A 112,249-nucleotide genomic window follows, 5' to 3' on the forward strand; every position below is an offset into this window, starting at 1 on the left:
ATGTGTTCGGCCGCGCCAGCTTCGCGTTTGGTGAAGGTGGCGAGATCTACACCGAGATCGGCTACTCGAAGAAGGAAACCACCTTCAGCAACACGCCGTCCGCCGCGTCCGGCGGCTGGGGTTATCCCGGCGGCCCGGTCAACGGCAACAGCGGTCCGGGCGCCGTGGTGCTTGGCCCCAATCATCCTGACCGGCCTGCCGGCCTCGGTACCGGCCCGTTGCGCCTGCGCTACAGCGCTTGGGACGTCGGCCCCCGCGTGACCGACAACACCAACGAGTTCAATCGTTTCCTGGTCGGCGTCAAGGGCAACTGGGGTGACTGGAGCTACGACACCGCCTACCTGCACTCGGGCACCGACCTGGTCAACGAGCGCACCGGCTTCCTGCGCTACAGCGCCGTGAAGTGTGCACTGGGTGACGCGAACTGTGCCGGTGGCGTATGGCGCATCGGCGACAACGCCAACCTGAACTCCCAGGCGCTGTACGACTACATCTCGCCGAAGATCAGCGCACGTGCCAAGTCCAGCCTGGACATGTTCGACTTCACCGTGTCGCGCAGCCTGATGGACCTGAAGGGTGGCCCGCTGGGCCTGGCGATCGGTACCGAGTGGCGCAAGACCAGCAACAGCCTGACCCCGCAGACCTACACCGACACGGGTGACATCATCGGCCTGGGCTACTCGGCCTATGACGGCACGCAGAACGTGTACGCCGGTTACGTCGAACTGTCGGCACCGGTGCTGGAGCAGTTGGAACTGTCCGCTGCACTGCGCTACGACAAGTATGAGAGCGGTGAAGGCAAGGCCACGCCGAAGCTGGGTGTGAAGTGGACGCCGGCCGACTGGATCGCCCTGCGCGCCAGCTACGCCGAAGGCTTCCGTGCGCCGAACCCGGCCGAGAACGGCGATGGTGGCCTGGCCGCCTTCTCCACTGCCTCGGATCCGATCCGTTGCCCGGACGGTGAAAACCCGGCCCCGGGTGCTTCGCCGGACGACTGCGGCTCGCAGTCGGTTGCGATCATCACCCGCCCGAACAAGGACCTGAAGCCGGAAGAGTCGAAGAGCTACTCGGTGGGTATCGTGCTGCAGCCCACCCGCTCCACCTCGTTGACCGTCGATGCCTGGGAAATCAAGCGCACCAACGAGATCGCCCAGGGCGATACCGATGATGCGATCCGGGCTGGCAATGTCCTGCGCGACAACAACCTGCTCAACGGCGTCGCCGGTACCGGCAGCATCCTGGCCGTCAACACCGCCTACATCAACGCCAGTTCCTCGCGCGTTCGCGGTATCGACACCGACATCCGCCAGACCTTCGACATCGGCCCGGGCCAGCTGGAGATGGATCTGCAGTGGAGCCACCTGCTGAAGTTCGAGCGCACCAGCGGTACCAGCACCGATGACTTCCTGGGCACGCACGGCAACTGCGACGTGACCAACTGCATCGGCACGCCGAAGGACCGCATCAACTTCGGTACCACCTGGAAGCAGGGCCCGTGGAGTGTCAGCGGCGTGGCCAACTACATCTCCAGCATGGAAAACACTGACAAGCGCGGCGGCAAGTACCAGTTCTTCTATGCCGATGGATCGCCGGTGAAGAAGATCTCTTCGTTCACCACCTTCGACCTTTCCGGCCGTTGGGCAATCACCGAAGCGTTCGAGCTGAATGCTTCGGTCGAGAACGTCTTCGACCGAATTGCTCCGCTGGATCCGCTGACCTATGGCGGCGTGAACTACAACCCGATGCACTTCAGTGGTGCCATCGGCCGCTACTTCACCGTCGGTGCCAAGTACACCTTCAAGTAATACAGGCAACACGCTTCAACGCAGCAACTTCGAAGGCCCGGGCAACTGCCCGGGCCTTCGTCGTTCTGCCCCTTGCAGGCATGTTCACGGGCACAGGGCTACCGTGTGCACGCGGCATCACCGCCGCAGGGGATCTCCATGGCCGCGACATCGCAGCGCTTGGGCCTGCCCGCGTTGACTGCACTGGTGGTCGGCTCGATGGTCGGCGCCGGTATCTTTTCATTACCACAGAACGTAGCGCGCAGCGCCGGTCCGGCCGCCGCGCTGATCGGCTGGGCGGTGAGCGGCGCGGGCATGCTGATGCTGGCGTTCGTGTTCCAGGCGCTGGCCAACCGTCGACCGGATCTCGATACCGGCATCTACGCATACGCGCGCGAGGGCTTCGGCAATTACATCGGCTTCTCCGCTGCGTGGGGTTACTGGGTTGCCTCGGTGCTCGGCAACGCCAGCTTCTTCGTGCTGATCTTCAGCGGCCTTGGCCACTTCATGCCCGTGTTCGGCGAAGGCAATACCCCGGCCGCCGTGGCCGCATCGTCATTGCTGTTGTGGACGGTGCATGTGTTGGTGCTGCGCGGCCTGCGTACTGCAGCCATCGTCAACGGCCTGGTGACCGTGGCCAAGCTGCTGCCGATCGCGCTGTTCCTGATCCTGGCCACCGGCGCGTTCCGCATGGACGTGTTCCGCGCCGATTTCCTCGGCACGCCTGCACTCGGCGACCTTGGCCAGCAGCTGCGCGGCATGATGCTGGTGACCGTGTGGGTGTTCATCGGCATCGAAGGCGCCAGCATCTATTCGCGGCGCGCGGCACGCCGCGCCGACGTGGGTCGCGCCACGGTGATCGGCTTCCTTGGCGTGTGGCTGCTGCTGGTGCTGGTCAGCCTGTTGTCGATGGGCGTGCTGTCGCAGGCGGAACTGGCCGGACTGCCCAATCCGTCGATGGCCTATGTGCTGCGCGCCATTGTCGGCGAATGGGGCGCGACGGTGATCATCATCGGCTCGATCATCTCCGTTCTCGGTGCATTGTTGGCCTGGGTGCTGCTGTGCGCCGAAGTGCTCTATGCCGCCGCAGGTGACGGCACCATGCCCGCCTTCCTGGGCCGTGAGAACGCGCGCGGCGTGCCGGCCAATGCACTGTGGTTGAGCAACGGCCTGATCCAGTTGTTCCTGCTGCTGGTGCTGGTCAGTTCCGGCAGCTACACCGGGCTGGTGCTGCTGGCCGCGTCGATGAGCCTGGTGCCCTACTTCCTGTCCACGGCATTCGGCGTGCAGCTGGCTTGGCGCGGGCAGGCCTATGCCGGTGAGCCGGGTGTGCGCTGGCGTGATTTCGGAGTAGCACTGCTGGCCAGTGCGTATGCGCTGTGGCTGGTGTATGCCGGTGGCCTGGACAACCTGCTGCTGTCGGTATTGCTGTACGTGCCCGGTGTGGTGTTGTTCGCACTGACCCGGCGCCAACGCGGCGAACAGGTATTCACGCGATGGGAATGGGTGCTGTTCGGTGCGATCCTGATCGTGGCGATCGCCACGATGGTGGCGTTCTGGCGAGGAGCGCTGGCGCTGTAGAGCCGAGCCCACGCTCGGCTTCGCACAGGCAGCCGAGCACGGCTCGGCTCCACAACAGCAGTCGAGCAAGCTCGACTCCACAAAGACGCAAAAAAAAACCTGCATCTCGCGATGCAGGTTTCTCAAGGTGGCGCCCGAAGTTGGACTCGAACCAACGACCCCCTGATTAACAGTCAAGTGCTCTAACCGGCTGAGCTATTCGGGCAGACGACTAGTATAACCACTCTTCACGCGCGATGGTAGGGGTGATTGGCAATCATTGCGGCAGCTCGATACAGCTGCTCGGCCACCACCAGGCGTACCAGCATGTGCGGCAGCGTCAGCGGTCCGATCGACCACTTCTCGTCGGCCAGCGCGGATACTTCCGGCGAATGCCCTTCCGGACCACCGATCAGGAACGCCAGGTCCCTGCCCTGCCCGCGCCAGTGTTCCAGGCGCTGTGCCAGCTGTTCGGAACTGAGCTGGCGACCCGGCACATCCAGCGCCACCACATAGGCATTCTTCGGCAGCGCAGCGATCACCCGCTTGCCTTCATCTTCAGTGGCGCGGCGCGGATCACGGCCTTTGCCGCGCAGGCCGGGCTCGATTTCCACCAGCTCGAACGGCAGCCAATGCGACAACCGCTTCTGGTATTCGGCGAAGCCCTGCGCCACCCAGCTGGGCGCGCGTTCACCGGTGGCGATCAGACGGGCTTTCATCAACGGTCCTCCAAAACGTCGACGGCGCCATCGGCGCCGTCGAGGGGATGCGTCAACGTGCGGCTCAGGCCACTTCGTCGTCGCTGGACGGCGGCTGGTCGCCGACGGTCCACAGGCGCTCGAGAGCGTAGAACTCACGCACGCGCGGCAGCATCACGTGGACGATCACGTCGCCCAGATCGACCAGCACCCACTCGGCTTCGCGCTCGCCTTCCACGCCCAGCGGCATCACGTCGATGTTCTTGGCGAAGCGCACCACTTCATCGGCAATCGACTTGACGTGGCGGGTCGAGGTGCCCGAAACGACAATCATGTAGTCGGCAACGCTGGACCGGCCGCGCACGTCGATCTCGACCAGGTCCTTGGCCTTCAGGTCTTCGGTGGCTTGACGGACGCTGGCCAGCAGTTCCGGCACGGACGGCGGCGGGCTGGGCAGATCGACCTTGATGGTCTGGGGCTGGGTCTGGTTGCTCAAAGTGGATCGACTCGATAAACGTGGGGGCGATTATACGGGGATGGCGCCGCTACGCCATTCACGCTGTGGCCGGGCGGTACAGCCCGTGTGCAGCCACATAGTCCGCCACGCCGGGTGGCAGCAGGGCGCGCCAGGGGCCGCCGCCGGCGATCTGCGAACGCACGGCGCTGGCCGACTCCTCGCGCAGCGGGTGGTGCAGGCGCAGGATGCGCCCGGCCGGGCTGGCGAACAGGGCCTGCTCGGTGTCGGCCCAGCGCCCTTCCAGCGCCCGGCCCAGCTCTCCATCCACCGCAGCCTGCAACGGGCTGCCCGGGCGCTCCGCCACCACGAAATGAGCCAGCCCGAACAGCGCCTCCCACTCGTGCCAGCGGGACAGGCCAAGCAGGCTGTCGGCGCCGACCAGCCAGGCCAGCGGCCGGCTCGGACCCAGCTCGCCACGCAGCTCGCGCAGGGTGTCCACGGTGTAGGACGGCCGACCGGGGAAACGCGCTGCACGGTCCAGCTCGCGACGGTCCAGCAGCAGACCCGGTTCGTCGCCGATGGCCAGAGACAGCATGCTGCAGCGCTGTTCGGCAGTGGCACCGGGCACCGCTCGGTGCGGCGGGTCGGCCGCCGGCAGCATGCGCACGGCAACCTGCAGTTCGTCGCGGGCAGCCCGCGCGATCGCCAGGTGCCCGAGGTGCACCGGATCAAAGGTGCCCCCGTAATAGATCCGCAGGCTCATTGCTCAGGCCCGCGCCAGCAGGCGCACGGCACGCGGTTCGGCCACGGCCACCAGCAGGCGCTCCAGCGCCAGCCAGGCATCACCGTCGGCGCGCCCCTTGGCGATGCGGTCGACCAGCCCGGCTTCGGCCACGAAGCGCTCCCAGCGCTTGCTTTCCGGATGCCGCTGCAGCGCGCGCTTGTACGGCGCCTGCCGCGACTCCCAGATGCCGCGCGATTTCATTTCGGCGGCCAGGTTGCCGCCACGGGCCTGCACCCGGGCCAGGCCTGCACCCGCCAGCAGTTCGCGGATCACCATCGGCATCAGTGCAGCCACCGCCTCACCCTCGCCGCGCAGGCCGGCCAGCATGCGCAGCACCGCCGGCGGTTGCCCGGAGAACGTCGCCTCCACCAGCCGGAACACGTCATAGCGCGCGGCGTCGGCCACCAGCGATTCCATCCGTTCCACGTCCAGCGGCTGGCCGTCGGCCAACAGCGCCAGCTTGTCGATTTCCTGGGCGGCAGCCAGCAGATTGCCTTCCACCCGCTCGGCCAGGCGCTGCACGGCGGCCGGGTCCGCGCGCAGGCCCTTGCCACGCAGGCGGCGCTCGATCCAGTCCGGCAATTCGTGCGGCTTGATCGCCCAGGCCACCGACAGCACGCCGATGCGGTTGACCGCCTCGGCCCACTTGCCCTGGTGGGCCTTGCTCCATTCGTTGGCGGTAATCATCAGCACCACGTCCGGCGCCGGATTGGCGCAGAACTGGCTGATCACCTCGGCCCCGTCCTTGCCCGGCTTGCCGCTGGGCAGGCGCACCTCGACCAGGCGGCGGGCGCTGAACAGGCTGGGCGCGTTGAAGCTGGCGTCGAGCTGGTTCCAGTCGAAATCACGGCCATCGGCATCGAACACTTCCCGCTCGCCGATGCCGGCGGCGCGCGCGCGCGCGCGGATGGCGTCGGCCGCCTCAAGCACGCGCAGGGTTTCCGGGCCGGCAATCAGGTAGACCGGCGCCAGCGCGGTATCAGCGCCCTGGCTGGCCAGCTGCTCCGGACGCAGTTCCATCGTCGCGACTCAGCGCTTGGCTGCGGGAACCGGCCCGGCCGGCTCCACGCCTTCAACCGGCTTGTCCTTCGGCGCCGACAGGCTGCCGCCCTTCTCGATCTCGGCACGCACCACGCTGTCGATGCGGCGGATGATCGAGGCGGACATTTCCCGGCGCAGTTCATTGGCCAGGATTTCACGTTCGGTGGTGGTACCGGTGGCGTCGGTCGGCGGTGACACGTAGTCGCGCGACAGCTCGATCACCTGCTGTGGCACCAGCTCGCTGCCGTCTTCGCGACGGAAGATGAAGATCACCGCGTAGCGCAGGCTGTATTCCTGCGCACGGCCCTGCGAGTCGATGGCGATCGGCAGGTCGCCCCAGCGTTCGGACAGCACCTGCAGCTGGGTACTGGGTTCCTTGCTGTCCTCATCGGCCAGCCTTGCGCCGGACGCCAGCAGGCTGCGGTTGAGCAGCTTGACCAGTTCGCTGTACGGCGCAGTGGAAACCACCTTCACCGGTGCCGTGTCGGTCGGCAGCATCAGCTTGTTGCGCAGATGGAAACCGCAGCCGGCAAGGCCGAGGACAAGAACGAGGGCAAGCAGGATTCGGGTCATGGAGACAGTCTGGCGGAGCCGGGCGATCACGGCAACACACAGCGTGCCCGAAGCCGCGTGAATGCAGGGCCATCAAACGCTTGGCCCTGCACCGGAATGGCACCGGCCACCATACGGGTGGCCGGTGCGGGGTACATCAGGCGGCGACGATGTTCACGATTTTGCCGGGCACGATGATGATCTTGCGCACCGTCAGGCCTTCCATGAACTTGGCCGCGTTGGGCTCGGCCAGGGCCAGTGCCTCGACCTGCTCGCGCGCGGCGTCGGCCGCCACGTCGATGGTGCCCCGCAGCTTGCCGTTGACCTGCACGGCCAGGGTCAGCGCGTCGCGCACCAGCGCACCGGCATCGGCCTGCGGGAACGGCTGGTCTTCCAGCAGGGTCTCGCCGTGGCCCAGCACCTGCCACAGGGCATGGCTGGCATGCGGGGTAATCGGGTTGAGCAGCAGCACGACGGCCTGCAGCGCTTCCTGGCGCACCGCACGCCCCTGCGCACTGCCGTCCTCGAACTTGGCCAGCGCGTTCATCAGTTCCATCACCGCGGCAATGGCGGTGTTGAAGCTGTGGCGGCGGCCATAGTCGTCACCGACCTTGCCGATGGTCTCGTGGGTCTTGCGGCGCAGTGCCTTCTGGTTGGCATCCAGTGCTGCAACATCCAGTGCCGGAGCGGCACCGTCGGCAGCATGCTTCTGCACCTGGGCCCACAGGCGGCGCAGGAAGCGGGCCATGCCATCCACGCCGGCTTCGTTCCACTCCAGCGACTGTTCCGGCGGCGCGGCGAACATCGAGAACAGGCGCACGGTGTCGGCGCCGTACTTGTCGACCATCGCCTGCGGGTCCACGCCGTTGTTCTTCGACTTGGACATCTTCTCGGTGCCACCGACCACCACCGGCTGGCCGTCGGCGATCAGGGTGGCGCCGGTGATGCGGCCGCGCTCGTCACGCTGCACGTCCACATCGGCCGGGTTGATCCAGTCCTTCGAGCCGTCCGGGTTCGGGCGGTAGTAGGTCTCGGCAATCACCATGCCCTGGCACAGCAGGTTGCGCGCGGGCTCGTTGCTGTCCACCATCCGCGCGTCGCGCAGCAGCTTGTGGTAGAAGCGGAAATACATCAGGTGCAGGATCGCGTGCTCGATGCCACCGATGTACTGGTCGACCGGCAGCCAGTAGTTGCCGCGCTTGTCGACCGCGTCACGGGCACCCGGCGAGGTGTAGCGGGCGTAGTACCAGCTCGACTCCATGAAGGTGTCGAAGGTATCGGTCTCGCGCTCGGCCGCACCGCCGCAGTCCGGGCAGGTGGTCTTGCGCCATTCCGGATCGGTCTTGATCGGCGAACCGGTACCCGAGAACGCCACGTCCTCCGGCAGCACCACCGGCAGCTGTTCTTCCGGCACCGGCACCGCACCGCACTTGGCGCAGTAGATCACCGGAATCGGGCAGCCCCAGTAGCGCTGGCGGCTCACGCCCCAGTCGCGCAGGCGGTAGTTGACGCGGCGCTGGCCCTGGGCCTTGCGCTCGAATCGTTCGGCCAGGGCTTCGAAGGCGCCCTGGAAATCCAGGCCATCGAACTCGGCCGAGTTGACCAGCTCGAAGGCACGGCTCTTGTCGCTGTACCAGTCCTGCCAGCGGCTGCCATCCCAGGTGCGCTCTTCTTCGGTGCGCGCATCCTTCAGCGCGATCACCTGCTTGATCGGCAGGCCATACTTGTTGGCCACTTCGTTGTCGCGCTGGTCATGCCCCGGCACGGCCATCACCGCACCGGTGCCGTAGCCCATCAGCACGAAGTTGGCGACCCACACCGGTACCGGCTCGCCGGTGACCGGATGCAGCGCACGCAGGCCGGTGTCCATGCCGCGCTTTTCCTGGGTTTCCAGCTCGGCCTCGGACACACCGCCCTGCTTCAGGTCGGCCAGCATCGTGGCCAGTTCCGGGTTGTTCTTCGCCGCATGCAGCGCCAGCGGATGTTCGGCGGCGATCGACACGAAGGTCACGCCCATCACCGTGTCCGGGCGGGTGGTGAACACGCGCAGCGGATCCAGCATGCCGCCGTCTACATCACGCACGTCGAACTGGATTTCCAGGCCCTCGGAGCGGCCGATCCAGTTGCGCTGCATGGTCTTGACCGATTCCGGCCAGCCGTCCAGCTCGTCCAGGCCGTCCAGCAGTTCCTGGGCGTAATCGGTGATGCGCAGGAACCACTGCGGGATCTCGCGCTTCTCGACCAGGGCGCCGGAGCGCCAGCCGCGGCCATCGATGACCTGCTCGTTGGCCAGCACGGTCTGGTCGACCGGATCCCAGTTCACCACCGCGTTGCGGCGGTAGGCCAGGCCCTTGCGCATCAGGCGGGTGAACATGCGCTGCTCGTGGACGTAATAGTCCGGGCGGCAGGTGGCGAACTCGCGCGACCAGTCGATGGCATAGCCCAGCGACTTCAGCTGGCTGCGCATGTGGTCGATGTTCTTGTAGGTCCACGCCGCCGGCGCGGTCTTGTTCTTGATCGCGGCGTTTTCCGCCGGCAGGCCGAACGCGTCCCAGCCCATCGGCTGCAGCACGTTATGACCCGTCATGCGCTTGTAGCGGCTGATCACGTCGCCAATCGTGTAATTGCGCACGTGGCCCATGTGCAGCGCACCGGACGGGTACGGAAGCATCGACAGGCAGTAGTACTTCGGCTTGTCCGAAGTCTCGTCGACCTCGAAGGCACGGGTGGCGTCCCAGTACTGCTGGGCGTCGGATTCAACCTGCTGCGGGTCGTAGGCGTTGGTTTCAGCGCTGGTCATGGAACACGCGGTTGCGGCGGCAAAGCGGTACAGCGTACCGCAGTGCGGCAAACGTCTCCAATCCTGCCTGCCGGATGCCGGCGCCGCGGGCGTCCGGCGCCGGTCTCAGCGCGGTCGCGACAGTGGCAGCGCCAAGGCCAGCCAGACCGCCCAGCAGGCGAACGCAAGCCGTTGTGCCAGCGGCGCCGGCAGCACGCCCTGCAGGGCAAACGCCGCCAGCGCGGCCAGCACACCACAGGCGAGCGCCACGGCGCCCAGCGCGCGCCCATGCGCCTGGCGCACCTGCGACGTGCCCAGCAACAAGGTCCCGGCGACAAAACCCAGCACCCAGATCATCCAGGCGCTGGCATGCAGCTGGCTGGCCGGCCCGTGCAGGTCGTCCACATCCAGCGGCAGCAACCCCATCGCGGCGAACGCCAACCCGGCCAGCAGCAGCATCTGGCTGCCCACCCGCGGCGCCCAGCCGGCGGTTGCCGGCAGCCTGCGGCGCAGGCACTCGGCCACAACCACCGCAAGCAGCCCCGGCAGCACGAAGCCCAGCAGATTGAAGGCCAGCGCATGCGGCACCCCCTGTGCCCCCAGCAGCGCTACCGGGTGGCGGGCCTGCGCGTAGCCGTCCAGGCCGGCACCGAAACCGAGCACCGCCAGCACGAACAGCAGCGCGGCGACCAGGCCGGACAGGCCGGACAGGCGCAGCAACGGGGACAGGGACGACATGCAGGCTCCGGAAAGAACGGCGACAGGAAGCCTGCATTGTCAGGCATTTACTACAACCCGGGTTGAGACCGGCATCGATCGTCACCATAGAATCGGTCTCCAGACGCCAAACGATGCTTCCCCCCATGACCGAGACGACCTACGTATTCGACGCCACCACTGCGACCTTCGAGGCCGAAGTCCTGCAGAAGTCGCTGCAGACGCCGGTGCTGGTCGACTTCTGGGCCACCTGGTGCGGGCCGTGCAAGACTCTGGGGCCGATGCTGGAAAAGCTGGCTGCCGAGTACAACGGCGCCTTCGAACTGGCCAAGGTCGACGTCGACAAGGAACAGCAGATCGCCGCCGCCTTCCAGATCCGCTCGGTGCCGACCGTGTTCCTGGTCAAGGGCGGCCAGCTGGTGGACGGCTTCCCAGGGGCCATCCCGGAAGGCCAACTGCGTGAGTTCCTGGCCCAGCACGGCATCGTGCCGGCCGACATCGGCGACGCCGTCGCCGAAGATGAAGCCCCGCTGGACCCGCAGGCGCAGGTAGACGTACTGCGCGCGCAGATCGCCGCCGAGCCGGACAAGGACGAGCTGAAACTCGACCTGGCGCTGGCCCTGCTGCAGATCGGTGGCGTCGATGAAGCCAGCCTGCTGATTGACGGCCTGCCCGCCAACCTGTCCACCGACGACCGGGCTGTGCGTGCACGCGCCCGGCTGGCCTTCGCCTCGGCCCTGAAGGACGCCCCGGCCGCTGAAGTGCTGGACGCCCGCATCGCCACCGATGGCAAGGACCTCAAGGCACGCCACCTGCGCGGCGTACAGCTGCTGCTCGGTGGCCACGACGAAGCCGCGCTGGCCCAGTTCCTGGAAATGCTGCGGATCGACCGCACGTTCGAGGACGGACTGCCGCGCAAGGCCCTGATCGACGCCTTCAATGTGATCTCCGACGAGGACCTGGTCGGCCAGTACCGCCGCCGGATGGCCTCCCTGCTGTTCTGAACGGAAACCCACTTCGTTCAGAATCCCTGCACTGAACGCGGGCAATAATGCGCGGGATGGCGGCCGTACGGCCGCCACGATCCGTTCGGGGGGATGAGGTCGGGGCCATGGGGTCTTGCAGCTGCGCCCCCGCATTGCCGGGATTGCAAACTGTGACCTTCGTCCGCTCGCTGTCGTTCGCCATGCGCTTCCAGGGCGCGCTGCTCTGCGCTCTTCTCTTCCTGCCGGCCATCGCCGCCGCCCAGGACTGGAACTACCGGGTCCGTCCCGGCGATACCCTGTGGGATCTGGGAGGCCTGTACCTCAAGCCCTCGGTGCGCTGGCAGCAGCTGCAACAGCACAACCGCATCGACAACCCCTACCAGCTGCCGCCGGGCCAGCTGCTGCGCTTCCCGATCAGCTGGCTGCGCATCGAACCGGCACCTGCCCGGGTGCTGTCGGTGCGCGGCAAGGTGGAATTGTCCGGCGCCGATGGCAGCGCCACGCGCGCGATACTCGCCGGGGAACAACTTCGCATTGGTGACACCGTGCAGACCGAAGGCGACTCCAGCGTCACGCTTGAATTCGCCGACGCCTCGCGCCTGCAGCTGCGCGAGTATTCCCGGCTGCGCCTGGACCAGCTCAGCCGCTACGGCCACACCGGCATGGTCGATACCCGCCTGCGCCTGCAGCAGGGCCGCGCGAGCAACCGGGTGACACCTGCCCGTGGCCCGGCCTCGCGCTACATCATCGATGCACCTACGGCGACCAGCAGCGTGCGCGGTACCGTATTCCGGGTCAGCGCCGGTGACACCGGCCACGTCGCTGCCACCGAGGTACTGCAGGGCAAGGTGCAGGTCGGCAACACCCACGGCAAACGCCTGGTCCTGCCTGGACAGGCCAGCCGCAGCATCAGCGCCGATGCCGCACCGGACGCTGTCTCCGCCCTTCTTCCCGCGCCGCAGCTGCGCAGCGACGATGTGCGCCTGGCGCCCCTGCCGACCCTGCTCGCCTGGGACCCCGTCGACGGCGCCGCGCGCTACCGTGTGGAAGTGGTGCAGGCAGCGACGCCGGAAATCCTGCTGTTTGCCGCCACCACTGCCGACACCCGGCTGGCGATCGGTGACCTGCCCCCCGGCCAGTTGCGCATCCTGTTGCGCGCCGTGGATGCGCAGGGCGTGGAAGGCCTCGACGCCAGCGCCGATTTCGAACTCAGCGACCAGCCCCCGCCGCCGCTCACCGTGACCCCCCTGCATGGGCAGACCGTCAACAGCGACCGCCCGCGCTTCCGTTGGAGCCAGGCGCCGGGCGCGCGCAGCAGCGTGCTGCAGATCGCCGCCGAGCCGAGCTTCGTGCAGCCGCTGCAGGAACAGAGCACCCAAGGCACCGACCTGCGCCTGGCGCAGCCGCTGCCGCCCGGCGAGTACTTCTGGCGGGTGGCGTCGCGCGATGGCAACGGCCACCAGGGCCGTTACGGCCAGGCCCTGCCCCTGCAACTGAGCAATGAACCGGTCGACCCTGCCCTGCAGCCGCCTGAAGCCGCGCATGGCGAGCTGACCCTGCGCTGGCAGGCCGGCAGCGAAGGCCAGCAGTACCGGGTGCAGGTGGACCGTCGTGGCGACTTCAGGACGCCCCTGGTCGACCAGACCGTGAGTGAGCCGCAGGTCAGCTTCAAGCGGCCGTGGAGCGGCACCCTGCATGTGCGTGTGCAGTACATCGACGACGACGGTCATGCGGGCGAGTACTCACCGGCCCAGCAGATCAAGCTGCCCTGCCGCCTGTGCTACGGCGCCGGTGGTGGCGCCCTGCTGCTGTTGCTGTTGTTATGAGGCGCTCGCCGCTGCCGTGGTCGAAGCGGATCCTGCTGGCACTGCTGGCCGGCGTACTGACGGTGATCGCCAGCCAGGGCCAGTGGCTGTGGCGGCAGGACGAAGCCGCCTATGACGCCATGGTCGGCAACTGGGACTACCGCCCCGACCCCAGCGTGCTGATCGTGGCCATCGACGAGGGCAGCCTGCAGCGCATCGGCCAATGGCCCTGGCCCCGCTCGATCCATGCCCGCCTGCTGGACCGGCTGACCGACGCCGGTGCCGAGCGCGTCGCACTGGACCTGATGCTGTCCGAACCTGATCGACGCGACAGCCGCCAGGACGATGAACTGGCCGCAGCGATCCGCCGCAATGGCCGGGTGGTGCTGCCGGTACTCGCGGCGCCGGCCGCCGGCGACCGCATGGCCGAGGAAATGCTGCCGATTCCGCAGATCGCGGCCAGTGCCGCGGCGATCGGCCATACCGACGTGGAAGTGGATGGCGATGGCGTCGCGCGCGGTGTGTATCTGCATGCGGGCATCGGCCAGGCTCACTGGCCGGCACTGGGCCTGGCGCTGGCCGCCCTGCCGCCGGGCGCGGTGCACGGCCTGCCCGACCCTGATCCGCAGATCGGTTCGCCCTACCAATGGCGGCGCAACGACTACGTGCGCGTGCGCTATGCCGGGCCGCCCGAGCGCCTGCCACAGGTGTCCTATGCCGACGTGCTGGATGGTCACGTGGACATGGCGATGCTGCATGGTCGCCGCATCGTGGTAGGCATGACCGCCAGCGGCATCGCACCGCGGCTGCTGACCCCGACCACCCGCGAGTTCTGGATGAGCGGCAGTGAGTACCAGGCCAACATCGCGTCGATGCTGCTGCAGCACAAGCAGATCGATCTGCTGCCCCGCCTCTGGCAGCACGCCATCAGCGGCGTGCTGGTGGCGCTGTGCGTGATCCTGCTCGGCCTGCGCCTGCCATGGCTTGCTGCGCTGTGCTCGCTGCCGCTTCCACCGCTGCTGAGCTGGTTGCTGTTGCGCGCCGGTGACCTGTGGTGGGCACCGGCCAGCGCAATGCTGGGCATCCTGCTGGTGCTGCTGGCCTGGGCGATCTGGCGAGTCTCGGCCTGGCACCGCCTGGCCAATCGCGATGCGCTGACCGGTCTCGGCAATCGCCTGCGTTTCGAGCAGTCGCTGCAACAGGAATGCGATGCCGCGCGACGCAGTGGCAAATCCCTGAGCCTCGCGCTGATCGACGTTGACCATTTCAAGCGCCACAACGACCGCCACGGGCATCAGGTCGGTGACCGCGTGCTGCGCGATGTCGCGCGCCTGATCGGTGCACATGCGCGACGTCCACGCGACATGGCCGCGCGCTACGGTGGCGATGAGTTCGCACTGGTGCTGCCGGATACCCCGGCCGAAGGCGCACGCCAGGTCATCGAGGACCTGATCGCCTGCGTGCGTGCACTGCCGGCGCCCGGTGACGGCGGCGAAGCAGGCGTCACCCTCACCATCGGCGTGTTCACCCGCGTACCCGACGGCACGCTGCAACCGCACCATTTCGTCGAAGGCGCCGACACCGCGTTGTACCAGGCCAAGGCCAACGGCCGCGACGGGTATGTGATCGACGGCGAGGCATGACCCTCGCCGCCCTGGGTGCAACATACGCATGCGAATGGTTAGACTGGGCGCCTCGCCCTGCGCTCCCGGATCCGCATGAACGCCCGCCTGTTCCGCTTTGGCATCAATCTCTGGCCGCCGTTCCTGTTCACCGGCATCCACGTCACCCGCATCACGCCGGACTACCGGCAGATCGATGTCGAACTGCGCCTGCGACCATGGAACCGCAACTACGTCGGTACCCACTTCGGTGGCAGCCTGTTCGCGATGACCGATCCGTTCTGGATGCTCGGCCTGCTGCACATCCTCGGCCGCGACTACTACGTGTGGGACCGCGCCGGCGCCATCGACTTCCTCAAGCCGGGCCGTGGCATCGTGCGGACGTCGTTCCGCATCGACGACGCGCTGCTGGACGAACTGCGCGCCGAAGCGGCCAGTGGCGAGAAGGTGCTGCGCTGGTTCAGCAACGACGTGATCGATGAGAGTGGCGAGGTGGTCGCCCAGGTGCGCAAGCAGGTCTACCTGCGGTTGAAGCCACACGCACGCTGATCATCGCTTGGGCGCTATCCTCTGGCCTCTGCCATGGAGGCCCCGATGCGCCCGTACACCCTTGCTGCACTGCTGAGCACCCTGCCGTGCGCGGCCCATGCGCTGGACCTGCCGCCGGTGCAGTACCCGACGCTGCCGGCACAGGCTGCCACTGCCGCCGGCTTCGTGCCCAACGGCTGGACGCTTGAATCCAGCATCGAAGGCGATCTCGACCAGGATGGCCGCGCTGATCTGGTCCTGGTACTGCGCCAGCAGGACCCGCGCAACGTCATCGAACACGACGGCTTCGGCCCGTCCCCGCATGACAGCAACCCGCGCATTCTCGCCGTGGCGTGGTCACGGCCAACCGGCTATGTGCTGGCGGTGCAGGACCATCAGCTGATTCCGCGCCCGGAGAACCCGGTGATGAGCGATCCGCTTGAAGAAGGGGGTGTCAGCATCCAGCGTGGCACGTTGAAGGTCGCGCTGTTTTCATTCGCCAGCGCCGGAAGCTGGTCGATGGGTACCACCGCCTTCACTTTCCGCTGGCAGGACGGCGCGTTCGCGCTGATCGGCTACGACCAGGATTCGGTGATGCGCAATTCCGGAAAGACCGAATCGCTGAGCGTGAACTTCTCCACGCGCAAGGTAAGGCGCGTCGAAGGCAGCATCGACAACGACAAGGACAGCGTGCGCTGGCAGCCACTGCGCGGCACCCGTCGCTGGACGCTGCAGACGGTCGGCGATGGCTGGGCATTCGATCCGCAGGCCGGCACCGACTGAGCCACGGCTCAGTCGCGGGCAGCGGCGGTTGCGCCGGCGCCGGCCACCAACGGTACGGACAACCACGGGCTCTCAGCGTTGCCACGCGGCGGCGAACGACGCGGCACCTGCAGATGGTGGCCATCGGCGGACAGCTGCGGCGACCGCACCGGCGAGCGGAACTGCGCCGGCAGCCGCTGCAGGGCGTGCACCGGATCATCCGTCTGCTGCCGCAGCCAACGCTGCGCCCCCAGCAGCCGCACCATCGCCGCAGCATCCTGTGGCCGTGACGAATAGGCAGGATAGATCGGCGCGGCGATATCGGTCAGCACGCAGCCCATGACGTTCGACAGGCAACCGAAGTCATGCTGCGGTGGCGCCGGCACTGGCAACGGGCGATCCACTTCCAGTGCCGCTGTGGCTGCCGCGCCACAGGCCCAGCCGAGATTGCCGGCCGCGCGGGCCCGGGTGCTGCTGCGATCCAGCACCAGCACGCCGCCGAACTCCCGCGCCGATGTCTCGATCGCCGCCCGGCTCATCGCGTACTCGCCCTGCATTGCCCGGCACAGGCTTTGCTCTTCGGCCCGCAGCGGCTGCAGCGCCTGTTCGCATTCCCTTGGCAACGGATGGTCGGCAGGCAGTTCAACCAGCATGTCGGCCAGCAGCTGGGCATTGGCCTGCACCAGGCTGGCACCGATGATGCTCTCGACCAGATAACTGCTGCCGGGCACCAGCCGCCGGCCCAGCTGCAGGCCACGGCAAGCACCTCGCAGAGCACCGTCGATATCGCCCTGCACGTACGCCAGCGCGCGTGCGCTGGTGGCGTCCATCACCACGCCATAGGCCGGCAACGGGACCAGAATGCCCTCGCCCTTCGGCGGGAACGGCGACACGAAGTAGTCCGCTTCGGCCAGCTGATCCAGCCGCGCATGCAACTGCTGGTGGCCGGCGTGGGCCTCCACGAAGCGTTGCGGGTCCGCGCGGACCTGGACGAGACAGCCGCTGGCGGCCGGCCCGCAACTGGCACCGGGCCGCGAGTGCAGCTCGGCATGGTTGGCCACCAGGTGTGTCCGGCCGCCGCCTCCACCGTGTGGGTCGGCCTCCCAGCGCCGTACATCCTCGGCCAGCGCCTGCTCGCGCTGCTGGGCATCCAGGTCGTCGAATGGCAGCGTCCACAACAAGGCATAACCGTTGTGCCCGGTCGCCGGCAGGCGTGCTTCCAGTCGTTGCTGCGCCTGCAGCCGCGATTCGGGTACCGGCCACATGCGCGAGGCGCACCACACCACGATGGCCAGCACCAGCAGGCCTGCCAGGGTCCAGCCCAGTCCGCGCAGAATCTTCAACACAGCTTCCCTTCCATGTGCCGTTGCCGCAGTCGATTTCCCAGCGTAATCGACCTGCAGTGACCGCTACAATGCGCGCATGTCGCTCGAAGCCCCCGCCCTGGTCCCCCGCCCCTCCCTGCAGCGCCTGTTCCTGACCGGCCTGCTCACCCTGCTGCCGATCTGGCTGACCTGGGTCGTGGTCAAGTTCGTGTTCGTGCTGCTGTCGGGTATTTCCAGCCCGCTGGTGGTGCCGCTGTCCGAACAGATCGCAACCAGCTTCCCGCACTATCTGGGCTGGGTCCGCGCCGAGTGGATCCAGGACACCATCGCCCTGCTGGCCACCCTGCTGGTGATCCTGGCGGTGGGCGTGGCCAGTCGCCGCGTGCTTGGCCAGCGCCTGCTGCGCTGGGTCGGCGCGGTCATCAAGCGCATCCCCCTGGCCAGCATCATCTACGACAGTGCCAAGAAGCTGCTGGACATGCTGCAGACCGAGCCGGGCAGCACCCAGCGCGTGGTGCTGATCGACTTCCCGCACCGCGACATGAAATCGGTCGGCCTGGTCACCCGCGTGATCAAGGAACACGGCACCGACCGTGAGCTGGCCGCGGTGTACGTGCCCACCACGCCGAACCCGACCTCGGGCTACCTGGAAATCGTGCCGGTGGAACTGCTGACCCCGACCGACTGGACCGTCGACCAGGCCATGAGCTTCATCATTTCCGGCGGAGCCGTGGCGCCGTCCAGCGTGCCGTTCACCCGCGCCGGCGAACGCACCGGCGAACGCACCGAATGACCCCGGCGCCGATCGAGCGCCCGCTGCAGGACCGCGCGGTCCTGCTGTTCATCGTGCTGGCCGCGTTCTTCTGCGGCAATGCGGTGCTGGCCGAGCTGATCGGGGTGAAGATCTTCGCGCTGGAAGACACCCTCGGCATCGCTCCACTGAACTGGAACCTGTTCGGCCAGACCGGCTCGCTCAGCTTCACCGCCGGCACCCTGCTGTGGCCGGTGGTGTTCATCATGACCGACACCATCAACGAGTTTTTCGGCAAGCGCGGCGTGCGCTTCATCTCGTGGCTGGCGGTGGTGCTGATCGGCTACGGCTTCCTGTTCGCCTTCGCCGCCATTTCACTGGCGCCGGCCAGCTGGTGGGTCACGTCGATGGATGGCCACGGCGTGCCCGATTACCAGGCCGCGTTCGCAGCCGTGTTCGGCCAGGGCATGTGGACCATCGCCGGTTCGCTGGTGGCCTTCCTGCTCGGCCAGCTGATCGACGTGGCAGTGTTCCACCGCATCCGCCAGGCCACCGGCGAGCGCCACGTGTGGCTGCGTGCGACCGGATCCACCGCGATCTCGCAGGTGGTGGACAGCTTCGTGGTGATCTGGATCGCCTTCGTGCTCGGCCCGCAGCACTGGCCGACCTCGCTGTTCCTGGCCGTCAGCAGCGTCAACTACATCTACAAGATGGGTTTTGCGATTGCCTTGATTCCGCTGCTGTACCTGATGCGGCGTGCGATCACCCGCTATCTGGGCGCAGACAGGGCGGCCGCGCTGCGGGCCGCCGCCGCGGCTGACTGAAGCCCCAGCGACGGCAAGCTGACTGCGCCTTCACGCTGGCCGTACGCGGCCGGATCGTGCAAGCTCCACGGTCTGTGTTCCACGGAAGCTTCTTGATGCCGTATTCCCCCCGCGTCCTGGCCGCTGCCATTGCCGCGTTGTTCCTGTTCAGTGCCGTGCCGCCGGCCGAAGCAGCGAAGAAGAAGGCCAGCCGCCCTGCCGCTGCGCAGACCCGCCAGGCCGCCAAGCCCAAGGCCAGGCCCGCCCGTGCCACCGCACCGGCCCGTGGCAGCTCGGCGCGCCGGGCCGCGCCGCGTCCGGTCGCACCAGCCCGCGCCGTGCCCAAGCAGGTACAGCTGGAGCGCCTGTACGACGAGTACTGGGATGCCTCGATGCGGTTGAATCCGCTGCAGGCAACCTTCCAGGGCGAGGCCCGCTACAACGACCAGCTGCCCAACATCCTGTCCGCCGCATGGCGCCAGCAATCGCACGACTTCACCACCGAGTGGCTGGGCAAGGTCGAGAAACTCGGCAGCGACGGCCTGCAGGGCCAGGACCTGCTCAGCTACGAGATCTTCGTGCGCGACGCGCGCGCCTCGCTGGCCGCCGAGCGCTATCCAAACTGGATGATGCCGATCAGCCAGTACTACAACATCGGCAGCATCATGGCGATCCTCGGTGCCGGCGCCGGCGCGCAGCCGTTCAACACCGTGCAGGACTACGACACCTGGTCGCGCCGCTCGCTGGGCATTCCCGAACTGTTCGACCAGGCCATCGACAACATGCGCCAGGGCATGAAGGCCGGCGTGGTGCAGCCGCGCGACCTGATGGAGAAGGTGCTGCCGCAGCTGGATGCGGTGATCAAGCCAACCGCTGAAGAGAGCATCTTCTGGTCGCCGATCCGCACCATGCCCAACACCATCGCGGCCGAGGACAAGGCGCGCATCAGCGCCGAATACAAGCGCATGATCGAGCTGCGCATCATGCCGGCCTACCGTGCTTTGCGCGGATTCATCGCCACCGAATACCTGCCGGCCACGCGCGCCAGCAGCGGCCTGGGCGCACTGCCCGATGGCCAGGCCTGGTACGCCAACCTGATCGTGCAGACCACTGCCAGCGACCAGACCGCGGCGCAGCTGCACGCACTGGGCGAACAGCGCGTGCAGGAGCTGCAGGCGCAGATCGCCACCGTGATGAAGGATGCCAAGCTGCGTGGCACGCCGTCCAAGCTGTTGCGCAGCATGCGCAACGATCGCCAGTTCCAGTACGGTGACGCCAACGCATTGATCAACCGCTACCGCCAGGTGCAGCAGCAGGTCAACGCACGCCTGCCGCAGGTGCTCGATACCCTGCCCAAGTCCACGCTGGACGTGCGCGCAGTGGAACCGGAGCGTGCGCTGACGGCTGCAGCAGCGGCCTACCAGCCGTCTGCGGCCGGGCAACCGGGCGTGCTGTACGTGAACACCCGCGACCTGCCCAGCCGCAAGCGCTGGAACGTGCCGGTGCAGTACCTGCATGAAGCAATCCCCGGCCACCATGTGCAGCTGGGACTGCAGCAGGAGCTGGCCAAGCTGCCGCGTTTCCGCCGCCTCGGTGGCGACCTCGCCTTCGTCGAAGGTTGGGGCCTGTATGCCGAAACGCTGGGTGAGAACCTCGGCATCTACACCGATCCCTACGACCGCATCGGCTACCTGTATTCGCGCCTGCTGCGTGCTGCCCGCGTGGTGGCCGACACCGGCGTGAACGCCCAGGGCTGGAGCAAGCAGCAGGCCGTGGCCTACCTGCAGAAGACCGTGGACATGAGCAGTGACGACGCCAACGCCGAAGTCGAGCGGATCATGGCCCAGCCCGGCCAGGCGCTGTCCAACGTGGCCGGCCTGACCACCATTGTCGCCCTGCGCGACAAGGCCAAGAGCCGTCTGGGCGCCGCCTTCGACCTGCGCCGCTTCCACGCCGAACTGCTGAAGGACGGATCGATGCCGCTGGACGTGCTGGACCGCAAGATGGAACGCTGGATGGCGCAGCCCGCCAGCGCCACACCTGCCCCTTCACCCTGACCCCTCCGGAGCCGCCATGCGCCCTGCCGTCGCCCTGTTCGCCGTCGTGCTGGGCCTGCTGCCAGTGGCGGGCGGCGCCGCACCGGTGCTGACTCCACCGGATGCGGGCATCGACGGCCTGATGGAGGCCTACGACGGTCAGGTACCCGGCGCTGCGGTACTGGTACTGCACGACGGGCAACCGGTGTTCCGCCGCGGCTACGGCCTGGCGGTAGTGGAAGACGGTACCGCGGTCACCGCGGCAAGCAACTTCCGGCTGGCCTCGGTCAGCAAGCAGTTCACCGCCGCGGCGGTGCTACTGCAGGTGGAAGACGGCCGGCTCGGGCTGGAGCAGACTGCCCGGCAGTGGCTGCCCGAGCTGCCGCCGGCAGCGGCGGCCATCACGATCCGCCAGCTGCTCTCGCATACCAGCGGCCTGATCGACTACGAAGACCTGATGGATCCGGCTGACCCTCGGCAGGTGCATGACGCCGACGTGCTGACCCTGCTGTCGCACGAGGACCGGCTGAATTTCGCACCCGGCACGCAGTACCGCTACAGCAACAGCGGCTACGCGCTGTTGGCACTGATCGTCGGCCGCGCGTCCGGGAAAGATTACGCGACCTTCCTGCAGGAGCGCATCTTCCGCCCGCTGGGCATGGCGCATACCGTGGCCCACCAGGACGGCGTGGACACGGTCGCCGCACGCGCCTATGGCTACAGCCGGATCGACGGCCGCTGGCAGCGCACCGACCAGAGCACCACCAGCGCCGTACTGGGAGACGGCGGGATCTATTCCTCGCTGGACGACCTCGCCCGCTGGGATGCGTCGCTGTACGACGACCGCCTGCTGTCGAAGGCCTCGCGCCGGGCGATGTTCAGCCCGGCCACATCGACGCCCGAAGCCGACGTGCCGCACTACGGCTTCGGTTGGCGCTTGAATGGCCCGGTGCAATGGCACAGCGGCGAGAGCATCGGCTTTCGCAACGTGATCGTGCGCCACCCGGAAAAGCACCTGACCGTGATCGTGTTGACCAACCGCAACGATCCCGAACCCTATCCGCTGGCGCAGAAGATCGCCCAGCGCTGGCTGGACATCCTGCAATGACCCCCGGTTCCGACGCCCTGCTGGGTTTCCACCACGCTGCGCTGATCTGCAGCGACTACGCACGCTCGAAGGACTTCTACGTGCGCATCCTCGGCCTGCGCGTGCTGGCCGAGAACCATCGCACCGCGCGCGACTCCTGGAAGCTGGACCTGGCCCTGCCCGACGGCGGCCAGCTGGAGCTGTTCTCCTTCCCCTCACCACCACCGCGCCCCAGCCGCCCCGAAGCCCAGGGCCTGCGCCACCTCGCGTTCCGGGTGGCTGCACTGGAACCCTTCATCCAGCGCCTGGCCGCGCATGGCGTCGCCTGCGAACCGATCCGCGTGGACGAATACACCTGCCGCCGCTTCACCTTCTTCGCCGATCCGGATGGCCTGCCGCTGGAGCTGTACGAAGTCGGTTGAGCGTTTTTCAATCGTGATTCATCCATGCACGGCATGGATCTACGTGTCGACCAAGATCGACACCCACCGAGAGCAGGCCGTGCCATTCCGGCAGATCGCAGGAATCTGTCAGAGGTGGGGCGGTGTGGATGGGCAGGACCGTTGGCGCCATGGATGGCGCCATCGAGCCCCCATGGATGGGTTTACGGCGTGTCCTGCCCACCCACACCGCCCCGCCATCCCACGGATAGCTCGCTGTTGCGGTTGCTTCGGCTGTTGCCGTTGCCTCTGCAGGTGCAGGGCGCAGCCCTGCAAGCCCCCCCCTTCCCCATACCCCGCCGAATGGGTATACAGTCGACCCGTACCGGCACCGTGCCGGAATGAACCCTGGGAGGGGACCATGCGCAAGACCTTCAAGACCCTGCTGCTGGCACTGCCGCTGTGCCTGGCCGCGCTCTCGGCGCAGGCCGCCGATGGCGCCGCCGGCCGCTGGAAGACCATCGACGACAAGACCGGCAAGGTGAAGTCGATCGTCGAGATCACCCAGGCCGCCAACGGCACGCTGACCGGCAAGGTGGTCGACATCCTGCACTCGGACAAGGGCCCGAACCCGGTCTGCGACGGCTGTGAAGGCGCCAACAAGAACAAGCCGGTGAAGGGCATGACCATCCTCTGGAACCTGAAGGCCGACGGCGCCAACAAGTGGTCCGGCGGCACCATCCTCGATCCGGCCAATGGCAAGACCTACAAGTCGAAGATGGAACTGCAGCCCGGCGGAACCAGGCTTGACGTATCCGGCTGCATCGCCTTCATCTGCCGCGCGCAGACCTGGCAGCGCGAATAAGCGCCCCCCCCCCCTGCTTCACCCCCGTGACCCGGCCCCGGCCGGGTCACCTCGTTGCGGGCATGCGATACTCTGCGGTTCCCCTCGGCTTCACCCCGCGACCATGACCCGTACCGCGCTCGTCACCACCGCCCTGCCCTACGCCAACGGCCCGCTGCACCTGGGCCACCTGGTCGGCTACATCCAGGCCGACATCTGGGTGCGTGCACGGCGAATGAGCGGCGGCAAGGCCTGGTTCGTCTGCGCCGACGACACCCACGGCACGCCGATCATGCTGGCCGCGGAGAAGGCCGGGGTCACCCCGGAAACCTTCATCGCCAATATCCAGGCCAGCCACGAACGTGACTTCGCCGCCTTCGGCGTGGCCTTCGACCACTACGACTCGACCAATTCGGCGGCCAACAAGGCGCTGACCGAGCAGTTCTACCTGAAGCTGGAAGCGGCCGGTCACATCAGCCGCCGTTCGGTGGCGCAGTTCTACGACCCGGCCAAGGGCATGTTCCTGCCCGACCGCTACGTCAAGGGCATCTGCCCGAACTGCGGCAGCCCCGACCAGTACGGCGACAACTGCGAAGTCTGTGGCGCGACCTATGCGCCGACCGACCTGAAGGAACCGCGTTCGGTGATCTCCGGTGCCACGCCGGAAATGCGCGATTCGGAGCACTTCTTCTTCGAGGTGGGCCACTTCGACGCGTTCCTGCGCGAATGGTTGGCCGGCGACGTCGCCCTGCCGGGCGTGAAGGCCAAGCTCGGTGAGTGGCTCAATGCCGAAGGTGGCCTGCGCGCGTGGGACATCTCGCGCGATGCACCGTACTTCGGTTTCCAGATTCCCGGCCAGCCGGGCAAGTACTTCTACGTCTGGCTGGACGCGCCGATCGGCTACCTGTCCAGCTTCCAGACTCTGTGCGGCAGGATCGGCGAGGACTTCGAAGCGCATCTGCGCGCCGGTACCGCCACCGAGCTGCACCACTTCATCGGCAAGGACATCGTCAACTTCCACGGCCTGTTCTGGCCGGCGGTGCTGCACGGTACCGGCCACCGCGCGCCGACCCGCCTGCACGTCAACGGCTACCTGACCGTGGACGGCGCCAAGATGAGCAAGTCGCGCGGCACCTTCGTGATGGCCCGCACCTTCCTCGACGCCGGCCTGGAACCGGAAGCGCTGCGCTACTACTACGCCGCCAAGTCCGGCGGAGGCGTCGACGATCTCGACCTGAACCTGGGTGACTTCATCGCCCGCGTCAACGCCGACCTGGTCGGCAAGTTCGTCAACCTGGCCAGCCGCTGCGCCGGCTTCATCAGCAAGCGCTTCGACGGCCAGCTGGCCGCGCAGCTGCCTGATGCCGCGCAGTACCAGCGCTTCGTCGACGGCCTGGCGCCGATCCGTGAAGCCTACGAGCGCAACGACCCGGCCGCAGCGATCCGCCTGACCATGACCCTGGCCGACGAAGCCAACCGCTACATCGACGATGTCAAGCCATGGGTCATCGCCAAGCAGGAAGGCGCCGACGCGCAGCTGCAGGCCGTGTGCAGCCAGGGCCTGAACCTGTTCCGCGTGCTGGTCACCGCATTGAAGCCGGTGCTGCCGGCCACCGCCGCGCAGGCCGAGGCCTTCCTGGCCGCGCCGGTCAACGACTGGACCGAACTGGCGCAGCCGCTGCTGGGCCACCGCATCACCGACTACACCCCGCTGTTCACCCGTATCGACCCGAAGAAGATTGACGCCATGATCGACGCCTCCAAGGACACCCTGCAGCCGGCCGCTGCCGCCGCCCCCGCCGCCAAGACCGAAGCGGTCAAGCCGGCCGCCTCGGCCCCGGCCAAGGACGACGCAAAGAGCGCCGACGCCCCGGCCTACATCGGCATCGACGATTTCGCCAAGCTCGACCTGCGCATCGGCAAGGTGCTGGTCTGCGAGTTCGTGGAAGGTTCGGACAAGCTGCTGCGCTTCGAACTGGACGCCGGCGAGCTGGGCAAGCGCCAGATCTTCTCCGGCATCCGCGGCAGCTACGGCGAGCCGGAAACGCTGGTTGGCCGCAGCGTGGTGTTCATCGCCAACCTGGCCCCGCGCAAGATGCGCTTCGGCCTGAGCGAAGGCATGATCCTGTCGGCCGGTTTCGACGGCGGCGCACTGGCGCTGCTGGACGCCGACAGCGGCGCACAGCCGGGCATGCCGGTCCGCTGATGCCTGCAGCGGGCGTGGTTGCGGCCACGCCCGCCGGCAGCACCGGCCACAGGGCAACGCGATGGGAGGCAACGGAATGGAACTGGCGCTGTTCGACTTCGACCACACCGTGACCACCTGCGATACCTACGGCCGTTTCCTGCGCCGCGTGGCCACCGCCGAACAGCTGGCACAGGCGTGGTGGAAGATTGGTCCATGGCTGGCCGCGTACAAGCTGAAACTGATCTCGGCCGAGCGCATCCGCGCGCGCGTCACCCGTTTGACCTTCAGCGACCGCCACAGCGATGACATCGCCACGCTGGCCGCCGGCTTCTCGCGTGAGTTCCTGCCCGACGTGGTGCGCCCGGAAATGCTGGAGCAGATCCGCTGGCACAAGGAACAGCAGCACACCGTGGTGATCGTGTCCGGCTCGCTGGACCTGTACCTGCGGCCATGGTGCGAACAGCTGGGCCTGCAGTTGATCTGCAACCGGCTGGAGAGCCAGGACGGCCGCCTCACAGGCCGTTATGCCGGTGGCGACTGTGGCCCGCGCAAGGTTGAGCACATCCGTCGCCAGTTCGACCTTTCGCGCTACGTGCGCATCCATGCCTACGGGGACAGTTCCGAAGACAAGCCGATGCTGGCCCTGGCCCACGAGCGCTGGTTCCGTGGCAAACCCCTGAAATGACCCCAACGCGCAGCCTTCGCCACGCATGAGCCTGATCCCGCCCCTGACCGAACGCCTCGACCGCCTGCTGCCGCAGACCCAATGCGGGCAATGCGGCTACGACGGTTGCCGCCCGTATGCGCAGGCGATGGCTCGCGGCGAGGCAGGCGTGGACCGCTGCCCGCCGGGCGGAGATACCGGCGCGCGCGCACTGGCGCAGGTACTCGGAGTACCTGCCATTCCCTTCGATCGATCGCGCGGCGAGCACAAGGCGCCGCAGGTGGCGCTGATCGTGGAAGCCGACTGCATCGGCTGCACCAAGTGCATCCAGGCCTGCCCGGTGGACGCCATCGTCGGCGGCGCCAAGTACATGCACACGGTAATCGCCGATCTGTGCACCGGCTGCGAGCTGTGCATCCCGCCATGCCCGGTGGACTGCATCGAGCTGGTGCCGCTGTAACGGGGTCAGATCCGCTTTCCTGAGCGAAAAGGATCTGACCCCATTCAATCGTTACGGTACTGCCGCCGTCACCACGATCTCGACCTTCCAGTCAGCGTGGGCCAGCTTGGCCTCGACCGTGGCACGTGCCGGGGTCGCGCCTTCAACCACCCACTCGTCCCACGCCTTGTTCATGCCGTCGAAGTCGGCCATGTCGGCCAGGAACACTTCGGCGCGCAGCACGTGCTGGCGGTCACTGGCGACCAGCGCCAGCAGCTTGTCGATCTCCGCCAGCACCTGCCGGGTCTGGCCGGTGATGTCCTGGCTGGTGTCTTCCGGAATCTGGCCGGAGAGGTAGGCGACCTTGTTGTATACGGTCATTTCGGACATGCGCGGTCCGACGTCGTAACGCTCCATCATGGGCGTGGCTCCTGCGGTTGATCAGGCCTGCATTGTCCTCCAAACCGGTCGACGGTGGGTGCACGGGTACCCTCCGCGACACGTCACTACCGGGCTCCGACGGTCCCACTGGTCAAATGACGATGACAGGCGCACGATGCGCCACGCCCGCGTTGACACCGCCCTCGCCCCTCCTGCCGCACCCTTGCGCCGATGACCGCCTCCGTCGATTCCACCACTGCCCCTTCCACGCCAACCTGGAAGCGGGTTGCCACCATCGTCATCCCGCTGCTGATCCTCGCCCTGGCCCTGCACGGCCTGGCCAATGAGTTCGACGAGCACGGCTATCGTGCGATCCGCCAGGCGTTCCGGCAGCTCAGCGGCACGCAGATCGCGCTCACCGTGATACTCGGCCTGGCCAGTTACGCCTGCCTGATCGGCTTCGATGCCATCGGCCTGCGTCGCAGCGGCATCCGCGTGCACCCCGCGCGCGTCGGCATCACCGCGTTCCTTGCGCACACGCTGGGCCAGACCGTGGGCTTTGCCGCGTTGACCGGTGGCGCGGTGCGCCTGCGCGGCTACCGCAGCGCCGGCCTGGACCTGGCGCAGATTGGCCAGGTGGTGCTGATGAGCACGCTCGGTTTCGTATTCGGTGCATGGCTGTTGATCAGCGTGGCCCTGTGCATGGAACCGGCGGCGGCAGCGTTGGCATTGCCCTTGAATCCCGATGCCGTGCGCATCGTCGGCATCGTTGCCCTGCTCGCCTATCTCGGCACCGTGCTGCTGGTCGGCCGCGATGGACGGCAGTTCAGTGTGCTCGGTCACGCCTTGTGGCTGCCCGATCGCCGCACCATGATCGGTGTCACCGTACTCAGCGTCATCGAGCTGGTGCTGGCCAGTGCCGCGTTCTACGTGCTGCTGCCGGACTCCACGCCGACCGGCCTGCCGGGCTTCGTCGGCCTCTACCTGGTGGCAGTGCTGGCCGGCCTGGTCTCCACCGTGCCCGCAGGCCTGGGTGTGTTCGAGTGGAGCCTGCTGAAGCTGTTGCCGCAGGTGGCACCGGCAGCGGTGCTGGCGGCAGCGCTGATCTACCGCGTCACCTACTACGTGCTGCCGCTGGTGCTGGCCACCCTGCTCGCCCTTGCGCCCGCCCTGCGTCAGCCGCTGCAGGCCAGCGCCGGGGCAACCCGTGCTGGCTGGAACGCGCTGCGCCCATGGCTGCCGCAGATCATCGCACTGGCGGTGTTCAGCATCGGCGCCGCGCTGGTCATCGACGGCACGCTGCCGACGCCACGCCGTCACCTGGTGAACGCCTCGCTGCCGATCCTGGAAACCTCGCACCTGATCGGCAGCCTCAGCGGCGTCGCCCTGCTGCTGATCGGCCAGGGCCTGGCCCGGCGCAGCCACGCCGCGTGGATGCTGGCAATGGCGGTGTGCGTGATCACCCCGTTGCCACTGTGGCTGCGGGGTGGCCAACTGTTGATCGCTGTCTCGGCGGTGCTGGTGGCGATGGCCTTGTGGGCTGCACGCCGCGAGTTCTACCGCCAAGGTGCGCTGCTGGACGAAGCCTGGTCGTGGCCGTGGCTGCGCAATCTCGGCCTGGTGCTGGTCGCGGTCACCTGGCTGCTGTTCTTCACCTACAGCCATGTCGAGTACCAGAACGAGCTGTGGTGGCAGTTCGCGGTGTCGGGCAACGCACCGCGCGCGCTGCGTGCATTGCTGGTGGTAGCCATCGCGCTGGTGATGTTCGGCCTGGCGCGGCTGCTGCACAGCACCCGCAGCCCGCTGCCGGCCGCCGACGAAGCCACGCTGCAATCACTGGCGCCGGTATTGGCCGGCGCCACCGATACCCAGGCCTGCCTGGTACTGACCGCCGACAAGGCGGTGCTGCGCGATGATGCGAAACAGGGCTTCGTGATGATGCAGCGCTACGGCGGTTCGCTGATCGCGATGGGCGACCCGGTCGGCCCGCCTGACGTGGCGCGCGCGCTGATCTGGCGCTTCCGCGAGGAGGCCGACCGGCTGGGCCTGCGCCCGGTGTTCTACCAGGTCGGCGAGACCTACTGGCAGACCTACCTCGACCTGGGCCTGGGCCTGGTCAAGCTGGGCGAGGAAGCGATGGTGCCGCTGCATGATTTCGGGCTGGAAGGTCGCGAACGCGCTGATCTGCGCCAGGCCTGGAACCGGGGCAGGCGCAGCGGCCTGTCCTTCCGCGTGGCACCGGTGGAGGAAATTCCCAGCCTGCTGCCGCGCCTGCACGCAATTTCCAATGCATGGCTGGAAGACAAGGCCGGCGATGAGAAGGGCTTCTCGCTGGGCAGCTACGACCCCGATTACCTGGTGCGCTTCCCGGTAGCGCTGGTCGAGGCCGAAGGCCAGATCGTGGCGTTCGCCAACCTGTGGCAGGCACCGGCCGGCGCCGAGCTGTCGGTCGACCTGATGCGCCACGTCAACGAAGCACCGAAGGGCACGATGGACTTCCTCTTCATCGAACTGTTCCTGTGGGGCCGCGCGCAGGGTTATGCGCGTTTCTCGCTGGGCATGGCGCCGTTGTCCGGTCTGGCCCAGCATCGGCTGGCCGGTCGCTGGAACCGCCTGGCCGGCCTGCTGGCGCGGCATGGCGAACGCTTCTATGGCTTCAGTGGCCTGCGCCGCTTCAAGTCGAAGTTCGATCCGCAGTGGCGGCCACGCTATCTCGCGGCGCCCGGCGGCATGCATCTGCCGGCCGCGCTGCTGGATGCCACGCGCCTGATCTCGCTGGATCCGCGGCGGAACTGAAGCCGCGATGCGTCGGGCATGGCTTGACGCTACGCCCCGCCCTTGAGGATCACTTCAGCCAAGCGATCGTAGTCACCCCCGAAATGGTGATCGCCCGGCAGCTTCACCTTCCTCACGCCGTCATTGGCCGGCAGGTCCGGGCACAGTGCGTCCTCATCCTTGTCGCCGTACACGCACAACGTTTTTTCCGCCGGCAGCCTGGCCACTTCCGGCGCGATCGGCAGGCCGTCGCCGCCACCGCCCAGCCAGTTGCTGACATGGAATTCGAAGTCGGCCTTCCTGCCCACCGACAGCAGCACGATGCGCTCCAGCGCCTCGCGGGTACCGGCGTCGAGCTGGTTGATCGTGGCCGGCAGCACGTCGGCGCCCTGCGAGAAACCGATCAGCATCACCTTGTCGCGGTGCCACTGCTGGCGGTAGTGGTCGATGATCTTCTGCAGGTCGCCCGCAAAGCCCTTCGGTGTGCGCTCGCTCCAGAAGTAACGCAGCGAATCGATGCCGACCACCGCCACGCCATGCTCGTTGAGTGACGACGCCACGTTCTTGTCCAGGCCAGCCCAGCCACCGTCGCCGGAGACGAACACCGCCAGCGTATCGCCGTTGCCGGTCGCCGGCATTTCCACCACCGGCAGGCCCTTCAGTGCAGCAGGCGGGGGGGCCAGGCTGACGCCGGCCTGCGCGCCGATCACCCGTGCCGCAGCCACCAGGCCCGGTGACGCATCACCGCGCGCAGTGCGCTTGAACTCGCGCGCCATGGCGACCTGCTGCACGAACTGGTTGGCCTGGCCCACCTTGCAGCCGTGATCACCTGCCGCGCTCAACCACGGAAAATTCAGTTCGGCAGGCTGCAGCCTGTTGTGCTTCACACCATCGCCGCAGACCATGCGCTGGTGGTTGTGGTCCGGGCAGAAGCCGGTGGTGAGTACACCGGCGAACACCTGGGTATCGGCCTGCGCCGCGAGCGAATAGGCCATCTCGGCACCTTCGCCATCACCGCCGACCAGCGGCAGGTGGTAGCCGGGCAGATGCAGCGAGGCCTGCAGCCAGCGTGAGAAATTCTCGACGTCACCGGAACCGAACGAACAGGTCGGGTCCCCCTCGCGCTTGAGCACACCGCGCAGGTGCGCAATGTCCACTGCCGCGACCAGCGCGCCATCGGCACGCAGGGCCTCGATCGGCAGGCGGCTGGTGTCACCGCCGGCCGTGGGTTCGTGGAACCAGATCACCACCCGTTGCGGCGTGCCGGCCGGCATGTGCACCGGAATCTGCTCGAACCGCCCATGGCTGAACTGCTGCGGGGTCACGGCCGCCGTCGCCGGCAGCGCGGCCAGCGCCAGTACCACACCCATTGCCCTGCCCAGCCCTGCACGCTTCATATCGCATCCCCGATGGAATGCGCACACGATACGCCGCCGCCGCGTGCACGGCACGTACCGGCGCAGGCCGTTGGGGATTCAGTGGGCCGCGGCCTGGCGGCTGCGACGGTACAGGGCCATCGCCAGATACAGCAGCCAGCCAACGATCACCGCGATCACCACTTTCTGTCCCAGCCCACGCGGTGGTCCACCACGCCACAGCACATGCAGCCACAGCAGCACGAAGGCCAGCCATGCCCAGCCCCAGAGCAGGCCCGCGGCGGACTGCCAACCCGGTTCGCGGCGCAGGTACCAGGCCTGCAGCAGCATGCCGACGCTGGCACACAGGAACGCCGTGTTGGCTGCCAGTCCATGGATGAACGGTGCCAGCAACGGCGTCGCTTCAGGCAGCCAGCTGTCGCCGATCGCCACCGTCGCCAGGCCCAGCGCGGAAACCGTGAACAGCAAGGGGGCGGCCGCACTGCGCCGCGGGCCGATGCTGCCGCGATACAGCGCAATGCCAAGTGCGGCAATGGCCAGCGCCAGCAGGCAGTAGGCAGCACGCAATGCAAGCCCCCACGGCCCGTGCAGGTACAGGCTCAAGGTCGCCCGCACCCAGTCCAGATCACTGCGCGCGACCTGGGTCCACAGCGCGGTGGCCACGAACAGCAGCAGCGCCACCAGTGCCAGCACCGCCGCCGGGCGCGCACGGCTCATGGTGCGGCCTCGGGATGTCGCGCCTTCCACTCGGCCAGTGCCTTGCGGTAGCGCTGCAGCTCATCGGAATACAGGTCCAGCACGCACAGCGGGCAGCCACTGCCGCAGCATTCGTTGGGACCGGGCTCTTCCGGTGGCAGCGGGCGGGGATCGGGATCAGGAACGGACACGGTCGGAAACAACAATCATTGGAAACAGGCCACCAGTGTAACGGGCCAGCTCAACCACCCAGTTGGCGACGCAGGTTGTCACGCGCGGCCGCGTCCAGGCGCTGATGGAAGAACTCACTGAGGAAAATCCGCGGTGCGCGCAGCAGGCCCTGCAGGAATCGGCGGCGGCCGGCACGGTACAGGAAGCCGGGCACCACGCCCTTGTATTCTTCGGCCACGCCACGGTCATAGGCGGCGAACACCGGCTCCGGTGCAGCCAGGATCGCCATGTCGCAGTCCAGGAACAGCGCCGCCTCGGCATCCACATCCTCCGGACCCAGCGCGCCATGGCGGGCGGTCAGCAGGATCAACTGCTCCACGCGAGCAGCGTCGACACCGGCAAGCGCCGGCGCCTGTGCGATCGCCTGCAGGGCCAGCTGCGCCGAACGCGCCTCGTTGTCCTTGCGCCCCGCCTGGTAGATCGCGTCGTGATAGAGCACGGCCAGATAGATCTCGGCCGGCTGCTTCCAGCCGGGGCCATCGGCCACCTCCTGGCAGTGCTGCAGCACCGCGCGCACATGGCCGAAGTGGTGGTAGGCGCGTGGCGGCGTGGCATAGCTGTCCTGCAGCGCCTGCCACTGCGCCGGGGCAAGCGTCAGCGGTGAGAAGTCCATGCCCGGATCATCCCGCCTGTGCCGGCGCCGGGCAAGCTGGCGGTTTTTTCACCACGCACTCACAACGCTTGCCAGGCGAGGCCCGGAGCCAGTTGTCCACAGCTTTGTCGCGCGCTGGTCCACATCGGTTGTGGATGAACGCGGCGCCGACCAACGGTCGCTGCAGCTGGACATCCATGGGAATACACTCGCCACAGGCGGGAGCGCCCGCCGCTGCCGGGAACCGTCATGTACCGTTCTGCCGCCCATTGCCTCACCCTTTCGCTGCTGGCCTTCTGTGCTCCTGCCTTCGGCGCAGGCCAGGCACCGCCCGCCGATGTGGTGACGACCCCGACCATCACCGTGTCGGCCGCACGCGTGCCGACCCCGGAAGAAGTGTTCGCCATTCCCGCGGACCTGCGTGCGATGCTCCAGAAGCAGGTGATCCAGCGCAGCTACTCCCGCGACCAGCGCCTGCAGGCGCTCGTGGAGATGATCTTCGACCAGCACGGGCTGGACCTGCAGTACGACGCCAATGCGACCTACACCGTCAGCGATATCTGGCAGCACCGCCGCGCCAACTGCCTGGCCTTCACCCTGCTGTTCGTAACGCTTGCGCGGGAGGCGGGCATCCAGGCCCGCGTGCAGGAAGTGGGGCAGGTGGTGTCCTGGTACCAGGACCAGGACGCGGGCGTGGTCTACAGCGTTGGTCACGTCAACGCCGGCGTCGATGTCGGCGGCCGCTTCGGTACCGTCGACCTGGATCGCAATGTGCTCTATGACCGCCGCGGGCCGGTTCCCGTCAGCCGTGCGCGGGCATTGGCGCATTTCTACAACAACCGGGGTGCGGAGCGCCTCGCCGACGGGGACTTCGGCGGCGCCCGTGCATTCTTCGACGCGTCCCTGGCTCAGGACAGCGGATTCGCTCCGGTGTGGAACAACCTCGGCGTGCTCGACCACCGCGAAGGCAACAACGAGGCGGCGCGGCAGGCGCTGGATCGATCGCTGCAGCTGGACGGCCGCCAGGATGCCGCACTGACCAATGCCTCCGCGCTGTTCCGCAGCCTGGGCTTGACCGCGCAGGCGCAGTCACTTGAGCGCCGGTTGAAGTCGGTGCAGCGCGAAGACCCGTTCGCGCAGTACATGTTAGGCGCCAAGGCCGAACGGGCCGGCCAGCTGGACCAGGCGATCCGCTATTACCGGCAGGCCGTGCGCCTGTATGACACCGCGCATCAGTTCCACTTCGGGCTGGCGCGGGTCTATTTCCTGGCTGGCCAGCTCAAGCGCGCCGATCGCGAACTGCTGCGTGCACAGGAACTGGGGGGCGCGCCGGAGCAGGCGCGCTACCAGGCCAAGCTGGACAGCCTGGCCCGCTGGCGCGCGCAGCAGCAGGCCAGGCGCTGAAGGCGGTCAGGCCTTCTTGAGGAAGCAGGTCTTCAGGACCAGGCCCTTGATCTTGTCCGAGTTGCCTTCGATGTGCTCGGCATCATCCTCGACCAGGCGGATGTTGCGGATCACGGTGCCCTGCTTGAGCGGGATCGAGGAGCCCTTGACCTTCAGGTCCTTGATCACAGTGACGGTGTCGCCGGCCTGCAGGGTATTGCCGTTGCTGTCACGCACGACCAGGGCGGACCCGGCGCTTTCCTCGGCGGTCCATTCGAAACCGCAGTCGGCGCAGATCCACAGCGCACCATCGGCGTAGGTGTTTTCCAGGGTGCACTGCGGGCAGGCGGGGGCAGAAGACATCAGCAAGTACCTCAAAGTGAATCAACAGCCGCCATTGTAACCGGCTGGCTTCCCCGGCCCTTTTCCGGGCAGGCTCCGGCTGCCCACTGGACCCGGACCAGAACAGCACGCCCGCTGGAACTTGCAGTCGGCGGCGAACTGCAGCAGAGTGCGCGGCCCCTGATCGCCCCCGGAACTCCCCATGCGCCTCGGCATCGACTTCGGTACCAGCAACTCCGCCGCCGCCATCGTGCATGAGGGAAAACTGCTGCCGATCCGCTTCGGCGATGCCGAGCAGTTCCGCACCAGCGTGTATTTCCCCGGCGTGGTGCCCGACCCGGACGACTTCCAGCTCGATGACGGCCAGGAACACCAGCTGCAGCAGATGATCGACAGCGCCGCGCGCGCAGCCCGTGCCGCCGGCCAGGAACGCACGCCACAGGCACTGCGCCGCGAAGCCCTGCGCGCACTGCGCCGGGAATGGATGGAGGCCCGCGCCGGCAAGGAACGCAGCGCCAGCGACCTGCTGCAGAACGCGGTCTACGGCGATGACGCGCTGGAAGCCTATTTCGAGGAACACGAAGGCAACCTGGTGCAGAGCCCGAAGTCGATGCTGGGCTACAACCTGCACCCGCGCGCGAAGCAGACCATCACCGGCATCGCCGCACACATCCTCGAGCACATCCGCCTGACCGCCAGCGCCCAGCTCGGCCAGCCGCTGCGTGCCGCCCTGCTCGGCCGCCCGGTGCAGTTCCGCAGCTCGATCGGTGCGGCCGGCAACGACCAGGCGCTGGACATCCTGCGCGAGGCCGCCACCCAGGCCGGCTTCGACCAGATCGATTTCCTCGAGGAACCGGCCGCGGCGGCCATGCATTACCACGCCGAAAGCCGCGAGCGGCACCAGGCGGTGATCGTCGACATCGGTGGCGGTACCACCGACATCGCGCATGCCGAAGTCGGCGGCGACGACGCCCCGCGCATCCACCGCGCCTGGGGTATCGCCCGCGGCGGTACCGACATCGACCTGGCGCTGAGCCTGTCCAGCTACATGCCGCTGTTCGGCCGCGGCATCACCCGCGTGCCCGCCCACCACTACGTGGAAGCGGCCACCGTGCAGGACATGACCCGCCAGCGCGAGTTCCGCCTGCACAAGTACGACCATGTGGACGCACCGTGGGGCGACCGCCTGCAGGCGCTGCAGGACACCGGCAACACCGCGCGGCTGTACCGCGATGTCGAGCGCGCCAAGATCGCCCTCAGCGCCGCCAGCGAGCACCGCAGCACGCTGGACTACATCGCCCGCGACCTGCATGCCGACAGCAGCGCCGATGGCCTGGCCGCCGCCGCCCATGGCTACCTGGAGCAGATCCGGGAACTGCTGGCCCAGGTCCGCAGCGACATCGGGGGCGACCCGGATGCGGTGTTCCTCACCGGCGGCATGTCCCGCGCCGGTTACCTGCGCCAGGCCGTGGCCGAGGCCTTTCCGGGCGCCCGCATGGTCCACGGCGAGCCCTCGCTGGGCGTGGTCCAGGGCCTGGCCTTGGCGGCAGCCAGCCAGGATTAACAAAACGTTACGCGGTCTAAGTTACTCTTGGTCGGCTAGAACTTCGCTGCACCTTCCACCGGCCACGCCGGTGTGTGTCCACGGTGCAGCCTGGCCCGCCCTGCGGGCCTAGCGGCCATGCCTTCCTGGCTCGTTCATGGTCCGCGCAGCACCTGAGCCGCCATCGAGACCCGCTTTGGGCACCCGCCAGGCCCCTGTGGCCTTACAACCTGACGCAGCACCTGCACCCATCGACTGCCGCCGTTGTGACGCGGTCTGTTGCCGGCTGCCCGTGCTGCTGCAGCCCGGCGACCACGTGCCTGGCCAGTTCCTGTCACGCGACACCCACGGCCGTGCCGTGATGGCGCGCAACGAGGAAGGCTGGTGCGCGGCGATCGATCCCTATCACCTGCGCTGCACGATCTATTCGCAGCGCCCGGCGATCTGCCGCCAGTTTTCGATGGGCGGCGATGACTGCCGCCGCGAGCGGCAGGACTACCTGCGCCAGGCCGATGCCTGGGCGCTTTCCTCCCCTTCCACCTGACAGGAGCAACCATGCCCCGCAAGGCAAAGACCCCCGCGAAGGCCAGCAACAGCATCCGCAGCGAACGCAAGGGCGCGGCCGCCAGCACCGTGGTCAGCAGCGATTCGATCGCTTCGGACCTGGCAGCGTTCCGCAAGGCCGGTGGCAAGATCGAAGTCCTCGGCACCACCTGGGCGCTGAAGAAAGCCAGCTGACCCAACACTGACCGCGGCGGCGCTGCCGCCGCGGCCTACCGGATCGCGCTCAGCGGTCAAGGCGTACCCGCACACTGCCCGAATGCGACTGGATGCGGATGTCACCGTCGCCGGCGCCCAGCCGCGTATCGAGGTGGCTGCCCGGCCCATAGCGCGGCCGCTCCACCTGCCCGGCATCGCTGTTGATCGACCCGCTGAAGCTGTTCACCGACAGCTGTGCCGACACCGTGCGCGGCAGGCTCAGCGTGACCGAGGCACTGACCGATTCGACATTGATGCGGCCACCGGGTGCCAATCCGGCTGCTGCCAGATCGATGCTGCCCGAGACGGTCTCCACCGCCAGCCGCTGCACGCGCCCGGCGTCCACCTCGACCCGGCCGGACACCGTCTGCGCACCGATATCACCGGATACCCCGCCGCCGGCCTCGATCCGGCCACTGACCGTGTTCACGTCCAGCTTCGGCGTCTGCAGGCGTGCACTGACGCTGCCACTGACCGTGTTGAGCTTGCTGTCGCCACTGCGGCCAGCTGCGCTCAGGCTGCCGCTGACCGTGTCGGCCTGCAGCCGTCGCACATCGATGCCACTGATGTCCTGGCTGGCGCTGACCGTGCTCAACAGCAGCTCCACCGAGCGCGGCACGTTCAGCACCAGCGTCGCGCCACCATTGTTGCTGCGGCGCGGATATTCGATCTCCCAGCGCACCCGGTTGGCGCTTTTCTCCTGGCGCAACTGCAGGCCGTCGCTGAGCGTGCCGGTGAGCTGCACGTCATTGCGGTCCCAGCCGCGCACGGTCACCTTGCCGGCCACGTTGCTCAGCTCGATGCGACCGCCCGCGGCCAGGGTGTGGCGCTCGTCGATGCGGGTGTCGGCCAGTGCTACGGCAGGGGCCAGCAGCAGCGCGACACAGCAGGAAATCAGGGTTCGGGTCATGGGGGTCTCCTCAGGTCGTCAAGCCGGACTCGGCGGCATAGGCCGCCTGCCGGGTCAGTTCCAGCCGCAGCGCATAGGTGCGCTTGAGCTGGCCAAGCAGGTGCGGCGCACGCGGGTCCTGCGCCAGGGCGGCACGGATCTGCGCCGCGCTTTCATCCAGTTCGTGCAGGGCCGGCTGCCATTCCGGCGCCCGTCCATCGGGCAGCGAAGCAACGGCCTGCTGGTACTGCTCGGTCATCGCCGCCGCCTGCAGCTGCAGTGCTGAAGGTACCGGCACCTCTGGCTGCGCATGGCGCCACAGCGCCACGGCGTAGACCGCCAGGCTGGCCGCCAACACCGCACCCACCGGCAACCACCAACGCCGACGCGAACGGTTCGGCAGGGCCACCACGTTGTCGCCCGGCGCAGGCGCCGCCTGCGGCTCACGCGGCGGCAGCTGGGCCGAAAGGCGTGTCCAGCCATCGGTGGGTACGTCGCGCTCGCTTGGCAGCGCGCGCAGCCGTGCCAGTAGATCGTGGTCGCAATCGTGGTCGTGTGTATTCATGTCATGTCTCCCAGCCGTGCGCGCAACAGGCCGCGCGCACGATGCAACTGTGCCTTGGAACTGCCGACGGCCATCTGCAGCTGTTCGGCGATTTCCTGGTGTTTCCAGCCTTCGATGTCGTGCAGTACCAGTACCGCACGTGCCCGTGGCGGCAGTGTCGACAGCGCCCGTTCGAGGTCGCGTTCGGTGCCGGCACAGCGGTCGTGTACCGCCAGTTCCTGCAACCCTCCGTCCACTTCGTCGAGGCTGTCATGGTCCTGCCCGGCAGCACGCCCGCGCAGTTCCATCAGCGCGGCGTTGACGCCCAGCCGGTGCAGCCAGGTCGACAGGCTGCTCTCGAAACGGAAGCCCGGCAGCGCCTTCCATGCCTGCAGGAACGCTTCCTGCAGCGCGTCCTCGGCGCGTGCCTGCTGGCCGCCACACAGCCGCCACAGCACAGCGAATACCCGGGGCGCGTGGCGCCGATACAGCAGTTCATAGGCCGCGGTGTCGCCGGCGGCGGCCGCCCGCACCAGGGCGGGTTCGTCGACGGCGTCGTTGGCGGCAGGCAGCGCGGGCATGGTGGTGTCGAGCATATCGCTTGGATGCGGCAACCCGGAAAAAGGTTTAGAGCTCATCCACGATCGATGCCATGCAACCTTTTTGATGGCTGCTGCATCCATGGAAGGTCCTTCGCAAAATTGCCGTCCAGGAGTCCTGCCATGTCCAGCCCATCCTGCGCCGCCCTGTTGGTGATCACCACCTGCGTCCTGCTGCAGGCGCTGGGCCTGTCACTGCAGCTGCGCCCCGACAACGGCCGCGCCTGCCTGCAGCAGCACCGCCAGGAGCTGGTGTGCCTGGCCTGGACCCCGGCGGTCGAATCCCCCGCACGCGCCGGGTAACATCGGGGGCCGTTTCCCCCTCCGTAGTCGCCCCATGATGTTGTCGCTGAAGGATCACCTGCCCGCCTGGACCCACCCGTGGCTGAACTACGCCGGCGTCGCCGTGCAGATCGTACTGGTGCTGCTGGTTGCGTGGCTCCTGCGCGTGCTCGCCCGTCGCCTGATCCGCCGCTTCGCCGAGCACTACACGCTGCCGCCCGAAATGGTGATGGGTGCACGCCGGATCACCAGTTTCGTGGTCTATTTCAGTGCCCTGCTTTACATCCTCAGCCTGCTCGGCGCGAAGCCGTCGGTGCTGTGGACCGCGTTTACCGGCTTCGCCGCCGTGGGCGCGGTGGCCTTCTTCGCGGCGTGGAGCGTGCTGTCCAACATCTTCTGCACGCTGTTGATCTTCACCACCCGCCCGTTCCGCCTGCACGACTACATCGAGGTGCTGGAGAACGGCGAGAAGCCGGGCCTGAAGGGCCGGGTGATCGACGTGAACCTGATCTACACCACGCTGCAGGAGACCGGCGACGGCCACGAAGGCACGGTGCTGCAGCTGCCGAACAACCTGTTCTTCCAGCGCACGGTCCGCCGCTGGCGCGACCCGGCACAGGCCCCCGGTGGCATCCAGGGCGACGGCTGAGGGTGGGGTTTTCGGCAGGGCTGCGCCCTGCACCTGCTCGGAGCAACGGCAACGGCAAAAGCATGCTATCCGTGGGATGGCGGGGTGGGTCCGGTTGAGGGGGACGCTGCAAGTACGTCCATGTAAGCTCGGTCGCCGCATCCATGCAGCTCACGCCCCCTCAACCGGACCCACCCCGCCTTCGACAGATTTCCGCGAGCTGTCGGAACGGCGTTCTGCTTTGGTGGGTGCCGACCGTTGGTCGGCACGAATGAATTCATTCGATATCTGACAGATGTGCCGACTAACGGTCGGCACCCGCCAACAGCGCACGGAATCTGTCAGAGGCGGGGCGGTGTGGGTGGGCAGGACCGTTGGCGCCATGGATGGCGCCATCGAGCCCCCATGGATGGGTTTACGGCGTGTCCTGACCACCCACACCGCCCCGCCATCCCACGGAATGCCCGCTTTTGACGTTGCTCTGGCTCTAGCTCTGGCTTCGGCAGGTGCAGGGCGCAGCCCTGCAATAAAAACCCCCTTTACCTCAGCTGGCTGTCCTTGCTGCCACGCCGGTTGTAGCCGGCATGCGCCTGTTCTTCGTCGTCATGCGCCTGCTGGCACGCCACGCACAGCCGGACACCGGGCACGGCCTGGCGCCGCGCCAACGGGATCGGCGCGTCGCATTCCTCACAGTGCTCCAGACCCGGGCCCTCGCGCAGCTGGCGCCGCGCGCGGGCGATCGCATCGTCGACGGTGGCGTCGATCTGGTCCTGGACCGCGCCGTCTCCCGCCCAACCGGTAGCCATGGCCATCCTCCGCAGGTGTGTCGCCTGATATGGAGACGATACACCCCGGCAAAAAGGCACGCCTTAATGTAGAGCCGAGCCACGCTCGGCTGCTCTTCAGGAAGACGAACAGAGCGCGGATGGGTTCGATCAAGCCGATTGCGACTTAATCCCCTCCGTCCCCTTCTTGTTTACCAGACCAGGTCGTCCGGCACCTGGAACTGCGCGTAGTAGGCGTCGTCCTCGGCGTTGCCGGTGGAGATCTCGGCGGTCGAGCCCGGCTGGCCATGGTCGACAATGATCGCCTCCGGGGCGCGCTCACGCACCTTCTCGGCAGCAGCACGTGGCAGCAGGGCGTAGCCCTCGCCATTGGCGACAATGACCAGCACGCCGACCGACAGCGCCTTGCGCAGCTTGGGGTCGATCAGCAGAGTGCGGATCGCCGCGCCATCGCTGAAGCGGTACTCGTCGTCGCCCTTGTGGGGCACGGCATGGGCCGTGATGATCTGTTTCGCCTGCGCCTTCTGTTCAGCCTGACGGGCCTGGGCATTGCGCTCGGCGGCCAGTGCGCGGTCGCGCTCGACCTTCTCGGCGCGGGCCCGTTCAGCCTCGCGCTGGACGTCGGCCGAGGTCGATTCGGCCTTGCCCTGCCGGGCCTTGGCCTGCGCGCTCGCGGCAGCGCTGGCCTGCGACTTCTTGGCCAGGCCGGCCTTGAGCAATTGTTCCTGCAGCGCGTTGGGCTTTGCCATGGTCGATGCGTACCGCGTGTAATCTTGGATGCTCCATTCTACCGACGCCCCGCCGCCCCTGCATGGCAGTCCTGAAGTACCTCAACGGCTATCCCGAACCCCTGGTCGCCCAGGTCAGCGACCTGCTGGCACAGGGCAGACTCGGCCCCTGGCTGCAGCAGCGCTACCCCGACCCGCACGAAGTGCGCAGCGACCGCCAGCTGTACGACTACACCCAGGACCTGAAGGACCGCTACCTGCGCAAGTCGGTGCCGCTCAACAAGGTCTGCTACGACAACACGCTGGAAGTGATCAAGCACGCGCTGGGCACCCATACCGCCATCTCCCGCGTGCATGGCGGCCGCCTCAAGGCCAGCCGTGAGATCCGCATCGCCACCGTGTTCCGCCAGGCACCGGCCGCGTTCCTGCGCATGATCGTGGTGCATGAGCTGGCCCACCTGAGGGAAGCCGACCACAACAAGGCCTTCTACCAGCTGTGCCAGCACATGGAGCCGGATTACCTGCAGCTGGAGTTCGATACCCGCCTGTACCTGACCGAGCTGGCCAACCGCGGCCAGCGCTGACCGGCCGCAGCAGCTACACTGCGCGCCCCCTGCCTGACCTTTCCGCCATGGAACCGATCCGTCTCGACAAACGCCTGTCCGCCCTGCTCGGCATCCCGCGCGGCGAAGCGCGACGCTACATCGAAGGCGGCTGGGTCACGGTCAACGGCGACGTGGTAGAACAGCCGCAGCGTCCGGTCGATGACAGCGCGGTGATCGTCGTGGCCGAGCAGGCCAGCGATGAAAAGGCCGAGCGGGTCAGCATGCTGCTGCACAAACCGGCTGGCGTTGCCGCCGAAACCCTGTGCGCGCTGGTCAGCAGTGACAGCCGCAGCGAACTCGACGCCAGCGACATCCGTCCGCTGCAGCGCCACTTCCACGGACTGCAGCTGGCCGCCTCGCTTCCGGCCAGCGACAGCGGCCTGGTGGTGGTCAGCCAGGATCCGGCCACGCTGGCCCATCTGCAGCGCAATCTGGGCCGCACCGAACAGGAATACCTGATTGAAGTGGCCGAAGGCGGGCCCGAGCGCGGCCCGTGGCTGATGGCGCGGCTGCAGCAGGAATCGGGCGGCGCCAAGGTCAGCTGGCAGAGCGAGCAGCGCCTGCGCTTCGCGGGCAAGGGCCTGACGGCCAAGGGCCTGCGCGTGGCGGTCACCGCTGCCGGCCTGCAGGTGACGGCCGTGCGCCGGCTGCGCATTGGCCGCGTGGCACTGGGACCGCTGCCCGCGCGGCAGTGGCGTTACCTGGGCAGCGACGAGCGGTTCTGACCGCGAAGTTCCAGTCATCCGCGCATGGCGTGACATTGCCTGAAGAAGGCATCCACGCATGGCGTGGATCTACTGCAATGAATCTGTTGGCTTTCATCCACGCATGGCGTGGCTCTACCATCGGGGCATGAGCCTGCCCAAGCCCCTGTGGCGACGCCTGCTGCGCGTCGCTGCAATCATCCTCGCCGCGCTGTTGCTGCTGGTCCTGTCCGGGCTGCTGCTGGCCGACCATCTCACGCCACGGGCGCAGGGCGCACCCTCGCATGTGCTGCCACTGCAGCCGGCGCAGACCCGCATCGACCAGGAAATCGTGCCGCTGCAGGACGCACACCCCGGACAGTCCGGCGTGGCGTTCCTCAGTGATGGCATGGATGCCTTCGCCGCACGCGCGATGATCACCACGCACGCGGGCCGCAGCCTGGACCTGCAGTACTACATCTGGCACGACGACCTGATCGGCCACCTGATGGCCAAGGCGCTGTACGACGCCGCCGAGCGCGGTGTGCGCGTGCGCATCCTGCTTGACGACATGAACGCCCAGGACAAGGACGCGCTGATGATGGCGCTGGACCGGCACCCGAACATTGAAATCCGCCTCTACAACCCGTTCCGAAACCGCAGCGGCATCGCGCGCACGCTGGAACTGGTGCAGCGCGCTTTCAGCGTGAACCACCGCATGCACAACAAGAGTTGGATTGCCGACGGCCGAGTCGCGATCGTCGGTGGCCGCAACATCGGCGAGGAGTACTTCAGCGCACGCACCGATGTGAATTTCCAGGACCTGGATCTGCTGGTTGCCGGCCCCGCCGTGGAGCAGGCCAACCGCATCTTCGACGACTACTGGAACAGTGAAGCGGCCATACCGGTATCGGCGCTTGCCTTCCATACCGATGCACAGCTACGCCTGCTGGTCCGCGAATCGGATCACGAAGCGCAGCGCGACGTGGCCCGGCCCTACCTTGCGCGCGTGGCCGAATCGCGCAAACGGCAGCGCCCAAGCCCTGGGCCGCTACATTGGAGCGGTGCAGTGCGCATCGTGTCGGACCCGCCGATGAAGCACCGCAAGGACGATCGCGCTGCCTGGCTGGTGTCGACCCTGATCAGTGAGCTGCAGGCCGCCCGGCACAAGGTCCTGTTGATCTCGCCCTACTTCGTACCCGGCAACGAAGGCCTGGATGGCTTTTCGGCCATGGCCGGGCGGGGCGTGCAGGTCGGCGTGGTCACCAACTCACTGGCCGCCAATGACGTTGCCGCCGTGCACGGTGGCTACATGGGCTACCGCGTGCCATTGCTCGAAGCTGGCGTCCACGTGTACGAACTGAAAGCGCAGGGGCAGTCCGCCGATGCCGGCGTGTTCGGCAGCAGCGGCGCGAGCCTGCATACCAAGGCGTTCCTGGTCGACGACCGCCGCGGTTTCGTCGGTTCGTTCAACCTCGACCCGCGCTCGGCCTATCTGAACACTGAAATGGGCGTGCTGTTCGACGATCCGGTACTGGGCGCACAGCTGCGGGACGAGTACCTGCGCCTGGCCGATCCCAGGCACAGCTGGTGGCTGGCGCTGGACGACCGTCACCGGTTGCGCTGGCTGGAGCGTGAACCACCACCACACTGGGTGGAGGCCGAGCCAGGGGCAACGGCGCGCAAGCGCTGGTTGTCGCGGGTGATCAGCTGGCTGCCGGTGGAATCGCAGCTGTAACGCTCAGGGCGCCGGACCCGCCTCTTCCTGTCCAGCGTCATCGCGTGTTTCCACGCTGCGCCCGTGCAGGCGCCGCCAGATCCAGCGCAGGGCATGCGGCGGCGCCGAAGGCAACTGTTCGAGCAGGGCCAGCATGCGGCTCTGGCTGGCATGTCCATGCCGGCACAGCAGGCTGGCCGCTGCGGCCGCACTGGCCAGGCGCAGGCTGTCAGCCAGCGGGCCATCCGCCTCGGGCGCCAGTGCCTGGTGCACCGGCTCGGGCAGCTCCCAGGCCGCAGCCACGCGTTGCGCCAACGGCAGCGACCACTGCTGGAGCAGCTGCAGCGCCAGCGCCGGCTCCACCGTCTCATCGCGTGCCTGCGCTTCCTGCAGCAGCTGGCGCATCACCAGTGCGGCCCCCAGCCCCTGTACCAGGCCCAGCCACTGGGCGGCGAAGGCATCGCCGAAGGTGACCGTGCGCGCGTGGTCAGCGGCTGCGCGCGAAGCCAGCAGCGCGTGCTCCCAGATGATCGTGCTGAACTGCGGAAACACCTCGCACTGCACCTGCATCACCGGCTGTACCAGCACCGCGCTGATGATCTGCCGCACGCCTTCGGTTCCGACCAGCGTCACCGCCCGCTGCAGGCTTTCCACTGGGCGCTCGTGCACCTTGTAGGCCGGGCTGTTGGCGATGCGCAGCAGGTTGCCGGTCAGCACCGGGTCCTGGCCGATGATCGCCGCCATCACCCGCGCCGATGCCGCATCGTCGTTGACCGTCTGGATCAGCTGCGGCAGCAGCTGCGGGCGGCGCGGCAACTGACGGGCCGCCCAGTCCCGGTCCTGCAGCGCGCGCGCCACCGCCTCGCCCAGTCCCGCGGCCTGCACCGGCGTGGATCCACCGGCCAGGCGCGGGTACAGGGCCAGCGCATGCAGGCCGCGCTGCAGATGTGCAGCGATCTCGGCCGAAGGCAGCGCCTCACCCTGCAGGCTGGCCGCAGCCGCCGCCACCGCCTGCCGCGACACCGCCGCCAACCGGGACGGCGCGGCCCCGGTCGAGCGCGCCAGCCAGCCGCGCAGCGATCGCCACCAGGCCGGCGTCATCGCCGCCCGCCCTGTCGTTGTGGTGCCCTTGCCGTCACTGACCGCCCTGCCTCTTCACGCGAATCCGGCCACCCGCCGTCGTCGCAGCATCGGCCGCACTTTCATCTTCTTTAACCGGAAGGTCGCCGATGTCGACGGCACCGGCCGGGGGAATGGACTAGAATGGCGCCGCGCGACCCGTCCCCCTGCACCGACGACGTCGCTTTTTTTGTTTTGGGACCCTACCGTTCACTGGCCGTTCGCTGCAGTTCGCCGCTGATCGCGCCATCGGAGACGCCATGCTATTCGAAACCCTCGCCACCACCGGCCACGAACAGGTGGTGTTCTGCCACAACCACGACGCCGGCCTGAAGGCGATCATCGCCATCCACAACACCACCCTCGGCCCGGCCTTGGGCGGCGTGCGCATGCGCCCCTACGCCAGCACCGACGAGGCGCTGGCCGATGCGCTACGGCTGAGCCGGACGATGACCTACAAGAATGCACTGGCCGGCCTCAACGTAGGTGGCGGCAAGGCGGTGATCATCGGCGACCCCAAAGTGGACAAGACCGAGGTGCTGTTCCGTGCCTTCGGCCGTTATGTCGATTCCCTGGGCGGGCGCTACATCACTGCCGAGGACGTCGGCACCGACGTCAACGACATGGAGAACATCTACCTGGAAAGCCAGTTCGTGACCGGCGTGCACCAGGTCCATGGTGGCTCCGGCGATCCCGCTCCGTTCACCGCCTACGGTGCGCTGCAGGCACTGATGGCGTCGATGCGCTTCAAGTTCGGCCATGAGGAAGTGGGCAAGACCAGCATCGCTGTGCAGGGCCTGGGCCACATCGGCATGGAACTGGTGAAGCTGCTGCGCGACCGCGGCGCCAAGCTCTACGTCACCGACCTGGACAGCGCGCTGGTTGATCGCGCGGTCAGCGATTTCGGTGCCGAAGCAGTCAAGCCGGATGAGATCCATGAAGTGAACGCCGACGTGTTCGCACCGTGCGCGCTGGAAGGCGCGATCAACGCCGACACCCTGCCGCGGATCAAGGCGAAGATCATCTGCGGCACCGCCAACAACCAACTGTCGAGCCTGGAGATCGGCGACGAGCTGCATGCGCGCGGCATCCTGTATGCACCGGACTATGCGGTCAATGCCGGCGGCGTGATGAACGTGTCGCTGGAGATCGACGGTTACAACCGCGAACGCGCGATGCGCCTGATCCGCAGCATCTACCACAACCTCACCCGCATCTTCGAACTGTCGCAGCGCGAGAACATCGCGCCGCAGCGTGCCGCCGACCGCATCGCCGAGAGCCGCATCCTGTCGATCGGCAAGCTAAAGATGCCGCTGGGCCGCAGCACCCCGCGCCTGGGCAACCTGCGCGGCGGCTGAGCCAGCCGACGTCGCGCCGGGCATGACCGGCGCGACCTGTCCTTCAGAAGCCGGTGCTGTAGCGCAAGGCTGCCTGCCGCGCACCTTCGCCACCGACGCGCTGGTCGAAGCCCAGGCTCAGGCGGCCAGTGCGGCCCCACCACGATTCCAGCGCCACGCCGATCAGCGCACTGCCGCGCGGCGCGTTCCAGCCCGCCAGCGGTGCCCAGGCATCCACGCCGACGAAACTGGCCTGCCAGTCCGCATCCGCACCATCAAGCCGTTGCTGCCATTCGGCATGCCCACGCAGCGTCCAACGCCCCCAGCCACGCTCGCCGCGGATACCGGCCAGCATCTGGCTGCGCTGCACGCGATTGGCATCACCCCGCAGGCCGAAACCGAAGCCGCCGAGCTCATTGAAGGCGTCGGTATCCACGCGCGTGGTGCTGGCGCCGACGTAGGGCGTCAATGATGCGCCTGCACGCCCCAGCCGGTACCCGCCCTCCACGCTGGCACTGCTGAAACGGCCGCCATACCGCGCAGAGACGCCATAGGCGCCCGCACCGAGCAGCAGCTGACGATCCAGTGCGCGGGTGAACTGGCCGCTGCCGACCTGGGCCAGCGCGTAGCCACGCCCCAGATTCCAGCCCGCGTACAGCTGCGCCTGCGCCTGGCGATCACGCCCACGATCGCCGCCGAAACTGCTTCCACCATTACTTCGGGTCTCGCCAAACGCCACGCCCATCAGGCCGTTGCTGCCCAGTGGCAGATCCTGGCCGGCCATCCAGCCCCGGCTGTCGGCGGCGTTGCCGGCGAAGCTGCCCTGCCCCGCCTCACCCAACGCGCTCTGCCAGCTACCGCGCAGGCGCGGTGCGGCCTGTACACGATCGAAGCGCTCGGCGATCGCACGCCGCGACATGTCGATGCTGTCGAAGGTCGCCGCTTCGGCACGGGCGTGCGCTTGACCGGACAGGCTCTGCAGGCTGGCGGCCAGGCCCTGCGGGCCACCGCCGGTCCACTGCAGGGCGCCGGCCGCTGCACCAAAGGCCGATCCCTGCAGCCCTGCGTTTTTGTCGAGTGCTGCGAATGCACCTTCCAGGCGCTGTGCTGCCGCCTGGGCGGACGCCCCCAGGCCGCCGGCCGCTGCGGTGACGCTGACCTGGGTCAGGTTCAACCAGGCGTTGTTGCTGTCGTAGCCGTAACTGCTCTGCAGCAACGTCAGCCCCTGCAGGCCACTGGAGGTAGCCGGCGTACTGAAGGTGCCACTGAGTCCGCCTGCCGCGTGGATCAGGTCCTGGCGGCTGCCGTTCTGCGGCACGTAGCCGGAAACGAAGCCATGCACGCGCACGCCACCGTCGATCGCGGCATTGCCGGTGACCTGCAGCGCATTGGCGCCCAGTGCGATCATCAGCTGTGCACCGGCCTGCTGGGTGTAGTTGCCCTCGATCGTGCCGGTGGTGTTGCCGGTGGTGAGGAACACGCTGCTGCCGTTGACCACATTGCCGATCACGCGGGGCGTGCCGCCATTGAACTGCAGGCCGGTCGAATCCGGATCGGACTGGCCGAGAATGGTCACATTGGAACGGACCACACCACCGTTCTGCAGCGACAGGATGCCGCGTTCGATGCGGGTGGCGCCGGTGTAACTGTTGTTGCCGGCCAGCACCAGGGTGCCCCCGCCCTGCTTGACCAGGCCGCCGCTGCCGACGATATCGTTGCGCCACGCCGAGCCGGTCGAAGCAAGATCCACGTTGGCGACCACATCCCCCCAGTCGAAACGGCCCGGACCGTTGATCGCACGGCCGATGTCGAGCAGGCCGTAGCCGAACACCGGATCCACGCCCGGCACGCCGATGTCCTTGGCGGTGCCCAGCAGGGTCTGCCGCACCAGATCGTTGCTGAAGTACGGGAAGCGCTCCCAGACCAGCGCCGCCGCGCCGGAAATCAAGGGCGCCGCAAATGACGTGCCGTAGTTCCAGTAGTAGCTGCCACCATTGGCATCGGGATAGACCGCGCTGCCTGGCGCCGCAAGGCAGTACCGGGCTGCCTGGCCGCAGGCGTTGGCATAGCTGGCCAGCGTACCGGGCGCATACGGATCCACGGCGGTGGCCACCAGCCAGCCGCGCTCCAGATCGGCGGCCGGCAGCGTGCCGGCCACGCCCTGCTGGCTGGGCAGCGCGGCCAGGCTGCTCGGTTCGCTGCGGCCATCATTGCCCGCGGCAAACACCACCAGCCCGCCGTGGTTGATCACGAAGGGACGATATTCGGCGGCCACCTGCGCGGTGGTCGGCAGGTCGGTCCAGTACAGGCCGCCCCACGAGTTGTTCATCACCTTCACGTTGTAGCTGATCAGGTCCTGGTGGACCTGGGCCACACCCAGCGGTCCGCTGAATGCATTGCCGCGTCCGCTGCCGTCGTCAGTCGGCGGTTTGTCGGCAATGATCCGTGCCGACACGATCTGCGCCTTTGGCGCGATGCCGCCCGGCCAGGAGCCCGTTGCCGCGCCGGCGGCGAGGCTGGCCACGGCGGTGCCGTGGCCGACCACATCATCGACACCCAGATTGTTTCTGGCCGGATCGATGTAGTTGAGGTTGGCCAGCACCCGGCCATTCAATGCCACCGCATTGCGCTGCACGCCGGAGTCGACGATGCCGATGCGCACGTTCTGACCGGTCAGGCCGGCAGCCTGTGCGGCGCGCGCATTGGTGACTGACAGATGCGCGTCGAAAGCCGGCTCCTGTGGTTTGACCGGGGGCGGCGGCGTCGGTGGCGGGGTAGTCGGTGGCGGCGGTGGTGGCGGTGTATCGATGCGCACGTTGCCGCCCCCGCCACCTCCACCACAGGCCGTCAGCGCCAGTGCCAGCGCGGTTGCCAGGGCAGATCTCACCGTCGTCGTGCGTTTCATCGATTCCTTCCCATGAACGTTGGCCCGCCCTTGTGCCGGCAGGCATGCGGCGCCGTCCAACGGCGGCCCTCCCCGACCCTCTATACTTGGGCCGACCCCCACGCAGTCTGCCGGGAAACCGGGGCGCTTCCAACGGCCCACGGTCTCCTTTCCGAACATTGCTTACGCATCAACGAGATTGCCATGTCCAACATCGTCATCGCCGCCGCCAAGCGCACCGCCATCGGCTCCTTCCTCGGCCAGTTCAACGGCGTGCCGACCCCGACCCTTGGCGCGGCCGCCATCGCCGCCGCCCTGGAACAGTCGGGCATCCCGGCCAGCGACGTTTCCGAAGTCCTCATGGGCTGCGTGCTGCCGGCCAATCTGGGCCAGGCGCCGGCCCGCCAGGCGGCGATCGCTGCCGGCATCCCGCTGTCAACCGGTGCCACCACGCTGAACAAGGTGTGCGGCTCGGGCATGAAGACCATCATGCTCGGCCATGACCTGATCAAGGCCGGTTCGGCCAGCATCGTGGTCGCCGGCGGCATGGAATCGATGTCCAACGCGCCGCACATGCTGCCCAACTCGCGCACCGGCAACCGCTTCGGCAACTTCCAGGCGGTCGATCACATGGCCCACGATGGCCTGGTCAACGCATACGACGGCAAGGCGATGGGTGAATTCGCCGAATGCGCCGTGGACAAGTACCAGTTCAGCCGCGAAGAGCAGGACGCCTACGCCATCGAATCGGTCAAGCGCGCGCAGGCGGCCCAGGCCAACGGTGCGTTCGCCGATGAAATCGTCGCGGTGAAGGTCGCCACCCGCAAGGGCGAGGTCGAGGTCACCACCGACGAGCAGCCCGGCCGCTCGGACATCGCCAAGATCCCGACCCTGCGTCCGGCCTTCAAGAAGGACGGCAGCGTCACCGCCGCCAGTTCCTCCAGCATCTCCGACGGCGCCGCCGCCGTGGTCCTGCTGACCGAGGAAGACGCAGCTGCACGTGGCATCACCCCGCTGGCCCGCATCGTCGGCCACGCCACCCACTCGCAGGAACCGGAGTGGTTCACCACCGCCCCGATCGGCGCGCTGCACAAGCTGCTGGACAAGACCGGCTGGTCGCTGGACCAGGTCGATCTGTTTGAAATCAACGAAGCCTTTGCCGTGGTGGCGATGGCGCCGATGCGCGAACTGGGCATCCCGCATGACAAGCTCAACGTGAATGGCGGTGCCTGCGCACTGGGCCATCCGATCGGCGCCTCCGGTGCACGCCTGGTGGTGACCTTGGTCAACGCCCTGCGCACGCACGGTGGCAAGCGCGGCATTGCCACCCTGTGCATCGGCGGTGGCGAAGCAACGGCTATCGCCATCGAATTGATTTAAATGGATTTAACGATGATTTCGCAAAAATGAATGCGGGATCGCTTGACACCCAATCTTGGCTTGTCATCATGTTGTCGGCGCGCAGCATGCGCGTTGCCTAATTCTAACGACGAGGATTCACACAATGAGCATCAACAAGCTGCTGGTCGCGATGTCCCTGGCTCTGGCCCTGGCCGCCTGCTCGAAGCAGGAAGCTGCCCAGGACGCCGCTGCTTCGGCCAACGAAGCCGCCACCGAAGCCCAGGCTGCTGCCGACCAGGCCGCCGCTGCTGGCGCCCAGACCGCCGACGCTGCCCAGCAGGCCGCTGACACCGCCGCCACCGCTGCTGACGCTTCGGTTGACGCTGCTGCCCAGGCTGGCGCTGCTGCCACCGACGCCGCTGCCGGCGCCGCTGCTGACGCTGCCAAGGCTGCTGAAGGCACCGCTGAGAAGGCCAAGGACGCTGCTGAAGAAGCCAAGAAGTAATAACTTCTTTCTTCACGCTGTTCTGGAAAAGCCGCTGGTTCGCCAGCGGCTTTTTCTTTTGTCGAAATGCGCGCGACTGAGCCGCTGCATCGCGACCCCGTCTTCACAACGGCATGAATAGGCTGGCGTCCCCATCCATTGCAGTACCGGAGACCGCCATGAAGATTCGTCCGATCACTACCACCCTGCTGGCCGCCTCCCTGCTGCTGGCCCTGGCCGCCTGCAAGGGCCCGGAAGCCGAACAGGCCAAGCAGGACGCACAGCAGGCGGCCGACAGCGCAGGCGCTGCCGCCCGCGACGCCGTCGACAAGGCTGCTGCCGCCACCCGCGAAGCCGCCGACAAGACCGCTGCCGCTTCCGAGCAGGCCGCCGCCGATACCCAGCAGGCGCTGGACAAGGCTGCAGACGCCACCGCGAACGCTGCCGACAAGGCCAAGGACGCCGCAACCGACGCCGCCGCACACGCCAGCGACGCGACCGCCAACGCCGCGCAGAAGGTTGCCGACAAGGCACGTGATGTCGCCAATGACGCCAAGGCCAACGCCGCCAAGGAAGAAGCCAAGCACTGAGGTGTATCGGCAGCCGAGCATCGGCTCGGCGCTACTGGAAAAGCCGCGGCACTGCCGCGGCTTTTCTGCTTTTCGCTCTCCGCTCTTTCTGTTGATTCCGTGGTGGACCGCACGGAAACCGTCCAAGGCCGCGCGGGTAGGTTGCGCAGGGGCGTAAGCGCCATGGATGGCGCGCCCGGGCCTACAAGGACGTATTCACGGCGCCCCCTGCGCGACCTACCCGCGCGGCCCATCCATCAGTATCAGCGCCCACCACGAGGGGCACCGCCGTTGGCCATTCCCTACGGCAGCGCGCGCGCCAGCATCGCCGTCAGCTCCAGCCCCGCCGGCAGCGTCCCAAACGCCAGCCCATGCTCCCCTTCCAGCCGGCTGCGCACGAACGCCTCCGCCATCGGGCTACGCGCACGCAGCAGCAGCGCCGCCTGCAGCAGCAGCGCGGTACGCTCGCAGAACAGCCGCGCCTGCGCTTCCTCCGGTGGCGGCGCCGCTGCCCAACGCTGCAATGACGCTGCATAGCGCGCATCACGATCAGCCACCGACGCCAGCTCACCGCGCAACGCCGCCATCGCCTCCGGCTCACGCGCCAGCGCGCGCAGCACATCCAGGCACTGGATGTTGCCGCTGCCCTCCCAGATCGAATTCAACGGTGCCTGCCGGTACAGGCGCGGCAGCATCGACTCCTCTACGTAGCCTGCACCGCCCAGGCATTCCTGCGCTTCATTGACGAAAGCCGGTGCGCGCTTGCACAGCCAGTACTTGCCCAGTGCCGTCCCCAACCGCGCCATCGCCGCTTCATTGGCATCCACACCGGCACGATCCACCGCGCGTGCGATGCGCATCGCCAACACCGTGGCCGCTTCCGACTCCAGCGCCAGATCAGCCAGCACGTTGGTCATCAACGGGTGCTCGACCAGCAGCTTGCCGAAGGTGCGTCGATGGCGTGCGTGGTGCAGCGCCTGCGCCAGCGCCATGCGCATCTCTGCCGCCGCACCCAGCATGCAGTCCAGGCGGGTCATCATCACCATGCCGATGATGGTGGCCACGCCGCGCCCCTCTTCGCCCACGCGCCATGCCTGTGCGCCGCAGAACTCGACCTCGCTGGAGGCGTTGGCCCAGTCGCCAAGCTTGTCCTTCAGCCGCATCAACCGGAACGCATTGCGGTCACCATCGGCCAGCCGGCGCGGCATCAGCAGGCAGGTCAGTCCTCCCGGCGCCTGCGCCAGCACCAGGAAGCCATCGCACATCGGCGCGGAAAAGAACCACTTGTGGCCGACCAGGCGATAACGCTCGCCATCGATCGGTTCGGCGCGCGTGCTGTTGGCACGGACATCCGAGCCGCCCTGCTTCTCGGTCATGCCCATGCCCAGGGTGATGCCGGCCTTGTCCGCCACCGGCACGTCGCGCGGGTCATAGACCGGTGCAGCGGCCTTGCGCGACCACTCGGCCAGATGCGGCTGCGAATGCAGCACCGCCACCGCCGCATGGGTCATGGTCAACGGGCAGCTGGTGCCCGCCTCGGCCTGGTGATGCAGGTAGCTCAACACCGCACGTGCCACGTGTGCGCCAGGCTGCGGCTCATGCCAGGACAATCCTGCGACGCCGTGCGATTTGGCCGCGTCCATCAACCGGTGATAGGCCGGATGGAACTCCACCGTGTCGATGCGATGGCCCTGTGCATCATGCGTGCGTAGCCGCGGACGATCACGGTTGGCATCGAAGCCGAGCCGGTACAGTTCATCACCGGCGAGTGCACCATAGACACCCAGCCGCGGCGCGAAGCTGGCGGCGCCTTCGCGCTGCACGGCTTCCATCAGCGCCACGTCGTCGGTCCACAACTGTCGCCCTGCGAACGGCGGCGGCTGGTTCAGCACCACATGGGTTTCATACGGCGCGTTGCTGCTGAAGCTGGGTCCACTCATCCGGTCCATCCTGGCGGCAAGAGGTCTGCGGCCCGATTGTGCCGCATCGCCTGCCAAGCCCGTGTTCAGGCCGGTTCTCACCCTCTGCACGAGACGCAGGCCACAGTGACCGCATGGCAGGCAACGACGATCTGGTGGTGCTGCGCCCGGAGGGGCTGTACTGCGCCGCCGGCGATTTTCATATCGACCCGTGGCGACCGGTAGCGCGCGCGGTCATCACCCATGGCCACGGCGACCATGCCCGTCCGGGCATGGGCGAGTACCACTGCAGCGAAGGCAGCCTGCCGATCCTGCGCTGGCGCCTGGGTGACGTGCCGGTGCAGGCGCACGTCGAGGGCGTGCCGTTCCGCCTGGGGAAGGTGCAGGTATCGCTGCACCCTGCCGGCCATGTCCTCGGCTCTTCGCAGGTACGCATCGACGACGGCCGGCAGGTCTGGGTGGCCTCGGGCGACTACAAGCGCCAGCCCGACCCGACCTGCGCGCCGTTCGAAGTGGTGCCCTGCGATACCTTCATCACCGAAGCCACGTTCGCCCTGCCCATCTACCGCTGGCCGGACACGCCGGCGGTGGCGGCGGAAATCGTGGCGTGGCGCCGCGAATGCGAACAACGTGGCGAAGCGGCGATCCTGCTGTGCTATGCCTTGGGCAAGGCGCAACGGGTGCTGGCCGAACTGCGGCCACTGGACGATCGCCCGGCCTGGCTGCATGGCGCCATCGCCAATGGTGTGGCGGTCTACCGGCAGGCCGGCGTACCGATGCTGGAGACGCTCACCATGGCCGAACAGGGCCGTCAGCCGGATGCCGCCGGCCAGCTGATCCTCGCGCCGCCGTCAGCTGCGGGCACGCCCTGGATGCGTCGCTTCGGCCGCCACCAGCTGGGCTTCGCATCCGGCTGGATGCAGCTGCGCGGCAATCGGCGGCGTCGCAATGTCGATCGCGGTTTTGTCATTTCCGATCACGCCGACTGGCCAGCACTGCTGCAGACCATCGAACAGACGGGCGCCCAGCGGGTGATCGCCACCCATGGCAATACCGATGCGTTGATTCCGTTCCTGCGCGAGCGCGGCGTGGCTGCCGAAGCCTTCCGTACCGATTTCGGGAGCGAAGAATGAAGGCATTCGCTGCGCTCTACCAGCGCCTGGATCGCAGCACCGCCACGCTGGACAAGCGTGCGGCGCTGGTCGACTACTTCCGCCAGGCGCGTGCGCATGACGCGGCATGGGCGCTGTACCTGCTCAGCGGCGGCAAGGTGGGCGGCGCACGCCGGAAGATCGCCGCCAGCAGCGAACTGCGCGCGTGGGTGAGCGAGGAATCGGGCCTGCCGCCCTGGCTGGTGGAGGACAGCTATGCGCAGGTGGGGGACCTGGCCGAAACGCTGACCCTGCTGCTGGATGATCCATCCCGGCCAGCTGTCGACCGCCCCTTGGCCGAATGGATCGAACAACATCTGCTGGCGGTGGCCAATCAAGCCGAAGCAGTGCGCCGTGCGGCGGTCGTCGCAGGCTGGCAGCAGCTGTGCAGCAGCGAACGCCTGGTGTTCAACAAGCTGCTGACCGGTGCCCTGCGCGTAGGTGTTTCGCAGCGGCTGGTACAGCAGGCGCTGGCCGAATGGTCCGGCCTGGACATCGCACGCATCGCCCAGCGCATGCTTGGCGAGTGGGTGCCCTCGCCCGGGCTGCTGGCTCAGCTGCTGTCGCCGGATGAGCTTCCGCTGGACCGTCAGCAGCCCTACCCGTTCTTCCTCGCATCGCCACTGGAAGGTGAACCTGCCGAACGGCTCGGCCCGATCGATGACTGGCTGCTGGAATGGAAATGGGATGGCATTCGCCTGCAGCTGCTTCGCCGGCGTGGCGAGGTCGCATTGTGGTCGCGTGGCGAAGAGCGGCTGGATGGCCGCTTCCCCGAAATCGAGCAGGCGGCGATGGCGCTTCCCGATGGCTGCGTACTGGACGGCGAGCTGCTGGCCTGGGACGAAAACGCCAACCTGCCGCGTGCCTTCACCGCGCTGCAGACCCGCATCCAGCGCCGCAAACCCGGTGCGGCCACCCTGCGCAACACGCCGGTGCGCGTGCTCGCCTATGACCTGCTGGAAGTCGATGGCGCGGACCTGCGTGAGCTGCCGTTGCAGGAACGGCGTACGCGGCTCACTGAGGTCATCGGTGCGCTGGACGATGTGCGGATCCAGCTGTCGCCCGACGTTGACGCCGACGATTGGCAACGGGCAGCAGCGATGCGCGACGTGGCACGCGAACGCGGCGTGGAAGGTCTGATGCTGAAACGGCGTGTCTCGCCCTACCAGACCGGGCGACGACGCGGCGACTGGTGGAAATGGAAGGTCGATCCACTCACGATCGACGCGGTGCTGCTGTACGCCCAGGCCGGCCATGGGCGGCGCAGCACGCTGTACACCGACTACACCTTCGGCGTCTGGGACGGAGACACGCTGGTGCCGGTGGCCAAGGCGTATTCGGGCCTGGACGACAAGGAGATCCTCGCGCTCGACCGCTGGATCCGCGCCAACACCCGCGAGCGCTTCGGTCCAGTGCGCAGCGTGCGCGCCGAACAGGTGTTCGAACTGGGTTTCGAAGCGGTCAACCGCAGCAGCCGGCACAAATCCGGTATCGCCGTGCGCTTTCCGCGCATCCTGCGCTGGCGCCACGACAAGCCTGCCAGCGAGGCCGATCAGCTGGCTACGCTGCAGGCGCTGGCGCGATGAACCGCAGCCAGGCGCTGCGCAGGCTGGAAGACTGGTTCGCGGCACGCGGCTGGCGCTCACTGCCATTCCAGCGCGCAATGTGGCGCCACTACCTGGCCGGCGAATCCGGGTTGCTGCATACGCCCACGGGCAGCGGCAAGACGCTGGCGATGTTCGGTGGGCCGTTGCTGCAGGCGCTGATCGATCCACCGCCACCGCCCCGCAGGGCCAGCGCGGTGCGCCCACTGCAGGTGCTGTGGGTGACGCCTTTGCGCGCGTTGGCCAGTGATACCGCCCGCGCCCTTCAGGCCGTCGTCGACGGCCTGGGACTGGGATGGCGTGTCGGCCTGCGCAGCGGTGACGCCAGCAACCGCGAGCGGCGCCAGGCCCGCGAAGGCCGCATCGACGTGCTGGTGACCACGCCCGAATCGCTGGCGCTGCTGCTGAGCTATCCCGATACCGTGGCACGCATGCGCCAGCTGCGCTGCGTGGTGGTGGACGAGTGGCATGAACTGCTGGGCAACAAGCGGGGAGTGCTGCTGCAACTGAACCTGGCGCTGCTGCGCGACATCGCCCCCGCGTTGCAGCTGTGGGGGCTCTCGGCCACGCTGGGCAATCTTGATGAAGCACGCGACGTGCTGCTGCCCGGGCAGCCCGACGCGCCCATCGTGCAGGGCGTGCGCCCGCGCGCAGTCGGCGTGCGCAGCCTGCTGCCTGACCCCGGCGAACGTTTCCCCTGGGCCGGGCATCTTGGCCTGGCGCAACTGCCGCGCGTGCTGGACGCGTTGATGCAGGCACGCAGCAGCCTGCTGTTCACCAATACGCGTGCGCAGGCGGAACTATGGCATCAGGCGCTGGCCGCAGTCTGGCCCGAAGACCAGGGCACGCTTGCGCTGCACCACGGCTCACTGGATCCGGCGCTGCGCCAGCAGGTGGAGGATGGCCTGCGCGCGGGCGTGCTGCGCTGCGTGGTGGCCACCTCCAGCCTCGACCTCGGCGTGGACTTCCCCGAGGTTGAGCAGGTATTGCAGCTGGGCAGCCCGAAGGGTGTGGCCCGCCTGCGCCAACGCGCCGGACGTGCGCGCCACCGCCCGGGCGCCAGCGGCTCCATCCTGTGCGTGCCCAGTCATGCGCTGGAACTGGCCGAGTACGCCGCCGTGCGCCGTGCATTGGCCGCCGGCGTGGTCGAAGCACGCAGGCCGCCGACGCTGTCGCTGGATGTGCTGGCCCAGCATGCGGTCAGCCGCGCGCTGGCCGGTGGCTTCGACAGCGATGCGCTACTGGCGCAGGTGCGGCGCACCCACGCCTTCGCATCGCTCGGCGACGGCCAATGGCAGGCGGTACTGACCTTCATCGTGCAGGGCGGCCAGGCGCTGGCCCAGTACCCTGATTTCCACAAGGTCGTGCGCGATGACGACGGCTGCTACCGCATGCACGATCGCCGCCAGGCACTGCGCCATCGGCTGTCGATCGGCACCATCAGCAGCGATGGCAGCGTGCGCGTGCAGTTCCTGCGCGGTGGTGGCCTGGGCGCCGTGGAGGAACAGTTCGCCAGCCGCCTGCGCCGTGGTGATCGCTTCCAGTTCGCCGGGCGCCTGCTGGAACTGGTGCAGCTGCGCGACATGACCGCCTTCGTGCGGCTGGCACGAGGGCGCGGTGATGGTGTGGTGCCACGCTGGCAGGGAGGCCAGTTGCCGCTGTCGATGCCGCTCGGCCGTGAGCTGGAGTGGGTACTGTCCGGCGCCGACGACAGTGCCGAATCACGCTGGTTGTCACCGTTGCTGGCACTGCAGCAGCAGTTGTCGGCGCTTCCCGGCCCGGAACATCTGCTGGTGGAAGAGGTGCGGCGCCGCGAAGGCCAGTTCCTGTTCGTCTACCCCTTTGCCGGCCGCCACGTGCACGAGGCGCTGGCCGCCCTGCTGGCACTGCGCTGTACCCGCTGGCAGCGCAACAGCATCGGCTATGCGGTGAACGATCATGGCCTGGTGCTGGCACCGGCGCAGGCGATCGATCTGGATGCGGCGCAATGGCGCGCATTGTTCACCCCCGATCAGCTGCTGGACGATCTGCGCGCGGCAGTGAACCTGGGCGAGCTGGCGCGGCGCCAGTTCCGTGGCATCGCACGCGTAGCCGGCCTGCTGGTGCCCAGCCTGCCCGGCGGCATGCCGCGGTCGCTGCGCCAGCTGCAGGCCTCGGCGGGCCTGCTCTACGACGTACTGCGCGAGCATGACCCCGGCCACCTGCTGTTGGCATTGGCCGAACGCGAAGTGCTGCACGACAGCCTGGACCTCCCAGGGCTGCAGCAGGTACTGGCAAGGATCGGCATGCAGGTCTTCTCGGTGCAGCACCCGGCATCACTCACACCGCTGGGCTTTCCACTGTGGGCCGAACGCCTGCGCGGGCAGTTCAGCAACGAAGACTGGCGCACCCGTGTGCAACGCGCGGCCCAGCAGCTGGAGCGCCGCCATGGCCGATGAACTGCCGCTGCTGCGCGCCGGCGAATCGCTGATTCTGCTTGGCGCGCGTGCACTGTACTGGCCTGCGCGGCAGGCACTGTTGATCGCCGACCTGCACTTGGGCAAGGCCGATGCATTCCGTCGTGCCGGCATCGCGTTGCCCAGCGGCGGCACCGGCGAAGACCTGCAACGCCTGCAGGGGCTGCTGGACAGGCATGCCTGCCGCGAGCTGTGGATCCTGGGCGACATCCTGCATGGGCCAGCGCATCGCGCTGCCTGGTACCAGCAATGGCTGGGATGGCGTGAACGCAATGCTGCACTGGACGTGCATGTTCTGCGCGGCAATCACGACCGCCAGCTGCCGCATGCGCAGTTGCAGGTCCAGATCCACGATGAAGTACGGCTGGGGCCATTCCTGCTTCGGCATGAGCCGATGCCCGATGCAGAGCTGCATGTGATCGCCGGGCATCTGCATCCGCAGGTTGCCTTGCCGCCCCTGCGGCGGCGCTTCGCCGCGTTCTGGCTGCGCGACCGGACGACAATCCTGCCCGCCTTCTCCGCGTTTACCGCCGGAATCGTCCCTGCCCCCGTCCCTGGCGAGCAGATGATCGTCTGCGTGCAGGGCGGCCTGGTGGAACTGCCGGAGGCTTGAATCAGGCCGGACGAATACCCAGCTGCGGCATCAACCGGAAATCAGGCGTGTCATCTTCACGTCGCCGCGGGAACGCCTGGATCGCCGCCAGCATCTCCTGCGCGCAGGTACGGATGCGTGCGTGGTGCTCCGCTGATGCATGACTGATCAGGCTGCCGACATGGAACTCGAATACGTCCTCCAGTACGTCGGGCTGGTCCTCGTGCAGCATCTGCAGCAATCCGCGCAGCTTGCAGATTTCCGATTCCAGCTCCTCGACCGCGAACAACATGGCGTCCTCCTCTTCAACAACAGGCGGCACGTCCGGGCCGCAACAGGCCGCAACGGCAGCGCCGCCCGGGCCACGCGCGATGTCGATCACGGAAAGGAAAACGGGCGACGCGCAATCGCGTGCAACCTACTTCTCGCATATCCGCGGTGAGGCAACCGTTAATTCACGTGACGACGCGCTTCACGCATTGGCCGTGATCGCGTTGATGCGAGGTGTCTCCGCTGCGGTGGCCAATGCGTCGACGAAAGCCGGATCCAGTGCGAGCGCACCGAACCAGCCGTGCTGGGTGCCACTGAGCACGCGCAGCATGTGGCCACGGCCACCGGGCAGGCGCCCCATCGGGCCCAGCAGCACATCACGCGCCTTGGCCCAGGCGTCGCGGTCGGACTGGAACAGCGGTGTCAGCCAACGACTCCAGCGCTGGTACACCGCAACGTGCGCCCTGCGTTGCGCCTGGTACGCCTGCAACGCTCCGGCACCGCCCCCCTGCGCGCGCACGGCATCGCGCAATGCCAACGCATCGAGCAGCGCCATGTTCACCCCCTGCCCCAGCTGCGGGCTCATCGCGTGCGCGGCATCACCGGCCAGCACCATGCGGCCCTGGTGCCAGCGCGTCATCACCGCATCACGGTAGACCGCGCGCGCCATCTGGCCGGCATCGCGCAGATGGGCGAAGCGCGCACTGGCCTGCGGCCACAGTGCATGCAGTTCATCCAGCCAGGGGGCCATGCCGTCGGCCTGCCAGCGCTCGAAGTCGGCGCGTGGCAGGCTCCAGAAGAAGCTCAGGCGCGGCGTGTCATCACCGGGGCGCGTACCGACCGGCAGCAGCCCGATCATCTTGCGCGCGGCCACGTAGCGCTGGCGCAGCTCCCGCACGTGCGGCCAGTCTTCGGCCGGCAGCAGGCACCACAGCGCCCCCCACGGATACACGCGGTCCAGCCCGGCACCGCCGGCGATCGTGCCGCGCAGCGTCGAGGCGGCGCCATCGGCGGCCACCACCAGATCGAACGGACCGTGCATGCGACCGTCGCTGTCGCGCAGGCGGCCCTGCTCGGCATCCACCGCCGCGATGCTGACGCCCGCATGCAACTGGCCTGCACCCGCGCGCGCTTCATCCAGCAGCGAGAACAAGGCCCCGCGCTGCATGCCCAGGCCGTGCAGGCGCGCATCCAGTCCGTAGTAACGCATGTCCATCACCGCGCGCTCGCACGGCGTGTCGCCATACAGGCGGTGCACCGGCGCGGCATGTGCGCGCACGGAATCAAGCAGGCCCATCTGCCACAGTACCTGCAGGCCGCTGGGCTGCAGCAGGAAGCCGGCGCCAACCGGTCCCGGCGTGGGCACGCGTTCGAAGATCTCCACCTCGTGGCCGTCACGGGTGAGCAGGATGGACACTGCCTGTCCAGCGGTGCCGTAGCCGATCACGGCGATGCGCAGTCGTTCCTTCATGGGCGCATTGTGCCCGAGGTGGGTGGATCGCGAACGGGCCGCAGGCATGCCGCGCAAAAAAAAACCCCGCCGGAGCGGGGTTTTCAACGCACTGTCGAGTGGATCACTCGGCCGGCGTGATGTTCGAAGCCTGGGCACCCTTCGGGCCCTGGGTCACGTCATAGGTGACACGCTGGCCTTCCTGCAGGCTGCGGAAGCCCTTGGAGTTGATGGCGGAGAAGTGCGCGAACACGTCGGCGCTGCCATCCTCCGGCGAGATGAAGCCAAATCCCTTGGCGTCGTTGAACCACTTGACGGTACCGTTCGGCATGGTGATGCGAGACCTTATGCAATGAATGGGTGGTGTACGCTGAACCCGCGCACAAGCTGAGTATGCAAAGCTTGCTCGGGGAAGACAATCACCCCCGTGCCAATTCGCCCACCAGTTCCGGAAGTCCGTTGCCGGCCGCCTGCACGTTGGCCAGCACTTCGGCCATCGTAATCTCCTCGCCATCACCACACCCGGCAGCCCAGTTGGCGATGATCGCCAGGCAGGCGTAATCCAGCCCCAGCTCGCGTGCCAGCGCGGCTTCCGGCATGCCGGTCATGCCCACCAGGTCGCAGCCGTCGCGGCGCATACGGGCGATTTCAGCGATGGTTTCCAGGCGCGGGCCCTGCGTTGCGCCGTAGCAGCCACCGTCATGGACCGTGACACCGGTCACTTTGGCCGCGGCCAGGATCTTGCTGCGCAGCATCGGCGTGTACGGGTGGCCGAAATCGACGTGGACCACGTCGGTGCCTTCTTCTTCACAGATCGTGCTGATGCGGCCCCAGGTGTAGTCGATGATCTGGTCCGGGCAGGCCAGCACGCGCGGACCAAAGTGTTCGGTGATGCCCCCCACCGTGTTCAACGCCAGCACGCGCTGCGCGCCCAGTTGCTGCAGCGCGGCCAGGTTGGCGCGGTAGTTGATCTTGTGCGGCGGCAGCGAATGGCCTTCGCCATGCCGCGCCAGGAACGCCACGCGATGGCCGAGCAGCGTACCGACGCGCACCGGGCCCGACGGGCGGCCGAAGCGGGTGTCGACCTCGTGGGTCTGCACATCGTCAAGCTTGGCCAGATTGTAGACACCGGTACCGCCGATCACGGCCAGGGCGATCTGTTGCATTCGAAGCACTCCATGAAAAGACGAACGCCGGCACCCGAGGATGCCGGCGGCAGAAGAAGACGCGCCGCGGGCGGCTGCGCCGTTATTCCTTCATCGCGTAGATGGCCGGCACGCAGCGCAGGGTTTCATTGACGTCCATGCCGAAGCCGAACACGTAGCGGTCCGGCAGTTCGATGCCGGCGTAGTCGGCGGTCACGTCCGGCAGCGCGCGGTCGTGCTTCTTCACCGTCATCGCGGCGATGCGCACGTCGGTCGCGCCCTGTTCCAGGCACCAGGTGCGCACACCCTGCAGGGTGTAGCCCTCGTCCAGGATATCGTCAACCAGCAGCACGCGGCGGCCGAACAGCGAAGTGGCCGGCTTGTGCTTCCAGACCAGGTCGCCGCCGGTGGTTTCACCGCGGTAACGGGTAGCGTGCAGGTAATCGAACTGCACGTCCTGGCCGCGCGCGCCCAGTTCCAGCGCCAGCTGGCCGGCGAACGGCAGCGCACCGTGCATGATGGACAGGAACAGCGGCACCTCGCCCTTGTAATCGCGCGCGATGGCGTCGGCGATACCAGCGATGGCCTTGTCGATGGTGGGGCGGTCGACCAGCAGGTCAGCCTGGGCCAGGGCCTGGGAAATGGTGAGGTTGGGCATCAGACGGTTCTTCCAAGGGTTTCAAGCAGACGGGATTGGGTGTCGCCATGGCGGGCATCGGCCAGCAGGCCATCCCAGCCAAGCGCGCCACGGCCGATCAGGCCCAGCAGCGCAGCAGTATTGAGGGAGCGTCCCTGCACCGCGTGCAGGGCTTCATCGACCAGTTCCGGGTGGCAGACCAGCACCACGTCGCAGCCGGCATCCAGATGCGCGTGCACGCGCGCGGACACACCACCGGCGCTGTGCGAGGCGGCCATGCCGATGTCATCGGAGAACACCACGCCGCGGAAGCCGAGCTCGCCGCGCAGGATGTCCTGGATCCAGCGCGGCGAGTAGCCGGCCGGTTCAGGCGCAATCTGCGGGTAGATCACGTGCGCCATCATCACCGCGTCGGCACCGGCGGCGATGCCGGCCTGGAATGGCACCAGGTCCTGCGCGCGCAGCTCGTCCAGCGCGCGCGGGTCGATCGCGGTATCCACGTGGGTGTCTTCCAGCACGGTACCGTGGCCGGGGAAATGCTTGAGCGTGGCGGCCATGCCGACCGAATGCATGCCGCGCACGTAGGCGGCGGTGAACGCGGCCACCACCTGCGGGTCTTCACTGAAGGCGCGGTTGCCGATGGCACGGTTGCCACGGCCAAGGTCGACCACCGGCGCGAAGCTCAGGTCCACACCGCTGGCCCGTACCTCGCTGGCCATCAGCCAGGCGTGCCGTTCGGCCAATGCCAAGGCCTGCTGCGGGTCGGTGGCATACAGCGCACCAATGTCCTGCAGTGGCGGCAGATCGCTGTAACCCTCGCGGAAACGCTGCACGCGGCCGCCTTCCTGGTCCACGCAGATCAGCTGCGGGCGTGGGGCAGCGGCGCGGATGGCCGCGCTCAGATCGGTCACCTGCTGGCGCGAGGCGAAGTTGCGCTTGAACAGCACCACCCCGGCCACGGCATCGTGCTGCAGCCAGTCACGTTCCTGGGCGGTCAGTTCGGTACCGGCAACGCCGATCAGCAGCATGGTCGATCTCCACAACGCGCGCCCGCATGGCGCAGTGCCGCATTGTCGCAGAACCGGCCGACAGGCGCAGTGGTCAGAAAAAGGGGACGGAGGGGATCAAGGCGCAATCGACCCAGGTGGGCTGGATACCTCTTGATCCCCTCCGTCCCCTTTTGGGGGGGGCAGGTCAGACCTTGCAGCCGTCCGGGCCGCAGGCCTCGTCGCCGTCAGCCGACGCTGCCGGAGCGCCCTGTTCGGCCGCGATCTGGCGCAGGGCGTTGGCGAAGGCCTCCGGCGGCTGTGCCCCGGAAATGGCCCACTTCCCATCGATGACGAAGGTCGGCACCGAAGAAACGCCCAATGCATGGGCCTGCGCCAGCTTGGCTTCGACCTCGGCCAGGCCGCGGTCGGAGGCCAGCATCTGCGCGATTTCGCCGGCGTCGAGGCCGCCCGCCACGCCGGCCTTGATCAGCACCGCGGGGTCGGCCAGGTTCTGGCCGTGCTCGAAGTGAGCGCGGAACAGAGCCTCGCCGACCGCATCCTGCACGCCATGCTCGCCGGCCAGCCACAGCACCCGGTGCGCCGGCAGCGTGGTCACCCGCACCTGGCCCTGGCTGAAGTCCATCGGCAGGCCCTCGGCACGCGCGGTGGTCTGGGTCTGGCCGAGGATCTGCTCGGTACGCTCGACGCCCCCGAACTTGCGCACGTAGGCCTCGCGCAGCGGCACCGGGGTGGCGTCCGCATCCGGATCCAGCTGGAACGGCTGCCAGTGGATATCGAGTTCAGGCGCGTTCGCGCCCAGCAACTGCACGCCCTGCTGGAAACGATGCTTGCCGATCCAGCACCAGGGGCAGACCACGTCGGAGTAGATATCGATTCTCATCCCCACGACATGGGGCCCGCCTCCCTCGTTAAAAGGGGACGGAGGGGACTAAGTCGGTTCCCGCACAGGTGGGGTAAAGACGACTTAATCCCCTCCGTCCCCTTTTTGGGGTTCACCACTGTGAATAGGGGTGACTGGCCAGCGCGACGTTGTAGTAGCGCGCATCGTCGGTGACTTCGGCACCCACCCAATCCGGCAGGTCGATCGCCTGGTCGGCGCTGTCCAGCTCGACCTCGGCCACCACCAGGCCGGCGTTGTCGCCGAGGAACTCGTCCACCTCCCAGGTCAGGCCGGCGTGTTCGACCAGATGACGGCGTTTGTCGATCAGACCACCCACGCACAACGCCAGCAGTGCGCGTGCATCGTCCACCGGGATCGGGTAATCGAACTCCTGGCGGGTATGGCCGATGGTGCGCGACTTCAGGTTCAACGCGGCGTGGTCGCCTTCGATGCGCACCCGCACCGAGGCGTTCTGGGTGCCGCGGTCAAGCGCCCCCATGTCGTTGATGTAGCCCTGCGCCATCGGGATCACCCGGTGCGCGGCGGCGCGCCAGCCATCGCTGCTGACGAGGAATTTGCGTTCGATTTCGATGCCCATCGCACCATTATGCGCGATGGGCATGACAGATCAGCGCTTCTCGAACACCGCGATGCTTTCCACGTGTGCGGTGTGCGGGAACATGTCCATGGCACCGGCGCTGACCAGGGTGAAGCCCTGTTCGTTGACCAGATAGCCGGCATCGCGGGCCAGCGAGCCCGGGTGGCAGCTGACGTAGACGATGCGCTTGAACTGCTTCAGCGGCAGCTGCTGCAGCACTTCGATCGCGCCCGAGCGCGGCGGGTCCAGCAGCAGCTTGTCGAAGCCCTGGCGCATCCACGGCGTGCTGCGCTGGTCCTGGGTCAGGTCGGCGCTGAAGAACTGGGCGTTGGCCAGGCCATTGCGCTCGGCGTTCTCACGGGCACGCGCGACCAGGCCGGCATCGCCTTCCACGCCGACCACTTCGCGCACGCGGCGCGCCAGCGGCAGGGTGAAATTGCCCAGGCCGCAGAACAGGTCCAGCACGCGCTCGTCCTCACCCGGTTCCAGCAGGTCCAGGGCGTGGGCGATCATCTTCTCGTTGAGCTTGGCATTGACCTGGATGAAGTCCAGCGGGCGGAACGCCAGTTCCACGTCCCACGGCGCCAGCCGGAACGACAGCGGCACGCCCTGCCCGTCCAGCGGCTGCACGGTGTCCACGCCGCCGGACTGCAGGTAGATCACGAAGCCATGCTGCTGGCCGAAGGCGGCCCAGGCCGCACGATCGGCGTCGCTGAGCGGCTGCAGGTGGCGCACGGTCAGGACTACGGCCTGGTCACCGGCGATGAACTCGATCTGCGGGATGTCACACTTGCCATCGAGCGATTCGATGAAGGTGGACAGCGCCTCGACCTTGGTGCCGATCTCCGGGATCACGGTCAGGCACTGGCTGAGGTCGGCGACGAAACGCGGATCCTGTTCACGGAAGCCGACCAGGGTCTTGTCCTTCTTCTCGACCCGGCGCACCGAGAAGCGGCCCTTGCGCCGGTAGCCCCAGCTCTCGCCGACCAGCGGCGCCAGCACGGTTCCCGGCTTCACGTGGCCGATGCGCTCCAGGTTGTCCATCAGCACGCGCTGCTTGGCCACGATCTGCTGGTCTTCGTCCAGGTGCTGCAGCACGCAGCCGGCACAGGTGCCGAAGTGCGGGCACTTCGGGGTGACGCGCTGCGGCGAGGCCTTCAGCACTTCCACCGTGCGCGCTTCGTCGAAATGGCGGCTGCGGGCGGTCTGTTCGGCCATGACCACCTCACCCGGCAGTGCGCCGCTGACGAAGGTGACCTTGCCGCCCTCACCCTCACGGCGGGCGACGCCGCGACCATCATGGCTGAGGTCGAGGATCTCGGTCTGGAACGGGGTACGGTCGATGCGGGAGCGGGATCGGGCCACGTGGCAACAGGCTGCGGGCAAAAATGGGGGCGTATTGTCGCAGATCCTGACCGGCAGGGCCCGGACCCGCTTGCGCCCGCCGCCGCCGTGCTTGATGATTGCAACAGCTGACATGGAGGCAGCCCTGATGCAGATGACCCCGCGGGCCAGCCGGCCCCGCTTCCTGCTTGTCGAGGACGACATCATCAGCCGCGGTTTTTTCAAGGCGGCGTTGGAAACGTTACCGGCGGACGTGGACACCGCAGATTCACTGGCCAGTGCGCTGGCGAGCGCCGAACCCGGCGCGCATGACCTGTGGCTGATCGACGTCAACCTGCCGGACGGCAATGGCGCGCAGCTGCTGCGCGAACTGCGCCGTTCACACCCCGATACCCCGGCGTTGGCGCATACCGCCGACGGCGACACCTCCATCCATGCCCGCCTGCGTGAAGCTGGCTTCAGCGACACGCTGGTCAAGCCGCTGGGCCGCGACCAGTTGCTGAAAGCCGTGCGCCGCGCGCTGGTGAACAGCCCCGCGGGGATCTTCGTTGCGCCGGCTCCGGCTGCGGTCGAGCTGCAGGTGCAGGACTGGGACGAGACCGCGGCACTGGCCGCGCTCAATGGCCAGCGCAACCACCTGATAGCCCTGCGCGAGCTGTTCCTGGCCGAGTTGCCGGGGGTACGCGACGCGGTCGAGCAGGCCGTGGACCAGCACGACGAGCGCCAGCTGCGCAGCCAGCTGCACCGGTTGCAGGCCAGTTGTGGCTTCGTCGGCGCGGCACGGCTGGGACGCGCGGTGCGGCAGCTGCATCACGCGCCGGAGTCCGGGCAGGCCCAGGACGGGTTCCGCGCGGCGGTGGCAGCGCTCCTGCACTGAGGGGGGGGCGGCAGGGCTTGCAGCCCTGCACCTGCTTCAAGCCAGAGCAACAGCCGAAGCAACGGCAACAGCAGCCATCCCGTGGGATGGCGGGGCACTGTGGGTATGCGGGGACGGCGCAAGTACGTCCATGTAGCCTTGGTCGCGCCATCCATGGCGCTCACACCCCGCAAACCCACAGTGCCCCGCCTTCGACAGTTGACCGGTGGCCAGTAGATCCACGCCATGCGTGGATGAATCTCTGTCAGATATCGAAATTCAAACTGGGGTCAGATCCGTTTTCCTTCGGAAAACGGATCTGACCCCGTCGGCATGTCCAACAGCTCGCAAGAATCTGTCGAAGGCGGGGTGGGTCCGGTTGCGGGAGTGTCCGCGGCATGGATGCCGCGGCCAAGCCCCCAAGGTGAAGTGACCCCCGAGACTTGGACGGGGTCAAGCGGCCGATTGGGCCTGCTCCCGGTACTTTACCGGGCTCAGGCCTTTCAGTTTCAGTTTGATGCGCTCTTCGTTGTAGTACTGGATGTATTCCACCAGCCCAGCCTCCAGACTCTCGATGCTGTCAAAGCTGTTCAGATAGAAGAACTCCGACTTCAGCGTCCCGAAAAAGCTCTCCATTGCCGCATTGTCCAAGCAGTTGCCACGCCGGGACATGCTTTGCTTCAACGAGTGCTTTTCCAGCATGTGCCGGTAGTTTTCATGCTGGTACTGCCAGCCCTGGTCAGAATGGATCATGGGGCGCTCATCCGGGGAAAGCTTGCTGATGGCCTCCTCCAGCATCTGACCCACCAGATCGAACACGGGCTGGCGCTTGATCTGATAAGCCACGATTTCACCGTTGTAGAGGTCCATGATCGGCGACAGGTACAGCTTCATGCCCTGCACCTTGAACTCGGTCACGTCAGTCACCCACTTCTGGTTGGGCCGCTCGGCCTGGAACTCACGATTGAGGTCATTGCCAACCACAATATTGGCCGCCCCCTTGAAGGCCCGATAGCGCTTCACGCGCACGCGCGATTTCAGGCCCATCTCCCCCATCAGGCGCTGTACCCGCTTGCGATTGGTCCGATGGCCCTGATTGGCCAATTCCAGCGTTACCGTGCGATAGCCATAGCGCCCTTGGCTTTGATCGTAGATTGCACGGATGCGCTCGCGCAGATCTGCCTCGTCCTGATCCGGATGGGCCAGGACATGGTTCTGGTAATAGAACGTACTGCGTGACAGCTCTGCCGCTTCGAGCAGAAGCGACAGCGTATGAACCTGCCTCAATCCTTGGATGGCTTGCGCTTTGCGTCTCGCGCCGCCTGCTCTTCCCGGATCAAGGCATCGAGTTTTTTTAGGTAGTCGGTCTCCGCGCGCAGATAGGCGACTTCCTTGAGCAGCTCATCGCGGCTCATATCCTCAGGTGGCTTGGACGAACGGGTCTTTTTCATCGGCTTTCGGGGCGGCGGCAGGGGCGGTGCCAACGCTTGGGCACCGCCCTGAGCATACAGGCGCCGCCACTGCCCCACTGCGCCGGCATCACCAATCTGAAAGTAGGTGGTGGCTTCGCGCCCGGACATGCCGTCCTGGCTCATCTTCTCCAGGACAGCCAGCTTGAACGCGAGGTCATAGGACCGGGCCTGGCGGTGAAACCCGCGCCAACCGTGCAGCCGATAGGTCGCCACCCAGCGCCTGACCGTGGAAAACTCCAGGCTGTGGCGACGAGCAACGGCTTTGACCGATGTGGAGGTCTTGCAGGCCTCTTTGGCGACCTGCAGTTTGAAACGCGCGTCGTATCTGTTCATGTATCCCTCGGGGTTGGATCTGGTGTCCAACTCCCGGGGGTCACTTCAAGGACGGGTTTACGGCGTCTCCCGCAACCGGACCCACCCCGCCGACCCACGGATAACCAGCTTTTGCTTTTGACGTTGACGTTGATTCGGCAGGTGCAGGGCTGCAAGCCCTGCCGAACATCCCCTACCTGCGGGGCGCGAGCTGCTCGAGCATTTCCCAGGACTTCAGGCCGCGGGCGCCCAGGTGATGGGCCAGCACCCGCCGCATCGGCAGACGCAGGCTGGCCAGGTCGGCGGCATGGGGCTCTTCGTCGGCCGCCAACGCCAGCAGCGCCGAGCCAGTCGCCGCCGCCCGGCGTTCCCCACCGCGCTCGCTCAGCAGGCGCTGCGCGCCTTCCTGCGGATCCAGTTCGTAGCGCGCGGCCGGGTCGATCGGCTGGCCGTCGCTCGCGCTGTCCAGATCGAAACCCAGGCCCAGCGCGGACAGCAGCTCGCGTTCGAAGCGACGCAGGGTCCAGGCCAGGCCGGCGCCCACGGCCAGCCGCGCACGTGCCTCGCCGTAGGCCAGGTACAACTCAGGCAGCGGGTCCTGGCGCGGGGCCAAGCGCAGGGTCAGTTCACTCAGGTAGAAGCCGGCCAGCATCGCCTGGCCGACCAGGCGTGGCGCGGCATCCAGCGCCTCGGCACCCCGCAGCTGGGCCAGTTCGCCCCGCTGCTGGGCACTGAAGCGGATCCACTGCAGCGGCTGCAGAGCAGCGCGCAGCACCTGTCCCTTGGCGGTGGATACGCCACGCGCGAGCAGGCCGATCCGGCCATGCTGCGCACTCAACACTTCGACCAGCAGACTGGTCTCGCGGTAGGCCCGTGCGTGCAGCACGAAGCCAGTGTCGTCCTCGATCATCATCGAAGCGACCGCAACGGCTTACTCGTAACCGAAGGCCTTCAGTGCGGCCTCGTCGTCGGACCAGCCTTCACGCACGCGCACCCAGGTCTCCAGGAACACCTTGGCTCCGAACAGACGTTCCATCTGCAGGCGGGACTTGGCACCAATCTCCTTCAGCCGGGTGCCACCCTTGCCGATCACGATCGCCTTCTGGCCCTCGCGCTCGACCCAGATCACCGCGCCGATGCGCAGCAGGTTGCCATCTTCGGTGAAGCGCTCGATTTCCACGGTGGTCGCGTACGGCAGTTCCTCGCCGAGCTGGCGCATCAGCTGCTCACGCACCAGCTCGCCGGCCAGGAAACGCTGGCTGCGGTCGGTGATCTCGTCTTCGCCGAACATCGGCGGCGCTTCCGGCAACAGCGCCAGTACGTCACGTACCAGTGCTTCCAGACCGTTGCGCTTCTGCGCCGAGATCGGGTGCACGGACGAGAAGTCGCGGCCGGCCGTGACTTCCTGCAGGAACGGCAGCAGCGCGCCCTTGTCCTTCAGACGGTCGATCTTGTTGACCACCAGCACCACCGGGATACCGGCGTCGCGCAGAACATTGAAGGCCAGGCTGTCTTCTTCGTCCCAGCGACCGGCTTCGATCACCAGCAGGCCGGCATCGACGCCTTCCAGCGAGCCGCGCGCGGCGCGGTTCATCACCCGGTTCATCGCCCGCTTCTGCACCTTGTGCAGGCCGGGGGTGTCGACCAGCACCAACTGGCCTTCCGGATAGGTGGCGATGCCCAGCAGGCGATGGCGCGTGGTCTGCGGGCGGTTGGAAACGATGCTGACCTTGGCGCCGACCAGGGCATTGGTCAGGGTCGATTTGCCCACGTTCGGGCGGCCGATGACGGCCACGCTGCCGCAATGATGGGAAGTTTGTTCGCTCACTTGGAATCCAGTTGTTCTAGGACGGCTGCAGCCGCCTGTTGTTCGGCAAGCCGCCGCGAGGCGCCTTCGCCCTCGATGCTGGCGGCCGGGTCGGCTACGTTGCAGCGTACCCGGAAGTGCTTGGCGTGGTCGTCACCGGATTCTGACACCAGTTCATACTGCGGCAACGCCTTCTGTCGGGCCTGCAGCCATTCCTGCAGGCGGGTCTTGGGGTCCTTCTCGGGTCGGCCGGAGGCCGGCAGCGCCTCGATCGAAGCACTGAACCAGGGCAGTACCACCGCCCGGCAGGCCTCGAAGCCGGCATCCAGGTAGATCGCGGCCACCACGGCTTCCACCGCATCGGCCAGGATCGAGTCGCGGCGATGACCGCCGGACTTCATTTCGCCCGGGCCCAGGGTCAGCCGCTCGCCCAGTTCCAGGGTGCGCCCGATCACCGCCAGCGCGCCTTCACGCACCAGCTCGGCACGGGCACGGGTCATCGCCCCTTCGTCAGCCTTGGGCCAACGTCGGTACAACGCCTCGGCCGCCATCATGTTGACGATGCTGTCGCCGAGGAACTCCAGGCGCTCGTTGTGCGGCGCACCGGCACTGCGATGCGTCAGCGCCTGCTTGAGCAGGGCCGGGTCGCTGAAGGCATGACCAATCAGGTCGCCACGTTGGATGAATTTACTGGGCACCGCTTCGTGTCAGGTCCTGGGAAGAATCGAATTTGCCAACCACATCGAGGTTGCCGATCAGCTGACGGCGCACTTCGTAGTTGACCTTGAGGGTCCAGCCATTGTCGCGACGGTCGAACTTCACGTTGGCCGGCTTCACATTGTCCGAGTAGTTGATGTACAGGCGCTTGAAGAACAGGTCCTGGATGCGCGCCGGCTCCATGCTGCCCACGCCCGGCTCGTTGGCCAGGCTTTTCATCGCCGAGCGCACCGCGTAGTACTCCTGGTACATCGGGAACAGCTTCATGCCGATGTAGAGGAAGAAGCCAACCACGATCAGGACCGTCAGGAACGAGGTCAGGGTCATGCCACGCTGCGTGTTCATCGTCTTCATTGCGTTCTCCCCAGATACGCGTTGGATGTGAAAATACCCGGTTGATGCCCGGTCAGTTGATGCTCGAGCCGATCCGCGACGGCTCGAAGCCATCCTTGCAGAACCAGCCCTGGCAGTTCAGCCAGATCAGGAAGGCCTTGCCGCGCAGGTTCTCTTCTGGCAGCAGGCCCCAGAAACGGCCATCGTCACTGTTGTCACGGTTGTCGCCCATCACCAGGTACTTGCCGGCCGGCACGGTCCACTGGCCCTGGCCACGCGGATAGTCGGTCTCCAGCACCGTGTGGGTGCGGCCCGGCAGGTGCTCGACCAGCAGGTTGGCGCCCTCGCCCTGGCCCTTGTGGCCGGCGTAGATGCCCTTGTTGTCGTACTTCAGCGGCTCGCCGTTGAGGATCACGCCGTCGCCTTCGAAGACCACGGTGTCACCCGGCACGCCGATCACGCGCTTGATGAAATTCTCGCCCTTGGCCGGATCGTTCTCGCCATGGCCGGGGAAGTGGAACACCACCACGTCACCACGCGAGGGCTCGCCAACCGGCACGAACTTGGTGTTGCTGATCGGCAGGCGCAGGCCGTAGGAGAACTTGTTGACCAGGATGAAATCGCCGATCAGCAGGTTCGGCATCATCGAGCTGGACGGGATCTTGTACGGCTCGGCGATGAAACTGCGCACGATCAGCACGATCGCCAGCACCGGGAAGAACGCACGCGAGTAGTCCACCAGCACCGGCTCGGAATCGAGCAGGCCGGCGCGCTGGGCGCGCCGCTTGGCAAGGTACAGCTTGTCCGCGAGCAGGATCAGGCCCGAGGCCAGGGTCAGCACGACCAGGAGGATCTCAAACAGTTTCATTCAGGGTCCTTTGCAACGTCACCGGACGACCGGCCCCGCAGGGCCGGTGCGGGCTTACTTGTTGTCCATCTGCAGCACGGCCAGGAACGCTTCCTGCGGGATCTCCACGCGGCCGACCTGCTTCATGCGCTTCTTGCCTTCCTTCTGCTTTTCCAGAAGCTTCTTCTTGCGCGAAACGTCGCCACCATAGCACTTGGCCAGCACGTTCTTGCGCATGGCCTTGACCGTGGTACGGGCGATGATCTGCGAGCCGACGGCGGCCTGGATGGCCACGTCGAACATCTGGCGCGGGATCAGGTCCTTCATCTTCTCGCAAAGCTCGCGGCCGCGGCGGTCGGCATGGCTGCGGTGCACGATCAGCGACAGCGCATCGACCTTGTCACCGTTGATCAGCACATCCACGCGCACGAACGGACCGGCGTCGAAGCGCACGAAGTGGTAGTCCAGCGAGGCATAGCCACGGCTGACCGACTTCAGCTTGTCGAAGAAGTCCAGCACCACTTCGGCCATCGGCAGCTCGTAGCTGATCTGCACCTGGCTGCCCAGGTAGTTGATGCCGATCTGGCTGCCGCGCTTTTCTTCGCACAGCTTGATGATGTTGCCGATGTACTCCTCGGGGGTGAGCACGTTGGCACGGATGATCGGCTCGCGGATCTCCTCGACCTGGTTCACCGGCGGCAGCTTGGCCGGGTTGTCCATGTTGATGATCGAGCCATCGGTCTTCAGGACTTCATACACCACCGTCGGCGCGGTGCTGATCAGGTCCAGGTTGTATTCGCGCTCCAGGCGCTCCTGCACGATTTCCATGTGCAGCATGCCGAGGAAACCGCAGCGGAAGCCGAAGCCCATCGCCTCGGAGCTTTCCGGCTCGAAGCGCAGCGCGGCATCGTTCAGGCGCAGCTTGTCCAGCGCTTCGCGCAGGTCCGGATAGTCCTCGGCATCGACCGGGAACAGGCCGGCGAACACGCGCGGCTGCATTTCCTGGAAGCCCGGCAGTGGCTTCGGTGCCGGGTCGCCGGCCAGGGTCAGGGTGTCGCCGACCGGCGCACCGTGCACGTCCTTGATGCTGGCGGTGACCCAGCCCACTTCACCTGCACGCAGCGCCGGCAGCACCTTGCGCTTCGGGGTGAACACGCCGACGTTGTCGACCTGGTGGTTGCGGCCGGTGGACATCACCTGCAGCTTGTCACCGGCCTTGATCTCGCCCTGCATCACGCGCACAAGCGAGACCACGCCCAGGTAGTTGTCGAACCAGGAGTCGATGATCAGCGCCTGCAGCTTCTCGGTGTCGCGCGGCTTCGGCGGCGGAATGCGGTGCACGATCGCTTCCAGCACGTCCTGCACGTTCAGGCCGGTCTTGGCACTGACCGGCACGGCGTCGGAGGCGTCAATGCCGATCACGGCCTCGATTTCGGCCTTGGCGCGCTCGATGTCGGCGGTGGGCAGGTCGATCTTGTTGATCACCGGCACCACTTCCAGGCCCTGCTCCACGGCGGTGTAGCAGTTGGCCACCGACTGCGCTTCCACGCCCTGGGCCGCATCGACCACCAGCAGCGCGCCTTCGCAGGCGGCCAGCGAGCGGCTGACTTCATAGGAGAAGTCGACGTGGCCGGGGGTGTCGATGAAGTTCAGATGGTAGGTCTGCCCGTCCTTGGCCAGGTACGGCAGCGACACCGACTGCGCCTTGATCGTGATGCCACGCTCGCGCTCGATCGGGTTGGAGTCGAGCACCTGCGCTTCCATCTCGCGGGCCTGCAGGCCACCACAGAGCTGGATGATGCGGTCGGCCAGCGTGGACTTGCCGTGGTCGACATGGGCGATGATGGAGAAGTTGCGGATGTTCCGCATCGAATCAGAAGACATAGGTGGCGGCGGCGCGCGGCGTCGTCAGGGTAACGGTCGATTATCGCATGCCCGGCGCCCGCCCGCGAAAACGGCCTCATCGGACCGGGTCCGGAACGGCCGAAGCCCCGCCGGGGCGGGGCTTCGGAGGAGAAGCAGGGGCCGCCGAAGCGGCCCCGGCAGGCCTTACTGGCCGGCCTTGACCGCTACGAACGCGCTGTTGCCGCTGCCGGTGCGTACCAGCAGCATCACCACGTCGCCCTTCTTGTAGCTGGACAGCGCGCGGTTCAGCGCGTCCACGCTGCCGACCTGGGTGCTGGCCACCTGCAGGATCACCATGCCCGGAGACAGGCCCGCATCACGCGCGCCCTGGCCCTTGACCCCGGTGATGCGCACGCCTTCGCCCGATTCCAGGCCCAGCTGCTTGCGCTGCGGCGCGGTCAGGTCACTGACGTCCAGCCCCAGCAGGGCATTGGCGCCGGCCTGCGGCGCCGCATCGCTGTCGCCGGTGGCCGGGCCACGCGAACTGGCCTGCCCGTCTTCGGTCAGGGCGGTCAGGGTGGCGCTGAGGTCACGCGGCTTGCCATCTCGGATCACGCCCAGGGTGACCCGGCTGCCCGGTGCCATCGCGCCGATCAGCGGCGGCAGGTCGGACCAGCTGTTGACCGGCGCGCCGTTCACCGAGCGGATCACATCGCCGATCTTCACCCCGGCCCGGGCTGCAGCCGAATCCGGCACGATCTGGTTGACCAGGGCGCCGCGGCTGTCCGGCAGGCCCATCGCCTGCGCCTTCAGGCCGTCGATTTCCTGCACCACCGCGCCGAGCTGGCCGCGGGTGACCTTGCCGGTCTTCTTGATCTGCTCGACCGCACTCATCGCCAGGTCGATCGGGATCGCGAAGCTGATGCCCATGTAGCCGCCCGACGCGGAGAATATCTGCGAATTGATGCCGACCACTTCGCCACGGGTGTTCAGCAGCGGGCCACCGGAGTTGCCCTGGTTGATCGCCACGTCGGTCTGGATGAAGGGCACGTAACGCTGGTCCGGACCGCCGGTGCTGCGGCCGAGGGCGCTGACCACGCCGGCAGTGACCGAGTGATCGAGGCCGAACGGCGAGCCGATCGCGACCACCCACTGACCCGGCTTGAGGGAGTTGGAGTCGCCAACGCGCACGGTCGGCAGGTTCTTGCCGTCGATCTTCAGCAGTGCGACATCGTACTGCTGGTCGCTGCCCACCACTTTCGCGGTGAACTCACGGCGGTCACCCAGCTTGACCTTCACCTCGCTGGCATCGGCCACCACGTGGTAGTTGGTCAGCACATAACCATCGGGCGAGATGATGAAGCCCGAGCCCATGCCGCGGCCCTTGATGCTGGGGCCACCGTCCGGGCCGCCCGGGCCCTGCCCCGGCATCGGGAAATCCGGACCGAAGAAGCGGCGGAAGAACTCCGGCATGTCATCGCCGCCGCCCATCGGGCCCCGTGAGGCCTGGCGGTTGTTGCGGACGATGGTGGTGTCGACGTTGACCACGCCAGGCCCGACCTGTTCGACCAGATTGGTGAAGTCAGGCAGGCCCGTGACCAGCGGCTGGGCCGGCGCCCGCGGCGCGGCGGCCGGCGCGGCCTGGGTCTGGGCGGCCGGAGCCGGGGCCTGCGCGCAGGCCATCAACGGCAGGGTCAGGGCCAGCAGGCCCATGGCCTGCGTGCGGAGTCGGGGAGTCATCGGACGGCAACCTCCGGATCGGATGGAAAGAGGAATACGGGCCCCGCCGACGGCGGGGCATGAAAGCGCCCGGCTCAGTCGCGCGGGCGCGGCGGCACCGGCAGGTCGTCCTGCAGGCGCGGCTCGAACGGGTAGAACGCCGCGCCCCCGGCATGGGCCGGGAAGCTCGCATTGAGCGCGCCGCCGGCAGCGGGCGCCAGGCTGGAGCGCGGCCACGGTCGCGCCTGCAGGCCACCGACCTCACCGAACGGCATGTTGCGGCTGGCATTGGCCGGCACGGTCGGGGTCAACGGTGCCTGTGCGGCGGCCACAGCGCGTTGCGGCATGTCCTCACGCTGGGCGGCACGCGCGGCCTGCTGGCTGCGGGTAACGCTGGCGCGACGGGTGTCCTGGCGACGGCTGGACGCAGCCATGGCCACTGCCGGTACACCGGCCACGGCCATTGCGGCGCCATCCACCGAAGCTTCGGTCACCGGAGCCGGCGTCGTCGGTGCCGGCGCGAGTTCGGCCTGGCTGGCGATCACCTGCGGTGCCGACGGCTCGCCCGGGGTGGCCTCCTTCAGCTTCTCACCGCCCATGAACAGGGCCACCGCCGCCACCGATGCGGCCAGTGCGGCGCCACCGCCCCAGGCCCGCCAACCACTACGGCGTACCTGACGACGCGGCTCGGCCTGCGGCGCCGGTTCGGCGGCGATGGCGGCGGCCACGGCCGCGCTGAAGCCGGCCGGCGCCAGCGCCGAGGCCTGTCCGCGCATCACGTCGCCCAGCAGCTGCCAGCGTTCCTGGCAGCCGGCCAGCTCGGGGTCGTGCTCCATCCGGCGCAGCAGGAAGCGCGCTTCATCGGCGCCCAGCTCGCCATCGACCAGGGCCGACAGCTGCTCGCGATGGCGCTGGTCCAGGCGCTGCCCGGCGGGCGATTGGTGGTTCTGCGATTCGTTGAACGGATTACTGGTCATACGCGGCTCTTCTCACGGGTGGCGCTGCCGATGTCCAACAGCGGCCGGAGTTCGGTGTCGATCGCCTCGCGCGCCCGGAAGATCCGTGAGCGCACGGTGCCGATCGGGCACCCCATTTTCTGCGCGATATCCTCGTAACTCAGGCCTTCCACCTCGCGCAGGGTGATCGCCAACCGGAGCTCTTCCGGCAGCGCGTTGACGGCCTTCATTACCGTCTGTTCCAGTTCCTGGCGCATCAACTCGCGTTCGGGCGTGTCGGTGTCGCGCAGGCGCGTCCCGCTGTCGAACTGTTCGGCATCCCCGATGTCGATGTCATCGGTCGGCGGTCGGCGATTGTGTGAAGCCAGGTAGTTTTTGGCGGTATTCACGGCGATTCGATGCAACCAGGTTGAGAACTGGGCATCGCCACGGAAACTTCCGATCGCGCGGTAGGCACGGATGAAAGTGTCCTGGGCGACGTCCTGACATTCGCTCCAGTCGGCGATGTAGCGACCGACAAGGGCCACCACGCGATGCTGGTACTTGCGCACCAGGACATCAAACGCGGCGCTCTCGCCGTGCTGCACGCGCCGGACCAGTTCCAGATCCAGCTCCTGAGGTGTATCAACATCGGCCATGAGGGGCCGCACTCCTGTCAGCCCAACCGACGTCGGGCAATGAGACTGCCAATCCCGGGAAAAGTTCAGTCGCCGATCACCTGGCGCCGCACCAGCTTTTAACCACCGTTCCGTTAGCGTTCCGGTCCACGGCCATGGATCCGGGGTCGCCACTCCCCTGCTATTGGGATTTGACGCGGGGGAAACAACCTCTGGATCATAGCCGCTTCTCCATACACAACCGGATGGAACGTCCATGCTCTCAGGCTTCGATGGTCTCCGCTTCAGCCACTGGCACCCCGAGATCCGCGACGACGGCGTGGTGGTTCTCTCCCTGGATCGTCAGGACAGCAGCGTCAACGCCATGTCGCAGGACGTGCTGCTGGAACTGGGCGACCTGCTCGAGCGCATTGCACTGGACCCGCCCAAGGGCGTGGTGATCCAGTCGCTGAAGAAGGCCGGCTTCATTGCCGGTGCGGACCTGAAGGAGTTCCAGGAGTTCGACCGCCGCGGCACCGTCAACGACGCCATCCGCCGCGGCCAGGCCACTTACCAGAAGCTGGCCGAGCTGCCCTGCCCGACCGTGGCGGCCATCCACGGCCACTGCCTGGGCGGCGGCACCGAACTGGCACTGGCCTGCCGCTACCGCGTGGCCTCCAATGACAGCAGCACGCGCATCGGCCTGCCGGAAACCCAGCTGGGCATCTTCCCCGGCTGGGGCGGCAGCGCGCGCCTGCCGCAGCTGGTCGGTGCGCCGGCAGCGATGGACATGATGCTGACCGGCCGCACCTTGTCGGCCTCGGCCGCGCGTGGCATCGGCCTGGTCGACAAGGTGGTGGCGCCGGCGGTGGTGCTCGACACCGCCGTGGCGCTGGCGCTGTCCGGCACCACCCGCCCGTTCAAGCAGCGCGCGACGGCCTGGGCCACCAACACCTGGCTGGCACGCACTTTGCTGGCACCGCAGATGGTCAAGCAGGTCGCACGCAAAGCCAAGAAGGACCAGTACCCGGCGCCCTACGCGCTGATCAGCACCTGGCAGCGCAGCGGCGGCAAGCCGATCCAGGCGCGCCTGGATGCCGAACGCCGCGCAGTGGTGAAGCTGGCCAGCACGCCGACCGCGCGCAACCTGATCCGCATCTTCTTCCTGACCGAGCGCCTGAAGGGCCTGGGCGGCGGTGACTCCGGCATCCGCCACGTGCACGTGGTCGGCGCCGGCGTGATGGGCGGCGATATCGCCGCGTGGGCCGCCTACAAGGGCTTCGAGGTGACTCTGCAGGACCGCGAGCAGCGCTTCATCGACCCGGCAATGGAACGCGCACAGGCGCTGTTCGCCAAGAAGGTGCGCGACGAGAGCAAGCGCCCCGCCGTGGCCGCGCGCCTGCGTGCCGATCTGGAAGGCAACGGCGTGGCCGAGGCCGACCTGGTGATCGAAGCAATCATCGAGAACCCGGAAGCCAAGCGTGCGCTGTACCAGACGCTCGAACCGAAGATGAAGCAGGACGCGCTGCTGACCACCAATACTTCGTCGATTCCGCTGGTGGAACTGCGCGACCACATCCAGCGCCCGGCGCAGTTCGCTGGCCTGCACTATTTCAACCCGGTTGCGCAGATGCCGCTGGTGGAGATCATTCATCACGACGGCATGGCGCCGGAGACCGAGCGCCGCCTGGCCGCGTTCTGCAAGGCGCTGGGCAAATTCCCCGTGCCGGTGGCCGGCAGCCCGGGCTTCCTGGTCAACCGCGTGCTGTTCCCGTACATGCTGGAAGCCGCCACCGCGTATGCCGAGGGCATTCCGGGCCCGGTGATCGACAAGGCCGCAGTGAAATTCGGCATGCCGATGGGCCCGATCGAACTGATCGACACCGTGGGCCTGGACGTGGCCGCAGGCGTCGGCCGCGAACTGGCGCCGTTCCTGGGCCTGCAGATTCCGGCCGCACTGCAGACGGTGGAACCGGACAAGCGTGGCAAGAAGGACGGCCAGGGCATCTACACCTGGGAAAACGGCAAGCCGAAGAAGCCGGACGTGGCCAGCGATTACCAGGCCCCGGCCGATCTGGAGGACCGCCTGATCCTGCCGCTGTTGAACGAGGCCGTGGCGTGCCTGCACGAGGGCGTGGTGGCCGATGCGGACCTGCTGGATGCGGGCGTGATCTTCGGTACCGGTTTCGCCCCGTTCCGTGGCGGTCCGATCCAGCACATCCGTGCGGTGGGTGCCGATGCGATTGTCGAGCGGTTGAAGGCATTGCAGCAGCGCCATGGCGACCGTTTCGCCCCGCGCCCCGGCTGGGACAACCCCGCCCTGCGCGAACCAGTGGTTTGAGTTTATCGGCCGGGCCTGCGGCCCGGCACCCGCAGAGGCAACCGCCGAAGCAAAAGCCAGAGCCAGAGCCAAAGCGGCTCTGGCTTTTCTGTTTGTTGGGCGGGGCGGTGTCGGGTTGCGGGGACGCCGTAAACCCGTCCTTGGGGGCTTGGCCGCGGCATCCATGCCGCGGACACCCCGCAACCCGACACCGCCCCACCCCTGACAGTTTCCCGGTGACGGTGGGTGAACTGCGATGGCTGGTAGATGTCGACGTTGGTCGGCACGGATCATTACGAACTGGTGGGTGTCGACCTTGGTCGACACCAGGAGCGAAGCGACCGGCGTTTGATTCTGACTTTGATTTTCTTTTTTCTTCTCCGTGGCTGGACGCACACGGAAACTGTCAGAGGCCGGGCGGGTGGGTGGCGCAGGGGCGTGAGCCGCATGGATGCGGCGATCGAGCTTACATGGACGTACTTGCAGCGCCCCCTGCGCCACCCACCCGCCCGGCCAAGCGCGGCTTCTGCTTTTGCCTTCAGCGACCAACCAGCCAGCCACGAGGGGCTGCGCCGTTGGCTGGAACAACCTGTTACCCATACGGGGCATGTGCCCGTCACAGCTGCATGCGATGCTGATCACCTGATCCCTGCCAGCGAGAACGCCCGCATGACCACCATCATCGCCCCGCGCGTGCACGACATCGGCGGCCTCGAAGTCCGTCGCGCCGTCCCCACCCTGCAGGCGCGCAGCATCGGCTCGTTCGTGTTCGTCGACCAGATGGGCCCGGCACTCATGCACCCCGGCACCGCCATCGACGTGCGCCCGCATCCACATATCGGCCTGGCCACCGTGACCTACCTGTGGTCGGGCGCGATCGGCCACCGCGACACGCTGGGGTCGGACCAGGTGATCCGTCCCGGTGACGTCAACTGGATGACCGCCGGCCGCGGCATCGCCCATTCCGAGCGCACGCCACAACCGGACCGCGACCATGACAACCCGATCCATGGCATGCAGACCTGGGTGGCGTTGCCGAAGTCGCATGAGGAAATCGAACCGGCCTTCTACCACCATGCCGCGGCCACCCTCCCCGAGCAGCGCCGCAATGGTGCCTGGCTGCGGGTGATCGCCGGGCGCGCCTATGGCGAGGAATCGCCGGTGAAGGTGTTCGCCGACACCCTCAACGTAGCGATCGACCTCGACCCGGATGCGGAGATCGATATCGACAATGGCCACCGCGAGCGCGCGTTGTACATCCTCGAAGGCGATGCGCAATTGGACGGCGTGGACATCCCCGCCCAGCACCCGGTGATCCCCGAAGCCGGTGCGATAGGTCGCCTGCGCGCGAAGACGCCGGTGAAGGCGATGCTGTTCGGTGGCGAGCCGCTGGATGGCCCGCGTCACCTGTGGTGGAACTTCGTGTCCAGCTCGAAGGAGCGCATCGAGCAGGCCAAGCACGACTGGGAGGCCGGTCGCTTCGGCACCATCCCGGGCGACGACAAGGAGTTCATCCCGCTGCCGCAGTACTGAACATCGCGTGTTGCACACATCCGAAGGTGTATCCCTGCACCCGGCGTTGACACTACAGTCACCCGCTGATCACTGAAATGTGACATAAATCACACTTTCAACCGTCAAAGGAGTGCAACACATGAGCATGGGTAAACGCTTGTCCGCCGAGTTCCTCGGCACGTTCTGGCTGGTTCTGGGTGGCTGTGGCAGCGCGGTGCTGGCCGCCAAGTTCGGTGGTGACGGCAATCCGCTGGGTATCGGTTTCCTCGGCGTGGCGCTCGCCTTCGGCCTGACCGTGGTGACCGGCGCCTATGCGTTCGGCCACATCTCCGGCGCGCACTTCAACCCGGCAGTCAGCGTCGGGCTGTGGGCTGGCGGCCGCTTCCCGACCAAGGACCTGGTGCCGTACATCATCGCCCAGGTCGCCGGCGGCCTGCTGGCCGGCTTCATCCTGCTGCAGATCGCCTCCGGCGCCAGTGGCTTCGCCATTGATGGCAGCCAGGCCGGTGCGTTCGCCAGCAACGGCTATGGCGCGCTGTCGCCCGGCGGCTACAGCGTTGCGGCCGCCTTCCTGTGCGAGGTGGTACTGACGGCGGTGTTCCTGATCGTGATCATGGGCGCCACCCATGGCAAGGCGCCTGCCGGCTTCGCGCCGCTGGCGATCGGCCTGTCGCTGACCCTGATCCACCTGATCAGCATCCCGGTCACCAACACCTCGGTGAACCCAGCCCGCTCCACGGCGGTGGCCTTCTTCGCCGGCAGCGGCGCGGTCAGCCAGTTGTGGCTGTTCTGGGTCGCTCCGCTGCTGGGCGGCGCGATCGGCGGCATCATTTACAAGTGGATCGGCAACGACCGCTGAGGCCTGCGGACCATTGCGGCCGACCTTCGGCCGCAATGGTTACGCTTGTAACCGCAATTTGTGCGATTGCTCACGTTCCGTTAAGGTTGAGTTGACCGTCCGTGCACATGCCGGCCGGGGTGGCATCCGGGGATGGGATGCCAAGGCTGCCGGTCCATCCGGCGGAGCCAACGACACACCACCTTGGGGGATGCATGAAGTTCGCGCCTGTAGTGTTGTCGAGCCTGCTGTTCGCTGCGGCCCAGGCCGCTGCGCAGGCTCCCACCGAATGTCCTTCATTGCCGGCCAGCAGTGGCCTGCAGTGGCAACAGCAGGCACAGGCCGATTTCCTGGTCTGCCGCGCCAGCACCGGGGACGGCCGCGAGGTACTGAGCCTGATGCTCAGTGCGCGCGATCCCAACCTTCCATTGAACCGCTCGCTGCGCCAGGAAAAGGGCAGCTTCGGCGGTGAGTCGCTGTACTGGTACCAGCCCGATCTGGGAGGCCAGCAGCCGCCCGGCTATGCCGAGCGCCGCATCAGTGTGGTCAAGCTCGACAAAGGGCGTTACGCGCAGATTTCGCTGTATCCGGACAGCGCCCAGGAACTGGGCTCGCTGCAGCAGCTGGCGCAGGGCATGAGCCTGACCCCGTCGGCCGTGGCCGCGGGGCGCTGAAGGTGACGGGGATGACTGCCTGGCAGCATCCCCGCAATGCGACCCGATCCGACGGTAGTGCCGGCCGCTGGCCGGCAAACGCTTCGATCCCGATCAGAAGAGGTTGCCGGCCAGCGGCCGGCACTCCCTCAGAACTTGCCTTCCTGGAAATCGACGAAGGCCTGCATCAGTTCCTGCCGTGTGTTCATCACGAACGGCCCGTGGCGCATCACCGGTTCGCGCAGCGGACGGCCGGCCACCAGGATCAACCGCGCACCTTCGCTGCCGGCCGAGATGTGCAACTGCTCGCCACCTCCCAGCACCGCCAGTTCCTGGCGGGCAACGTCGCGCGCGGCATCCTGCTCACCCACGGTCATCGCACCTTCGAACACGTAGGCAAACACGTTGTGCCCTTCCGGCAGCGCATAGGTCCAGGCACGGTCCGGCGCCAGCGTGATGTCGAGATAGAGCGGATCGGTGGCCGGCTGCACGATCGGGCCATCGGTGCCGTCCACGCTGCCAGCAATCACCTTCACCTCCACGCCCGGCTCCGGGTGCACCACGGGAATGCGCTCGGGCGCGAATTCCTGGTACTTCGGATCCGTCATCTTGTCCTTCGCCGGCAGGTTCACCCACAACTGGAAGCCGCGCATCTGCCCGCTTTCCTGCTCGGGCATTTCCGAATGCACCAGGCCGCGGCCTGCGGTCATCCACTGCACGCTGCCAGGGGTCAGCAGGCCTTCGTTGCCGTGGTTGTCGCGATGCCGCATGCGGCCGTCGAGCATGTAAGTGACGGTCTCGAAACCACGATGCGGATGCTCCGGGAAGCCGGCGATGTAGTCCTCGGCACGGTCGGTGCCGAATTCATCGAGCAGCAGGAACGGATCCAGGTCCGGCAGCGTCGGGCCACCAATGACGCGGGTCAGGCGCACGCCGGCACCGTCGGAGGTGGGCATGCCACGGATGGTCCGCAGCACGCGGACCGGTTCGGGAAAGCTCATGGCGACTCCTGTTGGATGGATGCCACTGAAGATGGACGCCACACGGCTGCACGCCAATGGACGGCGCCGCAACCGATTGTTCCATCCCTGATGTTCGCTGCACGTCAGCACAACAAACGTACGACCAAAGTACTACCGCCGATTCGTCCTGTGCCAATTGACCCTGTCGAGGGCACGCGGGACTCTTTGTCTGTCTTTCCGGGAGAGAGCACCTCATGAAAGGGTTTTCCAAACTGGGCTGGGCGGTACTCGCCCTGCTCGGCGCATTCTGTCTGGGCACCGTGGCCCTGCGCCGCGGCGAACACATCAACGCACTGTGGATCGTGGTGGCAGCGGTTTCGCTGTACCTGGTCGCCTACCGCTTCTACAGCCTGTCCATCGCCAACAAGGTGATGCAGCTGGATCCGACCCGGGCCACCCCGGCGGTGATCAACAACGATGGCCTGGACTACGTGCCGACCAACAAGCACGTGCTGTTCGGCCACCACTTTGCCGCCATCGCCGGTGCCGGCCCGCTGGTCGGCCCGGTGCTGGCCGCGCAGATGGGCTACCTGCCGGGCCTGCTGTGGCTGGTGGTGGGCGTGGTGCTGGCCGGTGCGGTGCAGGACTTCATGGTCCTGTTCCTGTCCAGCCGCCGCAACGGTCGCTCGCTGGGCGATCTGGTGCGGGAAGAGATGGGCCAGGTGCCCGGCACCATTGCGTTGTTCGGTGCGTTCCTGATCATGATCATCATCCTGGCGGTACTGGCGATGGTGGTGGTCAAGGCGCTGGCCGAAAGCCCGTGGGGCATGTTCACGGTGATCGCGACGATGCCCATCGCGATCCTGATGGGCGTGTACATGCGCTACATCCGCCCCGGCAAGATCGGCGAGATCTCGGTGGTCGGCCTGATCCTGCTGCTGGCTGCGATCTGGTACGGCGGCAAGGTCGCCGCCGACCCGGTCTGGGGCCCGGCGTTCACCTTCACCGGCACCCAGATCACCTGGATGCTGATCGGCTACGGCTTCGTCGCCTCGGTGCTGCCGGTGTGGCTGCTGCTGGCCCCGCGTGATTACCTGTCGACCTTCCTCAAGATCGGCACCATCATCGCGCTGGCCATCGGCATCCTGGTGGTGATGCCGGAACTGAAGATGCCGGCGCTGACCCAGTTCGCCGCCAGCGGTGATGGTCCGGTGTGGAAGGGCGGCATGTTCCCGTTCCTGTTCATCACCATCGCCTGCGGTGCGGTCTCTGGTTTCCATGCCCTGATTTCCTCGGGCACCACGCCGAAGCTGCTGGCCAATGAAGCGCACATGCGCTACATCGGCTACGGCGGCATGCTGATGGAATCGTTCGTAGCGGTGATGGCACTGGTGGCCGCATCGATCATCGACCCGGGCATCTACTTCGCGATGAACAGCCCGGCCGCGGTGATCGGTGCCGACGCGGCCTCGGCGGCGCACTACATCACCAACACCTGGGGCTTCACCATCACCCCCGAACAGCTGACTGCGACCGCGGCGGCGATCGGCGAACCGACCATCCTGCATCGTGCCGGTGGTGCGCCGACACTGGCGGTGGGCATCGCGCAGATCCTGCACGAAGCAATTCCCAGTGGCAGCGACGCGATGATGGCGTTCTGGTACCACTTCGCGATCCTGTTCGAGGCGTTGTTCATCCTGACCGCGGTGGACGCCGGTACCCGCGCCGGACGCTTCATGCTGCAGGACCTGCTGGGCAACTTCGTGCCGGCCCTGAAGAAGACCGAGTCGTGGACCGCCAACATCATCGGTACCGCAGGCTGCGTGGCGCTGTGGGGCTACCTGCTCTACACCGGCGTGGTCGATCCTTTCGGTGGCATCCAGACACTGTGGCCGCTGTTCGGCATCTCCAACCAGATGCTGGCCGGTATCGCGCTGATGCTGGGCACGGTGGTGCTGTTCAAGATGAAGCGTGACCGCTATGCGTGGGTTACCGCAGTACCGGCAATGTGGCTGCTGATCTGCACCACCTACGCCGGCTTCATCAAGATCTTCGACAGCAACCCGGCACAGGGCTTCCTGGCACAGGCACACAAGTTCCAGGCCGCGCTCGCCAGCGACACCATCACCGCACCGGCCAAGTCAGTGGCGCAGATGAAGCAGATCGTGGTCAACGCCTACGTCAACACCGGCCTGACCGCGCTGTTCCTGCTGGTGGTGGGCGCGGTGCTGGTGTATTCGATCAAGACCATCCTGGCGGCCCGCCGCAATCCGCAGCGCAGCGACCGCGAGACCCCGTACGTGGCACTGAAACCGCATGAAATGGTGGATCTGTGATGAGTACGCAACTGGTTCCCGCCGGCCAGTACCAGGCCCACCGCCGCATCTGGCGGCGCCTGGTGCAGACCGCACGGCTGTGCTGTGGCATTCCTGATTACGACAACTACGTCCGGCACATGCTGGAAAAGCATCCGGACCAGGAGCCGATGGACTACAAGACGTTCTTCCGCGAACGCCAGGAAGCGCGTTACGGCGGTCGCAACGGTGGCCGCTGCTGTTGAGGGTTGGGTGCCGGGCTTGCAGCCCGGCGCCCGCAGAAGCCCGAGCAACTACAAACTGCAACTGCAACTGCAACTGCTGGAGCGTCGGCTCTGGGTTTCTGTTTGCTTGGCGGGGCGGTGTCGGATTGCCGGTGACGGCGAGATACATGCGGGGTCAGATCCGTTTTCCGAAAGAAGACGGATCTGACTCCATTTTATTTATCGATATCTGACAGAAAAATGGTGTCGACCAAGGTCGACACCTACCAAAAGCCGCGCGTACCAGCAGTCGCCGTTACCCACAGCCGCGTGAACCTGTCGAAGGCGGGTGGGTCCGGTTGAGGGGGCGTGAGCGCCATGGATGGCGCGACCGAGGCTACATGGACGTATTCACGCCGTCCCCCTCAACCGGACCCACCCCGTCATCACACGGAATGCCGCTCTGGCTTTTGATGTTGAGGTTGCCGACCAGCGGCCGGCACTACCGCGGGTGCCGGGCGCCTGGCTGGCCTCCTCAGCCGGTGGCCATCCACTTCAGGATCAGGCCGGTGACATACGCCAGGCCGGTACCAGTGGCATAGCCCACCGTGCCCAACAGCACGCCCACCGGGGCCAGCGTCGGATGGAACGCCGCTGCCACCACCGGCGCAGAGGCCGCAGCGCCGATGTTGCCCTGCGAGCCAATGGCGAAGAAGAACAGCGGCGCGCGCAGCAGCTTGGCCACGACCCACAGCACCAGCACGTGCGTGGCCATCCAGATCGCACCGAGCAGGAACAGCCATGGCCGGTCCAGCAGCGACAGCAGGTTCATCTGCATGCCGATGCAGGCGATCAGGAAGTACAGGAACACTGTGCCCAGCCGCGATGCACCGGCCGCTTCAAGCCGACGTGCGCGGGTAAAACTCAGGCCCAGGCCCATCGCGGTGGACAGCAGGATCACCCACACGAACTGGCTGTCCAGGCTGAACTGGCTGGCCCAGCTGACATGGGCCTTGAACCAGCCCGCCAGCGGCGCGGCGATCGCGTGCGCCAGGCCGACGCCGCCCAAGGCCACGCCGACGATCACCATCAGGTCGGTCATGCTGGGAATGCGCGCGTTCTGCGCCTCGTAGGCACTGATGCGCGCCTTCATCTCGTCGATGGCACGGGTGTCGGCACCATTTCGGGTGTCGATCTGCTGTGCGCGGTTGGCCAGGAACAGCAGGATCGCCATCCACAGGCTGGCGCAGGCCACGTCGACCACGGCGAACTGGCCGAAGGTGGTGGCATCGGTGCCGAACACTTCGCGCATGGCGACCATGTTGGCGCCGCCACCGATCCAGCTGCCGGCCAGCGCCGCCATGCCCGCCCAGGTATCACCGGCCACGGTCTCCGGATGGATCAGCTTCATCAGCTGGAACGAGACGATAGCGCCGAGCATGATGCCGGCGGTACCGGCGCAGAACACGAGCAGCAGTTTCGGCCCGAGCTTGATGACGCCCTTCAGGTCGATCGACAGGGTCAGCAGGACCAGCGCGGCCGGCAGCAGCACGTCACGCGCGACCGGGTTGTACAGCGAGGTGTTGTGGCCATCGATGACACCAGCGGTGTTGTAGATGGCGGGGATGAAATAGCACAGCAGCAGTGCCGGCACCCAGGCGAAGATCTTCTTCAGCAGCGGGGTCGGACCACTGGCGGCCCAGAAGATCAGGGCCAGGGTGGCGGCAATCAGGCCCAGTCCAACGATGTCGTTGCTGATCAGGGCAGTAGCGGGTTCGGTCGGCACGGGATCCTCTGTCGATCGAAAGAGCGGAGAAAAAAAAGCGCCGCATAAAGCGGCGCAGGTCGAGATTAACATTGTCTTCACGCCGGGTCATGCTGCAGTGCCGACCACGCCTCCATCCCCTCAGGGAGCCCACTCATGCAGCTTGGCGCCTTTTCGGTCAGTCTCTCGGTGAAGGATCTCGCGGCCTCCCGTGCCTTCTACGAAGCCCTGGGCTTCTCGGTCACCGGCGGCGATCCAGCACAGAACTGGCTGGTGCTGCGCAGCAACGGCACCGTGATCGGCCTGTTCCAGGGCATGTTCGAGGGCAACCTGCTGACCTTCAACCCCGGCTGGGACCAGCACAAGCAGGAACTGACCCACTTCCAGGATGTGCGCGAGCTGCAGGCGGAGCTGGACGCCAGGGGCATCGCGCTGGCAGTCCGCACCGATCCCGATGGCCAGGGGACCGGCTACCTGCAGCTGGCCGATCCCGACGGCAACGTGATCCTGATCGACCAGCATGTGGCGCGGCCGAACGGGCGTTGACGCGGACAGCCATTGCGTGGGTAGGCGTCGACCTTGGTCGACGGGCAGCATGCCAACCAGGGTTGGCATCTACCAGGACGGCCGGATCAGCCCGGTCGCGAGGCACTGAAATCGAGCGTGACACGCGTGCCACGCGGCTCGCAGGGCTGCAGCTGCAGGGTCCAGCCCAGGTGCTCGCAGAGCCGCGCGATCAGATCCAGCCCGATGCCGCCGCCACGATCGGCGCGCTCGCCACGGGCCATCCGCGCGTGGATGGCCGCGATCTCCTCCGGGCTCATGCCATGCCCGGGGTCCTGCAGGGTCAGCACCGCCGACGAACTCAGCCGCAATTCGATGTGGCCACGGCCACTGTTCTCGATGGCGTTGCGCAGCAGGTTGCCGATCGCCGCCTGCACCACTGCCAGCGGCGCGACGATGTCCACCGGCGCAGCCTGGATGCCGATGCTCAGGTCCTTGTCGCCCAACAGATGGCGATGGTCGTCGACGATCTCCGGCAGCAGCTGGTCCAGCGCGATGCGCTCGGCACGCGCCGCCAGTCGTGCCGGATCACGCGCCAGCACCAGCAGCAGTTCGATCAGCTGCTCCACGCTCTGCGCGGTGCGCAGTACCCGCTGCATCTGCTGGCGCGCACGCTCGGGCAGGCCCGGTTGCTCCAGCGCCAGTTCGGCGGCACCGGTCATCACCGCGATCGGCGTGCGCAGTTCATGGCTGGCGGTGCTGATGAACACCCGCTCGCGTTCGACGAACTGTTCGTTGCGGTCCAGGTAATCGTTCAGTGCACCGGCAATCGTGTGCAGCTCGGAGCTGCCACGCGGGTCGACCTCTATGCGCTGCCCCTGCGCACCGGGCCGCAGATCGGCGATGCGCTGCGCCAGCAGGCTCAACGGTCGCACCATCCGCTCCATGCCGAAGGACGCCATCAGCACGGTGACGAAGATCATGATCACGCCCGCCAGCATCACCCAGCGCGTGGCGAACTGCTCCAGATCGTGGAAGTCGGAGATATCCAGCGCCAGCGCGACCCGCCCCATCGATTCGGTCTCGCGCACCATCACCGCCGTCTCGCGGCCCTTCACCATCACCCCGTCATGCAGCCCGGGATGCAGGGTACGCAGGCTGTCGGGCAGGTTGACCGCGTCGAAGCGGTAGAGGCTGAGCGTGTCCGAATCCTGCCAGCGGTAGTGCGGCTCGTGTTCGACATGTTCGACGATGCTGTCCAGTTCGGAATTGAGCAGCGCGCGCCAGGCAGCGTGCTCGGCATGCTCATGCACGTAATTGCCGACGCTGAACACCGCCAGCGAAAGCAGCGCCAGGTAGCCCAGCAACCACCACAGCACGCGCCGGTACAGCGGCCCGGGCTTACGCGCCTTCATCAGTATCCTTGCCAGCGTCGCTGCCGGTGGTCACGGCCAGCCGATAACCCACCCGCGGCAGGGTGTGGATCAGCTTCTCGGCAAACGGGCCGTCAACGCTGCGACGCAACTCGTAGACATGCGAGCGCAGCAGGTCACCATCCGGCGGCTCGTCGCCCCACAGGGCGAACTCCAGCTGCTGTCGTGTCACCGCACCCGGGCTGGCCCGCATCAGCACTTCCAGCAGTTTGCGGCAGGCCGGGTACAGGTGCAGCACCTGGCCCTCACGCTGGGCCTCCAGCGTCGCCAGATCCAGCACCAGGTCGCCCACCTGCAGGCGCTTGCGCGGGTTGCGGCCCTGCGCACGCAGCAGCAGCGCTTCCAGCCGCACCTCCAGCTCGGGCAGCGCGAACGGCTTGGTCAGGTAGTCGTCGGCACCGGCGCGGAAGCCGGCGATCTTGTCCGGCAGTTCATCACGCGCGGTCAACATGATCACCGGCACCTCGGACGCGTGCTCGGCGCGCAGCCGGCGCAGCACTTCCGGCCCCTCCATGCGCGGCAGCATCCAGTCCAGGATCACCGCGTCGTAGAGATGGCTTCCGGCCAGGTGCAGACCGGTGATGCCATCCGGGGCCACGTCCAGCACATGCCCGCGCGACTCGAAATAGTCGAACAGGTTGGCCACCAGCTGGCGGTTGTCCTCGATCACCAACAGACGCATGCACGAAACATCCACAGAAGTTCGTACCATGGTAGCGCCGCCCATGTCGGAATGCGGTCGTCCCGCCCCCTTCTGACGCTTTTCCCACCCCCGCCACCTCAGAATGGCCGTTTTGCTCCCGGAGCCTGCCGTGCCCGTAGCCCTGCCCCGCCGTTGGCGCCTGCCCCTGTTGTGGCTGCTGATCATTGCTGCATTGGCAGCGGGCATCGGCCTTCGGCAGCCGCAGCCGCCGGACGAGCCGCGCTTCGTGCTGGCCGCGAGGACCATGGTCGAGAGCGGGCAATGGCTGCTGCCGCATCGTGGCAGCGAGCTGTATGCCGAGAAACCACCGGTGTTCATGTGGCTGCAGGCGGCCGCTTACGAGGTGGTCGGCAGCTGGCAGTGGTCGTTCCTGCTGCCGTCATTGCTGGGCGCCCTGCTGAGCCTGTGGCTGGTGTCGGATCTGGCACGGCGGCTGTGGTCACCGCGGCATTCCATCTATGCCCTCGCGGCGCTGTTCTGCACCCTGCAGTTCGGGCTGATGGCCAAGCGTGCGCAGATCGACATGGTGCTGGTGGGAATGACCACCGTGGCCGTGTGGGGCTTGATGCGGCACCTGTGCGAACGTCGCAACCTGCCCGCGCTGTGGCTGGCCGGTTTCGCCGCAGGCGTCGGCACGGTGACCAAGGGCGTGGGTTTCCTGCCGTTGCTGATGGTGCTGCCCTGGTTCGGCTGGTGGCTGTACCAGCGCCGTCGCGGGTACCGCGTGGAGGGTCCGCACCCGGCAACGCTTCTGTGGCTGATCCCGGCGTTCCTGCTGGGCGTGGGCGTGTGGCTGGCGCCGCTGGGCTGGGCCCTGCTGCACACGCCCAGCGCCGAACTGCAGGCCTACGCGCATGAGCTGCTGTTCAAGCAGACCGGTACCCGTTATGCCAATGCCTGGCACCACCGGCAGCCGGCCTGGTACTACCTGCAGGTGATCCTGACCCTATGGCTGCCGGGCAGCCTGCTGCTGCCGATGCTGTTCAAGCCCTGGTGGCGCCGTATCCGCCGTGGCGACCGTCGCCAATGGCTGCTGCTGGGCTGGGCGGTGCTGGTACTGGTGTTCTTCAGTGCCAGCCCGGGCAAGCGCGAGGTGTATCTGTTGCCGATGCTGCCGGCAATGGCACTGGCCGTGGCACCGCTGCTGCCCGGCCTGTTGCGCCGCCTGTGCGTGCGCCGCTACCTGTTCGGCTACAGCGTGGTGCTGATGCTGGCCACCGGCGTGCTCGGCGTGATGCTGATGACCGAGCACCCGTGGGCGTTGGCGCAACTGGAACGCCGCGCCATGCCAGATACGCTGCTGCCGGTGCTGGGCGATGGCCTGCTGACCTTCGCCATTGCCCTGGCCACGCTGATCGTGTGGCTGCGGGTACGTCGTGCCGCGACGCTGGTGCTGCTGACCCACGGCATGCTGTGGATGCTCTACGGCCTGGTGCTGATGCCTGCACTGGACCCCTTCGCCTCGGCATCGGCGCTGATGCGCCGGGTCGGCGCGCGGATCGGTCCGGATGCGGAACTGGCGCTGGTGGCCTGGCGCGAGCAGAACCTGCTGCAGGCCGACCGCCCGGTACGCGAGTTCGGCTTCAAGCGCCCATGGGCCGAGCAATGGCATGACGCCGGCCCGTGGCTGGCCGAGGCGCCTGAAAAGCGCTGGCTGCTGGTGCTGGACGACGCGATGAGCCCCTGCGTTGACCCGGCCAAGGTGATCGATATCGGTGTTGCCAACAGGAATCGTTGGCAACTGCTTCCCGGTACCGCATGGAACCCGGACTGCCATGCCGAGCGGACAGGATCGACCGCCGAAGAAGACTGAACGTTGACACCCGCCGGGCAACCATTAACCCAGCACGAACGAGCGTCCGACCCTTCTCCGACATCAAGGTGACGAGCATGACCGCGGATTCCCGAACCGCTCGTTCCCAGCATGCCCGTCCGTCCCCTTGATTCGGTAGCGCCGCTTGCGACATCGCCACTGGCGTCACGATTTGCCGTAACTCACCTCTGGCTGCCTGTCGCAATCGGTCTGCCCGTGTTTACGCTGCTGATGGGATTCGGCGGCGATCAATGGGTGGCCGACCACCTGTTCCGTCTTGAGGGCGGCCATTGGGCGTTGCAGGACGCCTGGGTCACCCGCACGCTGGTGCACAAGGGCGGCAAATGGCTGAGCACGGCAGCGGCGCTGGTTGCGATCCTGCTGTGCTTCCACCACTGGCGGAAGGGTCGCGATCGCACCCTGCGGTGGGCGCTGCTTTATGTCGTAATTGCCATGGCTCTGGGCACGGGTGTGATCTCCCTGCTGAAGTCGCTGGTGCCGATGGAATGCCCCTGGGACCTGCTGCGCTACGGCGGCCACCAGCCTTTCATCGGGCTTTTCACGGCGCGCCCCGCAGGCATGGCCGCGCAGGCCTGCTTCCCGGCGGGCCACGCCAGCGCGGGGTATGCATGGTTGTCCCTGTACTTTTTTGCCTTGCTGTGGCGCCCTTCATGGCGCTGGGCCGGGCTGTGGATCGGCCTCGGCACCGGCCAGGTATTCGGCATCAGCCAGCAGCTGCGGGGCGCCCATTTCCTTTCGCATGACGTTGCCACTGCGTTGATATGTTGGCTGCTTTCGCTGGGCCTGTATCTGATCGTCAAACGCGTCCTGACACGCCGTCAGCTGGACCGTCCCAACCGCCAGGAGGCAAACGCATGAGTGCATCGGTCCAACGCCCCGCCCGCCTCCCCGCGCTTGCGGGTCTTCGCAACTGGCGGCCGCAGCTTTCCACCGAAGCACTGATCGCGCTGACCAGCCTGTTCTTTGCGGTGGCCGGCAACGGCCTGTTCTGGCACAGCGCGATGGCCAGCCATCCGGGCAGCCTGCGCTACGGGCTTTCGCTGCTGCTGTTGCTGCTGGGTGCACACGGCGTGCTGCTGGGCATCCTGGTCTGGCGCTGGAATGCCAAGGTGGTGATCAGCCTGTTGCTGCTGGTGACAGCGTTTGCTGCGCACTACATGAGCCGCTACCACATCTACCTGGATGCGGACATGCTGCGCAACGTGCTGGCGACCGACCCCAAGGAAAGCCGCGAGCTGATGACCGTGTCGCTGCTGTGGCCGGTGCTGTTGCTGGCCATCCTGCCGATGGTCGTGCTGTGGCGCGTGCAGCTGCGCCGCCGCAGCTGGGGCCGCAGCCTGCTGTGGCGCCTCGGCTTCCTGGTCGTGGCAGCGGTGACCGCCGTTGGCGGTGCGCTGATCTCGTTCCAGGATGTCTCCGCACTGATGCGCAACCAGCGTGAAGTGCGTTACCTCGCCACCCCGGCCAACGTGCTGCTGGGCCTGCCGCGTGCACTGCGTGGCGACAACCCGGTGCAACGCGCGCCGAAGCTGCCGATCGGCACCGACGCCAAGGCCACGCCGCGCGCTGCGGCCAGCAAGCCACGCCTGCTGGTGATCGTGATGGGCGAGACCGTGCGCGCGCAGAACTGGGGCCTCAACGGTGGCCGCAACACCACCCCGGAACTGGCCCAGGCACCGGTGATCAACTTCCCCGACATGCACTCCTGCGGCACCAGCACCGAAGTGTCGCTGCCATGCCTGTTCTCGCCGTGGGGACGCCACGACTACGACGAGAAGAAGATCCGTGCACACCAGTCGCTGCTGCATGTGCTGGACCGTGCCGGCATCGCACCGCTGTGGCGTGACAACCAGTCCGGTTGCAAGGGCGTATGCGAAGGCCTGGAGTTCCAGTCGCTGTCCGATGCGACCACCCCGGGCCTGTGCGCCGACGGCCGCTGCATGGACGAGATCCTGCTGCAGGACCTGGCCACCCAGGTGCGTGCCAAGCCCGGCGACCGCGTGGTGGTGCTGCACCAGCTGGGCAACCATGGCCCGGCCTATTTCGAGCGCTATCCGGCCGCCTTCGCCCGCTTCAAGCCAACCTGCGATACCCGTGACATCGGCCGCTGCTCGCGCGAAGAGATCACCAACAGCTACGACAACGCCGTGCTGTACACCGATCACTTCCTGAGCAAGACCATCGGTACGCTGCAGGGCATGCAGGACTACGACACGGCGATGATCTACCTGTCCGACCACGGCGAGTCACTGGGCGAGAAGGGCCTGTTCCTGCACGGCGTGCCTTACGCCATCGCCCCGGCCGAGCAGACCCGGGTGCCGATGACGATGTGGTTCTCGCCGGGCTTCGCCAGCAGCCGCGGGCTGGACCTGCAATGCGTGCGCAGGCGTTCGGCGGCCTATACCGACCACGACAACCTGTTCCCGTCGGTGCTGGGCCTGATGCAGGTGAAGACGGCGCTGTACGAGCGCGATCGCGACGTGTTCGCCAACTGCGAAGGTTGAGGGTGGTTTGGCAGGGCTTGCAGCCCTGCACCTGCAGAGGCAACGTCAACCGCAACGGCTGAAGCAACAGCAGAAGCGGGTTTCCTGAGGGTAGGCGGGGTGGGTCCGGTGGCGGGAGACGCCGTAAACCCGTCCATGGGGGCTTGGCCGCGGCATCCATGCCGCGGACACTCCCGCCACCGGACCCACCCCGCCTTCGACAGTTTTCCGCGCTCTGTTGGACATGCCGATGGGGTCGGATCCGTTTTCCGTAGGAAAACGGATCCGACCCCATTTTGATTGTCGATATCTGACAGATGTGTCGACCAAGGTCGACACCTACCGACAGCACACGGAATCTGTCGGAGGTGGGGCGGTGTCGGAGTCCGGGGTGTCAGCCGCATGGGCCCGAGGCATGCCTCGGGCGGGTTGGGCAGGACGCCCAACCCCGGTCTTGCCGTGTGCGCAGGAAAGCGCACACGAGCAAGCGGCTGCCAAGCCTACACGGACGTACTTGCGGCGTCCCCGCATTCCGACACCGCCCCGCCAAGCCACGGATAGTCCGCTGTTGCTGTTGCTTCGGCTTTGCCGTTGCTCGAAGGCCTCTGCGGGTGCCGGGCGCCGCCCGGCCGACTTCCGCCACTTGCGGTGGCAGCGACGGCCCACTAGCCTTCGGCCGTCGTTCACCACCCAAGGACCGCCCGTGAAACACCGTCATCTCCTGCTGGCCTCGGCAGTCGCCGTCGCCACGCTGGCCCTGGCCGCCTGCAAGAAGGAAGCTGCCCCAGGCACCGATACCGCCAGCAGCAGCGCCCCGGCCGGCGAAACCGCCGACCAGTTCGTGGCCCGCATCAATGCCGAATTCAAGGCCGCCTACCCGGAGATGACCTCGGCACAGTGGCTGTCCTCCACCTACATCAACAGTGATTCGGAACGCATCGCGGCCAAGGCCAACGAGCGCTCGCTGACCCAGCTCAACAGCTGGATCGAGCAGGCCGCCAAGTTCGATGGCAAGCCGATGAGCGAGGACAGCAAGCGCGCGATCCACCTGCTGAAACTGATGTCCTCGATGCCGGCGCCACGCGATCCGGCCAAGCTGGCCGAGCTGACCCAGATCGCCACCCGCATGGAAGGCAGCTACGGTGCCGGCAAGTACTGCACCGACGCCAACGATCCCAACTCCTGCCGCCAGCTGGGCGAGCTGGAACAGGTGCTGGCACGCAGCCGCGATTACGACAAGCAGCTCGACGCCTGGCAGGGCTGGCACAGCACCACCAAGAGCATGCGCGGCGACTACCAGAAGTTCGTCGGCCTGGTGAACGAAGGTGCCAAGGGCATGGGCTTCACCGATGCCGGCCAGATGTGGCGCAGCGGCTACGACATGCCGCCGGAGCAGATCGGCCCGGAAACCGATCGCCTGTGGGAACAGGTCAAGCCGATGTACGAGCAGCTGCACTGCTACGCACGCGGCAAGCTGGACAAGACCTACGGCAAGGACAAGGCCGAAGTGGGCAACGGCCTGATCGCCGCGCACCTGCTCGGCAACATGTGGCAGCAGGACTGGTCGAACCTGTGGGACCAGCTGGAACCCTACCCCGGCGCTGGCAGCCTGGACATCACCGCGGCGCTGGAAAAGCAGTACCAGACCAACCTGAGCGCGGCGCTGGCCAAGGCCGGCAAGGACGCCAACGTGGCCGCCCAGTACAAGGCGCAGCGTGAGGCCGAACTGCGTACCGCCAAGCAGATGACCGAGCGCGCGCAGGACTTCTACGTGTCGCTTGGCATGCCGTCGCTGCCGCAGTCCTATTGGGAAAAGACCCAGTTCATCAAGCCTGACGACCGCGACGTGGTCTGCCACGCCAGCGCCTGGGACATGAACATGGAAGGCGACGTGCGCACCAAGATGTGCATCAAGCCGAACGAAGAGAACTTCACCACCATCTACCACGAGCTGGGCCACATCTATTACGACCTGGCCTACAACCCGCTGCCGCCGCTGTTCCAGGGCGGTGCCAACGATGGCTTCCATGAAGCAATCGGCGACACCATCGTGCTGGCGATGACGCCCAAGTACCTCAGCTCGATCGGCTTGGTCGATGCGCCGACCGAAAGCCGCGAGGCGGTCATCAACAACCAGATGCGCATGGCGCTGTCGGGCGTGTCGTTCCTGCCGTTCGGGCTGATGATCGACCGTTGGCGCTGGGGCGTGTTCGATGGCTCGATCACCGCCGACAACTACAACAAGGCGTGGTGGGACCTGAAAGCCAAGTACCAGGGCGTGGCGCCGGCCGCCACCCGTGGCGAAGAGTTCTTCGATCCGGGCGCGAAGTACCACGTGCCGGGCAACACCCCGTACACCCGCTACTTCCTGGCGCGCATCCTGCAGTTCCAGTTCTACAAGGGCCTGTGCGACGCGTCCGGCTACAAGGGCCCGCTGCATGAGTGCACCTTCTACGGCAACAAGGAAGCCGGCCAGAAGTACTGGGCGATGCTGAGCAAGGGTGCCAGCCAGCCGTGGCAGGCCACGCTGAAGGAACTGACCGGTACCGACAAGCTCGATGCCGGCCCGATGATCGAGTACTTCACCCCGGTCAACGAGTGGCTGAAGCAGCAGAACGAAGGCCAGATGTGCGGCTGGCAGGCCAACGCGGCCCCGGCAGCAAAATGAGAAAAGGGGCGGGTCCGCGAGGATCCGCCCCTTCTCCGTGTTGTAGAGCCGAGCCATGCTCGGCTGCGTTTCCACCGTGCTGCGCACGGCAAGCCGAGCACGGCTCGGCTCTACAGATTGGGCGCGATCAGCTGTTCTTCTTCGCCGCCATCGCCGCGGCCAGCTCGGCCTTGAATTCCTCGAAGGTCTGGCCTTTCTCCTGCGCTTCGGCCTGTGCGGCATCGCGCAGTGCATCGGAGTACATCAGGCGCACCGGCGTGCCATTGCGCTCGTGCAGCTCACCGGCCTGCATGATCAGCGCCAGCACCTGCGCAGCGCTCTCGCTGTGGCCCGCGATGCGGCCGCCCATGCCCAGCACCCATTCGCCGTCGCGGCGCACGACACCGGCCAGCAGGGTGCGCTGAGCATCGCGCAGTTCGGCATGCGGTTCCACCGGCGACGCCTGCGCGGCGGCCTTGTTGGCGGCCTGCTTTTCCTGGCGACGGCGCTGGTCGCGGCGGGTCTTGGAACTGGTGGACATGGTGCGGTACCGCTGCGAAGGGGGGCGCAAGGATAGCGCACCCCGCCCGCAGCGCTGCTTCACGCGTGCTCGATCCAGTCAGGTCAGTCCAGCACCTTGCCATGCCGCCAGTAGCCCATGAAGGTGATCGCGCGGCGGTCCAGCCCGCAATCGCGCACCAGGTGGCGGCGGATCGCCATCACCGCCCCCGCCTCACCCGCCACCCAGGCATACAGCGGACCGGCCACGCGGGTATCAGCTTGCTCCCAGAGGATCTGCGTATCGACGTCGATCTCCTCCAGCGCATCGCCGGCAGCCACGCTCGAGGTCGCTGCCAACCGCGCCTGGACCGCCTGCAGCAACGGCTGTCCGTAGGCGGCCTGCCCGCGCGGCAGCCAGACCAGCTCGGCGCTGGAGGGCGCCTTCAGGTGCACCGCATCACCGGCCTGCGCCACCTCCAGCAGCGCCAGCGTGCGCGGTGGGTCGACCATGGCCGCCAGTTCCTCAAGAATTCCGGCCACCGCCGGCAGCGCGGTTTCATCCGCCACCAGCAGCACCTGGCCGACTCCCGCCGGCGGTTTCCATTCCCAGCCTTCGCTGCTGTCGGCACAGTCGGCATCGGGGGCCAGCAGCACTACGCGGTCGCCCGGTCGCGCGTGGATGGCCCAGCGCGAGGCCGGCCCGGTCTCGCCATGAAGCACGAAATCAACGTCGACCTCGCCCTGCTCGGCGCGCAGGTGGCGGATGGTGTAGGTGCGCATGGGCGCGCGCTGGTCGTCCGGCAGCGCCCGGTAGCGCGGATACCAGTCTTCGCCGCTGGGCACCTGCGGCACGTCCTGGCCGGACAAGGGGAAGAACACCTTGATGCGCTGGTCCGGGCCTTCGGTCTTCATCCGCGCCACGTCGGCACCAGTGAACACCATGCGGTCCAGGGAAGGGGAGAGAACGCGGCGCTCCTTCAGCGCCACCTCGAACAGGCGATAGGTCTGCTGCGCAGCCATGGGGGAACCTCATGCAACGACATCGGATCGGCTGGCTGTCGTGCATCCACGCACCGGCTGGCTGGAGTCCCTAGCCTAGTCCGGTCGTTCCTCGCCGCAAGCGTTACGGGCATCGCGGCCTGCCCTACCCCTGCGCGCTGCTCAATGGCCCGTGCAGGCTGCCTGCGCCGCGCGTTCACGCTGGTGTTCCCAGTACCAGAAAACGAATCCGGCGCCGAAGAACGCGGCCTGGCCCAGCGCCAGGTGCAGCGGGCTGGCACTGAGCAGCGGCGACACCACGCCGGCCACCACGGTGCTGATCATCAGCTGCACGAAGGCCTGCAGCGACGAGGCCAGGCCGCGCTGGTGCGGGTACATGTCCAGCACCGCCAAGGCCAGGATCGGGAAGATCAGGGCCATGCCCATGCCGCCCAGGAAGATCGGCAGCACCGCCCACGGCAGCACGAACTGCGGCGACAGCGCCACGTAGCCGACATTCAGCAGCGCCGACAGCGCGCACAGGCTGAAACCGATGGCGACCTGGCGTGTGGGCGTGGTGTGCCCGGCCATGCGCCCGGACAGGAACGAGCCGGTGGTCATGCCACCGATGGTGGGGATGAACAACCAGGCGAAACCGCCCTCGCCCAGGTGCAGGTGCTGCATCACGAACACCGGTGCCGAGGAGATGTACAGGAAGATGCCGCCGAAACCGATGCTGCCGGCCAGCGCCAGGCGCAGGAAGCGCGGGTTGAAGCCGATGCGCACGTAGTCACGCAGCAGCACGCGCGGCGACAGCGGCACCCGTGCCTCGACCGCATGGGTTTCCGGCAGGAAGCGCGCGGTGGCCGCCAACAGCACCAGCCCGAACACCACCAGGAACCAGAAGATCAGCGGCCAGCCGGCGCCACTGAGCAGGATCCAGCCACCGATGATCGGTGCGATGGCCGGAGCGATGCCGAACAGCATCGACACCTGGCTCATCAGCCGCTGGGCATCGTGGCCGTGGTACAGGTCGCGGATCACCGCGCGGCCGACGATCATGCCGACACCCGCCGACAGGCCCTGCAGCGCGCGGAACGCCAGCAGCGTGGACAGGTCGGTGGACAGCGCGCAGCCGACCGAGGCGCCGACGAACACCACCAGGCCGCCCAGGATCACCCGCTTGCGGCCCCAGGCATCGGACAGCGGGCCGTGCGCCAGGCTCATCAGGCCATAGAACAGCAGGTACACGCTGATGGTCTGCTGCACCGCCACCTCGTCCACCGCCAGGCGCTGGGCCAGCTGCGGGAACGCCGGGAAGATGGTGTCGATCGAGAACGGGCCGAACATGGCCAGGCCGGCAAGCAGCAGGGCCATGCGGCGGGTGGAAGGGGCAACAGCGGCGGTCATGGAGGAAGCGTCCGGCAGGGCCATGCGGGGCACGCACGGCGGGCGCCGGTCCCGCAACAACGGGGACGGCGCCAGATGAATTCGGGTATCCGCCCATCATAGGTGGGGATTGCGCCTGATGCCATGCAGCACTGCACAAAACGCACGGCCGGGCCATCGGCCATTCAGGCGCGGCGGCACCGACCGGCGGCCGCTGGCCGGGCCCGCAACGGGCTATAATCGGCGGGCAACACGGTGGGAGAAGCGGAACACCGCTGCCGAAGGCGCAACGCCCGTAATCGCTCAGGCCCGATACCACCCGTAACACAACTCTGGAGAGACCGGTTCGATCCGGCGCCGAAGGGGCACGAAGCTGCGGTTTTCCGCGCTTTTAAACTCTCAGGCAAAAGGACAGAGGGGCGCCCCGCAGACCGCCGACCGGCGGCTTGTGCCCGTGCGTGTGCCCTTTCCTGACGGATCCTTCGCCATGTCCCAGAACACCCCTTCCCTGCGTGAGCTCGAGCACCACAACGCGTTCGTCGAGCGCCACATCGGCCCCAACGACGCCGAGATCGCGCAGATGCTCGATGTCGTCGGCCACGCGTCGCTGGATGGCATGACCGATGCCATCGTACCGGCCAAGATCAAGTCGCCGGCACCGCTGGCGCTGCCGGAGTCGATGACCGAAGTACAGGCACTGGCGAAGATCCGTGCGATCGCCGACAAGAACACCGTGCTGCGCAGCTTCATCGGCCAGGGCTACTACGGCACCCACACGCCGAACGTGATCCTGCGCAACATCCTGGAAAACCCGGCCTGGTACACCGCCTACACTCCGTACCAGGCGGAAATCTCGCAGGGCCGCATGGAAGCGCTGATCAACTTCCAGACCCTGTGCGCCGACCTGACCGGCATGGAAATCGCCAACGCCTCGCTGCTGGACGAAGCCACCGCTGCTGCTGAAGCGATGACCCTGGCCAAGCGTTCGGCCAAGTCCAAGTCGGACACCTTCTTCGTGCACGACGCCGTGCATCCGCAGACGCTGGAACTGCTGCGTACCCGCGCCGAGCCCATGGGCATCGTGCTGCGCGTCGGCACCCCGGCCGAAGCGCTGGAAGCGGAAGCCTTCGGCCTGCTGCTGCAGTATCCGGATACCTTCGGCCAGGTGGGCGACTACAAGGCGCTGGTCGATGCCGTGCACGCACGCGGCGGCCTGGTGGCCGTGGCCACCGACCTGCTGGCCCTGACCCTGCTGGCCGCCCCGGGCGAATGGGGCGCGGACATCGTGGTCGGCAACAGCCAGCGTTTCGGCGTGCCGTTCGGCTTCGGTGGCCCGCACGCCGCCTTCATGGCCTGCCGTGACGCCTACAAGCGCTCGATGCCGGGCCGCCTGATCGGTGTTTCGGTCGATGCCCAGGGCAACCCGGCCTACCGCCTGACCCTGCAGACCCGCGAGCAGCACATCCGCCGCGAGAAGGCGACTTCCAACATCTGTACCGCGCAGGTGCTGCTGGCGGTGATGGCCTCGATGTACGCCGTTTACCACGGCCCGGAAGGCCTGACCCGCATTGCCCGCCGCACCCATCGCCTGGCCTCGATCTTGGCCGCAGCGCTGCGCAATGCCGGCGTGCAGGTTGGTGGCGACTTCTTCGACACCCTGCATGTCACCGGCGTGCACGCCGATGAGATCCATGCCAAGGCCCGCGCCGCCGGCTACAACCTGCGCGCGATCGACAGCGACTCGGTCGGCATCAGCCTGGACGAGACCACCACCCGCGCCGACATCGTCGCCGTGGCTGCGGTGTTCGGTGCTTCGCTGGACGTCGACGCGCTGGATGCCAGCACCGCCGACGCGCTGCCGGCCGGCCTGCTGCGCCAGTCCGCGTTCCTGACCCATCCGGTGTTCAACACCCACCACAGCGAGCACGAACTGCTGCGCTACCTGCGTTCGCTGGCCGACAAGGACCTGGCGATGGACCGCACGATGATCCCGCTGGGCTCGTGCACCATGAAGCTCAACGCCACCGCCGAGATGATCCCGGTGACCTGGCCGGAGTTCTCGCAGATCCACCCGCTGGTGCCGGCCGACCAGGCGCTGGGCTACAAGGAACTGATCGACACGCTGGAAGCGATGCTGGTCGAATGCACCGGCTACGACGCGGTCAGCCTGCAGCCGAACTCCGGCGCGCAGGGCGAGTACGCCGGCCTGCTGGTGATCCGCGCCTACCACCGTTCGCGCGGCGAAGATCACCGTGACATCTGCCTGATCCCGGATTCGGCACACGGCACCAACCCGGCTTCGGCACAGATGTGCGGCATGAAGGTGGTGGTGACCAAGACCGATGCCAACGGCAACGTCGATGTCGAGGACATCCGCCTCAACGCCGAGAAGTACAGCGACCGCCTGGCCGCGATCATGATGACCTACCCGTCCACGCACGGCGTGTTCGAGGAAGAGGTGGTGGAGATCTGCGAGATCATCCACAAGCACGGCGGCCAGGTGTACACCGACGGTGCCAACATGAACGCCCTGGTCGGCGTGGCCAAGCCGGGCAAGTGGGGTTCGGACGTTTCGCACCTGAACCTGCACAAGACCTTCTGCATCCCGCACGGCGGTGGCGGCCCGGGAGTTGGCCCGTGCGCGGTCAAGGAGCACCTGGCGCCGTTCCTGCCGGGCAAGCTGGGTGACAACGGCCCGGTCGGCATGGTCAGCGCGGCCAGCTTCGGCAGCGCCTCGATCCTGCCGATCAGCTGGATGTACATCGCGATGATGGGCCGCGAAGGCCTGCGCAAGGCCACCCAGGTCGCGCAGCTCAACGCCAACTACATCGCCAAGCGCCTGGCACCGCACTTCAAGACCCTGTACACCGGCCGCAACGGCCTGGTGGCGCATGAGTGCATCCTGGACGTGCGCCCGCTGGAGAAGACCAGCGGCATCGGCGCCGAGGACGTGGCCAAGCGCCTGATCGACTTCGGCTTCCATGCCCCGACCCTGAGCTTCCCGGTGGCCGGCACGCTGATGGTCGAGCCGACCGAGAGCGAATCGCTGCACGAGCTGGATCGCTTCATCGACGCGATGATCCAGATCCGCGAGGAGATCACCGCGATCGAAGACGGCCGCCTGGACCGCGAGGACAACCCGCTGAAGAACGCGCCGCACACCGCCACCGCGGTGACCGCCAGCGAGTGGACCCACGCCTACCCCCGTGAACTGGCTGCGTTCCCGCTGGCCAGCCTGAAGCAGAGCAAGTACTGGCCGCCGGTGGCGCGCGTGGACAACGTGTACGGCGACAAGAACGTGATGTGCGCCTGCATTCCGGTCGATGCCTACAAGGATGATGAAGTCGAGGCTTGATTCCTCGCTGCATCGGTAAAGAGAACGGCCCGCGCAAGCGGGCCGTTTTCATGAGGGTGTGTGGACCAAAGTCCACACCCACAAACATCCGATCACGGGTCCGGCATCTGCCCCAGGCTCAACTGCCACGACACGCCGAAGCGATCCTGCACCCAGCCGTAGCGGTTGCTGAAGTCATAGTCGCCCACCGGCATCAACCAGTGGCCGCCCTCGCCCAGCACACGCGCGGCGCGCTCGAACTGCTCGGCACCGGAACACTCGACGAACAGCGAGATCGACGGGCTGAAGGTGAAGTCGTGCACGTCCAGGCTGTCAAAGCACAGGTAGTGGGTGCCGCCCAGCAGGAAGATGGCCTGGCGGACCTGCCCGGGCACACCGGCACCGGCGCCCTCGGGGTGGCGCTGCAGGGCCAGCAGGCGGAAATCGGCGAAGGCTTCGGCGTACAGGGCCAGGGCGGCCTCGGCCTGGCCGGTGAACATCAGGAAAGGACGGCTGCGCAGCATGCGGTACTCCCGGTCGACGGGCCGCTGGCGGCCCACGCGATCAGGATGGCACGGCGGATGTATGCTTGCTGTAGAGCCGAGCCCATGCTCGGCTGGCGGCCGCGCGAACAGCGGCCGACCGCAGGGTCGGCTCTACAGAATCACGCCTCGCGCATGCGCCGCGCGATGGCGCTGCCGGCGGCGATCGTGGCGGTCAGCGCCACCATCGACAGGAACTGCAGGCGGGTGTGCGACTCGCTCAGCAGCAGGCCAAAGATCAGCGCCAGGATCGCCAGTGCGCAGCAGGTCAGCCACGGGAAACCGGCCATGCGGAACGGCAGGCGAGTGCCCAGGCGATCGGCGCGGCGGCGAAGCACCAGCTGCGAAACCAGCGACAGCGTCCACACCAGCAGGCAGGTGGAACCGACGATGTTCAGCAGCACCGGCAGCACCCGGTCCGGGAACAGCAGCTCCATCACCGTGGCGGCGAAACCGAACAGCACGCTGGCCAGCACGGCGATCACCGGCACCTGGCGCGGGTCGGTCCAGCCCAGCACGGCAGGGGCTTCACGACGCTGCGCCAGCGAGTACATCATGCGCGAGGCGCCGTAGAGGTTGGCATTGAGCGCCGACAGCAGCGCGATCACCGCGATCAGGGTGATGGCAGTGCCGGCACCCGGAATACGGGCGATATCCAGCACGGCGGCGAACGGCGACTTCAGCGCCTCGCTGGTCCACGGCACCACAGCGATGATCACGCTCAGCGAGCCGATGTAGAACACCAGGATGCGCCACGCCACGGTGCGGATGGCACGGGCGATGCTGCGCTCCGGATCTTCGGTCTCCGCCGCCGCAACGGCCACGATCTCGGTACCACCGAAGGCAAACACCACTACCAGCAGCGCGGCACCGATACCGGCCAGACCCTTGGGTGCGAAGCCGCCATGTTCGGTGAAGTTGCTCAAGCCCGGCGAGGTCACCTGCGGCAGCCAGCCCATCAGCAGCGCCACGCCGATGGCGATGAACGCCAGGATCGCCGCGACCTTGAGGATGGCGAACCAGAACTCAAACTCGCCGAAGTTCTTCACCCCGAGCAGGTTGATCGCGGTGAAGAACAGCATGAAGGCCAGCGCTGCCATCGGTACCGGCACCGCAGGCCAGACCGTGGCCAGCAACCCGGCCGCGCCCACCGCCTCGGCGGCGATCACGATCACCAGCTGCACCCACCACAACCAGCCGACCGTGGCACCGGCGGTGGCGCCCATGGCGTCGGCCGCATACACCGAAAACGCGCCGCTGGTCGGTTTGGCCGCCGCCATCTCGCCCAGTGCGTTCATCACGATGATCACCAGCGCGCCTGCGACCAGATACGACACCAGCACTGCCGGACCGGCCGCCTGCACGCCCACGCCCGAACCGAGGAACAGGCCGGCGCCGATGGCGCTGCCCAGGCCCATCATGATCAGCTGGCGGGGCTTGAGCGAATGCCCGAGGCGGGACGGCGAAGCGGTCGGAATCGAGTTGGGCATCGGCGGGGCTGGCGGCGGGCTACAGGGGCGACACCTTACCCTGTCCCATGCCTGCGGGGATAGGCACAGCGCAGCAGGCGGCTCAGGCCAGCGCTGGCTCGCCGACACTGCCGCCGATGCGGGCGCGGTAGGCGCGCGGCGAGAAACCGGTTTCAGCCTTGAACTTGCGGGTAAAGGCGCTCTGGTCGCTGAAACCGCAGGCCTGGCCGATGCAGGCGATGCTGTCGTCGCCGTGCAGCAGGTGCATGGCCATCTGGATGCGCAGCCGGGTCAGCACCTGCTGAGGGGTCATCTGGAACACCTTGCGGAAACTGCGCTCCAGCTTGGACAGCGAAAAGCCGGTGATGTCCAGCAGGGTCTGCATGCGCACGTTCTCGGCGTAGTGCGCATTGAGGTGGGCCAGGGCCAGCCGTAGCTGCTCGTACTGGGTACCGAGGCTGTCCTTCTGGCCGAGGTCGCGGGAAATGCCGATCAGGCCCTCGATGGCCCCATCGACCACCAGCGGGCGCTTGCAGGTCAGGCACCAGCCCGGTTCGCGGTTGGCGAACAGGTGCAGCTCCATCAGGTTCTCGATCACCTCGCCGGACAGCACTCGGGCATCCTGATCGACGTAGTCCGCACTGAGCCCGGTCGGGTAGATCTCGGCCGCGGTACGCCCGATCACGTCCTTGCGCGCGCGCAGGCCCAGCCGCCGCAGCATGGTCTGGTTGACGTGGGTGTAACGCCCCTGAAGGTCCTTGATGAAAAACAGCACATCCGGGATGGCGTCGAACAGGGCTTCGATGTCGGCGGGCTCGACTCGCATGCAGCAAGCATACCCGAGCCTGCTTTTGCCTGTACGTTCACCTCTGCCGGACCTCGGTTTAACGGGGCTGGTTCCAGTGTCGTGGTTCCTTCTGATGATCCGGAGCCAACGTCAATGGCCGCCAGCAAGCCGACCGGCAAGCGCGCAACCGCCCCTGCCGAAAACCACCGCCGGGGCGACGGCGATGAACTGCACCAGCAGGCCGGGGGCACCCATCCGGTGATGACCACCGATCAGGGCATCCCGGTGGCGGACAACCAGAACTCACTGCGGCAGGGGCCCCGAGGGCCCACGCTGCTGGAGGACTTCATCCTGCGCGAGAAGATCACCCACTTCGATCACGAACGCATTCCCGAGCGCATCGTGCACGCACGTGGCAGCGCAGCACACGGCTACTTCGAGCTGACCCGGTCACTGGCCGCCCATACCCGCGCGCGCATCCTGACCGAGGTAGGGGTGAAGACACCCGTATTCACCCGTTTCTCGACCGTGGCCGGTGGCGCAGGCTCGGTGGATACCCCGCGCGACGTGCGCGGCTTCGCGGTCAAGTTCTATACCAGGGAGGGCAACTGGGACCTGGTCGGCAACAACATTCCGGTGTTCTTCATCCAGGACGCCATGAAATTCCCGGACCTGGTGCACGCAGTGAAGATGGAACCGGACCGTGCCTTCCCGCAGGCCGCCTCGGCCCACGACACCTTCTGGGACTTCATTTCGCTGATGCCCGAGTCGATGCACATGATCATGTGGGCAATGAGCGACCGTGCCATTCCGCGCTCGCTGCGCATGATCGAAGGCTTCGGCGTGCACAGTTTCCGCCTGCTGAACGAGGCAGGCGAGTCGACCTTCGTCAAATTCCATTGGCGGCCAAAGCTGGGCATCCAGTCAACGGTCTGGGACGAAGCGCTGAAGCTGCAGTCAGCCGACAATGACTTCCATCGCCGCGACCTGTTCGAGGCCATCCAGCGCGGCGACTTTCCCGAATGGGAGCTGGCGGTGCAGTTGTTCACCGAAGAAGAAGCCGACGCATTCCCGTTCGATCACCTGGACCCGACCAAGATCATTCCCGAATCGCTGGTGCCGTTGCAGGTGATCGGGCGCATGGTGCTGGACCGCTGGCCCGACAACTTCTTCGCCGAGACCGAACAGGTGGCGTTCTGCCCGGCCAACGTGCCGCCGGGCATCGACTTCAGCAACGACCCACTGCTGCAGGGCCGCCTGTTCTCCTACCTGGACACCCAACTGCTGCGTCTTGGCGGCCCGAATTTCCACCAGATCCCGGTGAATGCCCCGAAGTGCCCATTCGCCAATCATCAGCGCGATGGCCACATGCAGATGCACGTGCCCAAGGGCCGGGTGGCCTACGATCCCAGTTCGCTGCAGGAGGACTCACCGCGTGAGACGCCTGCGGGTTTCCGCAGCCACGCCAGCGCCGACGATGGCTGCAAGGACCGTACCCGCGCGGAGAGTTTCGCCGACCACTACAGCCAGGCCCGCATGTTCTTCCGCAGCCTTGAAACGCCGGAGCAGGCGCACCTGGCATCGGCGCTGGTGTTCGAGTTGTCCAAGGTGGAAACGCTGAAGGTGCGGGTACGTACCGTCAGCCACCTGCGCAACATCGATGACTCACTGGCGCGGCGCGTGGCCGATGGTCTGGCCTTGCCCGCCCTGCCCGACCCGGCACCCACCGCCACCCCGGCGCGGGACATGCCTCCCGCTCCCGAGGTGCGTGTGATCGGACGCAACAAGCCTACCCTGCAGGGTCGCTGCATCGGCATTCTGTTTGATGAGGGCTCCGACGCGCGCGTGATGGCCAGCCTGAGCAAAGCGGCCCGGAAGGCGGGTGCAGACGTGAAGCTGGTCGCGCCCAAAGTAGGCGGCGCCACGCTGAGCGATGGGGCGATGCAGGCGGCGGATGGGCAACTGGCGGGCACGCCATCGGCTGTGTTCGATGCGGTGGCCGTGGTGCTCAGCCCGGAAGCCGCGAAGGCCTTGTCGAAAGAGAGTGCAGCCGTCGAATTCGTCAGCCAGGCGTGGGCGCACCTGAAGGCCATCGCCAGCGACGCAGGCGGCCAGACGCTGCTGAAGGCGGCGCGGGTCGGCAACGATGCCGGCATCGTCGAAGCGGAAGACGCCAAGGCCTTCCTGGCGGCGGCCGCCACCCGCCAATGGGCGCGTGAACCGAAGCTGCGCCTGCTGGCCTGACTACTACGACAGGAGATCCGTCATGCCCCGTGGTGACAAATCCGCATATACCGAAAAACAGAAGCGCCAGGCCGAGCACATCGAGGAAAGCGAACGTGATCGCGGCGCGAGTGAAGGCACCGCCGAGCGCATTGCCTGGGCCACCGTGAACAAGCAGGACGGCGGCGGCAAACGTAGCGGCAGTGCCCGCAAGGGCGCGAAGAAGGCGACCAGCAAGAAGGCTGCCAAGAAGGCGCCTGCCAGGAAGTCGGCCACAAAGAAGGCCACGACCAAGGCGACGGCAGCGAAGAAGGCACCTGCGAAGAAGGCGGTGGCGAAGAAGGCACCGGCTCGCAAGACCGCGACAAAGAAGGCCACAAAGAAGACGGCGAAGAAGGCTGCGGCCAGGAAGACGGGTACGGCCGCCTCGCGGAGCGCCGCCGCAAAGAAGGCAGCCAAGACGCGGGCCGCGAAGAAGACCGTGCGCAAGGCGGCGGCGAAGAAAGCTACGCGTACGCGTGCGCGCGCCTGAAGCGTCGGTCAGGGGGGGGGAGCGTCCTCATCCATGCGGCAACTTCGGCTGCGTCAGCACGGCCTTCAGCAGTAGACGGGCTCCTTCCAGCGAAATACGGCCGCTCAAGGCGGCCGTATTCCTGTCGCTGCACTGCCCGCTCAGGCTGCGCGACGGGGCACAGCAGAGACCGCCGCGCCTTCCACCTTGAATACCGCCACCGACGTGGTCAGCGCATGCGCCTGTTCTTCCAGCGCGCGGCTCGCCGCAGTGGCTTCTTCCACCAGCGCGGCGTTCTGCTGGGTCACCTGATCCATCTGCACCACCACCTGGTTGACCTGCTCGATGCCGGCGGCCTGTTCCTTGCTGGCCGCTGCGATGTCGCTCATCAGCTGGGTGGTGCGCGAGCTGGCCTGGGCCACGCGCGCGATCGCGGCCTCCGATTCAACGGTCACCGCCAGGCCACTCTTCACCTTGGCAGCGGCGTCTTCGATCAGCTCCTTGATCTCCTTGGCGGCGACACCGGCACGCTGCGCGAGCGTGCGCACTTCGCTGGCGACCACGGCAAAACCACGGCCCTGCTCGCCTGCGCGCGCAGCTTCCACTGCAGCATTCAACGCCAGGATGTTGGTCTGGAACGCGATGCCGTCGATCACCGTGGAGATCTCCGAGATACGGGCCGACGACTGATCGATCTCGCCCATGACCGATGCCATCTGTGCCATCGCCTGCTCGGTCTCGCGCACCGCGGCACCGGCGGCATGCGCTTCGCTGTCGGCCTGACGTGCCAGCTCGGCGTTCTGGCGTACGGTGGAAGTCAGTTCCTCCATCGATGCGGCCGCTTCTTCCAGATTGGCGGCCTGCTGCTCGGTGCGGCGCGACAGGTCGTTGTTGCCGGCGGCCAGTTCCTGCGCCGCGTTGTTGATGCTGTCGGCAGCCACCTGGATGCCCCGCACGATGCCAGTCAGCTGCGCAGTGGTGGTGTTGGCGTCGTCGCGCATGCGGGCGAACACACCGTCGTACTCGCCATCCATGCGTGCGGTCAGGTCGCCGTGCGAGATCGCGCGCAGCACGTCGGAGACATCGGCAATGCTGGACTGCGAACTGGCCATCATGCCGTTGAGGTGCTCGACCATCGCCTTGAACTGGAACTGGAACGCAGTGGCATCGCCACGCATGCTGAAATCACCGGCACGCGCGGCGCGGGCCAGTTCATCGATCTGCGCGTTGATCGCCATCAGGCTCTGCTTCACCGCGGCCAGGGTGCGGGTCAGCGTGCCCTTCTCGCCCGGGTAGTCCGGCAGGTCGCGGCTGAGGTCACCGATGGCGTATCGCTGCATCACTTCAGCCATCAGCAGTTCCACCTGCACGTGCGATTCGACCAGGCTGTTGGTCGCCTGCACCATGCGGCCGAAATCGCCAGGGAACGCACTGGCGTCCATGCGATAGCGGATCGCGCCCGCCTCATGCTGTTCGGCCATCTGCAGCTGCGCGCCGATCGCCGCCTGCACGCTCTGCCGCACGCTGGCCATCGCCTCGCCCAGCTGGGTCAGCTCATCACGGCCACCCAGACGGAACTCCTGGTCCAGCTGGCCCTTGGACAGCCGTTCGGCCAGGTTCACCGCGCGGGCCAGCGGGCCGGTCAGGCTGCGGCCGATCATCACCGAGGCGCCGATGCCGACCAGCAGTGCGACGCCGCCCAGCACCAGCAGCTGCAGCAGGCTGCGCTCGCCCAGCCTGATCGCCTCGGCGGCTGCATCGCGGCTTTCCTTCTCTTCGAAGTCCACGCCGTCGGACAGCGCCTTGTTCCAGCCATTGGCCGCGTCCTGCACCGGGCCCAGGGTCAGCGCCACGGCGCCCGGGTAGTCGCCCTGCTCCATCAGTTCGCTGGTCTGCTTGTTGAGCGGGCGCGCGATGGCGCGCTTGGCCGCGATGGTTTCCGCGATGGCCTTGCCCTCCG

101 protein-coding genes, 1 tRNA gene and 1 riboswitch (2 of these 103 cut by a window edge) are annotated in these 112,249 nt (G+C 67.1%); of the genes, 49 read left to right on the plus strand and 53 right to left on the minus strand.

Annotated elements, in window-relative coordinates; all coding sequences use genetic code 11:
* On the plus strand, positions 1–1,805 hold the 3' portion of the coding sequence (locus tag M1L61_RS16115) for a TonB-dependent receptor (protein ID WP_019338628.1). 1,033 nt of this gene lie to the left of the window's left edge; the window shows 1,805 of its 2,838 coding nt (coding positions 1,034–2,838); its start codon lies off the left edge, out of view; its stop codon occupies positions 1,803–1,805.
* Between the two features lie 138 nt (positions 1,806–1,943).
* The gene (locus M1L61_RS16120; protein ID WP_248853775.1) at positions 1,944–3,365 is read left to right on the plus strand and encodes a basic amino acid/polyamine antiporter; all 1,422 of its coding nucleotides are present in this window, start codon (positions 1,944–1,946) and stop codon (positions 3,363–3,365) included.
* A gap of 128 nt (positions 3,366–3,493) precedes the next feature.
* Here the strand turns inward: M1L61_RS16120 and M1L61_RS16125 are convergent.
* From M1L61_RS16125 to M1L61_RS16160, 8 genes are all read right to left on the minus strand, one after another.
* A tRNA-Asn gene (locus M1L61_RS16125) sits at positions 3,494–3,570 on the minus strand.
* Positions 3,571–3,592: 22 nt separating this feature from the next.
* Positions 3,593–4,063, minus strand: a complete 471-nt coding sequence (gene rlmH, locus M1L61_RS16130) for a 23S rRNA (pseudouridine(1915)-N(3))-methyltransferase RlmH (RefSeq protein ID WP_005418108.1) — start codon at positions 4,061–4,063, stop codon at positions 3,593–3,595.
* 64 nt (positions 4,064–4,127) lie between these two features.
* Entirely contained in the window at positions 4,128–4,538 is a 411-nt protein-coding gene (gene rsfS / locus M1L61_RS16135) for a ribosome silencing factor (RefSeq protein ID WP_005418109.1), read from the minus strand.
* A gap of 58 nt (positions 4,539–4,596) precedes the next feature.
* Complete coding sequence (gene nadD, locus M1L61_RS16140; protein WP_171955189.1) at positions 4,597–5,262, minus strand: nicotinate-nucleotide adenylyltransferase; 666 nt, start codon at positions 5,260–5,262, stop codon at positions 4,597–4,599.
* Positions 5,263–5,265: 3 nt separating this feature from the next.
* A complete protein-coding gene (gene holA, locus M1L61_RS16145) occupies positions 5,266–6,303 on the minus strand; it encodes a DNA polymerase III subunit delta (protein WP_043402706.1) in 1,038 nt (345 codons plus the stop codon).
* A 9-nt stretch (positions 6,304–6,312) separates the two neighbouring features.
* A complete protein-coding gene (gene lptE / locus M1L61_RS16150; protein WP_191863395.1) occupies positions 6,313–6,897 on the minus strand; it encodes an LPS assembly lipoprotein LptE in 585 nt (194 codons plus the stop codon).
* Positions 6,898–7,033: 136 nt separating this feature from the next.
* Positions 7,034–9,676, minus strand: a complete 2,643-nt coding sequence (gene leuS / locus M1L61_RS16155; RefSeq protein WP_248853776.1) for a leucine--tRNA ligase — start codon at positions 9,674–9,676, stop codon at positions 7,034–7,036.
* Positions 9,677–9,781: 105 nt separating this feature from the next.
* Positions 9,782–10,393 (minus strand): DUF998 domain-containing protein, encoded by a 612-nt coding sequence (locus M1L61_RS16160; RefSeq protein WP_010482937.1) that lies wholly within the window; start codon positions 10,391–10,393, stop codon positions 9,782–9,784.
* A 125-nt stretch (positions 10,394–10,518) separates the two neighbouring features.
* On the opposite strand from M1L61_RS16160, the gene trxA reads away from it, so the two are divergent.
* The 5 genes from trxA to M1L61_RS16185 all read left to right on the plus strand — a co-directional run bounded on the left by trxA (position 10,519) and on the right by M1L61_RS16185 (position 16,096).
* Positions 10,519–11,376 (plus strand): thioredoxin, encoded by an 858-nt coding sequence (gene trxA / locus M1L61_RS16165; protein WP_019336992.1) that lies wholly within the window; start codon positions 10,519–10,521, stop codon positions 11,374–11,376.
* A gap of 107 nt (positions 11,377–11,483) precedes the next feature.
* Positions 11,484–13,184 (plus strand): FecR domain-containing protein, encoded by a 1,701-nt coding sequence (locus M1L61_RS16170; protein ID WP_029379847.1) that lies wholly within the window; start codon positions 11,484–11,486, stop codon positions 13,182–13,184.
* Positions 13,181–14,806 (plus strand): CHASE2 domain-containing protein, encoded by a 1,626-nt coding sequence (locus M1L61_RS16175; RefSeq protein ID WP_010482931.1) that lies wholly within the window; start codon positions 13,181–13,183, stop codon positions 14,804–14,806. Before M1L61_RS16170 ends, M1L61_RS16175 begins: the two co-directional genes overlap by 4 nt.
* Before the next feature lie 75 nt (positions 14,807–14,881).
* Complete coding sequence (locus tag M1L61_RS16180) at positions 14,882–15,334, plus strand: DUF4442 domain-containing protein (protein WP_010482929.1); 453 nt, start codon at positions 14,882–14,884, stop codon at positions 15,332–15,334.
* A 45-nt stretch (positions 15,335–15,379) separates the two neighbouring features.
* On the plus strand, positions 15,380–16,096 hold the full coding sequence (locus tag M1L61_RS16185; protein ID WP_010482927.1) for a hypothetical protein: 717 nt from the start codon (positions 15,380–15,382) through the stop codon (positions 16,094–16,096).
* Positions 16,097–16,104: 8 nt separating this feature from the next.
* Here the strand turns inward: M1L61_RS16185 and M1L61_RS16190 are convergent, their stop codons facing one another.
* Positions 16,105–17,421 carry a hypothetical protein gene (locus tag M1L61_RS16190; protein WP_248853777.1) on the minus strand — a complete coding sequence of 439 codons (1,317 nt, stop codon included), beginning with the start codon at positions 17,419–17,421 and terminating at the stop codon, positions 16,105–16,107.
* 76 nt (positions 17,422–17,497) lie between these two features.
* On the opposite strand from M1L61_RS16190, the gene M1L61_RS16195 reads away from it, so the two are divergent.
* The 9 genes from M1L61_RS16195 (at position 17,498) to rnfB (ending at position 26,613) form a co-directional block, all read left to right on the plus strand.
* Positions 17,498–18,193: a DUF502 domain-containing protein gene (locus M1L61_RS16195; protein WP_005414135.1), complete on the plus strand. Its 696-nt coding sequence runs from the start codon at positions 17,498–17,500 to the stop codon at positions 18,191–18,193.
* Entirely contained in the window at positions 18,190–18,975 is a 786-nt protein-coding gene (locus M1L61_RS16200; RefSeq protein WP_010482923.1) for a queuosine precursor transporter, read from the plus strand. Before M1L61_RS16195 ends, M1L61_RS16200 begins: the two co-directional genes overlap by 4 nt.
* A gap of 95 nt (positions 18,976–19,070) precedes the next feature.
* The gene (locus M1L61_RS16205; RefSeq protein ID WP_248853778.1) at positions 19,071–21,011 is read left to right on the plus strand and encodes a DUF885 family protein; all 1,941 of its coding nucleotides are present in this window, start codon (positions 19,071–19,073) and stop codon (positions 21,009–21,011) included.
* Between the two features lie 16 nt (positions 21,012–21,027).
* Positions 21,028–22,098, plus strand: a complete 1,071-nt coding sequence (locus M1L61_RS16210) for a serine hydrolase domain-containing protein (RefSeq protein ID WP_248853779.1) — start codon at positions 21,028–21,030, stop codon at positions 22,096–22,098.
* Entirely contained in the window at positions 22,095–22,499 is a 405-nt protein-coding gene (locus tag M1L61_RS16215; RefSeq protein ID WP_248853780.1) for a VOC family protein, read from the plus strand. The genes M1L61_RS16210 and M1L61_RS16215 overlap by 4 nt, the downstream gene beginning before the upstream one ends.
* A 379-nt stretch (positions 22,500–22,878) precedes the next feature.
* Positions 22,879–23,322: a DUF2147 domain-containing protein gene (locus M1L61_RS16220; RefSeq protein ID WP_049426799.1), complete on the plus strand. Its 444-nt coding sequence runs from the start codon at positions 22,879–22,881 to the stop codon at positions 23,320–23,322.
* A 103-nt stretch (positions 23,323–23,425) separates the two neighbouring features.
* On the plus strand, positions 23,426–25,507 hold the full coding sequence (metG, locus tag M1L61_RS16225; RefSeq protein ID WP_010482901.1) for a methionine--tRNA ligase: 2,082 nt from the start codon (positions 23,426–23,428) through the stop codon (positions 25,505–25,507).
* A 76-nt stretch (positions 25,508–25,583) separates the two neighbouring features.
* On the plus strand, positions 25,584–26,174 hold the full coding sequence (locus M1L61_RS16230; protein WP_010482899.1) for an HAD family hydrolase: 591 nt from the start codon (positions 25,584–25,586) through the stop codon (positions 26,172–26,174).
* Positions 26,175–26,199: 25 nt separating this feature from the next.
* Entirely contained in the window at positions 26,200–26,613 is a 414-nt protein-coding gene (gene rnfB / locus M1L61_RS16235; protein ID WP_010482896.1) for an Rnf electron transport complex subunit RnfB, read from the plus strand.
* A 51-nt stretch (positions 26,614–26,664) separates the two neighbouring features.
* Here the strand turns inward: rnfB and M1L61_RS16240 are convergent, their stop codons facing one another.
* On the minus strand, positions 26,665–27,012 hold the full coding sequence (locus M1L61_RS16240) for a RidA family protein (RefSeq protein WP_005410556.1): 348 nt from the start codon (positions 27,010–27,012) through the stop codon (positions 26,665–26,667).
* 192 nt (positions 27,013–27,204) lie between these two features.
* Here M1L61_RS16240 and mprF point away from each other — a divergent pair, with 192 nt between their 5' ends.
* Positions 27,205–29,769 carry a bifunctional lysylphosphatidylglycerol flippase/synthetase MprF gene (mprF, locus tag M1L61_RS16245; protein ID WP_010482893.1) on the plus strand — a complete coding sequence of 855 codons (2,565 nt, stop codon included), beginning with the start codon at positions 27,205–27,207 and terminating at the stop codon, positions 29,767–29,769.
* Positions 29,770–29,798: 29 nt separating this feature from the next.
* Here mprF and M1L61_RS16250 read toward each other — a convergent pair whose 3' ends face one another.
* The 4 genes from M1L61_RS16250 to M1L61_RS16265 form a co-directional block, all read right to left on the minus strand.
* The gene (locus M1L61_RS16250; RefSeq protein WP_053092032.1) at positions 29,799–31,145 is read right to left on the minus strand and encodes an AcvB/VirJ family lysyl-phosphatidylglycerol hydrolase; all 1,347 of its coding nucleotides are present in this window, start codon (positions 31,143–31,145) and stop codon (positions 29,799–29,801) included.
* 78 nt (positions 31,146–31,223) lie between these two features.
* Positions 31,224–31,841 (minus strand): DUF998 domain-containing protein, encoded by a 618-nt coding sequence (locus M1L61_RS16255; protein ID WP_010482890.1) that lies wholly within the window; start codon positions 31,839–31,841, stop codon positions 31,224–31,226.
* Positions 31,838–32,011 (minus strand): oxidoreductase-like domain-containing protein, encoded by a 174-nt coding sequence (locus M1L61_RS16260; protein ID WP_049411906.1) that lies wholly within the window; start codon positions 32,009–32,011, stop codon positions 31,838–31,840. Before M1L61_RS16260 ends, M1L61_RS16255 begins: the two co-directional genes overlap by 4 nt.
* A 50-nt stretch (positions 32,012–32,061) precedes the next feature.
* Positions 32,062–32,664 carry a hypothetical protein gene (locus M1L61_RS16265; protein ID WP_019337000.1) on the minus strand — a complete coding sequence of 201 codons (603 nt, stop codon included), beginning with the start codon at positions 32,662–32,664 and terminating at the stop codon, positions 32,062–32,064.
* Between the two features lie 228 nt (positions 32,665–32,892).
* On the opposite strand from M1L61_RS16265, the gene M1L61_RS16270 reads away from it, so the two are divergent.
* Positions 32,893–34,047, plus strand: a complete 1,155-nt coding sequence (locus M1L61_RS16270; RefSeq protein ID WP_049434158.1) for a tetratricopeptide repeat protein — start codon at positions 32,893–32,895, stop codon at positions 34,045–34,047.
* A 6-nt stretch (positions 34,048–34,053) separates the two neighbouring features.
* Here the strand turns inward: M1L61_RS16270 and M1L61_RS16275 are convergent, their stop codons facing one another.
* The gene (locus M1L61_RS16275) at positions 34,054–34,389 is read right to left on the minus strand and encodes a zinc ribbon domain-containing protein YjdM (protein WP_019337002.1); all 336 of its coding nucleotides are present in this window, start codon (positions 34,387–34,389) and stop codon (positions 34,054–34,056) included.
* Between the two features lie 181 nt (positions 34,390–34,570).
* Between M1L61_RS16275 and M1L61_RS16280 the strand changes: the two genes are divergently transcribed.
* The 3 genes from M1L61_RS16280 to M1L61_RS16290 all read left to right on the plus strand — a co-directional run bounded on the left by M1L61_RS16280 (position 34,571) and on the right by M1L61_RS16290 (position 36,649).
* The gene (locus M1L61_RS16280) at positions 34,571–35,932 is read left to right on the plus strand and encodes an Hsp70 family protein (RefSeq protein WP_057504191.1); all 1,362 of its coding nucleotides are present in this window, start codon (positions 34,571–34,573) and stop codon (positions 35,930–35,932) included.
* 229 nt (positions 35,933–36,161) lie between these two features.
* Complete coding sequence (locus M1L61_RS16285; RefSeq protein ID WP_053462562.1) at positions 36,162–36,455, plus strand: YkgJ family cysteine cluster protein; 294 nt, start codon at positions 36,162–36,164, stop codon at positions 36,453–36,455.
* A gap of 11 nt (positions 36,456–36,466) precedes the next feature.
* Positions 36,467–36,649: a hypothetical protein gene (locus tag M1L61_RS16290; RefSeq protein WP_005410566.1), complete on the plus strand. Its 183-nt coding sequence runs from the start codon at positions 36,467–36,469 to the stop codon at positions 36,647–36,649.
* Between the two features lie 49 nt (positions 36,650–36,698).
* Here M1L61_RS16290 and M1L61_RS16295 read toward each other — a convergent pair whose 3' ends face one another.
* The 3 genes from M1L61_RS16295 to M1L61_RS16305 are packed head-to-tail and all read right to left on the minus strand — an operon-like array spanning position 36,699 to position 38,699.
* Entirely contained in the window at positions 36,699–37,580 is an 882-nt protein-coding gene (locus M1L61_RS16295; RefSeq protein WP_126560523.1) for a DUF4097 family beta strand repeat-containing protein, read from the minus strand.
* Between the two features lie 10 nt (positions 37,581–37,590).
* Complete coding sequence (locus M1L61_RS16300; protein ID WP_248853781.1) at positions 37,591–38,124, minus strand: hypothetical protein; 534 nt, start codon at positions 38,122–38,124, stop codon at positions 37,591–37,593.
* The gene (locus tag M1L61_RS16305) at positions 38,121–38,699 is read right to left on the minus strand and encodes a sigma-70 family RNA polymerase sigma factor (protein WP_019337006.1); all 579 of its coding nucleotides are present in this window, start codon (positions 38,697–38,699) and stop codon (positions 38,121–38,123) included. Before M1L61_RS16305 ends, M1L61_RS16300 begins: the two co-directional genes overlap by 4 nt.
* Positions 38,700–38,825: 126 nt before the next feature.
* Between M1L61_RS16305 and M1L61_RS16310 the strand changes: the two genes are divergently transcribed.
* Together M1L61_RS16310 and M1L61_RS16315 are read left to right on the plus strand one after the other, a co-directional pair.
* Positions 38,826–39,005, plus strand: coding sequence for a hypothetical protein (locus M1L61_RS16310; protein ID WP_049411841.1), 180 nt, complete (start codon positions 38,826–38,828; stop codon positions 39,003–39,005).
* Between the two features lie 34 nt (positions 39,006–39,039).
* A complete protein-coding gene (locus M1L61_RS16315; RefSeq protein WP_010482867.1) occupies positions 39,040–39,633 on the plus strand; it encodes a mechanosensitive ion channel family protein in 594 nt (197 codons plus the stop codon).
* Between the two features lie 518 nt (positions 39,634–40,151).
* Here M1L61_RS16315 and M1L61_RS16320 read toward each other — a convergent pair.
* Together M1L61_RS16320 and M1L61_RS16325 are read right to left on the minus strand one after the other, a co-directional pair.
* Entirely contained in the window at positions 40,152–40,418 is a 267-nt protein-coding gene (locus M1L61_RS16320) for a DksA/TraR family C4-type zinc finger protein (protein WP_010482865.1), read from the minus strand.
* A gap of 170 nt (positions 40,419–40,588) precedes the next feature.
* On the minus strand, positions 40,589–41,146 hold the full coding sequence (locus M1L61_RS16325) for a DUF2058 domain-containing protein (protein WP_019338831.1): 558 nt from the start codon (positions 41,144–41,146) through the stop codon (positions 40,589–40,591).
* A 62-nt stretch (positions 41,147–41,208) separates the two neighbouring features.
* Between M1L61_RS16325 and M1L61_RS16330 the strand changes: the two genes are divergently transcribed.
* From M1L61_RS16330 to M1L61_RS16340, 3 genes are all read left to right on the plus strand, one after another.
* A complete protein-coding gene (locus tag M1L61_RS16330) occupies positions 41,209–41,709 on the plus strand; it encodes a M48 family metallopeptidase (protein ID WP_248853782.1) in 501 nt (166 codons plus the stop codon).
* A gap of 47 nt (positions 41,710–41,756) precedes the next feature.
* Positions 41,757–42,455, plus strand: coding sequence for an RNA pseudouridine synthase (locus M1L61_RS16335; protein ID WP_019338833.1), 699 nt, complete (start codon positions 41,757–41,759; stop codon positions 42,453–42,455).
* A gap of 103 nt (positions 42,456–42,558) precedes the next feature.
* Entirely contained in the window at positions 42,559–44,151 is a 1,593-nt protein-coding gene (locus M1L61_RS16340; protein WP_248853783.1) for a phospholipase D family protein, read from the plus strand.
* A gap of 3 nt (positions 44,152–44,154) precedes the next feature.
* On the opposite strand, the gene M1L61_RS16345 is transcribed toward M1L61_RS16340, so the two are convergent.
* Positions 44,155–45,231, minus strand: a complete 1,077-nt coding sequence (locus M1L61_RS16345) for an HDOD domain-containing protein (RefSeq protein WP_010482855.1) — start codon at positions 45,229–45,231, stop codon at positions 44,155–44,157.
* A 278-nt stretch (positions 45,232–45,509) separates the two neighbouring features.
* Here M1L61_RS16345 and M1L61_RS16350 point away from each other — a divergent pair, with 278 nt between their 5' ends.
* Positions 45,510–46,607, plus strand: coding sequence for a Glu/Leu/Phe/Val dehydrogenase dimerization domain-containing protein (locus tag M1L61_RS16350; RefSeq protein WP_010482852.1), 1,098 nt, complete (start codon positions 45,510–45,512; stop codon positions 46,605–46,607).
* A 43-nt stretch (positions 46,608–46,650) separates the two neighbouring features.
* Here M1L61_RS16350 and M1L61_RS16355 read toward each other — a convergent pair whose 3' ends face one another.
* On the minus strand, positions 46,651–49,491 hold the full coding sequence (locus M1L61_RS16355; protein WP_248853784.1) for an autotransporter serine protease: 2,841 nt from the start codon (positions 49,489–49,491) through the stop codon (positions 46,651–46,653).
* Between the two features lie 183 nt (positions 49,492–49,674).
* Between M1L61_RS16355 and M1L61_RS16360 the strand changes: the two genes are divergently transcribed.
* From M1L61_RS16360 to M1L61_RS16370, 3 genes are all read left to right on the plus strand, one after another.
* Entirely contained in the window at positions 49,675–50,850 is a 1,176-nt protein-coding gene (locus tag M1L61_RS16360) for a thiolase family protein (protein WP_191863842.1), read from the plus strand.
* 124 nt (positions 50,851–50,974) lie between these two features.
* The gene (locus tag M1L61_RS16365) at positions 50,975–51,316 is read left to right on the plus strand and encodes a hypothetical protein (protein ID WP_004153024.1); all 342 of its coding nucleotides are present in this window, start codon (positions 50,975–50,977) and stop codon (positions 51,314–51,316) included.
* A 158-nt stretch (positions 51,317–51,474) separates the two neighbouring features.
* Complete coding sequence (locus M1L61_RS16370) at positions 51,475–51,885, plus strand: hypothetical protein (RefSeq protein WP_006461120.1); 411 nt, start codon at positions 51,475–51,477, stop codon at positions 51,883–51,885.
* Between the two features lie 281 nt (positions 51,886–52,166).
* Here the strand turns inward: M1L61_RS16370 and M1L61_RS16375 are convergent, their stop codons facing one another.
* The gene (locus tag M1L61_RS16375; protein WP_248853785.1) at positions 52,167–53,804 is read right to left on the minus strand and encodes an acyl-CoA dehydrogenase family protein; all 1,638 of its coding nucleotides are present in this window, start codon (positions 53,802–53,804) and stop codon (positions 52,167–52,169) included.
* A gap of 113 nt (positions 53,805–53,917) precedes the next feature.
* Here M1L61_RS16375 and M1L61_RS16380 point away from each other — a divergent pair, with 113 nt between their 5' ends.
* From M1L61_RS16380 to pdeM, 4 genes are read left to right on the plus strand one after another with little or no spacing between them, the layout of a single operon-like run.
* Positions 53,918–54,916 (plus strand): ligase-associated DNA damage response exonuclease, encoded by a 999-nt coding sequence (locus M1L61_RS16380; protein WP_191849785.1) that lies wholly within the window; start codon positions 53,918–53,920, stop codon positions 54,914–54,916.
* On the plus strand, positions 54,913–56,520 hold the full coding sequence (locus M1L61_RS16385) for an ATP-dependent DNA ligase (RefSeq protein WP_019336698.1): 1,608 nt from the start codon (positions 54,913–54,915) through the stop codon (positions 56,518–56,520). Before M1L61_RS16380 ends, M1L61_RS16385 begins: the two co-directional genes overlap by 4 nt.
* A complete protein-coding gene (locus M1L61_RS16390; protein WP_049481939.1) occupies positions 56,517–58,976 on the plus strand; it encodes a ligase-associated DNA damage response DEXH box helicase in 2,460 nt (819 codons plus the stop codon). Before M1L61_RS16385 ends, M1L61_RS16390 begins: the two co-directional genes overlap by 4 nt.
* Positions 58,966–59,607 carry a ligase-associated DNA damage response endonuclease PdeM gene (pdeM, locus tag M1L61_RS16395; protein ID WP_043402352.1) on the plus strand — a complete coding sequence of 214 codons (642 nt, stop codon included), beginning with the start codon at positions 58,966–58,968 and terminating at the stop codon, positions 59,605–59,607. Before M1L61_RS16390 ends, pdeM begins: the two co-directional genes overlap by 11 nt.
* 1 nt (position 59,608) lies before the next feature.
* On the opposite strand, the gene M1L61_RS16400 is transcribed toward pdeM, so the two are convergent.
* The 9 genes from M1L61_RS16400 to rlmD form a co-directional block, all read right to left on the minus strand.
* Entirely contained in the window at positions 59,609–59,878 is a 270-nt protein-coding gene (locus tag M1L61_RS16400) for a hypothetical protein (RefSeq protein WP_248853786.1), read from the minus strand.
* 180 nt (positions 59,879–60,058) lie between these two features.
* Positions 60,059–61,327, minus strand: coding sequence for an NAD(P)/FAD-dependent oxidoreductase (locus M1L61_RS16405; RefSeq protein WP_019336694.1), 1,269 nt, complete (start codon positions 61,325–61,327; stop codon positions 60,059–60,061).
* 103 nt (positions 61,328–61,430) lie between these two features.
* Positions 61,431–61,637, minus strand: coding sequence for a cold-shock protein (locus tag M1L61_RS16410; protein ID WP_005410590.1), 207 nt, complete (start codon positions 61,635–61,637; stop codon positions 61,431–61,433).
* Positions 61,638–61,725: 88 nt separating this feature from the next.
* Positions 61,726–62,472, minus strand: coding sequence for an S-methyl-5'-thioinosine phosphorylase (locus tag M1L61_RS16415; RefSeq protein WP_010482830.1), 747 nt, complete (start codon positions 62,470–62,472; stop codon positions 61,726–61,728).
* A gap of 82 nt (positions 62,473–62,554) precedes the next feature.
* The gene (locus M1L61_RS16420; protein ID WP_005410592.1) at positions 62,555–63,109 is read right to left on the minus strand and encodes a hypoxanthine-guanine phosphoribosyltransferase; all 555 of its coding nucleotides are present in this window, start codon (positions 63,107–63,109) and stop codon (positions 62,555–62,557) included.
* Complete coding sequence (gene nagZ, locus M1L61_RS16425; RefSeq protein WP_191863837.1) at positions 63,109–64,116, minus strand: beta-N-acetylhexosaminidase; 1,008 nt, start codon at positions 64,114–64,116, stop codon at positions 63,109–63,111. Before nagZ ends, M1L61_RS16420 begins: the two co-directional genes overlap by 1 nt.
* Positions 64,117–64,282: 166 nt before the next feature.
* Positions 64,283–64,978 carry a DsbA family oxidoreductase gene (locus tag M1L61_RS16430; RefSeq protein ID WP_043402358.1) on the minus strand — a complete coding sequence of 232 codons (696 nt, stop codon included), beginning with the start codon at positions 64,976–64,978 and terminating at the stop codon, positions 64,283–64,285.
* A 112-nt stretch (positions 64,979–65,090) separates the two neighbouring features.
* Positions 65,091–65,576 carry a CYTH domain-containing protein gene (locus M1L61_RS16435; RefSeq protein WP_043402365.1) on the minus strand — a complete coding sequence of 162 codons (486 nt, stop codon included), beginning with the start codon at positions 65,574–65,576 and terminating at the stop codon, positions 65,091–65,093.
* Positions 65,577–65,606: 30 nt separating this feature from the next.
* Positions 65,607–66,941, minus strand: a complete 1,335-nt coding sequence (rlmD, locus tag M1L61_RS16440) for a 23S rRNA (uracil(1939)-C(5))-methyltransferase RlmD (RefSeq protein WP_248853787.1) — start codon at positions 66,939–66,941, stop codon at positions 65,607–65,609.
* Positions 66,942–67,068: 127 nt separating this feature from the next.
* Here rlmD and M1L61_RS16445 point away from each other — a divergent pair, with 127 nt between their 5' ends.
* Positions 67,069–67,797, plus strand: a complete 729-nt coding sequence (locus tag M1L61_RS16445; RefSeq protein ID WP_010482825.1) for a response regulator — start codon at positions 67,069–67,071, stop codon at positions 67,795–67,797.
* A 432-nt stretch (positions 67,798–68,229) separates the two neighbouring features.
* Here the strand turns inward: M1L61_RS16445 and M1L61_RS16450 are convergent.
* From M1L61_RS16450 to rpoE, 10 genes are all read right to left on the minus strand, one after another.
* Positions 68,230–69,581, minus strand: a protein-coding gene (locus tag M1L61_RS16450; protein ID WP_099560046.1) for an IS3 family transposase whose coding sequence is annotated in 2 segments (ribosomal slippage) — positions 68,230–69,134 and positions 69,134–69,581 — 1,353 coding nt in all. Because the reading frame shifts where the segments join, the coding sequence is not laid out codon by codon here.
* A 172-nt stretch (positions 69,582–69,753) separates the two neighbouring features.
* Positions 69,754–70,473, minus strand: coding sequence for a DNA repair protein RecO (recO, locus tag M1L61_RS16455; RefSeq protein ID WP_010482824.1), 720 nt, complete (start codon positions 70,471–70,473; stop codon positions 69,754–69,756).
* Positions 70,474–70,491: 18 nt separating this feature from the next.
* Entirely contained in the window at positions 70,492–71,388 is an 897-nt protein-coding gene (gene era, locus M1L61_RS16460; protein ID WP_010482823.1) for a GTPase Era, read from the minus strand.
* Positions 71,385–72,065 (minus strand): ribonuclease III, encoded by a 681-nt coding sequence (gene rnc / locus M1L61_RS16465; protein ID WP_010482822.1) that lies wholly within the window; start codon positions 72,063–72,065, stop codon positions 71,385–71,387. The genes era and rnc overlap by 4 nt, the downstream gene beginning before the upstream one ends.
* Positions 72,055–72,438 (minus strand): DUF4845 domain-containing protein, encoded by a 384-nt coding sequence (locus M1L61_RS16470; protein WP_010482821.1) that lies wholly within the window; start codon positions 72,436–72,438, stop codon positions 72,055–72,057. The genes rnc and M1L61_RS16470 overlap by 11 nt, the downstream gene beginning before the upstream one ends.
* 52 nt (positions 72,439–72,490) lie before the next feature.
* Complete coding sequence (lepB, locus tag M1L61_RS16475) at positions 72,491–73,285, minus strand: signal peptidase I (protein ID WP_032129848.1); 795 nt, start codon at positions 73,283–73,285, stop codon at positions 72,491–72,493.
* A 54-nt stretch (positions 73,286–73,339) separates the two neighbouring features.
* Positions 73,340–75,133 carry a translation elongation factor 4 gene (gene lepA, locus M1L61_RS16480; protein ID WP_010482819.1) on the minus strand — a complete coding sequence of 598 codons (1,794 nt, stop codon included), beginning with the start codon at positions 75,131–75,133 and terminating at the stop codon, positions 73,340–73,342.
* A gap of 180 nt (positions 75,134–75,313) precedes the next feature.
* Complete coding sequence (locus M1L61_RS16485; protein WP_043402378.1) at positions 75,314–76,849, minus strand: DegQ family serine endoprotease; 1,536 nt, start codon at positions 76,847–76,849, stop codon at positions 75,314–75,316.
* A 74-nt stretch (positions 76,850–76,923) separates the two neighbouring features.
* Positions 76,924–77,805: a sigma-E factor negative regulatory protein gene (locus M1L61_RS16490; RefSeq protein ID WP_248853788.1), complete on the minus strand. Its 882-nt coding sequence runs from the start codon at positions 77,803–77,805 to the stop codon at positions 76,924–76,926.
* Complete coding sequence (rpoE, locus tag M1L61_RS16495) at positions 77,802–78,422, minus strand: RNA polymerase sigma factor RpoE (RefSeq protein WP_010482816.1); 621 nt, start codon at positions 78,420–78,422, stop codon at positions 77,802–77,804. The genes M1L61_RS16490 and rpoE overlap by 4 nt, the downstream gene beginning before the upstream one ends.
* Before the next feature lie 235 nt (positions 78,423–78,657).
* On the opposite strand from rpoE, the gene M1L61_RS16500 reads away from it, so the two are divergent.
* From M1L61_RS16500 to M1L61_RS16515, 4 genes are all read left to right on the plus strand, one after another.
* Positions 78,658–80,721 (plus strand): 3-hydroxyacyl-CoA dehydrogenase NAD-binding domain-containing protein, encoded by a 2,064-nt coding sequence (locus M1L61_RS16500; protein ID WP_043402385.1) that lies wholly within the window; start codon positions 78,658–78,660, stop codon positions 80,719–80,721.
* Between the two features lie 648 nt (positions 80,722–81,369).
* Positions 81,370–82,233, plus strand: coding sequence for a pirin family protein (locus M1L61_RS16505; protein WP_248853789.1), 864 nt, complete (start codon positions 81,370–81,372; stop codon positions 82,231–82,233).
* Between the two features lie 121 nt (positions 82,234–82,354).
* Positions 82,355–83,074 (plus strand): aquaporin Z, encoded by a 720-nt coding sequence (gene aqpZ / locus M1L61_RS16510; RefSeq protein WP_019338641.1) that lies wholly within the window; start codon positions 82,355–82,357, stop codon positions 83,072–83,074.
* 194 nt (positions 83,075–83,268) lie between these two features.
* Positions 83,269–83,727, plus strand: coding sequence for a hypothetical protein (locus M1L61_RS16515; protein WP_010482811.1), 459 nt, complete (start codon positions 83,269–83,271; stop codon positions 83,725–83,727).
* Positions 83,728–83,855: 128 nt separating this feature from the next.
* On the opposite strand, the gene M1L61_RS16520 is transcribed toward M1L61_RS16515, so the two are convergent.
* Positions 83,856–84,707, minus strand: a complete 852-nt coding sequence (locus M1L61_RS16520) for a pirin family protein (protein ID WP_054172300.1) — start codon at positions 84,705–84,707, stop codon at positions 83,856–83,858.
* A 215-nt stretch (positions 84,708–84,922) separates the two neighbouring features.
* Here M1L61_RS16520 and M1L61_RS16525 point away from each other — a divergent pair, with 215 nt between their 5' ends.
* On the plus strand, positions 84,923–87,004 hold the full coding sequence (locus M1L61_RS16525) for a carbon starvation CstA family protein (RefSeq protein ID WP_248853790.1): 2,082 nt from the start codon (positions 84,923–84,925) through the stop codon (positions 87,002–87,004).
* Positions 87,004–87,228, plus strand: a complete 225-nt coding sequence (locus tag M1L61_RS16530) for a CstA-like transporter-associated (seleno)protein (protein WP_005410613.1) — start codon at positions 87,004–87,006, stop codon at positions 87,226–87,228. Before M1L61_RS16525 ends, M1L61_RS16530 begins: the two co-directional genes overlap by 1 nt.
* A 493-nt stretch (positions 87,229–87,721) precedes the next feature.
* Here M1L61_RS16530 and M1L61_RS16535 read toward each other — a convergent pair whose 3' ends face one another.
* The gene (locus M1L61_RS16535) at positions 87,722–88,972 is read right to left on the minus strand and encodes a DUF819 family protein (protein WP_010482808.1); all 1,251 of its coding nucleotides are present in this window, start codon (positions 88,970–88,972) and stop codon (positions 87,722–87,724) included.
* Positions 88,973–89,107: 135 nt separating this feature from the next.
* On the opposite strand from M1L61_RS16535, the gene M1L61_RS16540 reads away from it, so the two are divergent.
* On the plus strand, positions 89,108–89,497 hold the full coding sequence (locus M1L61_RS16540; RefSeq protein WP_010482807.1) for a VOC family protein: 390 nt from the start codon (positions 89,108–89,110) through the stop codon (positions 89,495–89,497).
* An 86-nt stretch (positions 89,498–89,583) separates the two neighbouring features.
* On the opposite strand, the gene M1L61_RS16545 is transcribed toward M1L61_RS16540, so the two are convergent.
* Both M1L61_RS16545 and M1L61_RS16550 read right to left on the minus strand, forming a co-directional pair.
* Positions 89,584–90,870 (minus strand): HAMP domain-containing sensor histidine kinase, encoded by a 1,287-nt coding sequence (locus M1L61_RS16545; protein ID WP_049435291.1) that lies wholly within the window; start codon positions 90,868–90,870, stop codon positions 89,584–89,586.
* Positions 90,857–91,570 carry a response regulator transcription factor gene (locus tag M1L61_RS16550; RefSeq protein WP_019338645.1) on the minus strand — a complete coding sequence of 238 codons (714 nt, stop codon included), beginning with the start codon at positions 91,568–91,570 and terminating at the stop codon, positions 90,857–90,859. Before M1L61_RS16550 ends, M1L61_RS16545 begins: the two co-directional genes overlap by 14 nt.
* 130 nt (positions 91,571–91,700) lie before the next feature.
* Between M1L61_RS16550 and M1L61_RS16555 the strand changes: the two genes are divergently transcribed.
* The 4 genes from M1L61_RS16555 to M1L61_RS16570 all read left to right on the plus strand — a co-directional run bounded on the left by M1L61_RS16555 (position 91,701) and on the right by M1L61_RS16570 (position 98,576).
* Positions 91,701–93,404 carry a glycosyltransferase family 39 protein gene (locus tag M1L61_RS16555; RefSeq protein ID WP_197577275.1) on the plus strand — a complete coding sequence of 568 codons (1,704 nt, stop codon included), beginning with the start codon at positions 91,701–91,703 and terminating at the stop codon, positions 93,402–93,404.
* A 111-nt stretch (positions 93,405–93,515) separates the two neighbouring features.
* Positions 93,516–94,283 carry a phosphatase PAP2 family protein gene (locus M1L61_RS16560; RefSeq protein ID WP_248853791.1) on the plus strand — a complete coding sequence of 256 codons (768 nt, stop codon included), beginning with the start codon at positions 93,516–93,518 and terminating at the stop codon, positions 94,281–94,283.
* A complete protein-coding gene (locus tag M1L61_RS16565; protein WP_248853792.1) occupies positions 94,280–95,929 on the plus strand; it encodes a phosphoethanolamine--lipid A transferase in 1,650 nt (549 codons plus the stop codon). Before M1L61_RS16560 ends, M1L61_RS16565 begins: the two co-directional genes overlap by 4 nt.
* Positions 95,930–96,611: 682 nt before the next feature.
* The gene (locus M1L61_RS16570; RefSeq protein ID WP_100446380.1) at positions 96,612–98,576 is read left to right on the plus strand and encodes a M2 family metallopeptidase; all 1,965 of its coding nucleotides are present in this window, start codon (positions 96,612–96,614) and stop codon (positions 98,574–98,576) included.
* Positions 98,577–98,703: 127 nt separating this feature from the next.
* On the opposite strand, the gene M1L61_RS16575 is transcribed toward M1L61_RS16570, so the two are convergent.
* The 3 genes from M1L61_RS16575 to M1L61_RS16585 form a co-directional block, all read right to left on the minus strand.
* Positions 98,704–99,096: a hypothetical protein gene (locus tag M1L61_RS16575; protein WP_248853793.1), complete on the minus strand. Its 393-nt coding sequence runs from the start codon at positions 99,094–99,096 to the stop codon at positions 98,704–98,706.
* 83 nt (positions 99,097–99,179) lie between these two features.
* The gene (locus tag M1L61_RS16580; protein ID WP_248853794.1) at positions 99,180–100,076 is read right to left on the minus strand and encodes a siderophore-interacting protein; all 897 of its coding nucleotides are present in this window, start codon (positions 100,074–100,076) and stop codon (positions 99,180–99,182) included.
* Positions 100,077–100,217: 141 nt separating this feature from the next.
* Positions 100,218–101,444 (minus strand): multidrug effflux MFS transporter, encoded by a 1,227-nt coding sequence (locus tag M1L61_RS16585; RefSeq protein ID WP_010482798.1) that lies wholly within the window; start codon positions 101,442–101,444, stop codon positions 100,218–100,220.
* 301 nt (positions 101,445–101,745) lie between these two features.
* A riboswitch (glycine riboswitch) is annotated at positions 101,746–101,848 on the plus strand.
* A gap of 62 nt (positions 101,849–101,910) precedes the next feature.
* Here M1L61_RS16585 and gcvP point away from each other — a divergent pair.
* A complete protein-coding gene (gcvP, locus tag M1L61_RS16590) occupies positions 101,911–104,778 on the plus strand; it encodes an aminomethyl-transferring glycine dehydrogenase (RefSeq protein WP_248853795.1) in 2,868 nt (955 codons plus the stop codon).
* A gap of 92 nt (positions 104,779–104,870) precedes the next feature.
* On the opposite strand, the gene M1L61_RS16595 is transcribed toward gcvP, so the two are convergent.
* The 3 genes from M1L61_RS16595 to M1L61_RS16605 all read right to left on the minus strand — a co-directional run bounded on the left by M1L61_RS16595 (position 104,871) and on the right by M1L61_RS16605 (position 107,594).
* On the minus strand, positions 104,871–105,281 hold the full coding sequence (locus M1L61_RS16595; RefSeq protein ID WP_005418291.1) for a VOC family protein: 411 nt from the start codon (positions 105,279–105,281) through the stop codon (positions 104,871–104,873).
* A 140-nt stretch (positions 105,282–105,421) separates the two neighbouring features.
* Positions 105,422–106,789 (minus strand): amino acid permease, encoded by a 1,368-nt coding sequence (locus tag M1L61_RS16600; RefSeq protein ID WP_005410628.1) that lies wholly within the window; start codon positions 106,787–106,789, stop codon positions 105,422–105,424.
* An 82-nt stretch (positions 106,790–106,871) separates the two neighbouring features.
* On the minus strand, positions 106,872–107,594 hold the full coding sequence (locus M1L61_RS16605; RefSeq protein ID WP_043399063.1) for an AraC family transcriptional regulator: 723 nt from the start codon (positions 107,592–107,594) through the stop codon (positions 106,872–106,874).
* Positions 107,595–107,708: 114 nt separating this feature from the next.
* On the opposite strand from M1L61_RS16605, the gene M1L61_RS16610 reads away from it, so the two are divergent.
* The gene (locus M1L61_RS16610; RefSeq protein WP_248853796.1) at positions 107,709–109,799 is read left to right on the plus strand and encodes a catalase; all 2,091 of its coding nucleotides are present in this window, start codon (positions 107,709–107,711) and stop codon (positions 109,797–109,799) included.
* A 22-nt stretch (positions 109,800–109,821) separates the two neighbouring features.
* Positions 109,822–110,310 (plus strand): hypothetical protein, encoded by a 489-nt coding sequence (locus M1L61_RS16615; protein WP_248854788.1) that lies wholly within the window; start codon positions 109,822–109,824, stop codon positions 110,308–110,310.
* A gap of 140 nt (positions 110,311–110,450) precedes the next feature.
* Here the strand turns inward: M1L61_RS16615 and M1L61_RS16620 are convergent, their stop codons facing one another.
* Positions 110,451–112,249: the 3' portion of a methyl-accepting chemotaxis protein gene (locus M1L61_RS16620; RefSeq protein WP_241885692.1), read on the minus strand. 325 nt of this gene lie beyond the right edge of the window; 1,799 of the gene's 2,124 nt are visible here — the last part of the coding sequence; its start codon lies beyond the right edge, outside the window — the gene reads right to left on this strand; it ends in the stop codon at positions 110,451–110,453.

The organism is Stenotrophomonas sp. NY11291, from assembly GCF_023277365.1.
In the GTDB taxonomy this organism is placed as follows: Bacteria; Pseudomonadota; Gammaproteobacteria; order Xanthomonadales; family Xanthomonadaceae; genus Stenotrophomonas; species Stenotrophomonas geniculata.

What these genes read in the sequence shown, in the direction of transcription:
- rpoE (WP_010482816.1), bottom strand. Translation starts at nt 78,422, where the DNA reads ATGGCCGATGTTGATACACCTCAGGAGCTGGATCTGGAACTGGTCCGG.
- M1L61_RS16485 (WP_043402378.1), bottom strand. Translation starts at nt 76,849, where the DNA reads ATGACTCCCCGACTCCGCACGCAGGCCATGGGCCTGCTGGCCCTGACC.
- M1L61_RS16290 (WP_005410566.1), top strand. Translation starts at nt 36,467, where the DNA reads ATGCCCCGCAAGGCAAAGACCCCCGCGAAGGCCAGCAACAGCATCCGC.
- M1L61_RS16200 (WP_010482923.1), top strand. Translation starts at nt 18,190, where the DNA reads ATGACCCCGGCGCCGATCGAGCGCCCGCTGCAGGACCGCGCGGTCCTG.
- M1L61_RS16215 (WP_248853780.1), top strand. Translation starts at nt 22,095, where the DNA reads ATGACCCCCGGTTCCGACGCCCTGCTGGGTTTCCACCACGCTGCGCTG.
- M1L61_RS16540 (WP_010482807.1), top strand. Translation starts at nt 89,108, where the DNA reads ATGCAGCTTGGCGCCTTTTCGGTCAGTCTCTCGGTGAAGGATCTCGCG.
- M1L61_RS16435 (WP_043402365.1), bottom strand. Translation starts at nt 65,576, where the DNA reads ATGGGCATCGAAATCGAACGCAAATTCCTCGTCAGCAGCGATGGCTGG.
- M1L61_RS16545 (WP_049435291.1), bottom strand. Translation starts at nt 90,870, where the DNA reads ATGAAGGCGCGTAAGCCCGGGCCGCTGTACCGGCGCGTGCTGTGGTGG.
- M1L61_RS16280 (WP_057504191.1), top strand. Translation starts at nt 34,571, where the DNA reads ATGCGCCTCGGCATCGACTTCGGTACCAGCAACTCCGCCGCCGCCATC.
- M1L61_RS16525 (WP_248853790.1), top strand. Translation starts at nt 84,923, where the DNA reads ATGAAAGGGTTTTCCAAACTGGGCTGGGCGGTACTCGCCCTGCTCGGC.
- M1L61_RS16490 (WP_248853788.1), bottom strand. Translation starts at nt 77,805, where the DNA reads ATGACCAGTAATCCGTTCAACGAATCGCAGAACCACCAATCGCCCGCC.
- M1L61_RS16305 (WP_019337006.1), bottom strand. Translation starts at nt 38,699, where the DNA reads ATGCTCGACACCACCATGCCCGCGCTGCCTGCCGCCAACGACGCCGTC.
- M1L61_RS16240 (WP_005410556.1), bottom strand. Translation starts at nt 27,012, where the DNA reads ATGATGGAGCGTTACGACGTCGGACCGCGCATGTCCGAAATGACCGTA.
- M1L61_RS16350 (WP_010482852.1), top strand. Translation starts at nt 45,510, where the DNA reads ATGCTATTCGAAACCCTCGCCACCACCGGCCACGAACAGGTGGTGTTC.
- M1L61_RS16275 (WP_019337002.1), bottom strand. Translation starts at nt 34,389, where the DNA reads ATGTCTTCTGCCCCCGCCTGCCCGCAGTGCACCCTGGAAAACACCTAC.
- M1L61_RS16585 (WP_010482798.1), bottom strand. Translation starts at nt 101,444, where the DNA reads ATGACCGCCGCTGTTGCCCCTTCCACCCGCCGCATGGCCCTGCTGCTT.
- M1L61_RS16615 (WP_248854788.1), top strand. Translation starts at nt 109,822, where the DNA reads ATGCCCCGTGGTGACAAATCCGCATATACCGAAAAACAGAAGCGCCAG.
- M1L61_RS16265 (WP_019337000.1), bottom strand. Translation starts at nt 32,664, where the DNA reads ATGGACTTCTCACCGCTGACGCTTGCCCCGGCGCAGTGGCAGGCGCTG.
- M1L61_RS16380 (WP_191849785.1), top strand. Translation starts at nt 53,918, where the DNA reads ATGGCAGGCAACGACGATCTGGTGGTGCTGCGCCCGGAGGGGCTGTAC.
- M1L61_RS16220 (WP_049426799.1), top strand. Translation starts at nt 22,879, where the DNA reads ATGCGCAAGACCTTCAAGACCCTGCTGCTGGCACTGCCGCTGTGCCTG.
- M1L61_RS16375 (WP_248853785.1), bottom strand. Translation starts at nt 53,804, where the DNA reads ATGAGTGGACCCAGCTTCAGCAGCAACGCGCCGTATGAAACCCATGTG.
- aqpZ (WP_019338641.1), top strand. Translation starts at nt 82,355, where the DNA reads ATGAGCATGGGTAAACGCTTGTCCGCCGAGTTCCTCGGCACGTTCTGG.
- recO (WP_010482824.1), bottom strand. Translation starts at nt 70,473, where the DNA reads ATGATGATCGAGGACGACACTGGCTTCGTGCTGCACGCACGGGCCTAC.
- M1L61_RS16410 (WP_005410590.1), bottom strand. Translation starts at nt 61,637, where the DNA reads ATGCCGAACGGTACCGTCAAGTGGTTCAACGACGCCAAGGGATTTGGC.
- nadD (WP_171955189.1), bottom strand. Translation starts at nt 5,262, where the DNA reads ATGAGCCTGCGGATCTATTACGGGGGCACCTTTGATCCGGTGCACCTC.
- M1L61_RS16345 (WP_010482855.1), bottom strand. Translation starts at nt 45,231, where the DNA reads ATGACGCCGGCCTGGTGGCGATCGCTGCGCGGCTGGCTGGCGCGCTCG.
- mprF (WP_010482893.1), top strand. Translation starts at nt 27,205, where the DNA reads ATGACCGCCTCCGTCGATTCCACCACTGCCCCTTCCACGCCAACCTGG.
- M1L61_RS16250 (WP_053092032.1), bottom strand. Translation starts at nt 31,145, where the DNA reads ATGAAGCGTGCAGGGCTGGGCAGGGCAATGGGTGTGGTACTGGCGCTG.
- M1L61_RS16295 (WP_126560523.1), bottom strand. Translation starts at nt 37,580, where the DNA reads ATGACCCGAACCCTGATTTCCTGCTGTGTCGCGCTGCTGCTGGCCCCT.
- M1L61_RS16195 (WP_005414135.1), top strand. Translation starts at nt 17,498, where the DNA reads ATGTCGCTCGAAGCCCCCGCCCTGGTCCCCCGCCCCTCCCTGCAGCGC.
- M1L61_RS16120 (WP_248853775.1), top strand. Translation starts at nt 1,944, where the DNA reads ATGGCCGCGACATCGCAGCGCTTGGGCCTGCCCGCGTTGACTGCACTG.
- M1L61_RS16360 (WP_191863842.1), top strand. Translation starts at nt 49,675, where the DNA reads ATGTCCAACATCGTCATCGCCGCCGCCAAGCGCACCGCCATCGGCTCC.
- M1L61_RS16340 (WP_248853783.1), top strand. Translation starts at nt 42,559, where the DNA reads ATGGCGTGGCTCTACCATCGGGGCATGAGCCTGCCCAAGCCCCTGTGG.
- M1L61_RS16520 (WP_054172300.1), bottom strand. Translation starts at nt 84,707, where the DNA reads ATGAGCTTTCCCGAACCGGTCCGCGTGCTGCGGACCATCCGTGGCATG.
- M1L61_RS16605 (WP_043399063.1), bottom strand. Translation starts at nt 107,594, where the DNA reads ATGCGAGTCGAGCCCGCCGACATCGAAGCCCTGTTCGACGCCATCCCG.
- M1L61_RS16580 (WP_248853794.1), bottom strand. Translation starts at nt 100,076, where the DNA reads ATGGCTGCGCAGCAGACCTATCGCCTGTTCGAGGTGGCGCTGAAGGAG.
- M1L61_RS16385 (WP_019336698.1), top strand. Translation starts at nt 54,913, where the DNA reads ATGAAGGCATTCGCTGCGCTCTACCAGCGCCTGGATCGCAGCACCGCC.
- trxA (WP_019336992.1), top strand. Translation starts at nt 10,519, where the DNA reads ATGACCGAGACGACCTACGTATTCGACGCCACCACTGCGACCTTCGAG.
- rlmH (WP_005418108.1), bottom strand. Translation starts at nt 4,063, where the DNA reads ATGAAAGCCCGTCTGATCGCCACCGGTGAACGCGCGCCCAGCTGGGTG.
- pdeM (WP_043402352.1), top strand. Translation starts at nt 58,966, where the DNA reads ATGGCCGATGAACTGCCGCTGCTGCGCGCCGGCGAATCGCTGATTCTG.
- M1L61_RS16595 (WP_005418291.1), bottom strand. Translation starts at nt 105,281, where the DNA reads ATGCTGCGCAGCCGTCCTTTCCTGATGTTCACCGGCCAGGCCGAGGCC.
- lptE (WP_191863395.1), bottom strand. Translation starts at nt 6,897, where the DNA reads ATGACCCGAATCCTGCTTGCCCTCGTTCTTGTCCTCGGCCTTGCCGGC.
- M1L61_RS16365 (WP_004153024.1), top strand. Translation starts at nt 50,975, where the DNA reads ATGAGCATCAACAAGCTGCTGGTCGCGATGTCCCTGGCTCTGGCCCTG.
- M1L61_RS16355 (WP_248853784.1), bottom strand. Translation starts at nt 49,491, where the DNA reads ATGAAACGCACGACGACGGTGAGATCTGCCCTGGCAACCGCGCTGGCA.
- M1L61_RS16575 (WP_248853793.1), bottom strand. Translation starts at nt 99,096, where the DNA reads ATGTCCACCAGTTCCAAGACCCGCCGCGACCAGCGCCGTCGCCAGGAA.
- holA (WP_043402706.1), bottom strand. Translation starts at nt 6,303, where the DNA reads ATGGAACTGCGTCCGGAGCAGCTGGCCAGCCAGGGCGCTGATACCGCG.
- M1L61_RS16445 (WP_010482825.1), top strand. Translation starts at nt 67,069, where the DNA reads ATGCAGATGACCCCGCGGGCCAGCCGGCCCCGCTTCCTGCTTGTCGAG.
- M1L61_RS16320 (WP_010482865.1), bottom strand. Translation starts at nt 40,418, where the DNA reads ATGGCTACCGGTTGGGCGGGAGACGGCGCGGTCCAGGACCAGATCGAC.
- M1L61_RS16310 (WP_049411841.1), top strand. Translation starts at nt 38,826, where the DNA reads ATGTCCAGCCCATCCTGCGCCGCCCTGTTGGTGATCACCACCTGCGTC.
- rnfB (WP_010482896.1), top strand. Translation starts at nt 26,200, where the DNA reads ATGAGCCTGATCCCGCCCCTGACCGAACGCCTCGACCGCCTGCTGCCG.
- M1L61_RS16560 (WP_248853791.1), top strand. Translation starts at nt 93,516, where the DNA reads ATGCCCGTCCGTCCCCTTGATTCGGTAGCGCCGCTTGCGACATCGCCA.
- M1L61_RS16370 (WP_006461120.1), top strand. Translation starts at nt 51,475, where the DNA reads ATGAAGATTCGTCCGATCACTACCACCCTGCTGGCCGCCTCCCTGCTG.
- lepB (WP_032129848.1), bottom strand. Translation starts at nt 73,285, where the DNA reads ATGAAACTGTTTGAGATCCTCCTGGTCGTGCTGACCCTGGCCTCGGGC.
- M1L61_RS16400 (WP_248853786.1), bottom strand. Translation starts at nt 59,878, where the DNA reads ATGTTGTTCGCGGTCGAGGAGCTGGAATCGGAAATCTGCAAGCTGCGC.
- M1L61_RS16175 (WP_010482931.1), top strand. Translation starts at nt 13,181, where the DNA reads ATGAGGCGCTCGCCGCTGCCGTGGTCGAAGCGGATCCTGCTGGCACTG.
- M1L61_RS16300 (WP_248853781.1), bottom strand. Translation starts at nt 38,124, where the DNA reads ATGAATACACACGACCACGATTGCGACCACGATCTACTGGCACGGCTG.
- M1L61_RS16515 (WP_010482811.1), top strand. Translation starts at nt 83,269, where the DNA reads ATGAAGTTCGCGCCTGTAGTGTTGTCGAGCCTGCTGTTCGCTGCGGCC.
- nagZ (WP_191863837.1), bottom strand. Translation starts at nt 64,116, where the DNA reads ATGCTGCTGATCGGCGTTGCCGGTACCGAACTGACCGCCCAGGAACGT.
- lepA (WP_010482819.1), bottom strand. Translation starts at nt 75,133, where the DNA reads ATGCGGAACATCCGCAACTTCTCCATCATCGCCCATGTCGACCACGGC.
- M1L61_RS16530 (WP_005410613.1), top strand. Translation starts at nt 87,004, where the DNA reads ATGAGTACGCAACTGGTTCCCGCCGGCCAGTACCAGGCCCACCGCCGC.
- M1L61_RS16600 (WP_005410628.1), bottom strand. Translation starts at nt 106,789, where the DNA reads ATGCCCAACTCGATTCCGACCGCTTCGCCGTCCCGCCTCGGGCATTCG.
- M1L61_RS16550 (WP_019338645.1), bottom strand. Translation starts at nt 91,570, where the DNA reads ATGCGTCTGTTGGTGATCGAGGACAACCGCCAGCTGGTGGCCAACCTG.
- M1L61_RS16390 (WP_049481939.1), top strand. Translation starts at nt 56,517, where the DNA reads ATGAACCGCAGCCAGGCGCTGCGCAGGCTGGAAGACTGGTTCGCGGCA.
- M1L61_RS16430 (WP_043402358.1), bottom strand. Translation starts at nt 64,978, where the DNA reads ATGAGAATCGATATCTACTCCGACGTGGTCTGCCCCTGGTGCTGGATC.
- M1L61_RS16160 (WP_010482937.1), bottom strand. Translation starts at nt 10,393, where the DNA reads ATGTCGTCCCTGTCCCCGTTGCTGCGCCTGTCCGGCCTGTCCGGCCTG.
- M1L61_RS16315 (WP_010482867.1), top strand. Translation starts at nt 39,040, where the DNA reads ATGATGTTGTCGCTGAAGGATCACCTGCCCGCCTGGACCCACCCGTGG.
- M1L61_RS16270 (WP_049434158.1), top strand. Translation starts at nt 32,893, where the DNA reads ATGTACCGTTCTGCCGCCCATTGCCTCACCCTTTCGCTGCTGGCCTTC.
- M1L61_RS16420 (WP_005410592.1), bottom strand. Translation starts at nt 63,109, where the DNA reads ATGCCCAACCTCACCATTTCCCAGGCCCTGGCCCAGGCTGACCTGCTG.
- M1L61_RS16505 (WP_248853789.1), top strand. Translation starts at nt 81,370, where the DNA reads ATGACCACCATCATCGCCCCGCGCGTGCACGACATCGGCGGCCTCGAA.
- gcvP (WP_248853795.1), top strand. Translation starts at nt 101,911, where the DNA reads ATGTCCCAGAACACCCCTTCCCTGCGTGAGCTCGAGCACCACAACGCG.
- M1L61_RS16565 (WP_248853792.1), top strand. Translation starts at nt 94,280, where the DNA reads ATGAGTGCATCGGTCCAACGCCCCGCCCGCCTCCCCGCGCTTGCGGGT.
- M1L61_RS16415 (WP_010482830.1), bottom strand. Translation starts at nt 62,472, where the DNA reads ATGCAACAGATCGCCCTGGCCGTGATCGGCGGTACCGGTGTCTACAAT.
- leuS (WP_248853776.1), bottom strand. Translation starts at nt 9,676, where the DNA reads ATGACCAGCGCTGAAACCAACGCCTACGACCCGCAGCAGGTTGAATCC.
- M1L61_RS16610 (WP_248853796.1), top strand. Translation starts at nt 107,709, where the DNA reads ATGGCCGCCAGCAAGCCGACCGGCAAGCGCGCAACCGCCCCTGCCGAA.
- M1L61_RS16180 (WP_010482929.1), top strand. Translation starts at nt 14,882, where the DNA reads ATGAACGCCCGCCTGTTCCGCTTTGGCATCAATCTCTGGCCGCCGTTC.
- M1L61_RS16230 (WP_010482899.1), top strand. Translation starts at nt 25,584, where the DNA reads ATGGAACTGGCGCTGTTCGACTTCGACCACACCGTGACCACCTGCGAT.
- M1L61_RS16330 (WP_248853782.1), top strand. Translation starts at nt 41,209, where the DNA reads ATGGCAGTCCTGAAGTACCTCAACGGCTATCCCGAACCCCTGGTCGCC.
- M1L61_RS16470 (WP_010482821.1), bottom strand. Translation starts at nt 72,438, where the DNA reads ATGAAGACGATGAACACGCAGCGTGGCATGACCCTGACCTCGTTCCTG.
- M1L61_RS16170 (WP_029379847.1), top strand. Translation starts at nt 11,484, where the DNA reads ATGGGGTCTTGCAGCTGCGCCCCCGCATTGCCGGGATTGCAAACTGTG.
- M1L61_RS16255 (WP_010482890.1), bottom strand. Translation starts at nt 31,841, where the DNA reads ATGAGCCGTGCGCGCCCGGCGGCGGTGCTGGCACTGGTGGCGCTGCTG.
- M1L61_RS16325 (WP_019338831.1), bottom strand. Translation starts at nt 41,146, where the DNA reads ATGGCAAAGCCCAACGCGCTGCAGGAACAATTGCTCAAGGCCGGCCTG.
- metG (WP_010482901.1), top strand. Translation starts at nt 23,426, where the DNA reads ATGACCCGTACCGCGCTCGTCACCACCGCCCTGCCCTACGCCAACGGC.
- M1L61_RS16405 (WP_019336694.1), bottom strand. Translation starts at nt 61,327, where the DNA reads ATGAAGGAACGACTGCGCATCGCCGTGATCGGCTACGGCACCGCTGGA.
- M1L61_RS16210 (WP_248853779.1), top strand. Translation starts at nt 21,028, where the DNA reads ATGCGCCCTGCCGTCGCCCTGTTCGCCGTCGTGCTGGGCCTGCTGCCA.
- M1L61_RS16185 (WP_010482927.1), top strand. Translation starts at nt 15,380, where the DNA reads ATGCGCCCGTACACCCTTGCTGCACTGCTGAGCACCCTGCCGTGCGCG.
- M1L61_RS16205 (WP_248853778.1), top strand. Translation starts at nt 19,071, where the DNA reads ATGCCGTATTCCCCCCGCGTCCTGGCCGCTGCCATTGCCGCGTTGTTC.
- M1L61_RS16500 (WP_043402385.1), top strand. Translation starts at nt 78,658, where the DNA reads ATGCTCTCAGGCTTCGATGGTCTCCGCTTCAGCCACTGGCACCCCGAG.
- M1L61_RS16335 (WP_019338833.1), top strand. Translation starts at nt 41,757, where the DNA reads ATGGAACCGATCCGTCTCGACAAACGCCTGTCCGCCCTGCTCGGCATC.